We start from the raw sequence: 115,343 nt of genomic DNA, 5'->3' as shown, positions 1-115,343 counted from the left end.
GATTCATATGACACAAGAAATCGAAATAGAATTTAAAAATATGTTAACAAAACAAGAATTTCATCACTTACTAGAACATTTGCCTTTTCCGAAAGACGGTATTAAACAAGTCAATTATTATTTTGAAACAAAGGACTTTTCCTTAAAAGAACATTGGAGTGCATTACGAATACGCGAAAAGGCAAATCATTTTTCTTTAACCTTAAAAGAGCCATTACAAGAAGGTCTTTTAGAAACACATGATAAGATAACAAAGGAAGAAAAGGATGCATGGATTAATGGTAATATTATTCCAAAAACCAATACTACAAAGCGCCTCAACCAGTTAGGGATTAAACCAGAGGAGTTAGTTTTTTATGGAAAATTAACGACCATCCGTCATGAATTCACAGATAACGGCTTTATTTATGTATTAGATCAAAGCATATATAACGGTATTACAGATTATGAAATAGAGATTGAGGCCCCAGATTATGAGTCTGGTGAAAAAGTATTTTTACAAGTATTAAACAAATATCATATTACAAGAAAACAAACAGCAAATAAAATTGAACGTTTTTTTGCTACGAAAAGATAACTGCCAATCTGCAGAACATTTGCCGAACACTTATGACATTGCTACAATATAACTATGTATGCAAACATACATTTTTTATTTGTCTTTTTACCATAAAATAATGGACGAAATAATAAATAAATGAGGGATACTCCATGGCACAAAAAAGTACAGAATATGTTCCGGGCACCATTTATGAGGCGATTGGTGGAGCGGAAACGATTCAAAGGCTTGTAAACTTATTCTATAAACGTGTTGGAAAACATCCGAAACTAACGCCAATTTTCCCAGATGATTTAACAGAAACAGCATTAAAACAGTATTGGTTTCTTACGCAATTCTTTGGAGGTCCGAAACTATTTAATGAAAATAGAGGACATCCAATGATGCGTAGAAGACATCTTCCTTTTGAAATAACCCCATCAAGAAGGGATGCTTGGGTTGGTTGTATGAAAGAAGCACTAGAAGAAACCCAGATTGAAGAACCTTACCGAACAGCCATTTTTGAAAGATTATCTCTAACTGCAAGCCACATGGTGAATACACCTGAATAGAAAGAGAGGAGATTCAATGTGATTTGGAATCATACAGGGTTAGCTAATTCAAATGATACAAACACATCTTCGCCATTTAGATATTTTGACTTTGTTCAAAAGCCTATTGAGATGTACGTGTTTGTCGATCCCTTATGCCCTGAATGTTGGTCATTGGAGCCTTATCTACGGAAACTTTCACTTGAATATGGACGTTTTTTTACTATCCGCCCTATTTTAAGTAATTATTTAAGCCCGGTCGATCGGCATACATTTCATACTCCTCAAAAGTTAAAGAAAATATACGAGAGAACTGCAAAAAGAACTGGAATTAGTTGTCACACAGATACTTGGGATGAATCAAAAATAAAAACACCATGGATTGCATCTCTTGCTATTAAAGCAGCGGAGTTACAAGGAAAGCGATTGGGAAAAATCTTTCTAAGAAAAATACAGGAATCGTTATTTCTAAAAAAAGAAAATATCACAGAGAAATCTGTTTTAATGAATTGTGCAGAAACTGCTGGTCTAGATTTAGAGGAATTTAAAAGCGATTTACATTCTTCACCAGCTAAAAAAGCACTCCAATGTGATATTAAATTAACAACGGAAATGGAAATTGACTACATTCCCTCTATTGTCTTCTTTAATCAAAAAGTAGATGAGCAGGGAATAAAGGTTTCAGGGATTTATCCGTATGATATTTATGTACGAATTTTAACAGAGATTATGAAAACTGCTTTAATCCCTTCTGAAAAGCCACCATTGCAAAACTTTATCGAGTTTTACCGAGTTGTTAGTTCTAAAGAAGTATCGATTGTATATGAATGGACTCTAGATAAAGCAGAACGTGAGCTAAAAAAACTTCAATTAAAACAAATTGTAAAGCGAATCCCAATTAAATATGATTCATTTTGGAAATATCAAGACAAATAAAAAAGGGATATACGGGGCAGCGTATATCTCTTTTTTATTTCTCACGATCTTGTATACTAACACAAGGGGGGTGGGAGAAAGATTCATGATTAAACAAAGGGGTTTTGTTTATGATTCATCTTACAATTATATAATAACAAGGATTTTTTCTTGTTTCAATATGTTTGTGTAACATTTCACAAAATCGTCACTTCTAAATTAAATCCTGTTCACATATGCTGTAATAGTATAGAGATTCATGATGAATGGAGGAAAATTCATGAAAGACTTACTCCCTTTTCTCTTCCTTTTCCTTACAATTGTCGCGTTTTTTTTGAATGTTTTAGGATTAATGAAACTCATCCCTCTTTATTTCACCATTCCCTTGTTATTTGTGTCCATTTACTTCACTCTTTTCTCCTTTGCACATCGTCATGTATATCGTGGAAGAATTCGATAAAAAAGGAGAGGAACAATCTGTTCATCTCCTTTTAAAGTACAACTTATCATCTGACATACACGAAGACTCCAGCGGGAAAAGCAAGGCTAGCGAGACCCCACAGAACAAACGTCAATGGGGTTCGAGAGACCGCCAAAGGACAAGCGAAGTGTATCTCAGATGCAAGGGTCTTAGTATCACCTATAATGAAAATATTTTATTTTAAAATTTCGCATCTAAAATTCTGCAAGTTTTTCTATTTTTAAAAATGAGCTATTATGAAATTGATTCACTTGATTATTTTTTTAATAAATTTTCCATTTCGGTTAATTTATCTTCGAACACCTGTAAGGCATCTAAAATTGGCTGTTTAGATGTCATATCGACACCAGCCTTTTTAAGAACTTCAATTGGATAATCACTGCTACCAGCTTTTAAGAAGTTAAGATAACTTTCTACATCCTGTTTATTTCCTGATAAAACCTTATTTGCTAATGCTGTGGCAGCAGAATACCCTGTTGCATATTGATATACATAGTAATTATAGTAAAAATGAGGTATTCTCGCCCACTCCAAACCAATTTCTTCATCTGAAACAACATCAGGGCCATAATATTTTTTATTTAATTCATAATAAATCTCTGTTAATTTATCAGCGGTAAGGGCTTCCCCTTCTTGCATTCGTCTATGGATATCATGTTCAAATTCAGCAAACATCGTTTGACGGAAAACTGTTCCACGAAAACCTTCCAAGAAATGATTAAGTAAGTATAGCTTTTGTTTTTCATCTTCTAAATGGTTTAACATATAATCACTTAACAATGCCTCATTACACGTGGATGCAACTTCCGCAACGAAAATGGAATAGTTTCCGTAACGATAAGGTTGTGTTTCTCGTGTATAGTAACTATGGACAGAGTGACCTAATTCATGGATCAATGTGTAGAGGTCATTCACTGAATCTTGCCAGTTCAATAAAATATATGGGTTTGTTCCATATGCACCAGAAGAGTATGCACCACTACGTTTCCCAACATTTTCTTCTACGTCAATCCAACGATTTTCAAAACCCTCTTTGATAATATCGACATACTCCTGTCCTAATGGTTGAACAGCTTCTAGGACATATTTTTGAGCCTCTTCATACGTAACTTTCATATCTACATCTGTGACAAGTGGTGTATAGATATCGTACATATGCAATTCATCGAGTCCAAGGACTTCTTTACGCAGTTTTGCATAGCGATGTAATAAGGGAAGTTTTTCATTCACTGCTTCTACTAAGTTATCATAAACTTGTTCTGGAATTTTATTACCGTATAATGCCGCATGTCTTGCAGAATCGTAATTACGGATTTTCGCATTGACATTATCTACTTTTAAATTACCGGTAAGTGTGGATGCAAATGTATTTTTAAAACTTCCGTATGTGTCATACATTGCTTGAAAGGCTTCTTTACGTACCCGGCGATCTTTTGATTCCATGAATGTTATAAAACGTCCGTGGGTTAATTCCACATCTTCCCCTTTTTCATTTTTAATCGTAGGAAACTTTAGGTCTGCATTATTTAACATACCAAATGTTTGGGATGCAGTGGATAATGGATCAGACACTTCTGCAAGAATTTCCTCTTCTCGTTCACTTAGCACATGCTCTTTTTGTCTTAAAATACGCTCAATGGTATGTTCATATAGTTTTAATTCTTCTTTCTCATCCATAAATTCTTTTAACTTCGCTTCATCCATACTTAATAATTCTGGCACAATAAAGCTCATTAAACTGGAAGCAAGCGTTAATACATTATCCGCTTTCGCATTCATCGCCTGGTAGAAAGAATTAGTTGTATCTTGGTCATAACGCATATGTGCATATGTATATAATTTTCCTAATCTTTCTGAGAGTTCGTCTTGTAATTGGAGTACTTTATATACATTCTCAGCTGTTGTAAGCTCACCTTGCATTTCCTTCATCTTCGGTAAATCATTTTGTAATTGTTTTAATTCCTTTTCCCATGCTTCGTCTGTTGCAAAAATGTCTTCTAGACGCCATGTTCTTTCTGCAGGAACTTCACTTCTTTTTTGCAATGTTTTAGTAGTCTCCGCCATTCAAATTCCTCCTTTATTACCTATTTATTAATTTTACTGCATTCAAAAGATTCTTTCAAAATATTACCCTTCGAACTTCGAATATTTTTCACCATTAACAACCACACACTCTTCCCATAGTATGATTTATCTTTCTAGATTTATGCATGTTCTAACATGGAGGTAAGATAATTTAGTAACATGTTATCACCTTTCAGTGCCTCTTCCAGATGAGAATACATATGAACATCTTTTAATTTTCGGTAGTTATTTGGTGATATTTTTTCAAGGATACTGAGCTTCATTAGGATTTGTAAATATTGCTGAACGGGGTGTCTTGGTGAAGCAAGCGAAGGATAGTTTGAAAAATCATGAATATGGTTCTGCAATAAATAAATACATTCCTGCCATGAAAAGGTCTCTCCTTTTGACAAAGGGTGAATACATTGCAAGTATAGGCGGCTTTGCCAATTTTCTAAAGGGGTTTTCATTAAATAAGAAGAATAAACAGGAAGATAGATAATAGAGGGCAAGTATTCAAAATGGGTTTGCTGGTGATATAACCAATGATGCCAATTTAATTCTGTTCCTGATAAGCGGTGTCGGGGGCGCATTCGAAAATATCGTTTTTCTTTTTTCCATAAATAAAGTAATTCTTGTTTGGTAAAATAATTGACCGGGAAAAGATTCGAAAAGACTAGTTTCTTTATAGATACTTTTTTAAACTTTGCCAATGCACGTGTTGAACTTGTCATATGAAAATCTGTAACAATCGTTAGTGAATCTGTATGAGGACAAAAATAATAAAGTGTTGGGGGAAGTGTTTTGTTGAATTGATGAATAAAATGACGTGTAAACGGATCTAGTTGCAGATGATTCTTACCAATTCGCTTCAATAATTTCGCACCAAGGATCCAAATGGGGATGATTCCTAGTTTTTGATATCCTACTTGGCGTTTTATTATTTCTTCTTTTGTAATGCGAGCACATTGATACTCGATGGCTATTTTTCGTCTATTACGTTCGACTAATATATCAGGACGTTGCTGAATGGTGCTTAAATAGGTTTCTAATTGTACAGCTTGATTCTCCCCTCTTAACCATTCATACAGACTTAATTTTCCTTTCATATGGTAGTTACCTTCTCCACCATGATTCGTTGGACATGTTGAGTCAGGAAGATGAGAAAAATGAGGGATATTTTTTAATCCTGCTTTAATCATGACCTGTTCTTTACATGCTGGACAGAAAAAGGAATCTTGGTTTTTCAACTCTTTTATTTCTGCTTTTGAAAGGGAAACAAGACTAATCATCTTTCCTCTTTTATTTTTGGCTTGTAGCATGCAGAAAAATCACCTCCATATATAAAAATTCTATATTAGAAGTCGTTTTTCCTGCAAATTTAAGAAAATAAAAAAAGATGCATCAATGTTGAAGTGCATCTTTTTTTAATATTATACTGAAAAATATGTCCGGACTTGTGAAATTGCATCAGAAAATATCTCTTTTCCATATTCTTCAAGAACATGGATTGTTTTATCAGAATCTACTCCAAATTCTAGCACACGACTGATTAAATCTTCTTTTTTAGCATCATCTACTATATCATCAGCAAATTCTATATACATATAGTAATTGTTTTTATAGGCGTACAATACACTTTCCATTGGTTCTGTTACATCAGCGAAGTAATGACTTAATTGGATAACATCTTCAAAGTCTTTAAAGCTAGCAATCATCCAAAAGTAATCTTCTGAATCTTCATCATTGCCATCTTTTTCTTGCTGAGCATCAGCACTGGTTCCAAACTTTTCTTCTAATAATTTCTCTACATTTTCATGATGGATAGATGTTTCAATTTCTTTTAGGCCATCGATGGAAATTACATTTTCCTTTCCTTGAGGAATCTGGGCTTTCGTAACAATGATTTCCAAGCCTTTCTCTAATGCTTGCACTTGAATCCATAGGGGACCTTCCATAACAAAGTCCTCTTGGTCATTTACCTCTTCCATCATTTGCCAAAAAAGTTGCTCACTTCTTTCTCTGTCATACCATATTTCTTCCCGCTTAAAACCACGATCTTCAATATCTCCATATGTTATATAAAACTTTATTGTATGATCATTAATTCTTTCGATATCCATGTGAATCTCTCCCTTCAATATATATTCCGGGGGGAGCACCTTTTCATAGTGATTTTATGATCAGGTGTTTTTATTTTAAATAATAATTTACCCCATGTGATTATTGCTTCCATACTACCCTTACTTCTATTGTATGAAACAAAAGCAAATTTGAAAATTCAAATGCCTATCTATTCACATTGGATTATTATTTTACCTGATATAGTTCGTTTTGTCATTAAATTAATACTTTTTATTAATTATTTCCTAATAACTAAATATATTATAATAAAAGCGAAGACCCATTTTCATGTGATCTTCGCTTTTGTATTTTATATTTTCTCATTAATTAACCATTCGTTGAGCTTCACGTAATTGAAAAGTACGAACTGTTCTTGGTAGAAAACGACGAATTTCATCCTCATTATATCCAACTTGTAAACGCTTCTCATCTAGGATTATTGGTCTTCTTAATAAGCCAGGATTTTTTTGAATTAAAGTAAATAATTCTTTTAATGGAAGTTGTTCAATATTTACGTCTAATTGCTGAAAAACTTTGGAACGAGTGGAGATGATTTCATCTGTTCCGTCCTCCGTCATTCGTAAAATGCCTTTTATTTCCTCAAGTGTCAATGGTTCTGAAAAAATATTGCGTTCTTTAAATGGAATGTCATGCTCCTCTAGCCAGGACTTTGCTTTCCTGCATGATGTACAGCTTGGTGATGTATAAAGTGTCACCATATGATACGTCACTCCTCATTTTATATCTATATTTACATTTCTGTATGAAAAGACCTATTCTTATTAGATAAGAATTACTTTAAATAACCCTATGTATAAGTATACTATACTTGTCAAGTAAAAGGTAGGGGGATTTAAAAGAATTATTATTTTTTCCAATTTTTTTTGCTTATCTTCACATATTTGTAACATTCCCGAATATATGAAGGATTAAACATGGCATTCATAAAAAATAGAAAATAACATAAATGATCAGTATGGCCGTATGTTGACCATTTATGCACACTACAATTGATCGAATAAATTATTCTCTTTACGATTCTGATGAAACTTAAGAACTTTATCTACTGGTTGATAGGACTTTCCGTAAATTTCTTTATCTTTATACGTATGAATCGCTTCATACATCCTTTTCATTTGTTCAAAAATAACATCCTCGTTTTCATTTTGAGGTGACCAATAGAGAATTTCCATTTGATTTTCTTCATTTGTAGCAAGGGATCGACGATTATATCCAATCGATTTTGCATGTTTAAATTCTTCCTTTTTATAAAAATGTAATCGCTTTTCCGTATCAGAATCATCGTAATCAATTGGCTCTACTTCTAGGATAATCGGTTTGTTCTTTGTCTTTAATTTCTCCATCAATTGATTACCAATGCCTTTACCGCGCGATTTCGGGGAGACCCATATATAATCAATAAATACGAACGTCGGAAATTCTGCATACATAAGCACATGATACTTTCCTTCATCTTTGTGATAAATATCACCTTTTTCGCGTAAGAGCCTCTCCATATGTTCCCTTGATTTCATTTCTTCAATTGGAAAATATTCACTTAATTTTTGATACCAATCCATACATCTACTCCCATATTATTATTTACCGTTGTGGTTGATTTCCCATACATATACATTATTTCCTTATTTATCATCCCTATACGTAAAAAAAGAAATGATCATCTACTCTTTGTTTAACCTTTTTTTGAAAGATTAAACATGTTTCTATATTGTTTTAAGGCTGTATGATTAAGGAGTATAGTTCACCTTTTGTGTGTAACTATTTCCTGCATTCCATAATAAAAATTCTTCGATCCCATTTTCTTTCAATGCTTTAATTTGATCCTCAATTTCTTTTTTTCCATATTGAAAGGTCGGCTCACCACTATATATCCATGGGGCAGAAAAATCTTGAAGCCATGGTCTAGAAACCGGTGGTGCATCTAATTTTCCCAATACCTCGTTCTCCACTTTTGCATATTCATTTACCAATCGATATGGTTCCTTGTCAGGTTTTGGGATACCGAAATTACCATCTCCCCAATGACTCGGATAAATCATCGATGAAATGACATCGACATTTTCAGATATTTTCGAGAAGTTTTGCCCAATTCCTGGAGTTTCTGGTATTGTCGCTGCATAACCGAAAATATCAACAGCGATATCGACATCATAGTATTCTAATTCTTTTCTAGCATATTCGACAAAATCGGTAACTGCTTCCACTCGCCGTTGGATAGAGTCTGTCTTTGAATTCTCGTAATCTCCTAAACCATATTCTAGTTGTTCATCACGTGTTTCAAATCCTTCTGGAAAGCGGACATAATCAAACTGAATTTCCTTAAAACCCATCTCAGCTGCTAATTTTGCTATCTCAATATTATAGTCCCAAACTTCTTTTTGATATGGGCTAACAAAGGCTTCTCCACGCCCATTTACCCACACTTCCCCATTATCAAGAAAAGATAGGTCTGGACGCTCCTTCGCTAAATGCGTATCTTTAAATACTACGACACGTGCAATGGGATAAATTTGCTTTTCCTCCAATGTTTTCATCACTTTTTCTGGATTTTCAATATAATCTGTTCCGATGGATTCATATTTTGATCCTTTTTTAGGAGTAAATGTTAAATTTCCAAAGTCATCTTTTATGTCAATTACCATTGTATTTAATTCTGTCTTATCGACAAAATTCACTAAAGAATCGAAGTGAGCCCCACCAACCGAATTACCAGTCACATAGATTCCCCGCACAGCATCTGGATATTCAAACGTATACCCGGAATGAAATGTATAGCGTTTGAAACGCTGTTTTGTATCTAGTAATTTAATGGTTGTTTCCTTTTCCTTATGGAAACTAACCTCTAACTTATCCTCTGCGCCTATCGTTACTGGCAGCATCAATAGTAATAAAAGCATACATATGTATATAAACACAAGCTTTCGTCCCATTTAGTCAGTCCCCTTTTTCTCATCTATTAACTACCTTTCTATTATAACGAAAGACTAGGTAACTTTAAATAAGCAAAATTACTTATTTCGACAAGGAACAACAACTGGCACTATTTGCCTTTGCTCTAGAAATAGATATATAATCAAATTATAAGAGGTGAAATTCTCCTAAATAGGTTTAGAATTACAAGCCACATTTTACAATCTATTAAATCTCTATTTAGAAATATCGAAAAAAGGATGTGAAACATGTTTTATAAACCACGTACAAAACCAAAAGAATTAATTACTTTAGAATTATTAAACAATCGAATGATTTTTTCTAGAAAAGCTCTGTTATACTATCGAAGTCTAAAAAAAGGCTATGAAGGAGAGGTGTTATTCGATCAGTTAACAGAAAAACTTCAGTGTCCATGCTTTATATTAAATGATTTATTATTAGAAGTGAATCATACAACGTTTCAAATTGATTCCCTAATTATCATTCAAGGACAAATCTACTTTTATGAAGTAAAAAACTATGAGGGTGATTATTACTATGAAACGGATCAACTTTATAAAAAAACAAAGATAGAAATTATGAATCCATTGAACCAACTTAGTAGAAGCGAAACTTTACTACGAAAACTACTCCTCAATCATGGAATAAAACTGCAAATTAACCCCTTTGTTGTATTTATCAATCCAACATTTACTTTATATCAAGCACCGCTTAACAAACCAATCATTTTTCCAACCCAAGTGAATCAATATATGAAAAATCTAAATACCATTCCTTCAAAATTAACAAACAAACATAGAAAACTCGCAGATTTGTTACTTTCCTTACACAAAAACGATCCTCCAATATCTCAAGTACCTTCCTACGAATATAATCAATTACGAAAAGGTATTACCTGTCTAAAATGTGTTTCATTTTCGATGTATGTTGAGAAAAGAAAATGTGTCTGTCGTCATTGTGGATTTCAAGAATCAGTAACGAATGCCGTATTAAGAAATGTTAAGGAATTTAAAGTACTTTTCCCAAATAAAAAGATTACAACAAATCTCATACACGATTGGTGTCAAATCGTGCCTTCAAAAAAAGTAGTAAGGAGAATTTTATCTAATCATTTCCATACTAACTGGAACCATCGATGGACATATTATGAATAATGTATGTCTTGCCAGGTTTAAGGTCCTTCATCCATATCGATGAAGGACTTTTTTAATAGTTAGATTTCTTATGTGGTTCCTCCCCGTATCAATAAACGTCGATTCTAAAAAGATCTATCTTGATTTAAGTTTACATCCGTGTCATCAGTGACCGATGTACTGATTTATGGCTTCTTATAGGCTCTCACACCAGCTATCAGCGACATTTTCCTTCTCCTATTCACCCGCATGCTCCAAGAATTGATTACAAAAGCATTCACAATATTAATTGTGATTTTTCAAAATCATTTTAAATTTACCCTTGACTTTTCATTTGAAGTCCTCTATGATTACTTTCAACAAGTTAATTGTAAAAAGTGATGATGAAGAATAGTAATCTATGGAGCAACTTTAGAGAGCTGGTGGTTGGTGTAAACCAGTGTTGAACGATAGATGAATGGACTTCTGAACTTCCAAACCGAACCATATTTGCAGTAGGCTTTGGCGAATGTCTCTCCGTTATAAGAGATAGATATGAAATAACTTCATTTCATATCGCTAGAGTCAGCTGATTATTAGCTAATAAAGGTGGTACCACGGTCCCTCGTCCTTTTTGGATGGAGGGACTTTTTTATACTCAAGAAAATCGTGAGTCGGCTAGAAATGCAAGTATTCATTTCATCGAATCCATACAAGTAAATATAAAAATCTACGAGTAAGAAGAGTAAGTATTCATGAGTTGTTACAGAGAGCCGGAGATGGTGGGATTCCGGTACAATGATGAATGCTGAATGGCCTTACGAGAGGTTTCCCGAACATAAAGTAGGGAAACACGGAGCTCCGACGTTATACGGATAGGATATTAAAATCATGATTGCTCTCATGATTGCGTATCTGAATGAAGATGAAAGAAGATTATTTTCTTTCAACAGGGGTGGCACCGCGGTCACATTCGTCCTCTATAAACACAAATCCATGTGTTTGTAGAGGATTTTTTTGTTTTATAAATCAAAAATAAAAAGGAGCTACATCAAATGACGATACCGTATAAGCTATTCAAACAAAAAGCTAAGAACCTATCTCCAACGAAAATTTACAGACAATTATCAGGTAAGAAAAAGTTTCTACTAGAAAGTGCTTTTCAACACGAGCAAAAAGGGAAATTTTCCTTTATTGGGGCAAATCCTTATCAGGAAATTATCGGGAAAGAAAACACTACTACCGTATTCCATCATGAAAAGAACAAGAAAGAAAACTTACAACAAAAACCGCTATCATATTTAAAAAAACATTTACCTAAATTGAATTTTGACCTGCCCTTCCCTTTTTACGGTGGAGCAATCGGATATGTTGGCTATAATTTCATTCAGAAATTTACACATATGAATAAAACATTAACAGATGACCAACACATGCCTGACATTCATTTCATGCTTTATAAAGATGTGATTGTTTTCGATCACACAAACAACTTAATTTATCTCATTGTCATGAATCTAGACAATCACCCAGAGACATTATTAAATAAACGCCTTAAAAAACTACAACATGCATTAAAAGAAAACAAAAATACACTCGTACACAAAGTTGAAAAAGTCGATTTTCAACCTGAAGAAACAAAGGAAGCATTTATAGCGAAAATAAAGACGGCAAAAGCTGCTCTACAACAAAAAAATTTAGACCAAGTTGTGCTATCCCAACGACTACAAGCAAAAATGAATGGAGACCCACTTTCATTCTATCAAAACCTTAGAAAAGCAAACGCATCTCCTTACATGTTTTATATCGACTTTGAGGATTACCTTATATTAGGAGCATCACCAGAATGCTTGGTACAAACAAATCAAGACACAGTAATTACCAATCCAATTGCTGGAACAAGACCACGATCGCATAACCACACAAAAGATGATGCATTGGCAAAAGATCTTTTATTAGACAAAAAAGAAATCGATGAGCACCAGATGTTAGTGGAGTTAAGCAAACAAGATTTAAGTCGTGTCTGTGAAGTAGGTAGTATATCCACCCCAACCTACATGACAGTTGAGAAATACCAACATGTGATGCATATCGTTTCAGAAGTTCATGGGAAATTAAAATCAAAATGTACCAGCATCGATGCACTACAAGCATGTTTACCAGCTGGAACTGTCTCCGGTTCACCAAAAGGGAAAGCAATGCAACTCATAAACCAATTAGAAGAAAAAAGGCGTGGTGTCTATGGTGGTGGCATTGGCTATATCAATTTTAATCACAATCTTAACATGGCTCTTGCCATTCGCTCACTCATTATTAAAAATGACACTGCCTATCTCCAAGTTGGTGCCGGAATTGTTCGAGATTCTATACCAGAAAAAGAATATGAGGAAACATTACACAAAGCAAGAAGCTTAATGGAGGTGAGTCATTTCCAGTCTGCACATGAATAACGATTGCTTCAAAAATGGCCTTATTGAATCATCAAATTTTATAAGGGGGAATTTCAAATGAAATATTATCTAGAAAAAATCATGAAGCATCAAGATTTATCATTTGAAGAAATGAAAAAAGCAATTACCCATTGCATTTCAGAACAAGCTTCAGATAGTGAAATTGCAGCACTACTAGCCGGGCTTCGAACAAAAGGAGAAACTGCCGATGAGATTGCAGGAATCGTAGAGATTTTGCGAAATGAATCTTTACAAACAACAAATGAATTTACCAATGTTATGGATAACTGCGGAACAGGTGGCGATGGATCGGGTAGCTTTAACATCAGTACAACAGCAGCTTTTGTGATAGCAGGTGCCGGTGTTACTATCGCAAAACATGGAAATCGTAGTATCTCGAGTAAAACAGGGAGTGCGGATGTATTGGAGCACTTAGGTGTTTCACTAACCTTATCCAAGGAACAAGTAAAGGAAATTTTACAACAAAACAATATCGCCTTTTTATTTGCACCACATGTCCATCCTAAAATGGGGAGATTCTCAAAGGTTAGAAAGGATTTGCAAATACCAACTATATTTAATTTAATTGGGCCTCTCACAAATCCTGTTACATTACAAACACAGTTACTAGGTGTTAATCACCGGGATATTTTAACAATGATGGCAGAAACTTTGAGGAAACTTGGGAGGAAACGAGCACTTGTTATAAATGGTGCTGGTTATATGGATGAAGCATCACTTGCGGGTGAAAATTATATCACTCAAATTGATAAAGGAAAAATTACATCTTTTACATTACATCCATCTGAAGTAGGATTACCTACTCATTCGATTGAAGAAATCCGTGGTGGTGATGCAAGAAGGAATGCAGAAATTTTATGCAATGTTTTAAAAGGAATGCCAGGCCCACATCTAGATACTGTCTTATTAAATGCCGGTTTAGGAATATTCGCTCATGGTACTGCAACAACTATTAATCACGGTATCGCTATGGCAAAAGAAAGTATTTTCTCTGGAAGAGCAATGGAAAAACTACAAAATTTAATCAACTATAGTAACACGATTCAAAATGAGGTGATGTAAATGACTATTTTGGAAAAAATAATCAAACAAAAAGAAAAAGAAGTTGCAGTACTAAAGAAAAGGAATTTTACACACATATATCAACCAAAGAATCCTATTATGTCTATTAAACAAACATTTTCTTCTTCCGAAAGTTTACAAATTATAGCCGAGATTAAGCGGTCGTCTCCATCTAAAGGGGCCATCAACATGCATATCAATCCCGTTGAACAGGCAAAAAAATATGAGGCGTTTGGTGCTAGTGCCATTTCTGTTTTAACAGATCACACCTTTTTCAAAGGCTCTATCGATGATCTCTATGCTGTAAGAAAAGCAGTCAATCTTCCGATATTATGCAAGGATTTTATTATTGATCCCATTCAAATCGACCAGGCAAAAGTAGCTGGTGCGAATATCATCTTGCTCATCGTTGCTGCACTTTCTACAACTCAACTAAAGGAACTTTACCATTATGCAAAAAAGTTGAATTTGGATGTACTTTGTGAGGTGCATAACGGAGAAGAGATGCAAAAAGCGCTCACAATTGGTGCCGAAATTATCGGCATCAACAATCGAAATTTAAAAACTTTCGAGGTTGACTTACGTACTACAGAAAAACTCGCCCCTACAATCAAGGATCCATCTACATTACTTATTAGTGAAAGTGGGGTCAAAACTCGTACAGATGCCCTGCGCTTAAGTAAGGCTGGTGTGAGTGGTTTATTAATTGGAGAAACACTTATGCAAGCATCTAACTTAGAAGAAACTTTCGAGAACTTAAAAGTTTTGAAAGGACAAATTCCCAATGCGCGTTAAAATTTGTGGCATTACAAGTAAAGAAGCAGCAAAAGAAGCTACGGAAGCTGGAGCAGACCTTTTAGGATTTGTTTTTGCCCCTAGTAAACGACAGATAACACCCGAAAAGGCAGCAAGTATAGCTAATACCCTACCCTCTTTCATAAAAACAGTTGGCATTTTTGTTAATGAAACGGTAGAAAACATAAAAAAAATTACAAAACAAGTCAACCTAGATTTTATTCAATTGCATGGGGATGAATCACCAAGTTTTCGAAAACAACTACCCTACCCTGTGATTAAGGCTTTTCCTGCCACAGAAGATAATTTTATAAAGGTAAGGAATTTCCCCTGTGATTTTTATTTGTTAGATAGTCCAAAAGGAAAAAGTCGTGGTGGAAATGGGACCGTATTTGATTGGTGTATTTTAAAAAAATTTAATTTAGACCATAAAAAATTGATTCTTGCTGGTGGACTTTCTCCTAAAAATATACAACAAGCAATTGCCACTGTCCATCCAGCAATTGTCGATGTTTCAAGTGGAGTGGAAACAAACGGGATTAAAGATCCTGTAAAAATGAAGCAATTTATTAAAAATGCAAAAGGAGAGACGGATGAACATGACCACATATACTAAGCCTAACACAGCAGGATATTACGGGAAATTCGGTGGTAAATTTATTCCTGAATTATTAATGCCTGCTTTAATCGAATTAGAAAAAGCATATGACGAGGCAATGAAAGATCCTGGTTTTATCAATGAACTTAATTATTACCTGCATCATTATATCGGACGGAAAACTCCATTATTTCGTGCCAAAAATCTGTCCAAACAACTTGGTGGACCAAATATCTATTTAAAACGTGAAGATTTAAACCATACAGGTGCACATAAAATTAATAACACCATTGGTCAAGCGTTATTAACACGTCGAATGGGGAAACAAAAAGTTGTTGCTGAAACAGGGGCTGGTCAGCACGGTGTGGCAACAGCTACCGTCTGTGCTTTACTAGGATTAGAATGTATTATCTTTATAGGTGAGGAGGACATTCGCCGGCAAAAACTAAATGTCTTTCGAATGGAGTTACTTGGTGCCAAAGTCAAAAGTGTTTCACAAGGAAGTGGCACACTAAAGGATGCTGTAAATGAAGCCTTACGTTATTGGGTCAGCCATGTGGAAGATACTCATTATATTATTGGTTCTGTTGTAGGCCCACATCCCTTTCCAAAAATTGTTCGTGATTTTCAAACAATTATTGGAAAGGAAACGAAAGAACAAATACTAACACAAACAAATCAATTACCAAATGCGATTGTCGCATGTGTTGGTGGGGGTAGTAATGCAATGGGAATGTTTTACCCTTTTCTTAACGATCAACAGGTTAAGCTATATGGTGTCGAAGCCGGTGGTAGTGGCATCCACACGAAGAAACACGCCGCAACCCTAACAGACGGTCGTGTCGGTATTTTACATGGCACAATGACAAATTTATTGCAAGATGAAAACGGCCAAATCCAAGAAGCCTCTTCCATTTCAGCTGGACTTGATTATCCAGGAGTTGGTCCAGAACATAGTTATTTACGAGATATATCACGTGTGTCTTATACATCAATTACAGATAAAGAAGCATTAGATGCTTTTCAATATCTATCGAAAGTAGAAGGAATCATTCCCGCATTAGAAAGTGCTCACGCTGTCGCCTTTGCCATGAAACTTGCTAAGAAAATGGATTCACATTCTTCACTTGTCATCTGTCTTTCAGGACGTGGTGACAAAGATGTCGAACAAGTAAAAACTGCATTGGAGGAAAGAAATCAATGAGTAAACAACAATTAGAGGATGCTTTAAAAAGACAATTATGTGCTAATCGTAAAATATTTGTCCCCTATATCATGGCTGGGGACGGTGGTTTGGAATGTCTGGCTGAGCGAATCCACTTTCTTAAGGAATGTGGGGCAACTGCTATCGAATTGGGTATCCCGTTTTCCGATCCTGTCGCAGACGGCCCTACCATACAAGCAGCAGGAAAACGTGCATTAAATAACGGTACAACATTAAATAAAGTCTTAACAACATTACAAAATATGAAAGAGAGCCGAGCAATCCCAATTATTTTAATGACTTATTTAAACCCAATTTATGCATATGGTATCGACAAGTTTGCGGAAGATTGCAATGATGCTGGTGTAGCAGGTGTCATTATTCCAGATTTGCCATTGGAAGAAGAAAATCTGGTATTGAATCATTTACAGAATTATGGTATCGCCTTTATCCGATTAGCTGCATTAACTAGTTCAAAAAAACGGCTAAAGGAAATTGCTCAGCGAACGGAAGGTTTTCTATACGCCGTTTCTGTTACCGGTACAACTGGTTCAAGATCTACACACCAAAATAATGTAAAAGATTATCTAAATCAATTGAAAAAAATGACGGATGTTCCCGTCCTAGCTGGATTTGGTGTTTCTAATCCACAACAAGCACAAGAATTAGGTAGTGCATGTGATGGTGTCATCGTTGGGAGTAAAATAGTAGATTTATTTCATCAAGGAAAAACTACTGAAATAAAGAGTTTGCTACAAGAAAGTATCAATACTGCTGTATTTTAGGAAATCTCCCATCTTGGTATGGAGGAATTTGGGACGGTGGCATGCTTTTAATTGATAAAACGTGGCCACCGTCCCAATTTCTATCTGAGTAATCTCATCTTCGTACTTTGTAAACCTTATACATTTTTCAACTATTGTTACTGTTTCACGCATTCCCCTCACCATTCGGGCTCTCACAACACCTATAATCGACATTTTCTAACTTTTTTCTTGCATTCCACCAAAAATATTTATATAATGATTTAAAATCAATCATAATAGCTATGAAAAAGATAAGTACAATTACCCGCTGATTTTTAGAGAGCTTGTAGATGGTGAAAAACAAGTATCAAGGTGAATTGGAATTGGGCTTTGGAGCTATATTTTTTTAAAATAAGTGATCTTGTTTTTTGCAAGATAATAAGGGTGGCACCGCGGGGCGTGTGTCATGAAACTACAAAACTTTTCAATTAAAGAAGATAATATAGATTACATTATTTTAGAATTTACAATAAGAAACAGCTGATTATGAGGTTATAAGTACTAAAAACAGCGGGAATTAATTCTTAAATGGTTAGCAACTATCGTTAAAAAATAAAATAACAGCAAAAACAGGATAGTAAAAAGGAGCTTGATTAGACAAGCTCCTTTTCATATGAATTAAATCGCATTCTTATTCACTAAATCCCTCATTAGTACAACAAGAAAAGGAAGTAATAGTTATTTAACTGTAAAGTATAAAGTAACTCTTATTACTTTCCTAAAAGTCATTAAATTACTAATTAAGCCATATCTATGAGTAACCGGTAACTTTTTATTCAAAGATTGGAGGAAAGTCAATGGTATTTAACGATATTCAAAAATTCCATGACAAGAAACAGAGGGAAGAAGTAAAAAAGAAAACTATAATAAGAGATCAAGTTATCGAAAAGTTCTTCTCCATTCATACCCCTAATGACATTAGAAATAAAATCAAGGAAGCAATAAATAAAGAAAGATTACCATCATTTTCATGTGATTATTTATTACGCTCAAGCTTGGAAGAAGGAACTAATCAAAATTATATTGAAGTTAAGAAACAAGATGAAGGAAATTCATACCTTTTAGTTGATCTAGATTTCCACAATATTAAACTTGACGATTACGATTACTTAAGTTTGTCACCAGTTTATAAAAAATTCAAGAAAGAACTAAAATCTGATTTCTACTTTAAAATCAATGGCAGAACAGAAGACGGCAACATTAGAATAGAATTCACTAAAGTAGATAAACCCCTTTTATCTAGATTTTTTAATTGAGACTCTGTTAAAATTAATTTTGAAAATAATAAAGAAACAGAACTTCAAATTTGTGGAAGTTCTGTTTCAGTAATATATTCTTCTTTTACTAAAATCCTGTTAGTTAAAGAACTTAATCCCCTTCCAACAAAACACTAATTCCATTGCCCTTCTTATTCCATTGACTCCATTAGTTACCGAATAGCAATCTGCTCATCTAGTAATGTTAAATTTCCGTCTATGATTTGATATACTTTATCACAATACTTCAATAAGCGTTCATCATGAGTGACCATAATAGCAGCTTTATTTCGAGCTTTCAATCCACTAGCCATCAGTTCAACAATTTCAAAGGCACGTTGTGTATCAAGACTAGCTGTAGGTTCATCAGCAAGAATAATGTTTGGATTATTCATTAATGCACGAGCAATCGCTGTTCGCTGCCGTTCTCCCCCTGAAAGCTGATCAGGATATTTAGTTAATTTATCAGCTAAGTCTACTTCATCTAATAAATCTTTAGCAAAATGTTTATCTTCCTTTGTAATAGAACCCTTCATTTTCTTTACAACTAAGAGCTGGTCGAAAACGGTTAAGTATGGCACAAGATTCGAAGTTTGCAAAACAAAGCCAATCTGGTCGAGTCGTAATTTTGAAAGTTCCCTGGGCTTCAAATCAGATAGATTGGTTCCATTAATAATTACGTTACCTTCAGATGGTTGCAGCAGAGCACCTGCAATGGAAAGAAAGGTACTCTTACCTGAACCCGATGGACCAATGACCGCTGCAAATTCCCCAGGTTTAACCGAAATAGAAACTTGATTTAAGGCAGTAAACTTCCTTTCTCCTTCTTGATAATATTTAGATACATTTTCAAACTGAATTCCTTTCATTACTCAACCCTCCCAATCGCTTGAAGTGGATCTATCTTCGTTATTTTTCGAACCGATAGAAGCGAACTTAATACAGACACAACTAACAATACGATCGCATAGCTAATTACGAGCTTAGGGTCAAGTGCAAAAGGCATCCCCTCTGGAAGAATCATAGCTGTTCCATATGTAAGTAAAATTCCTACTCCAATACTAATAACAGCTAGGAGGAATACTTGGGAAACTACTGCTCGTCCTAGAAATCCATTACCTGCTCCAATCGCTTTCAAAATACCAAATTGATTTGTTTTTTGTAACGTCATAACATAGAAGAAAACGGTAATGACAAATGCAGAAATGGCGAGAAGAAAGCCAAGCATCATCATAATTGTTCCATTTTCAGCAGTATAACCTGGTATTCCATTAATGGCTTCTTGTTTCGTTGCTGTTTCAATTCCTTCCACTGATTGATTGATATCTTCCAGAATAATATCTTCCCCTTGAAGCATAATCGCATTTACCGGGTTAATTACTCCCATATCTGAACCTGGTGCTGCAAAGTGGATTTTACGCCATGCGTCCATTGTCATAAAAATTGCTGGCAAATGGTTAAATGACTCATTTTCAACAAAGCCAACAACTTTAATTATCTCATCTGTACCTTCAATTTCTAGAGTATCACCCAAATCAATGCCTTGATTCTTTAATACATCGTTGACAATGACTTCTTGATCATTTCCTTGTACAAGTTTTTCCCCCTCAATGACTTCAGGCTCTAAAAATGTCCCTGGATTGATACCAAGTAGAGAAACATCAATTTTTTCATCCTCCGACGTCGCATTTTCTCTTAGAACCACTGCCGTTTGAGAACCCATTGGGGCAGCCTCATTCACATGTTCTAGTCTTTTTAGATCTTTGGATAAATCCTCCGATATAACTGACCTTAACATGGAATGCCGGGAGCCTTCCTCAAAGATAACATAATCCGCATCCATATTTTTAAACGTTGCCGCACTAAGTGCAGATAAGCCGTTTCCTAGTCCCGATAATATAAAAACAAGCCAAGATATTAAAACTAGAATCATACCAATCATAATAAATCGTAATTTGGCATGTTTAAATTCTCTTAATGCTAGAAACATAATTTCACCTCTAAGTTGTATTTTAGCACGTAGACTGCTTATTTTAACCTCTTATATGTAACTCTGTTTAAACCAAACGTAAGCCAACAACAATAATAATACCAACACCAAGTATTGTAGAGATTAATAGAAAGTTTGCATACAATTTCATAAGTTCTGCAAGCGCCTTTTCCTTTTTTAGTGGGATACCTTCCAGCTTTCTAGTTAATTTCACACTGTACATGGATACTAAAATAATTGTAAGCAGGATAATCAACGTCCCGCCCTGTTCCATGATCGTTATATAAAGCGGCATTGAACTTCGATTAAATTGTAAAACCATGTAAACACCTGATAATAGAATCAGTGCTAAACTAGGAAGAACACCCACCATCACCCATCTTTGAATTCCCTTCACAACTGGAGCTAAATCCACTAATTTCCTTTCATCTTTTGCTAAACCTTTTAATAGATAGCCAAGTGCAAAAAATGAACCTATCCAGATTGCAACACCAAAAATGTGAAGAATATAGCTTAAAGAATACAATACTTACATCCTTTCCTCTTTGTCTACTGTGCTGCGGTCTATCATAGCAAGCGAATATGAACAATATGTTAACAAGCATCATTTTTTTATGCGGGATACATAGTGGCCTAAAGCTTAGTTTAGCGGGAGGTTAAACGAGAAAGTCGTCCCTTCACCTGGCTTTGTTTGAACTTTTATTTCCGTTTCATGTAGGTCTATAATAGATTTAACAATTGCTAATCCAAGTCCAGCTCCTGATTTATTCGAGCGAGCCTCATCAACCTTAAAGAATCTCCTCCATATTAGATCTAATTGCTTCTCTTCTATACCAATTCCATTATCTTGTATATAGACGTACACATATGGTCTTTCTTCAGTAAGTTTGATGTCAACAACCGACTGTGAACTTGAAAACTGAATGGCATTATGTAGGAGATTCACAATTACCTGTTCTATCCGCTCTTTATCTGCATTAACATAGTAATCTCGATTAGTGTGTAAACGTATTTGCAGTTGTTTTTCCGTACAATGCGGTTCCAACTTATCAATAATTGTATTGATTTGATGCGTTAAGTTATAATTCGTTTTCAATAATTTATGATGACCTTCCTCTAATTGATTCATATCCAATGTATCATTTACAAGTTTAATCATTCGTTCGGTCTCCTCTTTCATGAGACGATAATAATAGTCGTGTCTATTATTGGGTATGGTACCATCCATAAGTGCTATGATAAATCCCTTTATAGATGTCAAAGGTGAGCGTAATTCATGGGACACATTAGAAATATACTGCCTCCGCATTGTTTCTAAATCATTCAGTTCATCTGCCATATGGGTAAAAGATTTCGCCAACTGGCCAATTTCATCATTCGATTGATAACGGACAGAATTTGAAAAATCACCTTTCGCATAGTGTCTTGCAATTTCACTCATTTCTCTTAGTGGAGCAGTTATTCTCTTTGACATAAACCATAAAACAACTCCCGCAAACATGATTGCAATGAAGAATGTAACTAAAATCATCCAAATAACCTGCTGATATTCATGGTTTAATTCATGGAAAATCATAACCATGATCGGCTGCTCTACTTCATCTATACTCGTGGAAAGCATAGTGGCAATCGTATATCGCAGCTCTCCATTTTCAAACCCTCCCTCGGACACTTTATTACCCATCATGACTTCGTTTAAAATGTCATTTTGGATTGGGATATACGTAGAGGCTTGATTTAAGTTCGGTCCAAAGATTTGGTCCCCCCTCTCATCGACAAGATAAATATGATAGCCTGGTTGATAGAGCGAATAACTTAGTATTTCAGCAGTTTCGCTGTGACTCCAATTGAATTCCTTTTGATTAGAAAGCTGTTTTTCGACCTGTACATATTGGTGTTGGTAGATTTCTTCATATTCTTCGTAAAGATTTAAATGAAATAAATAAAAAAAGACAGCGATAAATAATAAAAATGAAAGTACAATAATCAACGAATAGCTGATAAACAATCTTGAAAAAATAGAGTTTTTCTTAAGCATTCGAATTCACCTCAAACCGATACCCGACTCCTCGAATCGTAGCAATAGACCAATCAGCGCAATGTACAGCTAATTTATCTCGGATTCGCTTAATGTGAACATCAACGGTACGAGAATCTCCATTAAACTCATATCCCCATACCCTATCCAATAACTGCTGTCTCGTGAGAACCTGATTCGGATTCATTGCTAAGTAATAAAACAATTCCATTTCTTTTGGTGCCATTAGTACTTCCTCATTATTTATCAGGATACGATATTCCTTCATATGAATTACAATATTACTAAATTGGAGTGTGTCACTATCACTTTCTGATAAGATAGTTCTCCGTAATATGGTTTTCACACGGGCCGTTAATTCGTTTGGATCAAACGGTTTAACAACATAATCATCTGCCCCTATATCCAATCCATTAATAATGTCGTAGGTCTCTCCTTTACCTGTCAGCATGATAATGGGGACCTGTTTATCCTCTAGTCGGATCGTTTTACAAACTTCCCAGCCATTCATTTTAGGTAGCATGATATCGAGAAGGATACAATCAGGCGACTCACTAAAAAAAAGGTCCAGTCCTTCTTCTCCATCAGAAGCAGAAATAGATGAAAATCCAATCTTATCCATATATAACTGAATTAATTCTACAATATTTGAATCGTCTTCTATAATTAAAACTTTAATAGGCCGTTTCATACAATTACTCCTCTCGTTTATTATCTCATAGTAATATGAACAAAAAATTAATAATAAATACGAGGGTCTGATGCCATGTCCAGTCGAGTACTTATTTTAATCTATTATCCATTTTCATTTTCCTTTAAAACAAAACCAAAAAGGAATTTCATCAAACAAATGAGAAATTCCTTTTTTCACTAAGAGTTACGTTACATATTCTTACTTTGCTGAAGAAGTTTTGATTCTCCTGTACGTTCCCATTCTTCTACTGTTTCATATGCTGTTTCGGGAGAATAACCTTTTCCGACGAGAACTCCCATGAGAATAAATTCTTGAAGGATATGTGTAGGATTTATCCCTCTCTTAACGTCCTCTAATCCTTGTCTCACTAAAAAATCTGTGTACTGTACCCATTCATCTGGTGTTCTACCAAAATAAGTTTGATTGGACGAATTGTGATCTTCTTCCGCAGCCATTGCATCTGCTTTCGTTTGTTGAATCGTTCCAAATGGATGTTCTGGAGGTGCATAAATCGTATACAACTTTAACGGTTTATTTCCAGTATTAGTCAAGTTATGCCACGTACCAGCAGGCACCATAATAGCATAATCTTCAGAAACTCTCTTTTCGAAGTTCAAATTATTTTCAGATTCGCCCATTTGAACAAGCCCCTGACCTTCTTCAATACGTAGAAATTGATCCACATTTGGATGGACTTCTAAACCAATGCTCTCCCCAACACCTATACTCATTAATACGACTTGCAAATGGTTTCCAGTCCACATTGCCGTGCGGAAAGTACGGTTCTTTTCCGCGGCATCCTCTATATTGATTACAAATGGCTGTTTCCCTTGATCTTTGAATCCCATATTATCTGCTCTGTCTTCTACTTGCATGGGTTGATACCAATTCTCTATATTTGTTGTTTGTGGGTAACCCCAATATATAGGCTGTTGACGAATATAAGGCATTGGAACATTTACATAGTAATTCGGACCCGTATAAGGTGAAAAATACATTTTACCACTCCTAAATTATTGTCATAAGTATCCTATGCGTAATTCTCACTAAAGGTCCTAGTTACGTTTATATAATCATTAAAAAAGGATGATTTCAGAGAATCACCCTTTTAACCATCTTATTTTATTCAGTTCCTGCTACGAAAAAGAAGAGATGTAATTACTCTTCATATAAATCGATATACAATTCTCCATTTGAGTCAATTTGAGCAAGAAAGACATCTTTGATCTTATTAGCCCCTTGCTTCCGAATCTCACCTAAAAGCCACTCGTTCGTGTATCCTAATATTTCAATATTTTGCTTCATCACTTTACCATCCATAATTAAAATGGTTGGGCTATGTTCTTGTTGAACTTGGATTCCCAACATTTTTGCATTAACTGGCTGTTTATCTGTTTTAAGCATAACACTTAAATTACCATTCGTTTCTAGAATCGCCATTTCAACATCAGAGACTTTAAAGACTCCCTTCTCTCTCAATAAAAGCATTAATTCACTAACATTCAAGAGATTTTTCTTCATACTACCTTCAAGTACTTTCCCTTCTCTAATCAAAATCGTTGCTCTTCCATCTGTCAGTTTTGAAAAGGTATGCGATTTCATCCCTAAATATGCCAATGAGATTGGGAATAATCCCCAAATAAGTAAAGATATTATTCCATTTAGAGCTTTGACATTCTGATCAACTGACATTGTTGCAGCAATAGATCCTATTGTTATCCCTACACAATAATCAAAAAAAGTAAGTTGAGAGATCTGTTTCTTCCCCATTATTCTCGTCATAAGAAATAATACTAAGAAAGCTGCGATTGATCGTAACAGGATTAAAACAAGTTCCGGCATCGACTATTTCCACCTTTTACAATAATATTTATATATATTATTGGACAAAATAAGAATATTAATCCATTCAAAGGAGGAAAACTAGTTGAATAAAACAACTATCTTATTTTGCTTTTGCATCTTACTAATTCTTGTAGGTTGTGAAAACAATGTCGGTGGTCATGCTTTCTTTAACCAAATTAACGAAATTGAGAATTCATTGGAAGATCCAAACTGGGATAAGATAACTCTCCAAGCAGAAGAACTAAAAGAAATGTACAAAAAAGATAAATGGAAATTACAACTACTTGGAGACGAAGAAGAATACGAAACTCTATATGAAAGTATAAACAAGTTAATCATTGCTATAGAGGAAAAAGACCGTACGAATATAAGATTGGAATTAAGTGTTATACACACGCATATTGAAGATATTTATTCTTTATAAAATAAAAGTTTTGCAATCTCTCCTTCTTATTTCCATCTTGCTTGGACAAATATACATCAACTATAAAAGTGAATATTCGATGACCTACTACAGGCAGGCCATCAAAATTCAATTAACCAATAACATTTTTCATAAAAGTCTATAGCTCTTTTTACTAAATGTTAACACATAAACCTTTTATTTTAGGCAGTAGCCAACCTTATTTTTTTCTATTTTGGTAAGTTAACCATGCAGTTTTTAAGGAAGAGTAAGTTCCAACTGCAGCAGCCCCATAAAAATGCCAGCTGCTAGATCCCCTCTATGACTAATAAAAATGGAAATCAAAAATCCAAGGATACTCGCTATCGTAGGAAAAAATTGACGAGGTATTGGTAACAACTTAAAACATTGCGTTAATAACACAATTGCTGGAACGGCTAAAAGACCATCCCAAATATTTGTATGAATCGTTGGAAAATCCAAATCATCACCACCTTCGTACTTAATTTGTTAATTTAAGAATAATTTATACATCATAATAATTGGTCATTATTTTTCATTACACTTGTAAAAAGGTCTGTTTCATTTAAGAAACAGACCTCTATTCAAAATATTACTTAATTGGATTTTTTTTCATTCTTAAATTCCTGCAGAAGTTCCCGTAAAAGTTTAAGTTGATCTTCCTGGTTTTGTTGGGTAATGCACATTTGCTTTTGTAATTCTAGAATTTGCTGCTTCATTTCAGTATCTTGTTTATAGGTTCCATTACTCAAAGGAAGATTCGTTTGATTTGATGACTGAAATATGTCAATCAAATCCATTTCTTGATTCTTTTGCTGTTCTTGCTGCCATTGATTAAGTTGGTCCATTTGTTGTTGAAAGTCTTTCTCCTTTTGTTGTTGATCTTGCTTTTGTTGCTGTAACTGCTGTTGTAATTGGTCTATTTGATTTTGCATTTGTTGTTGTTCTTGCTGTTGTTGTTGATCAGCTTGTTTAGCTTCCATAATAGAAGCAAGTGCACCATAGAGTGCTATCGAATCACCAACTATAGTTGTGAATCCTCCAATTAATCCTAAAAGTTCTCCTCTTGATAAACCTGCAAATTGATTATTTGAAGAACCATATTTAGTGATATCATTTTTATTTGAATTGATTCCTTCAAATCTGTTCACAGCAATCACCTATTTTCAACACACTCTATATATATGTATTACTCTTTAAACAATTTGTTCCAATTAGAAAATATCTACAGGGCTGCAAACAAAGCATGTTTAGTGGATTCTTTCCACAGTGCTTCCTTCGTAATTTGGAATAATCTAGTATATCATTCATATCTTTATTATGGAGGTGAGATTTATTGACTGATAAGCGAAATCAAGGTCAGAACAAGAAGCAAAAGCAGCTTGATGTTTTTAAGGTGAACGATAAAGGTAAGGCGCTTACCACAAACCAGGGGTTAAAAATGTCTGAAGATGAGTTTTCCTTAAAAGCAGGCGAACGTGGTCCTACATTGATGGAGGATTTTCATTTTCGTGAAAAAGTGACCCACTTTGATCACGAACGAATTCCAGAAAGGGTCGTTCATGCACGGGGGTTCGCAGCACATGGAGAGTTTGAATTATATGAAGATATGAGTCAATATACAAGAGCAAAGTTCTTACAAGATACATCGACTAAGACACCAGTTTTTGTGCGTTTCTCTACTGTAAATGGTGCAAGAGGTTCTGCTGATACGGTTCGTGATGCTAGAGGCTTTGCTACCAAGTTTTATACCGAAGAAGGAAATTATGATTTAGTTGCCAATAATATCCCAGTATTTTTCATTCAGGACGGCATAAAATTTCCTGATGTCGTTCATGCATTTAAACCGGAGCCTGACAATGACATACCACAAGCCTCTACTGCACATGACACATTTTGGGATTTTGTAGCAAATAACCAAGAAAGTGCTCATATGATTATGTGGATTATGTCAGACCGGGCCATTCCAAGGAGCTTTCGCATGATGGAAGGGTTTGGTGTACACACTTTTCGCTTGATCAACGAAGAAGGGCAAGCTCATTTTGTTAAATTTCATTGGAAGCCAAAGCTAGGAGTCCATTCGTTGGTTTGGGACGAAGCTCATAAATTAGCAGGTATTGATCCTGATTTTCATCGTAATGATTTATGGAATGCCATTGAGAACGGCCAATATCCTGAATTTGAATTAGGTTTCCAAATCATCAAGGAAGAAGACGAATTTAATATGGAGTTTGATATTTTGGATGCAACAAAGATATGGCCTGAAGAAGTTGTTCCAGTAAAAATCATTGGAAAAATGACATTAAATCGCAATGTCGATAACTTCTTTTCAGAAACGGAACAGGTTGCTTTCCATCCGGGACATGTGGTGCCCGGAATTGATTTTACAAATGATCCACTCCTACAAGGACGCTTGTTTTCCTATATTGATACTCAGCTTATTCGACTAGGTGGTCCTAACTTTCATGAAATTCCAATTAACAGACCCGTTGTACCTTTTCATAATAATCAGCGGGATGGATATCATAGACAAACGATTAATGTTGGAAAAGACAACTATCATCGCAACTCACTTGCAGGAAATACACCTGCACCAGTAAGCCCTGCAGAAGGTGGATATGAGCATTATCAAGAAAAAGTCGAAGGCCGAAAGATTCGAGCTAGAAGTGAAAGTTTTACCGACCATTTCTCACAAGCCACACTTTTTTGGAATAGTATGAGCCCAGCGGAGAAAAAACATATTACCGATGCTTTTAGCTTTGAACTCGGTAAAGTGAAAAGTAAATCTGTGAAACAACAGTCGGTTGATATGTTTGCAAACGTGGACCTAGAACTTGCCAAAACAATTGCAAAGAGAATTGGTGTGAATCCCCCAACATCAGGTGGTTCTAATGTAACTGCCTCTTCTCCAGCCCTAAGTCAACAAAATACAATATTTATACCTGATACAAGGAGAGTTGCAGTAATTCTTACTAAGGGCTTTCATGGCCCGGAAGTAAAGTATGTTTTAGACCAATTGGAAGGTGCCAACCTGTTTATTGATATCATTAGTGAACATCAAGGGAAAGTATCAGGATCAAACGGAATTTCTATAGATGCCAATCAGACATTTCAAACTGCAAAATCCGTCCAGTACGACGCAGTTTATATTGCAAATGCAAGTCAAACAAATAGGGAATTCAATAAAGATGCCGTGTATTTCATCGATGAAGCGTTTAGGCATTATAAACCAATAGGCGCAACTCATGGAGGAATCCCAGCTTTAACCATCAACAAGTTGGATGGAAAACAAGGCGTGATCATAGGGAAAGATAATATGAGAAAATTCTCAGACGAATTTATAAATGCTATTGCCCTCCATCGTTTTTGGGATAGAAAGATTGTTTAACTGATGTTGTGAAACAAGCAAAATCGATACAACACAACCCCTCCTTCAAAAATGGAGTGAGGGGTATTTTAGGAGAAGATATAAACGTTTCAAAAGTGAGTGTTATAATTCAAAAAAACATCATCTATTTTCAATCAGTTAATGATTTCCGAAAATATAAAAAGCCGAACACAATATTCGGCCTTTCACAATTAATATTTCATTATTCAGACATTAATTGATTTCTCAATTGCTCAACTACTTCCTTTGAAGCTGGAGCAGCCGGCTTATAATGTCCCTTTTGAAGAGCATAACTATATAAAGTTCGTTGACGGGACTCATCCTGGTCCCTCATTTGAATCAAAGTCTGCCTTAAATCTGAATTATTCGTTTGAGCGATTATATGTGCATAGCCTGTCAAACTTGCATTTATCCCAGCTAGATAATCATTTACCATTTCTTTATCTTGTAACATTTTTTAACCTCCTAATTTAAATATGACATTAAACCTTGCTGAGCTTGTTTTGCTGCTTGTGCATCTCTTTCAAAAATTACTTTCAACTCAGGGTCAGCACAACTTTGTGCATACGCTTCTAATTTTTTTGCTACATTTCCATGTCCCCCGATTAAACTACGTAGGTGTTCTACCTCTAATTCAGTTAGATTTTGATTCATAACCATCCTCCTTTCGTTATAATAAATTGTCCTATTTAAAAAAATTAATTCAAAGACTTAAGAATAAAAATAGATAAATTTATTTACAAAAACAATGAAAAATAACTTCTTTAATTGCATAAAGAACTAAAAATGAAATCTTCTTGGTATAACTCTTATTCGATTACACAGAGTATAAGACTATTTTCTAAAATAGACGTATTTATTATTTTTTCTTAAATTTTTCCTGTATACATAGTCCGATGAATAGTAATCAAGTACATCCTATAACTGTCCTAACTTACAATTTTAGTCTCCACGGAACTTATAAAATGGATTTTGGGGATATTTTGTATGATAAACTATGGTTATTGAAATCTTATTGGGAGGTGCTTTAAATTTGATATTTGATATGAGTGGTTATGATAGCACTTTAAAATCACTATTAGAGTTTCTAAGCTTAAATGAGGAAGATGTAGAAAATATATTCAATTTTGTTTACCTTGAAAGTACAGATGTAGAAGACTTTCTAGAATCATTTGAAATTAAAGATGAACATTTGTTTGATAAGGATGTAGAACTGGTAAGTCTACACAGCACTACTAGTATAGATAAATGTAAATCTATTAAAGAGCTAGGGATCATTAATTTACAAGAAGCAGTATCAGAAAAAACACCATTAATGAATTTTTTAAGTGCAAAAGAAATCCATATTAATGTTAAGGAAAAATACATTTTGTATAAAGGTAACAAAATTGAAATCTTTGAGAAAACAAATGGTTTCTCATTAACCGATAAAGAAGAGTACAGAAACCGTGTAATACACAAGATTTATGGAGATTTCCACATCAACGGATTTCTATGTCATTCAAATGTAGTTTCATATGGTGGATATACAAGAGATAGACCTGAAATACTTTTTGATTTAGCCCAATTTCTAAGCGATCCTACAATTGAGAGTGATTGGGTTAAAAATAAAGATAAAGAACATTTTATTATTAAATTCAAGCAACCCCTTAACAATTATAAATATTGGACATTTGAGGTTGAATATGAGGATAATTATTACGGAATTACGAAAGATAATCTAGATTATTTACCGAACGAAGTTATTGAAGTAAAAGTAAAAAGGTGGTTGATTCAAAAATCCCTCTATATTTTGAGATACGGAGTATATGAATTATTTTCTTATGTACATCCAAAAGTAAAAATAGAACCAAAAGACATCATAGAAATTATGTCAGAAAAAGAATACATTGATAGATATAAAATAGAAGGTAATTCTTAATACAGTCTGATAAGCTGTCTATATTGTTTAATCTGCGACATCCCTTTTTGAGGAAATGATACATCCAACCATCACAATAATGTCATCAAACGTTTATTATTCTCAAAAAAGCTATGAATATGCCGTTTTCTCTATTTTTGGAGGGTTTTAACCACTTTATAATTAAAAGACGAATTTATTCGGGCTTATGCTAATTTCTTATTTTTTTCACTAGTGTACATGGTAGTAAAACCTATATGTATAACATGAAATAAATTGAAAATAATAAATACGCCCGAAAAAAATGAAAAAAATTAACGATTAATAACTCTTATTAATATTTTTAATCGTTAATTGTCATTAGTAACTGTTGTATTCAATATAAAGATTATAATCATTATTATTGAAGAACAACAGTTTTAATGGTTAACAACCAAAGACAAATGCAGCCAACTTTTTCAAGCTGACTGCACTAGGATTATTTCATAAGATCTATTAATTCTTTTTGTGACAATGATATGTACTCTGCTCCAACAACAGGTAAATTACTAAGAATAAGAACTTTGGCAGGGAATCTATTTACCCTCGCCCTCCCTATTGCCTGCAACAATTGGGTTTCAACTAGATAGAATTGAATTTCCTTCAATAAAATATCATTGCTATATGTTGTAAAATAGAATCTTAAGCCATTTCTTTCAACAGGCCTATACTCCATTCTACTTTCTTCCAGACCCATTCTATAACCTAAAGCAACACTTATTAATAGATATGCAATTGGATTAAGATGCGGTGTTCCAATTACTGTGATATTTTCTCCTTTAAGATTATCAATTCCCTCAGTATTACCAAAATATATTTCTTCATGTTTGCCACCTGTGGAGAAGTCCTTATATGTAATAATTTCACTTTCTGGATTATAACGTTCCATAAGGTTTTCTGCTAGAGATTTTAACTCCTTATGACTTTCTTTGATTGTATATCTGCTAAAACTCTTCGATGTTACTTGTAGAATACTGCCAGCAGGTCTGACCAATCCCAAATCTATAAATGTAACATCCTCTCCAAATACTAGTTTAGATATCTTTTCATTAATAGTTGCGCTTAGAATGATAGTCTTTTTACTTTTAGATAGTTTTTTTCTTTGTATAAAATATATGTAATCTGTATTATGAATTCGCATTTTTAAGAAATAATCGCAATTAAGAAACCCTAATACATTTGAACTTATGGTCCTCTCCTCAACTATTGTTTGTTCTAGATCTTTTACAGATGGTAATAAAAACGACGACCGTTCCTGAACAATATCAAACGGAGCATTCAATATCATGTTTTGAAAAGTAATGATAACATCCTTGTTCACTTCGTTGTCCTGTAACTTCGTGAATGCAAAAACTAAATCGGATACTTTCATTTGAGATATAGGAAAAAGACTTGGTATCGGATCTTCATCGAATATAACGGTTGAATTTGAATCGTCATTAGTGAAGATTGAACGTTGATGCGTTGTTAGTAACAACTCATTTTTTGAAGTCTTTAGTTTATCTAATTCCTCAAGAAATATTGACACATCTTCATTTTCATTGGAAATCTGTCTGAGATACTTATTAACTGTCGTATACGCACCAATATTATATAAATGCTCAATCTTTTCTGAGAATGGCTCTTCAAGTAAAGGTAATTCCGGTACTTTTATGTGCTTTATCTTTTTAGAATTTAAACGCTGTGAAACTTCCTCTTTCAACCTGTGTGTAGGAAAAGCAATACTAAAATGGTTTTCTGCTGCAAAATTGACAATTGCTTCCGTTTTTCCAATTCCAGTAGGGGCTTTTATTACATAGACACCATTCTCAGTACTTTTTAACAAATCCCCCAATACATTTTCTAATTTCCTATATACTTCATCAACATCTTGAAATTGGGGCTCCTCAATAACCTGCACACTACCACGTGGTAACTTCCCTTGCTCAATCATATTTTTGGCATGGATACATTCATCAGCAAAAGGACAGTATGTATTGCACCTTGTTGGAGCATAATTCATTTTCCTAATCTGGTTCATCATTAATGACCATTCTTCTCGCTTTTCAAGATATTCTTTCCTAGAATTAATAATTTCTACTACCTTGGATTTTCCACCTTCCACATTTAACAGATTCGTCATCAAACCAAACATTTCATTATGATATAACCAATAGTCCCCAGAGATTCCTTCCCGATAGAGTTTGCATCTCTTCTGTAAATTTTCAAATGGAAAGTTTCGTACCTGTTTCATCACTTGTTCCTCATAGGTTTTTGATTCAAAGGAAAAAGATTCATTATCCTGATAGAAATCCTTAGAGAAGACTAAGTAATAGTCAAAATGACTATTTTCTCCACGCGTACTATAGTAATTAATAGTGTTGGTGCGGTTTTTAGTCTTAGAGATAAATAGGTTTTCCCATTTACTTGGCAATTCCAGTTCCTCAACTTTCTTATAATGAGGATATCCTTTATGAAAAGCCAGTCCAGAGGCTTTACAGAATCTCTTCATCTCTCTTGTGGAATTGGAACTAGATTTTATCTTACGTACAACCCCATCTAATATATCTGGTATACTCACAACTCCCTTATGTAGAAATTCAATTTTCTTCCCCCCGAATAGTACCCTTGCAGCATCATTAGCATTTTTATCAGAGGTTGGAAATAATGTAGTTAATGCAGTTTGGATTACATTCCGGACCCGAATATCTTGAATTTCCTCATCTAAAACAAATACCATTCTAAACTTGTGGTATTGATCCGTATGACTAAAGGTTGAATAAACGAAGGTAGGTTTAACTCTCCATTTTTCACTAAGTCTAATTGCCTCCTCAATCCGTAGTCCTGAATCAATATCTAATGCGAATATCTGTTGACTTTTCCAATTTTGATTTAATCTTTTTGCTTTAGCAAAGGTAGCAGGTGTAAATGACTTTGCATTTGGTAAAGTTACATTTTCCATTAACTCCTTAATTGTAACGCGAGTAACCTGCCCTGCTATTCTTTCTGATATCCTCACTACTTCATTCTTGCTAGGTTTTTGATTAAAACCTTCTTGATCCAAACAAACGTTAATTCTCTCTTCTAAAAATCCTTTCTTACTAACCATCGTATCCCTCCTCTCAAAAAGGAGGAGCATGGTATTTTTAATAGTAGTATGATAATATTCTATATTTTTTCTTCTAAATCAACTCCTCAATAAATTATTCTCAATGGTTACAGCTATATAATATGTCACTTAAAATTTCCTATCAAATTTTTAGGGTAGGTATTTTATGATATAAGTTTTATTAAATACATTTGATAATTCGATTAAGATGTTTCCCATAAAAAAAGCATCTAAAACACATTTGTAATATGCATTCAGATGCTTTAAAAAACTATTTATAGTTCGATGTATACTTATCTACAAATTGCAGTTCCTTAAAAGAATACCTTTTCAATAATTCATCCACTTTATTAACATCGTTCGAATTTGCAGCTATACCTTGAGCGAAACTTTTCAAATTTGTTTTTATATCTTCAAGATTAGTTTCATTTATAATTTTTATATCTTTATTAGGCGATGCCGCATATTCAAACTTATTAGACCTATGCACCATAATTGGTACATGACTATTCTCCTCATCATATTTTTCATAAAACCAATTTATTGATCCATTTAATTGATTACAGTCACTTTTGCTAATATAATCCGTAACTGCACCATTTTTACACTCAATCACAAAATAGTTTGATTGTCCAATAGACCATAAGTTATCCGGGCCTTTTCTAAACTGTTTTTCGGGTCGTTGCCCTCTAAATCCTAGTACAAATGCCAAATCCATCATTGCTTGTTCAAAAGCGTTTGCAGTTTTGGGTAAGAAAACTAAATTCTCTATTAATTTATTAACAAATAAAATATATTTATTAGGGCCTCTAAACTTCTGATTAATGTAATTTACTAATTCTTGAGCCTGAGAAACATCTGTTGGTATAAGTCTATCATATTGAATCCCTTCAATCGGATGAATAACTTGACTATTATCCTTTACAGCAGACATAAGGGTTTGTTGAGCTTCAATAGGGTCGTAAAAATGAAGGTACTCTGCTAACTTTTGCTTCGTTACTCCTCTCAAAATTTCATTTTCCTCTTCGTTAACTATATTCAATAATAATTTAGTCGATTCTCTATAATTTTTTTTAAGTGCATGGTTGTATGCTTCACGTTCTATTATTACTCTTTCATCAAATTTAACACTTGGATCATACTTAACTTTAACTAATGCACCTCTTGAAGTTTTAATCCAGTTCTTATCTCGATTTAATGAGTAATTAATTACATCTTTAAGTTCTTCAAGTTCTTTACCACGTAGTTGTTTTGATAACTGGGATGAGAGTTCCATTTGCTTTCTAGTTGCAGCAGTAAATTTAGATATTGCACCATTTACATAAAGGTGATTTACTAGCGAGCGTCCCATTAAAAAGACAACACAATAATCATCCTTTGATCGAATTCCCCTACCCATTCCTTGTTCAATTTTTTGTATTTTATTATTTAAGACTAATTCACTTCCCTGTAAGGCAGACTCTTCTATTTTGTCTATCTTTCTTCTAACATCAGGAAGTCCATCTATTACTAACACTGTACAAGCACTTTTAGGAAGATCAATTCCATCATATTTATTTATAACTACAACTAAACCTACATGCTCTTTTTTTAACTTTTCAACACCAGCATGTAAATTTTTAGAGTTTAATATCATATCAGCTACGTCTTCCCAATATTTTGCTCTATAATTAGATGGTACAATTATCACGAGGTTTTGAGTTTGTGAAATTTCTTTGTAAAATGTCTTTAATTGATCATCGGAAATATCAGGATTTAATTCCTGTGGAACAATTATCATTCTTTCACCAATATCATTTGAACTATTAGGTGTTATAGCTTGTGATATTTTGGTGTGATCAATATTAAAATGGGATACTAGAATACTATCATCTGAAATTGTCGCACTCATAAAAATCCTTCTATGAGCATTTTGAAAACTAGGTATGTTATGTATTGGTAAAAACTTAGGTGATATCTCTAAGCCATCACTACCTATTACACAGTAACAATGTTCTATATTATTTTTAATTAATGGCCAGCCAAACATTAATGATTTTAAATTTTCATCAGGACTATCTTTATAACTGTGTAGTATTCTGATAACGTCGCTTTTATTATCAATCCAACTCCAAAATGGTACTATTCTATTTGCGTTAGGGTCTCCTGCTTCTAATTCAATTAATCCTACTTCTGACTGTTGTTTAATACTTTCCCTAAATAAATTAAGTAATTCCGTATACACAACCGTGTCATACGGTATTTTTATAGAGAATTGATTCTCTGCAATATCAAGGCATGCGTGAGCATCGTCAATAATAATGCTTCCAATATTGATTTTTATATTGTCAGTTCCAAAAACTGATTTTCCATTTATTAGCTTAAATATATTTATAATTAGGATTGATTCACCTTTCAAGAAACTAGGATCACCTGTATCTTCCGTGACATCTATACCTAAGCTCATGGCCTCATTAATAACTTGTTTAACCAAATAAGGATCTGGCACAACATAAACTGCAGGGCCTTTATTTTCATTAAGACAACTCTTTAACATCAATAGTCCAACAACGGTCTTACCACTCCCCGTATTCATTTTAATAATAACGTCTTTTTTATCCCGGTAATCTTCAAACCATTTATTCAACACCTCTGTCTGGACATCTCTTAAATATTCTTCATATTTATCATCCTTTTCTGGTAAGACATCAAATAACTCTCTTGGATTAATAACTGTATCAACCGAATTGTTACCATTTAATTTTCCAAAATCAATAATCATAAATAAGCCACTCCACTTCTTATTGTATTACTGTCTATATTAAACTTTTATCTAATATTATAAAAGTATGTTAAGAGTTGTTCGTACAAATTTTGTACCATTAAATTAATCTTAGTATTAAATAATATTTAACAGGAAATCAACCTTCCGTATTGAATCGTGAGAATGATACAATCTTTACTCAAGACAAAAAAGGAGATGTCGTAGAAAAATTGCGTGGAACTATTATTCTACGCAATAATTGGCTTGATTTGGATTAAATTAACGTCTAATTATGACCATTAACTCAAGAGAATTTTGTCGTGGAATTATTCATTATTTAAAAGAGGTGATTTTATGTTAGAGACATATCAAGAGGAAGGTCTTATAGGTAAATCAAAACAGACTATAAAAACCTACATGTTTTGTTTATCAAAATTTGCTGAGTGGCTTGATGGTGCAGGAGCGGATTTAGAAGAGTTTTCCCGAACAGATGTTCAGCAATATATTGACTATCTCGTTAGCCGGGGGTACTCTGCAACAACAATCAATAAATATTGGAGTTCAATAAAACACTACTGTCGCTGGGCAGAAAAAGAGTATGCCATAGAAGATATCTCTGTAATTACACCACCAAATATGCTGAACCAGGCACCTAAAGCACTTTCAAGAAATGATGTTAACAAACTTATAAGAGAAATTGATAGATCAGGTAGTACAAGAAACATGGCAATTACACAAATCTTGGTTAATACAGGTATCAGACTCAATGAACTAGTTAACCTTGATCGCAATGACATTGTAATGAGTGAAAGAAAAGGAACCTTAAAAGTGCGATTCGGAAAAGGAAATAAGGAGAGACAACTCCCATTATCATCAGAAACAAGAAGAGCAATTTCAATGTATTTAGAAACAAGAAATGATTCACATGAGGCATTGTTTCTTTCCAATCGAAATAAAAGAATATCAGAACGGACAGTTCAACATATTTTTGGAAAAAAAGGAATTAATGTCCATTCATTGAGGCATACCTTTATTACCAAACTAGTCCGGAATGGTGAAGATTTTAGTTTAATACAGTCTTTGTCAGGACATGCCAATGCTGATATGGTAATGAGATACTCTAGTCCAAGTGCAGAAGATAAAGCAGAAGCGGTTTCGAGATTGTGGTTGTCCGAATAATCGTTCTCTAACCAAAATCACGATAAGTTCTATAAGTAAAAAACGAAAGGGCTTTCTTAAAAGAAATTACCCTTTCGTTTTTCACCTTAGAGTGTTTTAAATTTTCGTATTTCATCTACAAAGTTCTCCAGCGTCATTATAATCAGGTCAATTCATTCACCGATATTTTAACATATTCAGAAACTAAGAAAAAACAATAAATTAATCATTCTTCTGCCGCTTTTTATAACGAAATCAAATTATCCTTAATTGCTCTTAACTTTTCTAAATTTTTATTTATAGCGTTCTCTAAAAGATAACTTATTGCACTAATAAAGTTATTACATACCACTGCATCAACCATAATAAATTCATCATCAAACATTTGTGCAATACAAGCACCATATTTACCAGACTCGTCAAGTTTTATAATTGCAAATCTAATAACAATACCAGAGAAATCAATATCTTCCTGCCATAAAAATTCATTATTCATATGAAATCCCCCCTTCCATGTATTGAATTAAACATTAAGAGAGGGTTTCCTTTTTATTACCCAAGATTTTTTAAAGTATCTATTACTTTTATTACCAAGTTCTAAAATACAGGATAATGTTGATTCCTACTCACTTATATTTATCAAAAAAAGAGTAAGCAAGGGAGTATCCCTAGCTTACTTGTACAAATTCAAGTGTATTTGTGGCTTTAATTATGTTTTCTATTAATCTTTCATCGAAAACATAGTCTTGTAAGATAACTGCCAAGTACCTTATTGTTTGACCAATACTTGTAAAAACCCTTAAATGAAGTAATTCTTGTCGTACTGCTGAATCATTATCCTTTTCGATCATTACAAAATATAGCGGTACGGATGAACTTTTCCCCATCCATCCATAACCAATTTCTTTAGAAACGACTATGTTGTAATCGTTAAAAAATGAGTAAACCAAATTGTCTTCTTGTAGTACCCGATTCTTGAAATTTTCCAATAAAATCTTCCTTTCTTGAGTAAAATTATATACACTATTAACTTATCTATAACAAGTATCATCCCTTGTTTTTTATCCATTCTTTTGCAAGTATTGTAGAACTACAGAATATAAAACCTAGCAAGCGACTTTTTAAACCTCCCTCTGTCAGCCTTCTAGACTTCTCTCACTAACATTACTACATTATTACTTTCTTTAAAGAAACTCTTCATTTTAAAGCTGAGATTAATTGGTCACATTTTTTCATATTCAATTTTTCTTCAGAATAGACAGTTCCTGCTTCAATTCTTCTGTTCAAATCCACTCCCTCTTTCGTAAGAAGTTTTTCATGATAATATTTCCATGCTGGGGTGGACAACTCTTTAAAACACCCTAAAATTTGGGGGTAAATTGCCTTTTAAATCAAATTTATATAATGGATCGTATGATTATATAGTTGAGCTAAATGATTCCATTACAATCGTTAAAAATTAGTACTCTATAGATTTGATTATATTATTTTTTTGTTTTATAAATAGATTGTAGGGCATTACCATAACAATCATAAAAATCAATCACAATACAAATTATAATCAGCCTACCACATACTTAAAGGAGGTTGATGATTATGACAAATCATGAAGAAAAATTATGCAAGAACAAATGGATGGTGACTTTGAATAGGGTTAAGGAATTAAGGCAACTTCTTACGGAAGTTCAGAACGGGGAAATTCTATTTTGGTTAGATGAAAATTGGATGTACAGAAGTATAGGAAACAGTTTCCCAAATGACTTCATATCTCCACATTTTACCCTTACTAAAGAAAATATTAGAAGGGGTGACAAAAATGTAGAAAACGTTATCTTGAATATTCTCAAATTGCTAGACCTCTATTATTTATACGATGAGTCCCCTTTTAACAGTGGAATCAGTTTCAAAGACTATTTAAGATCTGAAGAAAATAACGACATTTCCACTGTGCTAAATGAAAAAACTCTAGAGAGTTTATCTCACTCATATGATTTTCACATATATAATGACACTCATGAATTCTCTTATTCGTTTAAATGGAGTGATAGCAAAAAAGGAATTTATATCATTTTTAATAATGCCAAATACGGATATACATATTTCTACGATTTGATAATGTTTCTATTAGAAGAGTCTTTGACAATTACAGAATACGATTTTTACACACAGTTTTGTGAGGAAATAAGGAATTTCCAACGATACTATTATAAGACTACTTCGGATACTGATAAAGATATTATCACTTCAGAAACCGAGGTACAATTACTAAATCCAGAAAATAGAAAGAATAGGTTCGACCAGAATACTGATACTTATCAAGTAAATCCTGCTGTCAGAATTGCGGATGTTATTAATTATTTTAATTTAGATATTGAAGTATCTGATAAGAATTTATTGAATATGCATATCGATACCGATTATCTTTATACAGAATTCGCATATTACGATTTTCTTAACAACATAACAGTTCCAGAAGTTGAAGCATTAGTTATTGGAACTATAAAAGGTAACTTTAAAGAACCGTTTATAACTAGAAAATATACTTGTAATTATAATCATAGATTTAATTTTAAAGTTAGCAATGGAAATAAAATGATTGAATGTATAGTAGAGTGGAATTATCAGGAGGAATGCTATAAATATAGAAAGGGAAAAAATGAATTTTTATATTTTGATTCATATACTTCGCTTATATTATACATATTGCTTGATTTCAAAGATCTAAAAAATTTTACTTGGGATAAATTTATAGAAGATTGTGTACAACTGATTAAAACCATAGAAAAGTCTTCAAAAGTAGATATAAATCTAAACTATTTAATCAATAGAATTAAACAACCTAACGTCCTGGACGACTTGCTTTACAGTGACTTACCAATTATTTAATGTCACGTCTTGAATTAAAAATAAAACTGCCTCTATAAACTGAGGGCAGTTTTATTTTTTTGATGGACTGCCTTCATTAAACCATAATCCAATTATTTTATTTATCACTCATTGGGATCATCATTCAATGAATTCTCAACAATTTATGTAATAATTTTTAGATTGTGATATTCTGTCAATAACATAATAATATTTTTGAAAGATTAATAAACGGTTAAGCAAATAATTATGAAGTTAATATTATCTCATCGGGGAGTGATCGATCAAATGTATTTGTCAGAACTTTATATCAAAAACTTTCGTAAATACGGAAATCCTGGACTAAACTTAAAATTTAATCAACACTTAAATGTACTTGTTGGGGAGAATGATTCAGGAAAGAGTACAATTGTTGATGCCATTAAATTTGCCCTTTCTACACATAATAATGACTATGTCAGACTTGATACAGAAGACTTCCATTTGACAAAGGGAGCAAGGGAGGAAGAAAGAGCAACTGAAATTGAGATTATTTGTGTATTCAAAGGTTTTTCAGTTGACGAAGCAAAAAACTTTTTAGAGTGGCTAAAAATTGAAAAAGATGAAGAAACAACAACATACAGTCTAAAAGTTATTTTTTCTGCTAAAAGAAAGAATAAGAAAATATACTACGATGTAACAGCTGGAGGAACTAATACAGGTAAGTATTTAAACGGTGAAGCTAGAAATCTATTAAAAACCACCTATCTCAAACCACTTAGAGATGCAGAAATTGAAATGACATCTAGAAGAAACTCAAGACTTTCGCAGGTACTTATAAATCATTCAGCATTTGAAAATGAAGAAGAACATGAATTGGTGAATGCTATTCAAGATGCTAATGCTAGGATAATGGACTATTTTATTGAGAAAGAAAAGGAAGAGACAGAAGATGAAACTGTTAAAGATGACTTTACTAAAGAAAACACTGGTGCACAAATACTAAAGGATATTAATGAGTATCTCGAAAACTTCTCTAGTAATAGAAATATTTTAAAATCGCGCTTCAATATTTCTGATATTAAGTTAAAAAGCATTTTAGAACGGCTACAGTTAAATCTTGAAGATACAAAACCTGGCTTAGGTTCACACAACATACTATTTATTGCGACAGAATTACTATCTCTTCAACAAAAAGAATATGAAGGACTAAAATTGGCACTCATAGAGGAAATTGAGGCACATTTACATACCCAAGCACAAATGAGGTTAATTGAATTCCTTCAAAAACGCTCAGATGAGAGTGACATACAAATAATACTCACTACGCATAGTACATCATTAGCTTCAAAAATACCATTAGAAACTATGTTTATATGTCAAGATGATAAAGTATTCTCTCTTAATCCCAATCAAACTAGACTTTTGAAAGGAGATTATTTGTTCTTAGAAAGGTTCTTAGATTCTACAAAAGCAGATTTATTTTTTGCACAGGGAGTTATTATGGTTGAAGGTGATGCAGAGAATATATTAATTCCAACAATCGCAAAAATAATAGGGATCCCTTTATCTAAAAATGGTATAACCGTTCTTAACGTTGGAAGTACGGCATTTCTGCGGTATTCACGAATCTTCATTAGAGCTAACCCCGAACATGGAACAATAAACATTCCGGTTTCTTGTGTGACAGATTTGGATGTTAAACCACTCATCGATGAAAAAGATAATTTAATTAGCCCTTCCCCAGGACAAATTGAAGAAAAAAGGAATTTGATAACAACCAGATTAAATTCACAAAATGTAAAAGCATTCATTTCTCCAATATGGACATTAGAACATGACTTTGCAAGGAGTTCTTTTCAAGAGGACTTACTTAAAGCGGTACTATGGGCAAAAAAAATTCAGAACAGCGATACTATAGGGCTTACTGTTAATAAAAAGGAACAAGTTGAAGAAGATATAACTAAATATATCCAAAGCTGCAGAATCAAAAACTATTCAACCGAACGTATTGCATATGAAATTTATGAAAATATCGTAACAAAGAAAAATGATAAAGTTTCTAAAGCAATAATTGCACAGTGTCTTTCCGATATTTTACTGGAGAAATTTAAAGATAACCCCGATTCCATTAAAACACAAATACTCTCTGATCCGATGTTAGAATATATCATTAACGCAATTAAATATGCTGCAGGAATTAGTGAGGTGACTGAATAATGCATAATATAACTGATGAAGATATTAAATGGGCCGAAGAAGTACTTCTTCCGCATGGTTCAAGTTTTGATGAACAAAGAAGACAAGTTATTAAATGTTTAACATCAAAAGATATTTTAGCATGTCCCGGAAGTGGTAAGACAACTACCCTTTTAGCAAAACTATTAATATTAGAAAGAAAATTACCATTAAAAAATAATAAGGGGATTTGTGTTCTCACACATACTAACGTTGCAATTGATGAAATAAAAGATAAAATAGGTAATCTTAATTCCAGGTTATTTAATTACCCAAATAATTTCTCAACTATACAATCTTTTGTAAATAGGTATTTAGCAATCCCTGCTTATCAATACTTTTTTAAAAAAGATATACATATCATTGACAATGAGTATTACAAAAATGAATTTTATAAAGAATTTAATAAAGTTAATAAAAGATACAGAGTTAATATTATTAAGAGAGCTGCGTACTCCCCTGTACATACTCAATTACGCTTGGACTATCATGAAGATAACTTAGTTATAATGTGGGGTAGTACGCCATTAGAGCAGATATATAGAAAGGAAACTGATACATATAAAATTCTATCCTCGCTTAAAAAAAGATTACTTCATGGGGGCATTTTAACATTCCAAGAGGCATTAGCTATAGCACAAGAATATATTAAAACATTTCCTGAGATTAAAAGATTATTCTCTGCTAGATTTAAGTATTTGTTTATCGATGAAATGCAAGACACATCATATGATCAACAATTAATTATTCAGAGTCTGTTTGATACCGACAAGGTTGTTACCCAATACTATGGTGATCGCAATCAAGCAATATATGAGGGTAATAGTTCAAATGAAGCGGAAAACTTTATACAAGAAGAGCACCTCTCATTGGACAATAGTTTAAGATTTTCACAGTCAATCGCAAATTCAATTAAAACCATGTGTGTTAGCCCACAAGATTTAAAAGGCAATGAAACCATTCGTGAATTAAGACCTACTATTATAAAATTCAATAAGGAAAATATTAATGGTGTTCTTCCCATCTTTGGAGAATTAATTGTTAAAAACGAACTAACACAAGAGGGTAATAGAACATTTAAAGCCATAGGCAGAGTTACATTTAACAGTGATAGTGAAAAAATAGTAATTCCTAGTTACTATCCATCGTTCAAAAAAAGAGAAAAGTCTCCTTCTGAGAAAGCAAATACTTTTCACGAATATATAAGTCTTTTAAATGATCTAAACTCTATATCAGCAAACGACTATAGAGAAATACTCATTAAATGCTTTTTAAACTTTTTACGACATCTAAATATAAAAATAGAATCTCGCTACTTTACAGAAAAAAGTCTAATTGATTATCTCGACCGTAACTCACAAGAAGGATTTATTCGTATTGAGAAATTAATAACAGAATGGACATTAAAAATACATTCAGGTATTAACATAGAAACGGACATTAGGGATTTTTTATGTAATGAGTTACTACCACATTTTAATGTGACAGTATCAGAAGAAATGTTTTCTAGTTTTTTCAATACTGATTTTAATGGTTCTAATGCCGAATTAAAAAAGGAAGAAATTTTTCAGAAACAAAGTAATTACCAATATATTTCCGACAATGGAGAAAATGTACTAATTAATATTGATACAATTCATGGTGTCAAAGGTGAAACCCATACGGCTACATTATATTTAGAAACATTTTCTTACGGTTATGAATTTGATGAAAGCAAAATTATTGATTATTTAAAAAGAAATCATAAAAAGCCAAAGAAAATACAAGAGAAAATGTTAAAACTCGCATATGTAGGTATGTCACGTCCATCTCATTTATTGTGTGTTGCAATACGAGAGGAAGCATTAGAAGGTCATGAAGGAGAACTTATTGATTTGGGCTGGGACATAGTAGAATCTCCTAAAATGCAAGAAGACAAAGAACATAAAGCCGTTATATCTCAAACTTGAAGTCACTATTACGTAAGTTGAGAAAAGCATTGGATGATGTATACTAACGGGTTCAGATACGGGGGAGAAAAACAGTAATAAGAGTGTTAAACGCATACTATTTAACAAGCATTTCTCAAGCGAATTCACAGTATAAATAGCAAGCAAAAACGCTCAGACTTTTCGGAGCGTTTTTTTACATAAAATTTATTATCCCTTGTTCAACTAAAGCACCCGTTTATGAAAAATGTAAATAAGTTAAACAGCTTGTTTCACTTAAAGATTTATAGGTGAAGATCCTTTTCTGTACAAGTAATTTCTATCGTATGATTCATTGGATCTAAAACAGGAAAACTCCAATACCCTTTCCATTTTGGCTCAATAAAATATCTTGGTATTTGATTACTTAATATGGAATGGACAATGTCATTAAAATCTTCTCTATCACACTCTAAAGACCAACCTATCCTAGGTTCTGTTCCTCCTTGCCAACCTGGTTGAATGGCAAACTTATTTGATGGTGGATTAAAATCTTCATTGTAATCTATACTTAATTGGTGTTCACCAATCTTAAATGCAATCGAACCTTCATCATCCCATATGAGGTTTAACTGTAGTATATCTGAGTAAAACCACTTCATTTTCTTCAAATCGTTACAAAATAGATACGTAAATCCCCATCGCTTTGCCATATTAAATCTCCTTCTTCAGAAAATTTGCTTCTTCCACTATCCTGCCCGTTAGTTTAAGAACAATATTTCACAATCTTTAAAACTATTTTAACATAAAATTTCCATTTACCTTAAAATAGTTTTTCAGAATATTTTTGAGATAACTATCTCAGATAAATTATATCTTTTAAATCAAAGACATTATCGGTAATCCCCAAGCGTTGTGCAGATGTTTTCACTATTTTCTCTTTCCTCTCCTTAGTTGTATAAAGCGCACAAAAGTTATCAATGCGTTCTAAGGATTGTTAGAGCCATTTGAGCGTACTTTGGATTGAAGTTTGAATAAATATAACTTTTACCATCTTCACGAGCTGTCATTAAAGGTCTTTCTAATATAGATAACTTTCTCCGAATATTTTGAATAAAAGCATTAACTGCATTATCGTTTACGTTAATCATTAAATTAGAATATCGCTCGGTTCTAATGAAGATAAAAGATGAGGTAATATTTTTTCACCTTCCTAACTCCCATTCGTTTTCAAACAGGTCATTTATTATCTTAAGAGCCCTCTCACTACGTCTGATATTTTGATTAATATAATCCTTTAGTAATAGGATTTTATTAACATCCGATTTTCCTAATTTATCTTCTAAGCCATTTAGTATTCTCTCATTAACAAAACTGAAATCACCAAACAAATAATCTGTAATATTTCTATTTAACGATTTCAACTCTTTTATATCAAAACAATCTTGATTGCTCATCGTGACACATGAATGTAAAATTGATATTATCTCTACAAAGGATTCTCTCTTAATACTTATTTCATCATCGCTCAGATCTTCAAATGACCTCCCGGATCTTGATAGAGCAATATAAGTTAAAATTCCAAATAAAATTGTATCAACTTCATCTCCATCAGGAACTTTTATATTCTGTCTATGCTCAAAATGTTCTCTTATTTTTCTTGATGAGAATTGAAGAAACTCTTCTATGAAATCGTAGTCCCAGGTATCCAAAAGAAAATCTGAAGTTCCTATCATGTATTCTATTGAAGTATTAAAAAAACTTGCCAGTTTTACTATATCCTCTAATGTTGGACTTTTTCCATTATTTAAGTAACCTTGAAAAGTCGATTCATTAATATTGGTTCCTCTAATAATAGTACTAGTATCGAAACCATTAATACTTAGCAAATGCTGAAGTTTATCACCTATTGATATTTTGGGCTTCATTTTCATGCTATTTTCCACAATCATTCCCCTTTCATTTGCTCAATGTGATTAAGCAAAAATCTTATAATAATATTAAATATCCTAGTAACAAAGAAACAGGGATACAAAAAACTAGCACTTTACCTTTCAAAGGAATACTATTATTAATTTCACTACCTTTATGATTTTTTCTTGCTAAAATATAGCCCCGAAGAATACAAAACCAAAAATATGCGCCTGATATTAAAAACAACAAAAAATACAAACTTAGAACTACATTATCAGTTAAAACTAAAATGACAGTAAAGAATAATAAGTCTAAAGGAAATTTACCTACAAATATATTTAGAATCATTTTTTTTCGAAAACCCTTATTTAGTTCATCTGCTTTTATAGGATATGTCTTTGCGAGAATAGTATTAAGTATCAATGCACCAAGAAGTAACGTGGAAATAGAAATTATATAGTAATTTGTGATTTGTAATCTATAGTGCCACCAAATTAAAGGCAAACATAAGGTAGTAAAACATAACGAATAGTAATACATAATTGCAACCATAGCAATCTTATGCCAGGCAAATTCAATTATTTTCCCCAACTGTGCTCACCTCTACATTTTTTTATAATTTTAACGTAGATGTTAAAATATTTCCGCTTTTATGGGCACATGAATGAATATGTAAAAAAACTTGTCATTTTGAGAAACTCGAATAGTTACGGAAGCTGAATATATTTGTTGATTAAACAAAACCCTAACTAGGCTATATACCGTTCTTAGTCAAGGGTTATGTCTAGATTCATACCTTAGTAAAGCATGCTATATTTTAACATCCTCTGCATTTTCTTCATTTTTATGAACTCACTCTTTCTAATCAGGATACTGATTTGTTAATTCATTAGGGAGGAGGATAGTAGTATAATTGATTATTGACTATAGTATGTCTATGTTATAATTCTGTATATAAGAGAAAAGGGTAATTCTATAAATGACCTATAATCGTACTTATATTTATACATATGTAAACACCCTTCGGTAGCTATAACTCTTAATACAGAAGGTTTTTTACCTGAATTATTCGGTTTGAAAGGAGGATATCAATTGAAACTAGGGGCTGCTTATATACGAACAAGTGTAGATAAAACAGGAAATAAAATAAGCCCACAACAACAGTATAATGCAATTAAAGAATTTGCTGATAAGAAATCTATTACCCTTATTAATCAAGGTTATTACGATGAAGATGTTTCAAGTGAAAACTTTGAAGATAGACCTGCTTTCCAACAATTATTAAATGATATTGATAAATTCAACATCAAGTATCTAATCTGCTACGATAGTAGCCGCTATACTCGTGTAGTTAAGGATTTTATTAATATGACTACAGATTTGCAGGAAAAAGGAATAAAGATATTCTTTGCAAATAATAGTAAGGAGCTTAACCTCCTTGACTGGAATAGTAATACTATGATGGATTTAATTCAGTCTATTTTTGATCAGAATATGCGCGAAGAAGTCAGAACAAAAGTATCAGCCAATATGAATGAACTTGTTGATATGGGCTGTTATATAGGTGGCCCTATTCCGATTGGACTCTCAGTAGAAGAAGTTGAAATAGACGGTAAGAAGAGAAAAAAATATTGTTTAGGTGATAAAAAAGAAATTGACTTGGTTAGAAACATTTTTAAGTGGTATTTAGAAGAGGATAAGAGCCAAAGTGAAATCGTACGATTAGCGGACAAACAATATGCTGATATCTTAAATGAAAATGATTTAAAAAAGTATCGAAAAAAAGGAACTGAAGACAATTATAACGGTGTATTCTTTAATAGCAAAAAAATCTGGAGAATTCTAAGAAATCCTTCTTATACAGGTTATATGGTTAAGAATAGGAGAAAAAGAATAACAAAGAAGAAAAGAACAGATAACCCTATTGAAGAATGGTATTGGAGTAAAAATTATAGAGAAGGAAAAGAGCCAGACTTCACTCCAATTGTTCCATTTGAAACATGGGAAAAAGTACAACAAAAGCTACAGGATAGAAAGCCCAAACAAAAGCATTATGATCCTCAGAGAGAAAATAGCCCATATTTACTTTCCGGTATGTTGAAGTGCAACGAATGTGGGAGAGCCATGAATGGCACTTATACATTAGGAAAAGTTAAAAAGGATGGCACGCGTTCTAAGTTTTATTACTACAAATGTGATGTAGCTATAAAAAGTAAAGGCCAAAATTGCAGTAATAAGAAAATGGTACGTTGTGAAAAGGTTGATGATTTAATCATTGACATCTTTGGTAATGCAATTATATTACTAAATGTATTAAAGACGTTATACAGTTATCAAAAAGATGCTCTAGAAAATAATACTGCATATCTTGAGAAAATAAACGAATTAGATAATAAAATAAAAAAGACTGAGGAATCCAGAGATGGTATTATTTCTAGTATTGGTCAAGCATCAGACCCAGAGTTTAAAATGGAACTAATAAAACAAGGTGAAGAATTAACAAAACAGATGAGAGAATTAAGAAAAGAGAAAAACTATTTAAACGAGGAACAAGAAGAACAGAGCATGAAAAAGGTTGAGTTACAAGAGGTTGTAAGTTTATTGCTTCAGCCTGAAATCTTTTATAAAAATCAATCAACTAAACAAGTAAGAAATTATTTAAAACATGTGATAGAATCAATTGAGTATAAGCCAAATAAGGAAATTGTAATTAATTTAAAGTTTGCTAAAAAGGCAATGAGTATCACCACCGTACCTACTGAAAAATTTAATAAATTGAAAGATGAACTAAAAACCGAAAGAGGTAGAGTAAGTAAAAAGAAAGTAAAAGAACAAAATCAAATAGTCCTATTCAGTCTCTTATCTGCATTGTGGGATAAAGACCCTAATAAATTAGGGAAAGATGAGGCTAGTATAATAAAGTTTATAATTGAGGCTTTAGAGGAATTTAACAGGACGAATGAGGAATTAGCATACCCAAAGTTTAGTGGTACGGTGGCACACGGGGATTCATTCGTCCCTTAATTTTATGGGATGGGTGATTTTTTTGTATATAAAAATAAATATTCATCCTCCCAAAGTAATTTGGCTCAGACGGAATATCACCACATATAACAACGAGCAAATAAATATTTGGAGGGTTTCATATGAAAACAATTTTTTCAGGAATTCAACCGAGTGGAACATTAACGCTTGGAAATTATCTTGGGGCATTACGACAATTTGAACAATTACAGGATGATCATGAATGCTACTTTTGTATTGTGGATGAGCATGCAATTACGGTTCCACAGGATCGCCTTAAATTACGAAAAAATATTCGCTCATTAGCAGCACTTTATCTGGCGTCTGGAATTGATCCGGAGAAGTCAACATTATTTATTCAATCTGAAGTCCCAGCACATGCTCAGCTAGGTTGGATGATGCAATCCATCAGTTATATGGGTGAGTTAGAAAGAATGACACAATTTAAAGATAAATCAGAAGGTAAATCAGCTGTTTCTGCTGCATTATTTACCTACCCATCCTTGATGGTAGCTGATATTTTACTTTACGGCACAGATATTGTTCCTGTCGGAGATGACCAGAAACAACATTTAGAACTAACCCGTAATCTGGCACAACGCTTTAACAATCGATTTAATGATATTTTCACAATTCCAGAAGTTCATATACCTAAAGTAGGCGCACGCATTATGTCTCTACAAGATCCAACAAAGAAAATGAGTAAATCAGATGAGAATGTAAAAGGTTTTATTTCAATGTTAGATGATCCGAAGAAAATCGAAAAGAAAATAAAAAGTGCTGTTACAGATTCAGAGGGTATTGTGAAATACGATAAGGAAAACAAAGCCGGTGTTTCTAACCTACTAACCATTTATTCGAGCTGTACAGGAGAATCCATAGAATCATTAGAACAAAAATACGCTGGTAAAGGATATGGAGATTTTAAACAAGGTGTCGCAAATGCCGTCATTCAAGTACTTGAACCAATTCAAAAAAGATATTATGAATTAATTAATTCACCTGAACTGGATGAAATATTAGATGAGGGTCAACAGAAAGCATCCTTTACGGCAAATAAAATGCTGAAAAAAGCTAAAAAAGCAATGGGACTTGGCCGTGTAAGAAAATAAACCAAAAAAATCAGTGTCTAGCAAAAGCTATTCACTGATTTTTTGATTCCTTTTGGAAGTGTTACTAACATCTTCTAATTCCCATAACTTCTCTAAAAATGGTTGTCCCTTAATTAACTTTTGACATAAATCTTCATGTGCTATACTCCAACCCTGTTTTACACCATCATATAATTTCTCCCATACTCTATGTTCGTCCATAAAACGAATAGATGGATATAGTTTAGGGTCCCATTCTGTTAGCCAATAACGTAGTTCCTCGATATTATTTGTTGTTCTTAGTTGGTCTAAAGCCATCATAAGTAATTGTTTTAATTGTTTCTCCCGACGAGTAAGCCCAACAACAAGTTGTGGGTGCATAGATAACATATGATATTCTTTTTTGTACTTTTTGGGATCAAATTGAAAGTTTTCCTGTCGTGCATCTTTTATCATATCGTAAACCATCTGTTCTTGTCTTGGGATTAACCGACTTTTTCGAATTGGAATATCATAACCAATAGTATCAAAAGCTATAATTTCGGTGCCATCTGTAATAATACAGGCGTAATCTAACACTTTTCTTTCCATGCCTCGCCTCATATATGCTTGTTGATAAATCACTTCTAGAAATTGCTTCGGTATATCATGCATATCATTTTCAATATAATCATAAAGTGGTTTTGTTATGTAAAGAAGTGGAATTTGGTCCAATAATTCAATTTTATCTTGTCGGCGCCATTCATGGAAAAATGGTACATTATAAGCATTTTCTTCTCCTTCAAACCAATTCACCCAAACATCATGTAAATATAACATTTTTTCAACCCTCACTTTTATAGATGATTCCTTTCCAACGACTTTTTTTATCAACATATTTAACAAAATATGTCTGTCGTTATCATTCATTATGACCAATTTGATGAATATTATTCGATATTTACATCATAGTTTATTGGGAAAACGATGGATGGAAATCATCATAAAAATAAGACCCAAGGGCAAAAAGTAGCACTCCAAACGACCAGTAATATATTGAAAATATTCAAGCCAAGACACTCCAGCAGGTAAAAAATTTAAATAAGCAATGATGGATATTCCTCCGGTGATTGATAAACCAAATCCGATTAGAAATAAAAAAATATACCCCATACATTACTCCTCCATACTTGTCCATTACTCTATTTTATGCACCTCTAGTGAAATCATGAATGATAAGATAGATGTTTCTAGATGGACTAAAGCGAAACTTCAATCGGTTGAGGTCATACAGTCGGTTAACCTGCGAAAAAAAAGATTGGTCGATTTACATTGACCAATCTTTCTTTTTATTGATATTTTTTAAATAGTAATGCGACATTATGTCCACCAAAACCTAGTGAATTACTCATCACTACATTGACATTTTGTTTGCGGGCTTTATTTGGGACATAGTCTAAATCACATTCAGGGTCTGGTGTTTCATAGTGAATGGTTGGTGGTATGATTTGTTCCTCAATCACTTTTACAGATATGACTGACTCCACTCCACCTGCAGCACCAAGTAAATGCCCTGTCATTGATTTTGTTGATGAAATAGCAAGTTTGGATGCATGTTCACCATATACAGATTTAATTGCTTCTGTTTCATACTTATCATTTAAGTCTGTACTTGTTCCATGCGCATTGATATAATCGACATCTTCTGGTTTTAATCCAGAATGTTCAAGCGCTTGTTTCATGGCACGAGCAGCACCTTCCCCATTTTCAGCTGGTGCTGTAATATGATAGGCGTCACCTGTTGAGCCGTAACCGACAATTTCTGCATAGATTGGTGCCTGGCGTTCTAAGGCAGATTCCAATGTTTCTAAAATCAGTATCCCGGCCCCTTCACCCATAACGAAACCATCACGATTTTTATCAAATGGTCGGCTAGCAGTGTTTGGGTCTTCATTAAAGGATAATGCACGCATGGAAGAAAATCCTGCAAAAGCCATATTCGTGATAGGAGATTCTGATCCACCAGTAATCATATAGTCTGCATCCCCACGTTGTACCGCACGAAAAGCATCTCCAATGGAATTTGCACCAGAGGCACACGCGGTGACAGTACAAGAATTAATCCCTTTTGCTCCTAATTGGATGGATACTTGTCCTGCTGCCATATCAGGAATCATCATTGGAACAAAGAATGGACTAACACGACGATATCCTTTTTTCAAGAAGCGTCTAAATTGTTCCTCATATGTTTGCATGCCGCCAATTCCAGAACCAATCCAGACACCAACTCTTTCAGCATTTGATTCATCTATAGTGAGCTTCGCATCTTCTACAGCCATTTTAGACGCTGCTACTGCATATTGGGTAAATAAATCCATTTTACGAGCATCTTTTTTTTCTAGATATTGTAAGATATCAAAGTCTTTTACTTCACCTGCAACCTTTGCAGGAAATTCATTCTTATCTACTTTTGTTACAAAATCAATGCCGGACTTCCCTTTAATTAGGTTTCCCCACATTGTTTGCACATTATTTCCGACAGGGCTGATTGCTCCAATTCCTGTTACAACAACTCGTCTGTTCTTCATTCGTTTTGATCCTCCTCATATATATAAAGGTTTCAAAGTAATTATTTTCCCCAACGTAAGGCAACTGCACCCCATGTCAAACCGCCACCAAAACCGACTAAAACGATAAGATCACCGTCTTTAATTTTACCATTTTGGACACTTTCGGATAGGGCGATTGGTATCGATGCTGAAGAATTATTTCCATATTTTTTTATGGTTTTTGCCATTTTATCTTCTGAAACACCTAAACGTTCCCTTGCCGCATTCATAATCCGCATATTTGCTTGGTGCGGGATCAAATAATCGACATCTTCTTTGGAAAGACCAATTTGATCAATTACATTAATGGATGATTGTGGCATTTGGCGAACAGCAAACTTAAATACTTCTCGACCATTCATGGAAATATGTTGCTCTTTATTCTGATATAAATGTTTTCCACCAGTACCATCTGCTCCTAATTCAAACGAGAGAATTCCTTTTCCCTCTGAAACTTCTCCAAGAACAACGGCACCTGCCCCATCTCCAAATAACACACAAGTACTACGATCTGACCAATCAGTAATTTTAGATAGTTTTTCTACACCGACAACAAGTACGTTTTTGTATGTTTTTGTTTCAATAAACTGTTTCCCAGTAATCATACCATACATAAATCCAGCACAAGCTGCACTTAAATCCATCGCTGCCGCGTTTTTTGCACCTAAATCATCTTGTATCTTACATGCAACAGATGGAAATGGTGTATCTGGTGTAACAGTAGCTACTAAGATTAAGTCAATTTCCTCTGGCTGAACTTTCGCATCTTCCAAAGCAATTTTTGCTGCTTCAAAAGCCATATCAGATGTATCCATACTATCTTCTGCAATTCTTCTTTCTTCAATTCCCGTCCTTGTGCGAATCCACTCATCTGACGTATCAACCATTCGCTCTAATTGTTTATTCGTTATTACTTTATCAGGAGCAAAATGACCAACACCTAATACTCCAACACCCATAACGACATCTCCTTATAAAAACAAAAATTAATATCAAACATTATGACTTGGTACTAATTTTAATCGATATAAACAAATTGTTCAAGATTAAACTATTATTTTTGATATGGCAGAAGACCTGTTGAATAATAATTTTCTAATGTATTATCTATCTTTCTTTGAACATTTAGAGGAACTTCTTCACTGTATGGACCTAATGTAATGATTTTTTTATCATGATTAAAGGAATAGATTTTTCCTTCTAATTTACCTTTGGCCATTTTTTCAGCTGTCATTTTATAAATTGTATCTACATTAAGAATAGTGCTAGATAAAACATAGCTAGAATCAATTTCAGATTGATCCATCATGTATCCAATTGAATAACGGTGATCCTTGCTTGCTTTATGTATAATTGTCTCACTAAAAACATCATTTGCAGGATAAAAAACATCCACATTTTTTGCTTTTAAATTTTCATAGCTTTCGGCAATTAATTCTTCATCTGCAACATCTTGAATAAACTCAATTTGAACCTTACCATTAGGATTTGCCTGTTTTACCCCTTCAAAAAAGCCTTCTATTTCTGTTTGCCATTCATATGCCGCAATAATGGCAACTTCATTTGTTTTGGTCATTTCACCTGCAAGAAGTCCTGCAAAATATCCTATTGGGAATAAATTGATATTCACGCTCGATACATTGTCACTTGTATATCCGCCATTAAAATAAACAAAATGAACATCTGGATAGTGGGATGCAAGATCAACGATATATTTTTCAAAATGACTACTGTGCCCAAAAAGTAAATTAACCCCTTTTTTGGCAAATTGGTCAATCACATCGACTGCTTCCTCTTCTGTTTGTATATTTGTTTCATAAAGAACGTCCACATCTGGATAAGTTTCTTTAATTCGCTCGAGACCTTCATAACCTTTTATTTCCCAAGCAGATGCATTCTTTGGCTTTTCTGTGATCATACCAACTTTATAAAGTTCACCTCGATCAGGATTACTACAGCTAGACAATATGATGATTATCATGAAGATAAATATAGCTTTTTTCAATTTCTGCACCCCTTTTTTTCTGTCAAGCTGTTTATTTTAAGTTTCATAAAAATGTTTATGTCGCTGATAATGTTTTTTTAACAATTCAATGATTTCATCCTTAGACCTATTGTCACGAATATAAATATATTTTTCAAGGTTTTCCTTCTCCATTTTCCCCGTTTTACATGACTTTATGTTTATTATCGGTGATACATTTGTACTTTTTAATAATTGCATGCAAGCATTTATAAAATCACCGATATAAATTGCCTCAGTGAAAAGTTTTGAATGAAAGTGGATTAACTTATTTTGTACAAGAACACCATCCTTTTTTATAGGCATCCATTCACCTACCAATAAAGATACAATAAGTTCTATTTGCTGTACAAGAAAACCTTCTTCATTATATTTTTTAATTTGAATGATTGTTTTTGTATTTGACTCGGGTATTTTTTTGTTTACGGAAATAAAGCAGTCATAATCATTATTCTCTTTTGATTCGGAGAGGGAAAAAGCTGCATTTCTCCCGAAAAAATCAAATAAATATTCCTCTTTTACTCCCCTATTTTTACTTCTTTCACCAACAACTTCATAGCCTTCTTCCAATAATTTATTTACAATATGAAAACCAATCCAATGAAAGCAATTTTCTATAAAGATACGCATGTTAGCCCTCCCTATTTATATTATATTATTTCCTTTCTAACAAATGCTTTCATTTTGTGATTTGTTCTGATAAACTATAAAAGGTATGATTGTTTTTATAAGAACGATAATGAGAAAATCATGAACGAGGTGTTGAAATTGCGCTACATAATGACAGTTATTTGGGCTCTTTTAATTGGTGGAGTCGTTTCTTACGTTTTAACTAGTATGGCGGGTGACCCTTTCAACCTAAATACCTCCTTAATCATTTCTGCAATCATTGCAGTTGTTATTTTTGTATTAGGTGACGGAATTCTAAAAGGGAATAGCCAAGAGTAAAACGCCGTAAAATTTTGCATGAAAAACCCTTGCCTTCTTGAGATTGGATTGGTAGGCAAGGGTTTTCCTTTATGTTTTATTTTTCAGGTTAATACCAAGGCAATAATGAAATGGCTGTTAAAGCTGCTAAGGGCAAAATAAACCTCCTGAATCTTCTTGGGGGATGCCCATAACCATAAAATGGGGAACCATAACCCGGATAACCCCCATATCCGTAACCATATTGACGTAATTCATTTACACTTGCAGGAGTTCTTTCCGGTGTGTTGGCCTGTTCTATTGGCACAGCAAAATAAACATATTCATCGTCCAGTCCTGTAATGATTCCGTCAAAACTATATCCGTCATTCGTCTCTGCCATCACATATGAATGTAAATGGTCTTTACATAGATGATACATTTTATCTTTATTGTCTTTCATATTGATTACCTCCTCACCTTAGACTATTCATTTGCCCATTAGAGAGTGATTGAGAGGTATCATTTTATTTAAACATGTTATTTTTAAGGAGGAGACTCTGGTGAATATTACAACAGATTTACTCACAATCATGAAATACTTATTTTTAGGACTGCTTCAAGGATTTACAGAACCAATTCCAATTTCATCCAGTGGACATTTAATCATTTTCCGTGATTTATTTGGAGTTGTTGTTGAAGGTTTATCGTTTGAAATTTTAGTGAACTTCGGATCACTCATAGCTGTATTAATCATTTATCGAAACGATATTATTCGTTTAATTCAAAATGGGTTACGATATATCACTACTCGAGAAGCAGATGCAAAAGACGACTTCCGCTTTATTATATATCTTGTTATTGCAACAATACCAGCTGGTGTCATTGGTGTCTTATTTGAAGATAAAATCGGGGATATTAGTAAGGCATCGACAGTTGGATTTACCTTAATTATTACGGGGATTGCTTTATGGATCATTCGTAATTTACGTGGTAGAAAAAGTGATGGCGACTTAACATGGAAAGATGCGCTTATCGTTGGACTAGCTCAAGCAGCAGCACTTATCCCTGGAATTAGTCGTTCAGGAGCAACGATTGTAGCTGCAATGCTTCTTGGAATGAAACAGGAAACAGCATTACGTTTCTCTTTCTTATTATATATTCCAGTTAGCCTTGGAGTTACCATTTTAGGTATTCCAGATATAATAGGTGATGCGAACTTTGAATGGGTTCCAAATACCATTGCATTGATTGCTTCGCTTGTCGCAACATTCTTTGCTTTAAAATGGTTTATGAATATAATGGCAAAAGGAAACTTAAAGTACTTTGCTTATTATTGTTTTATTGTTGGAGCCCTAGCCATTTTATTTATGTAATCAATAGATGAAGCCGTGCTGTAATATAGCACGGCCTTTTTTTGTTAGCCTTTAATTCGCTTCGTGAAAGATCTACCGTAATGGTATCTATACAAAAAAGCCAATTAAAAAGAGATTCATTCTAAAAAAGAACGAACCTCTTCAAAAGGAATTATTTTATCAATCTGGAATTCCGAGAGCGATTTTTGCATAACGTGACATTTTATCTTTTCCCCATGGTGGATCCCATACGATATCAACTTGTATTTCCTTAATTTCAGGAAAATCTGCCAATGCACGACGTACGTCTGCCTCAATATGGCCAGCTAATGGACATCCCATGGAAGTTAGTGTCATTGTCACTGTACACAAACCTTCCTCATCCATATCTACATCATATATTAAACCAAGGTTGACAATATCAATACCTAACTCTGGGTCAATAACGTTTTCTAGAGCACCTAAATAGTTTTCTTTTAATGCTTCATCCATGTCTATCCCCCTCTTTTTGTGTATATCATTATTAAAACATATTTTAATGTTTTTTAAAACTATATTGGTCACGAATAGAGATTCATCATGACTGAATTTCATATTTTATGCAAATCCAAGTTTCTACAGATGTTTCTTAAACCACTTTACTACTTCTAAAATAGCGAATCGACTTACTTTATGATCCCGGCCCTTTTCCCTAATAAAATGGATGTCCTTATTCCGATCATATTTTTCTCTTGCTTTTTGGTAAAAAGTAAAAGAGTGGTCAAAAGGAACGACCGGATCTTTATCCCCATGCCAGAATAATAATGGGCGGTTATTTAATGCCTCCATATTTTTCGATAAATCAATGGATTGTAGTTCTTGATATAATTTATCAATTTCCTTTTGAGGTATTTCTGGATTATCTGTTTTTGCATATTGTTCTAACATGAATGTGGCAAATTCTGATGGTTTTGGACTCCCCATTAAAACAGCAGCCACATCAATCCACGGATATTTAACCATAACTGCAGCTGTTGTAATCCCACCCATGCTCGTTCCAGCAACACCAAATTTATCATTTTCAATAAGATTTTCAGCTTGTAAATAAGCCCGGATGGTTTGTAAATCTTCCACATTTTGCATGACGATATCCCAAAATGCTACTTGTCTTTTAAGGGAAGAAATATTCCCCTCTCGTTCCCCATGGTGAATACTGTCTGGAAGGATTACTCGGTAACCTTCCTCTGCTAATAAAAAGGCAATTGGTAAATCATGTTCTTTCGCACTTGTAAAGCCGTGAAAATATGTAATAATTGGTAAAGGTTCCATAGCCTTCTCGTTTTCAACGATTACAAGGCACGGTATGTTGTCTATTTTTATTTTTGAAACACTAATCAACGAAGTATCCTCCTCTTTCAAAATTATTATTGTCCATTTATCATATAGTCTTTTAAGGCATCTGAAAAGAAAAAACCCTTTACTTCTTAGTTAATTATTTATAAACTGGTTAAAATGAGGTGAATAAAATGGAGAGGAAAAGACATTTAATTGCTTTAGATTTAGATGGAACATTATTAACAAACGAGAAGAAAATAAGTTCACATACAAAAAATGTCATACTAAAAGCGAAAGAACAAGGACATGTTGTTGTCATTGCAACAGGTCGTCCACATCGCTCAAGTATCTTGTACTATAGACAGCTTGGTCTTAAAACTCCAATGGTTAATTTTAATGGTGCCCTTATCCACCACCCACAAGATAAAAAGTGGGAAGGTTCACATAACCCACTTGAACAAAAAACAGCTTTGAATATTGTTGATGCTTGTTATGATTTGTCTGTAAATAATTTGATGGCAGAAGTACAAGATAATGTTTTTTTAGATAAATATGACAAATCCTTATTAGATATTTTCCTGCATAGCTCAGAAGAACTACCTTACAAGATCGGAAGTTTACGAAAAGAACTAAAAGAAGATCCAACTTCCCTTCTCATTTACCCACGTGAAGAACATATTGATGAATTAAGAAATCTTCTAGATGACCAACATGCAGAGCTCATCGAACATCGTAAATGGGGAGCACCATGGAATATCATTGAAATTGTTAAAAAGGGAATGAATAAAGCAGTAGGATTACAAAAAATCGCTCAGTATTATAATATACCAAAAGAAAGAATTATTGCATTTGGTGATGAAGATAATGATTTGGAAATGATTGACTATGCTGGTGTTGGTGTTGCTATGGGAAATGGTATTGATGAATTAAAGTCCATTGCAAAACATATCACAGATACAAATGAAGAAGATGGTATTGGCAATTTTATCAAGACTTATCTAAATATTCATTTGCATGAATGAAATAATCTCGATACCGGAAATTACCTTTATAAAAAATAATTCAATATCCATACTAATGGTGAGCGCAAAAAGCGTTCACCTTTTTTCTTAGGGGGTTGACCTGATGAAAAAAAAGTCAAAAGAGCAAGAAACAGAAGAACTTTTCTCTTCCAAACCAGCTAAGAAACAACAGACACCACATTCAGACCAGCATTTTACAGACAAAAAACGGAAACAAAAAGAAGTTGACAACCACACTGTAGGAGGGTTTTAATGGCTAACGATAACTTATTTCAGCAAGCTAAAGATGCTGTTAATAATTTTATGACAAGTAATCCAAATGAACAAGATAAACAAGCAGCTAAAAATGCTATCCAAGCGGCATATACAAACTGTACTCCAGAGGAAAAGCAACATTTACAGCAATTGGAGCAACAATTGGAACAAAACCAACAGTTGAGTTAACGAAGCTCTCTATGGTCGGTCAAGTATTTCTCACTTAGAAATTCCTAAACATCATACCATTCGTGATGGTGATTACGGTACCATTATGTAATGGGAATGGGTTACTTTAAGCGAATGGATGGAAAGGTGCTCTAAAATTGGAGCACCTTTTTTCCTTTTTCTTTCGCCTTTTATGTATTTTTGGTATGATAAGGGTAAGTATATGTAGGAGGGATCGTTATGGGTATTCGTGTGGAAGAAACACCAAATCCAAATGCTATTAAGTTTACAACAGAAAGCCTAATTTTTGAAGGGACTGCAAGTGTTTCGGTAATGCCTGGAGATACGAGTGAACATGAAATTATGAATGATTTAATGAAATTAGATGGTGTAGCAAATGTATTTGGCTACCAAAATTTTATTACCGTAAATAAAGATTTTGATGCAGAATGGGATGAATTAATCGAAAAGGTAAAAGAAATCATCCAAAAACACGGATATTAATTCAATACATAAAGATACCCAAAGGATTATCCTTTGGGATTTTTTAATTCATAAAAAAACTTCCCCTCTCAGTAAGAAGAGAAGTTTATAAATAAGAGAAATCAACTGTAATATAATTGGAACTAATTTTATCTCCATGAATATTTTTTCCGTAAATATTAATAATAACTAACTCCCCATTTTCCTTTACTTCTTTTGGGGTATCATACATGATTTCGAAACTTTCCCATTCTTCATTTGGATTATCTACAGAATAGGCTGTTTCCTCAACAATCTTCTTGCCATCCTGTTCCATTTCATAGTAAAATTCATATTGATTTGTTTTTACCTTGCCCCGAATCACCACTTCTTTTGCTTGAACATCTACATGTATTCCCCTAAACTTTACTTTTGTTTGTTCGTCTGCTTTCTCTTCTTCCGTGGATTCTTGGCGATCGGAGTTTTCATTTTCCTCCCCCGCTTCACAACTAACTAAGAAGAATGCCAACAAAATTATTAATAGAAAAATAAAACGTTGTTTCACACTGATTTTCTCCCCTTTGAACACAGATTTCATATTAATCATCTCGCCTAAATAATCCAAAGATGCCAGCCGTTTCTACAATATTCGTGAATGCCTCTGGATCTGTTTCCTGAATCACTTCCTCTAAATAGTACAATTCATAGCGAGTAATCACTAAATATAACATATTTTTATCTTCATTCGAATAAGCCCCTTTTGCAGGTAATATAGTAATACCGCGGACTAAACGGTGGTGAATTGCCTTTTGTAATTCTTCTGCTTTTTTCGTAATAATCATGGCTGTTACTTTTGTATGGCGTGTATGTATTGTATCAATAACACGAGTGTTTACATAAAGTGAAACTAATGTGTATAGCGCATTTTCAGGTTCGTACAAAATCCCTGCTGTCCCAATAATAATCGCATTTAACGTTAAAAAATAAATCCCAATTGGCCGATCTTTGATTCGCGATAAAATCAAGGCAATAATATCCATACCACCTGTGGAACCACCTATTTTCAATGTTAATCCAACACTCGCACCACCAATTAAACCACCAAATACTGCATTTAAAATAATATCATCAGATAAATGGAGGACTGGAAGTAATTCTAGAAAGAATGATGTAAATGCAACAGAAACTAAACTATAAATAGTAAATGCTTTTCCAATCTTCAACCAGCCTATTATAATTACAGGAATATTAAACAGTAGAAGTAATATTCCAGTTCCAATACCAATATTAAAAAAATCATTAAATATACTCGAAACTAATTGTGCTGCACCTGTAAAACCACTCGCATAAACATTCGCACCAATTAGAAAAAAGTTTAAAGCAATCGCATTTAAAAATGCACCAAAAATGACTATAAGCGTTCTTTTCAATTCTGTTTTTACCATTACATAAAGTCCTCCTTTAAAACAACTATTTCCCTTTTTATTCTATGTTTCCCTTATTTCCAACGAAACATTTTGACTAAGTAGTATACTAGAGATAAACTTATTATAATACATTACATAGAAATGAAGGTGAAAGCATGAATGTTCAGATTCTTGTTGATACTGCTTGTGATTTAACCGAAGAACAGTATAAAACATATGGAATAGAAAGGCTACCATTAACTGTTCATTTAGCTAAAAAAGAATATCGAGATGGGATTGATATTACTCCTAAAAAAATTTATGATGCAATGAGAAGTGGAGAAAGTCCAACTACATCTCAAGTTTCCTTACAGACATTTCAAACTATTTTTACGACATATGCTAAAGAAAAACATGCCTTATTATACTTATCATTTTCATCTGAACTATCCGGCACATATCAAACGGCAAAAATGATGGAGCAACAAGTCTTAGAAGAATATCCAGAAGCGGAACTTCATGTACTTGATACAAAATGTGCCTCCATAGGTTATGGACTTGTCGCAATTCGTGCTGCAAAGCTTGCTAATGAAGGAAAGAGTATGGAAGAAATCATTGAAACCGTACAATATCATACCAAACATATGGAGCACATTTTTACGGTAGATGATTTGAAGTACCTATACCGTGGTGGACGTGTGAGCAAAACAGCTGCATTTGTTGGCTCTTTACTTAAAATTAAACCCGTTCTCCATGTGGATGAAGGTAAATTAATCCCTATTGAAAAAGTCCGTGGTTCCAAACGTGTACTAAAACGAATGTTGGAAATCATGGAAGAACGTGGAACAGATTTCGAAAACCAAATAATTGGTATTAGCCATGGAGATGACATCGAACGAGCGAAACAATTGGCAGAAATGATTAAAGAAAAATTTCCTGTTCAAGATGTGCTCATCGAGATGGTAGGAGCTGTTATTGGTGCACATTCAGGCCCAGGAACGATTGCCCTTTTCTTCCTAAATAATGACTATAAGTAACTTAAATTATTTCAAAATGATAGAAATTATAGTGACATTTGTTCTTAATTCGTCATATACTTGTTATTTTCTTTTGACATTTTTATTACAGCCTTGCATCCTCTTATTTAGTTAAGCATCATAGGTATAGAGGATATTGAATAGGGAGATGACATCATGCCAAAGTACATCACACATTTTACTTTCTTATTTTTTGCTTTTGTTGTTGGAACAGGAATTTGGATGCGAATCTATCCATTTTCCCCTTCTCGTGTGCCATATGATCATCTATTACATGCACACTCCCATGTAGCATTTCTGGGATGGGTATTTTTAGGTTTACTACTCATCTTCCTAAAAATAACATGGACAAACATCAAATCTAAGAAACATGTGCATTTTATGATTATTACCGTGATTATAGTAACCATTCTAATGTTTTTTGCTTATATATATCAAGGATATGATGTATTTTCAATTATCATGGCTACTCTTCATATCTTTGTAGAATATTGGGTTGCTTTGTTTATTTATCTACAAATGAAAAAGTCTAGACTATTTTCTAAAACAGCAAGTCTTTATATAAAAGGGGCACTAATTGCGCTGGTCATTTCTTCGATAGGCCCATTCTTATTAGGATTTATTGCTGCTAAAGGTTTACAGGACTCTTATCTTTTTGAGATGACTATTTATTTCTATTTGCATTTCCAATACAATGGTTGGTTTCTATTATTCTTAATTGGACTATTTATTACTATTATCCAATCTAAAAAAATAAAAGTTAATGAGTTACTTATGAAGCGTGCATTTTGGCTCTATCTCATTTCCTTATTCCCAGGATACCTTCATTCCGTGTTATGGGTTGACTTAGGTACTGCTGCAACGATTGTATCTGCAATAGGTGTAGTCGGTCAATGGATTGCTATTATTTGTATTGTCTATGCTTTAAAAGGAATCAGTCCTGCTATTTCCAAGCATTTCGGGAAATTCATTAAAAATAGTATCCTATTTGTTCTTGCATTGTTAGTCATCAAACATTCACTTGAATTAGGTATGATTATTCCTGGTTTAGCAGGTCTCGTATATGACACAAGATCTGTTGTCATTGGTTATTTACATTTTACTCTGCTTGGATTTGTTAGTATGTTTATTTTAGTGCAGTTAACAATGATTCAAATTCTTAGTCCTAGCCACCTAGCAATCAAAGGGGCTTGGATCTTTTTCCTAGGATTCTTATTAAATGAAGTACTCTTATTTACACAAGGTTTAACAGAATGGTTAGCTTTTTCCTCTGTGCCATTCTACTTAGAAGGATTGCTCTTAGCAGCCATTCTTTTAGGAATTGGGGTCCTCTATTTATGGATTTCATATAAGAATACGAAAATAGTATAAGGGATCCCCTTATACTATTTTGTTTCTTGTTGATTGATTTGCTTTTGCTTTCTACTTAAATATATAACCGCTGCTACGAATAGAACAAATACAACAACCATTGGAAGAATGAATATCCAATTCAATCCTGTTTCATCTTCGACAACATAGACCTCCGATGACTCTCGAGGAATGCCGATTTTATATTCACCATTTTTATTCTCCCGGACGAGATTATCCTCTAATACACCTCTTAATTGAACATTTGAATCAATGTCCGTTAATTCTACAACACGTGATTCCGTATCATTATTTATTGCTACATAAACTGTTTCATCCTTATAGCTTCGTTTAAAAACACTCATTCCTTGATCTGTTGCAACTACTTCAAAATCACCTAAACGTAATGCAGAAAACTGTTCCCTTAATGAAGAAATTCGAGTATAATATTCCTTTAATTCAGGTTCCCCACTATTAAATTGCATAAGAACTTGTGTTTCAGGATATTTTTCCCCGTACATTGGAATTTCTGAACCTTGATAAATGAACGGCACTCCTGGGGTCGTATATATATAAGTTAAAGCGAGTTTCCATGCTGTAACGAGATTTCGACCTTCCTCTGTAAATTGATGTGTAAATCTTTTTTTAAACTTATCATCAATACTTATTAAGCCAGGTTGTTTTCCGGTTTCCTCCCAAGTTGTATAGATATGGGATACAGGTTCATCCTCATTTGCAAACACATGAGCCATTACTTCTTGTAATTTATTATTTTCCACAAAGTCTAGTCCTGCCATTGCTTTCTCGTTCATTTCAACACTTGCTTCAGATAATGTTCCAATTAAAATAAAATCTGGATTTTTTTCTTTCAAATGCCCTGTGAAATTTTCTAAAAAGGAAGGTTCTGCCTTGTCCACTTCATGAATCTTGAAACCATCAATCTCCGTTTCATCTATCCAATAATCTGCAACTTCTTTTAAGTAGTTTTGCACTTCTGGTAGTTCTTGATTCAGTGCAACAGCTTCTTCTAACCATGGAGCTACTTCTTTATCAATCTTTTCTGATTCATCAATCCAGGCTTTATTATCTGTTGTAATTGGATGAGATGCTGCTATATAATTTGGCACAAACTCTAAAATCACTTTCATTTCCCGTTCGTGTGCCTTGTCAATTAACTCTTGTAAATCTTCCATTGTTCCAAATTCGTTCTCGACCTTAAAATGATCCTCAATCCAATAACCATGAAATCCATTATCTGCATTTTCCATAACAGGAGATAAAGAAATCGTTGTAAATCCTAAACTTTTCAATTCATCTAATTTAACCGTAATCCCCTGTAAATCTCCACCATGGTAGGCATAAGGATCATCTACATCGACTTTTTCACTATTTTCCTGATTCATATTGTTGAATCGATCTACAACAATATCATAAATGACCTCATCTTCTAGATGTTCATTTGCTTCAGCAGATATAGCGATTGGGGTGAAAGCAAAAAATAACGCCATCATCATCCCTATTTTTATTATTTTCTTCATATTTTCCTCCATGTCTCTTTGACTTCTCTAACAATAAAATAAGACTATTCCTTCATCTTGGAATAGCCTTATTTTGTTGTATTCTTTTCTATTTAAGCAAGACCAAATGTAAGTCGAGTAAAACCTAAAATCAATGTAATAATAAAGGCGATAACTAGTTGAATCCAAGCGCCTTTCGTTGATTTACCTTTGGCCGTTTTGACAGCAATCATCTCTATTGCAGCGATGACCCATATTCCAGCAATTGTTTTTGCGATTACCTCTCCAAGTAATGATCCACTCATACCCATTTTCGCATAGGCCCCAAATAAATCTCCACCAGAATATAAGATTAGTAAGTAATCCAGGCGCATAATCATATGAGTGATTTTAGCACCCTTTGCTTTTCCTTGTTTATGGAGTACTAAAACAACAATTAATAAAATAAGGGCTAGTACCCATGAAGTAATATGTAAATGTGTATTCATCTATCAAATTCCTCCTTGCTTTTGTTTACATATTTTATTTATTACTAATCATACCATGTTCATGTTATTTAATCACGAAAAAATAATTGAATGATATGTAACATTTCGATATACCTGCTATAATAAATAATGAAAGCGTTTTACTTTTTTAAAGAGAATCGGAGGGATATTTTTGACAATTAATAGTAAAGATATAATTCAGCAAACCGAAACATATGGAGCTAGAAACTATTATCCACTTCCCGTTGTTGTTTCAAAGGCAGAAGGTGTTTGGGTAGAGGATCCTGAAGGTAACCGTTATATGGATATGCTTAGTGCGTATTCTGCGGTAAACCAGGGACATAGGCATCCAAAAGTCATTCAAGCACTGAAAGAACAAGCAGATAAAGTGACGTTAACATCCCGAGCGTTTCATAATGATCAATTAGGTCCATGGTATGAAAAAGTCTGTAAATTAGCAAATAAAGAAATGGCACTACCAATGAATACTGGAGCAGAAGCAGTTGAAACCGCCATTAAAGCTGCCAGAAGATGGGCTTATGATGTAAAAGGCGTACCGGAAAACAAAGCGGAAATTATAGCTTGTGAAGGCAATTTTCATGGCCGAACAATGACAGCTGTCTCCCTATCTTCTGAAGCAGAATATAAACGAGGATTTGGTCCGATGTTACCTGGGATTAAATTAATTCCTTTTGGCGATATTGACGCATTAAAAGCAGCTATCACAGAAAATACGGCAGCTTTTCTTTTTGAACCAATTCAAGGAGAAGCAGGAATCAATGTTCCACCAGAAGGTTTCTTACAAGAAGCTTATGAAATTTGCCAAGAAAACAATGTCCTTTATATGGCGGATGAAATCCAAGCAGGCCTTGGTCGTAGTGGAAAAATGTTTGCTTGTGATTGGGAAGATGTAATACCAGATGTACTTATCTTAGGAAAAGCCCTTGGTGGTGGTGTCATGCCAATTTCTTGCGTGATTGCAAATGAGGATATTCTTGGTGTCTTTAATCCTGGATCACATGGTTCTACATTCGGGGGAAATCCACTAGCATGTGCTGTTTCTATTGCAGCATTAGATGTTCTCGTGGAAGAAAATCTAGTAGAACGTTCTTTAAAACTCGGAAACTATATGATGGATGAGCTAAGGAAAATTAATAATCCGATTATTAAAGAAGTGCGTGGCAAAGGACTGTTTATTGGGGTTGAATTAACCGAATCAGCTCGTCCGTATTGTGAAGCATTGAAAGACAAAGGATTATTATGTAAAGAAACACATGAAAATGTCATCCGCTTTGCCCCACCTCTCATTATCGAGAAAGATGATTTAGATTGGGCATTGGAACAAATTCGTGAAGTAATGAAAAAATAATGGAATGAAAAAAGATACCTTCTACAACCATATAATGTGGAAGGTATCTTTGAATTTATATTTAACTAACGTGCACAGATGATAGCACGATAATACATATCCTAAAGTCGAAATCTAACCAATTTTTAGACCAACCGTTACACCGAAACTTGTTTCCCAAAAGAATAAGCATACCACCACAATAAGAAACCAAGAAATTCTCCAGGCCTTGTTGGAACGTAAAAATTGCATAAAGTTAAAAATACCCAAAATACAATCGAGGAAGCAGTAGCAAACCAAGTCTCGGAACCTACTTCGCCCTAACTCATTCCTGCCCCAAATAAGACGAAGAAATTAAATGATAATAACAAAAGCAAAATAATAATGTTATATATGTGAAACACCTTCTTACTCAATGGTGTCCCTCCATCTTCAACAACTTTACTTTACCCTATTCTTGAACAATGCTTATTTGGCAACTGTTCCCGATTGTATTAGAGGGTAATATCACAATCCTTTCAACGCCCCATTTGATCCAATCCGATTACAATAAAAATCATAATCGCATCAATAAGGGCTAGGATTGCAGAGATTTTCCCAACCACAGCCCCAAACCATACGGTGAATATAGCTGTTAAAAGGGCGATAACACCCAAAACGATAAAAAGAATACCAATACTGTTGCCCAATTTATCGTTATTAACCGGCTCCCACGTTATCCAGAATCCGGCTAGTAAGGAATATATCCCTTTTGTCCGCGCAATATAGCCGATCCAAATAAAAAATACACCGATAATAAGACCGATTCCTGTTTCAATCCCCATTTTTATTCTCGTCTCCTGTTATGCTATTTTCGATTGGAAGTACTATTTTATAAAAACTCTAGAAATAATGATTTAATTAGAACGAATTTCCGACTGCGCAAAAACTGCAGCGTAATTGGTGTTAATCGTGGTTCGTGTACGAATAAAAATAATTACATTCACAGCCGATAAAACTATGAATCCAGCAAGTCCAGTCAATCCGTTAAGTAATTCTGGGTTCCCGCCAGCTACAATCATAATACCGATGGAAGCACTACCATTGATAACGCCATGAAAAAATGCAGCTGGAAAGATGGAACGTGATTTTATTGTAATAAAAGACAAAATCGGGGACATAAGCACACTAAATAGAGTCATCATCAATACGCCGAAGATAGGAGTACTTGGATAGTTATGTCCTGCAAAGATTGTTAGTGGTGCATGCCATAGCCCCCAAATGAGTCCTATGAGAAATGATGCTTTCCAAAAGCCGAGTGCTTGAAACTCCCGAAGAAGAAAACCGCGCCAGCCAATCTCCTCTCCAAAGGCAAAAATAGCGTTGATGGTAATTCCGCCAATAAAACTTTGACCAGCGAGTAACCACAGTGGATGGAAAGGCAGCATCTGGAATAAATTATTCATTGTTGCAGCAGTTGTTGCATCTACGGTACTTAGGTAATTTTCCATCCTTAAATCAAGTGTTACACCTGGGAACAAAATAGCGACCAAGGCAGTTAGTCCAATTAGTAACAACGGAAAGATCATAGCGAAAGGCCACCACCAATTTGGCCGTCTCGTAAGCAATAAGGGTCGAGCGACTGCTTCTTTATAGATTATTTTCTGAACAATCAATACGGCAATTAATGGAATAAACATATACCCTAGCATGAATATATATATTAAAAACGGGTTATTTCCAAGACCACTAAGAAAAAATATAGTAGAAATGCCAAAACTCAATCCGTAAAGCCATAAAATATAAGTCAAAATCTTTCTTTTATCCATTCGAAAACACACATCCATTCTTCATCTTGAACTTTACAAATCATAATTCCTTATTCGATAACCTGACTCAATTGTTACTTCCTTTAAACAACTGACATAAAGGAATGGGCAAACACTAATTTTAGATGCTTCTAAAACGCACCAGAACCACCGCCACCACCACCAACTCCAGAACCAGAACCAACGCCAGCTCCTCCATCACTTGTGATTGTTGCAGCAGAAACTTTCTCCGCGTTAGAAAATGGGTCTGATATGGCACTAGCTAGAAGAATCATCATCCATATATCTGTATTACTGGTATTATATACTTGGACTTCATTTGCAAGTGTCTCTGATTTGTTTCTTATCTTTTTACTATTCATGCCTAATCCATAAATAAATGCGCGCATTTGATCATCATCTAACCATTCTGTCCATTCACTTGGTGTAACTGCTTCATATTTATCTTGAAATTCCTTCCATTGTATGGTTATATGCTCTCCTTTGACTGTCTTCATCTTGTAAAAGATTGAAAATAATAAGCCCATGACAAATAATACTATCCCAAACGTCATCCAGCTAAAAAGTTCGTATACAGCAAATACAATGATAAATGGTAGGAGTAAAAAGATGATTCCGGCAGTAATCCATTTCATTTTCGTTTTATCCTCAAAAAGATGATTGCTTTTCATCTCATCATTCACAGCATCTCGCCATGCATCAAAATCTTCTTGATAAGATTCATGGTTCTCTTCATTTTCTGTATAATCTTCTAGATCGTTTATGGTAAATTTACCTGAATCTCCAATTTCATAAAACAACCAGTCGATTAATTTTTTCTCATGGTCATGTTCTGTCTCTTCTTGTACAACAAAAACGCTTCCTTCCTCCGTCTGTTTCACATATCCCTTACGAACGAGATCTAATAAAGCGGCTGTCAAGGCATCCACAGTTAAATAACCATTACTCATATATCGAATCGTTGCTGGCATACTCATTTCATTTTTCGGCATGAAAGAATCTGATATACACAACCGTTCTGCTTCGTACTTCAGCATTCTTCTTTGTATCCACGCTTTTCCTATTAGGATAAGCAAGTAAATGGCGAAAATCCCGATTACAAATGGAGCAAGCTTGTTTAACATTGTTTGTCTTTTTTCAAATGTCGCAATTTCTTCCTTTTGTGTTTCGATTTCCTTTTGTATTTCATTACGAATGGATTGATTTATGTGGTTTGTTACTGCAGGAAATAGTTGTGTGTCATAAGCAACACGGATATCCCCATTTTCTCCGCTACCTACATATCCTAAATCAAACTGAACGACACCATCTGATTTTACTGTATCACTTTGTAATGCAGCATCATAGCCAATGGATAGCACATCATTGGTTACGTGTGGTGGATGAACATATATTGTCATATTTTCATAATCCGTCTCATTACTTTCATCGAAAAAAGGCCAGTAAAATTGGGCCATATCCTCATATACTTCTACACCATTTTTAATATCATACGTCAATTCTATCGTTAAGGTTTCTCCTTCATCACCTGTACGATGGACTTTATACAAGTTATCATCATTTTCTATTTTTAATTTTTTTCCATTTTCTGTTGCTTGGAAATTTTTAACCTCTGTATTCTTTTTCGGAATTAATGTCCTAGATATTCCATTAAAATCATCTTCAAAATGGTATGTATGACTTTCCTTTACCTTCACATCGCCATTTTCTTTTAAATAGGCATGAATATCTGTTTGATCAATCGAATAATCAAGGGCAAATGCTTGTATTGGGAAAAACAATACCCCTAGTAAAAAAATCAATAAAAACGATGCCAGTATTTTTTTCATGTTGATTCACCTCTCTTTTCATACATACGAGATGAAGAACAAAAAAGATTCAATTTCATAGAAAAACACTTGGACAAATCCCAAGTGTTTTACAATACAGTATCCATTAATAATTTTTCCGAAGTTTATACAAAAAATATAGGTTTATTTCCAAACATACGGTGTTTGTTGATATACATAGTAATTCAACCAATTGGAAAATAGTAAATGTGCATGGGAACGCCATGTATTCAATGGTTTCTTATTTGGATCATCATTCGGAAAATAGTTTTTTGGTACATCAATATCTAATTTTTTCGCTACATCACGATGATATTCATCAGCTAATGTTGTTGCATCATATTCCAAATGTCCTGTAATCATAATATGCTTTTTATCCTTGGACATAATAATAAATGGTGCATCTTCTTCATTTTTGGACAGTAAAAATAGTTCTGGATGATTTATTATTGCCTCTTTAGACACTCCAGTATGACGAGAATGTGGAGCTAGAAATTCCTCGTCAAAACCACGAACAAGATCTTCTTTTGGATCAGCCAGGGTATGCTTAAATATACCGAAACATTTCTTAGAAAGAGCATGTTTATCAATGCCATAGTGGTGATACAATGCTGCTTGTGCTCCCCAACAAATGTGCATGACAGAAGTGACATTATCCTTTGTCCAATCCATTATTTTGCTCAATTCATCCCAATAATTAACCTCTTCAAACTCCAAGAGCTCAATTGGTGCACCAGTAATAATCATGCCATCAAAACGTTGTTCTTTAACCATTTCAAACGTTGTATAAAAATTATCCAAATGATATTTACTCGCATTTTTAGATTGATGTGTTGCCATTCTCAGAAAAGTAATATTTACCTGAATTGGCGTATTCCCTAGTAATCGTAACAACTGCAGCTCTGTCTTCTCTTTTTCAGGCATTAAATTTAGAATTAATATATTCAACGGACGAATATCCTGTGTTCTAGCCCTATCTTCATCCATCACAAATATCTTTTCCCGCTTTAAGATTTCCCCTGCTGGTAATTCTCTTGGTATGTTTATTGGCATGGTAACCTCTCCTTTGATTATTTTAATTGGATTAATGGAATTGATTATTCATTACACTCCAAATAAAAAATCCTCTTTGCTCTGATTGCAAAAAGGAATTTCTCCGTTTTTATCACTCAAAGCAGCCGCTTTGTTGGTTGTAGCACCTTTCTCTTAGTAGGTTGCTGTGACGTCATCGAGCCAAGTCTCTTAGTCACTCTCAATAACTATTCTAATAATTTCCAGTATATATGATATTCGATTAATTGTAAAAGTAGACTAGAAATTCAATGATCTAACACAAGCCCTTTTCCACCTTCACAGTACTATAATAATTATTTTGCTGTTCTATTACGATATATTATCAACGTAATTATATTTAATATAATGGTAACGACAAGAAGAATTGTTGCAATAAACACCACAGTACCCATTGTGTCCAAAAGAGCAGACCAATCCTCTATTTTTACCAGATGATAAATATTAAAAATCTGCAAACATAGTGAAATAGCACAAGCACTGATGCTTAAAATAGAAAGAGCTACCCAATTCCGATTATTAGGTGGCCTTTTATATCGCATAAGATTAACAATAGGTAGCATCCAAGCAATGAGTCCAAATACAAGACTTCCAATGTTAAACAAATCAATCATCCCTTTTCCATTATCGATCTTCTTATTTCTACATTTGTAACCGCTATTCAAGGAATCTATGGATTACCAATAACCGGAAATGCATGAATAATATCTTCTAATTCTTTTATTAAATCATGTAAATATGATTGGTTTGATATAAAGGTGAAGTTAAGTACAGCACCACTTCCTGCTGGATAGCAAGTCTCTCCAGACCAATCTATCTGGCCTAATCGATCTATTTCACATTCAAAGTGTATAAAGCTGTCTAAATTTTTCAGTATAGCTTTACCCGACAAATTTCTATTCATTAACTTCAATTCATTTACAAAATCTCTAATATCATCTGTTCTTAAACTTGCATTAAAGTCAACATAATATCCAGGAATTTCAATTTTAACATTTGAAACAAGCCAGTTTCCATCCCAATAATCAAAACTATTCGGATATTCACGGGATAAAATATCTATTTCTATTTTAGTTTTGTCACCTAACAGATGGAACTTCATTTTATCACTCCATAATCTCTATTCCATTATGTACAAATCCTTTGATCTCTTATTGTTTAAATACACCTATTCGTTTGATATGGGCATTTGAAATCCGCCCCCTTTTTCATTCTTTCATAAAAATACTTTAACTTATCTATGAATACAGATTCATTCATATAACTATCCATTCAATATTAACATAATGTTCCATATATGAAATCAAAAATTTCTGAACTAAAATGACAGAGAAAAAGATCGGATCCATTTCCGACCTTTTTTCTAATGCTAGTATCCTATAGTTGCACATTTTTAGGAGGTTTTTTAGTGTGTTAGCCTTTTGTTTTATACCTGTTTCAAAAAGGAGAATAATTAAATGAAAGCCTAACTGAATCTTCCTGTATCCTTCATCGGTTTTACTCATCATATTCTCCCCTTTTAATATCTTTTATATTTATCCTAACATAACTAGTTTAATTTCGCCCCTATTTCTTGTCCTTTTACTTCAAGCAATAATTCCTTCGAAAAGAAATATAAATAAGTTGTTTTGACAGGTTGTTGCCAAATCGTTTCAATGGCTTTCCGATAGAGATTTAATTGGGTAGTATATCGTTTTTCTAGTTGCTGTTTTACTTCATCTGTTACCTCACCATTGATGGTATCTGTTTTGTAATCTAAGATGATCCATCCATCTTCTTGTGGAATTACACAGTCTAATACCCCTTGAATTAAAATTTGTTCTTCTTCATCACTTTTCCATGTTTGATACACTTCGTTTGCTGGGAGTGTTAAACTAAACGGGATTTCTCGGTAGATTTTTGGTACAGTTTTCATATATTCAGCAATATTTGTATGGAAAAATCGCTCCACGGCATCGATATCTACTACATCGGCCATTTCCCTTCGTAATATCTCTTTGTCTACTAAACTTTCGATGAATTCCTCTATCTCCGCATGATTCATTTCTTTTCTAAATGGAATATGTTGCATTACGGTATGCATGGCTGTTCCTTTCTCTGCTGCCGAAATGGTTTTTTCACGTTGCATGAATGCTGGCCGTTTTGTAATAGGTGCTTGAAAAGGAACAATGATTTGGTCTGCACTAAACGCATCCTTTTCTTCATATAGCCGTTTGATTTCTGTTACTGATTGTTTCGCTCGTGTTGTTATAGCAGCTTGGTGTGGATATTTAAAGGTAAGTCTTTCATCCACAAACTCATCTAATGCTTTATCCTCTGTTTGAACGGTTTGCCACTCATGAAGATGTTCCTTTATCTCTTCATTCCTTTCCAAAACTGCATCCTCTAAATTTTCTAATTCACTTCCATGTAAAATCTGTATCTTCCATTTCGAAGGGTCTTTTTGGATTTCGGATAGAACATGCTCATTTACTTCTTCTGTCCTTAAAATGTCACATGTTGTATGACGCATCAGCGAAATTCCGACCCAATCAAGATATGTTTTAAATTGTTCACGAAAATAAGCAGGAAATACCCAGTCAGAATGATCTAGCATTTGTTCCCATTTATCTTGTTTTTTTTCAAATGAAGGGATATTTCCAACCATGACAAGCTTTTCCCTTGCACGTGTTAATGCAACATAGAGAACACGCATTTCTTCTGCTAATAATTCTCGTAGTTTCTCATTTTTCACAGCTTGGATAAATAATGTTGGATACGTAATACGTTTGATTGGATCAATATAATTACTTGCAAATCCAAGTTCTTTGTGTAGTAAATACCGCTTTTGGGTATCTTTTAAATTAAATTCTTTAGCCATTTCTCCGACAATGACCACTGGAAATTCTAATCCCTTACTTTTATGAATGGTCATAATACGAACAACGTCTTCCTGTTCACTAAGCGCCTTTGCTGCCCCGAGGTCATCCCCTTTTTCTTCCATTCGTTCAATAAATCGTAAAAACCGGAATAAACCACGAAAAGATGTTGTTTCGTACCCTCGAGCACGGTCGTATAATGCACGAAGATTTGCTTGGCGTTGTCTTCCACCAGGCATTCCACCGACAAAATCATAGAATCCTGTTTCCCTGTAAATCTTCCAAATTAATTCAGAGAGCGCGCCTTGTCTAGAAGCAATCCGAAATCGTTTTAATTGTTCTAAAAACAATGCTATTTTTCTTGTCATCTCATCATCATGTTGTTTCGTATATGCTTTAAGGGCATCATAATAGGTTCGTTTGTTGTCTGCTAAACGAATTTTCGCTAATTCTTCTTCATTGAGTTGAACAATTGGCGAACGTAAAACAGAAGCTAGTGGAATATCCTGTCTTGGATTATCAATGGTTTTTAAAAAACTAATCATCACTTTCACTTCGATTGCATCAAAGTATCCAGTGGATAATTCCGCATACACCGGTATTCCTTGTTTTTTTAGTTCATCCACCATTGTTGGTGCACCTGTCATAGAACGTAGTAATATAACAATGTCTCGATATTGAACATCTCGCTGTGCTCCTCTTTCTTTATCGAAAACTTGTAATGGAGTTGTATTCTCTTCTTTACCAATCCATTGTTTGATTTTCTCCGCATAGACACGTGCTTCTAATTGTGCTTTTTCTAAATCTAGATAACTCTCTTCATCAGGAGAAATAGATTGTTCCTCTGGCTTTTCTCGATCAATGATAATCAGTTCTGGTGTTGCTTCCGGAAATGGCAATTCATCATATGTCTTATTTCCATAAATTAATTCTGCATCTTTCGTATAATTCATTTCTCCAAGCTTTTCATCTAAAATTTGCCTGAATATGAAATTAGTTGCGGCTAAAACTTCTTTTCGACTCCGAAAGTTTCTAGCTAAATCAATTCGTTCTCCAGGGTAATCTGCATTAGAAAACTGTTTATATTTTTCAATGAATAAGGTTGGTTCTGCATGACGGAAACGATAAATACTTTGTTTCACATCCCCAACCATGAACATATTCCCTAATTCCTCTGGTTTACGAACAAGGCGTAATATCGTCTCTTGAACGAGGTTTGTATCTTGATATTCATCCACTAACACTTCACTGAATTGATCTTGCAAGCGCTCTGCCACATTGGACGGAATCACTTGAACTGGTGTAGATGCTTCACCGATTAATAATTGTAAGCAATAGTGTTCTAAGTCGGAAAAATCGACTACTCCCTTTTCCTTTTTCAATTTTGTAAATCGTTTTTTAAAGTCCTTTACTAATTCAGTTAGCTGCTCAACTACTGGGAGTAACTCTTGCATGTCTGCTACATGACTTTCTAAGTTACGGACGAAAAATTTCTCGGTTAGCTTTTTCCAACGGTCTTTATATTGATCTCGTAACTTTTTCACTTGTTCTTTTTTATCTTCGTTACATTCCATTTTCTTACTAGACAAGCGTACAAATTTACTTGTTTGCATGAAGGTCTCTAAGTCTGTCCATGATGTTAAAAATTCCTTTGCTTCATGAAGCATTTTTTCATCAGACTCGATTGTTTCCATATATGTGTATGGTCCATCACTTTCCCTTGCAATTTCCATTGCCCGCTTCATTTCTGCTTCCATCGCTATAAATTGGTCATTTACTTCTTCCTTTAAAATTTGTAACCACGGAAGTTCTTCTTCTGTCCAATTTTCTGGCACATGATAAACAATGCCTAATTCATCCAACCATTTTTCTGGCCATGGATTTTGAATCGCGAATTGATATAGTTCTAGAATTAATGTTTCTACATCTATATCATTACGATCATTTGAAAACCGGTCCACCACTGCAAAGAAACGCTCACGAACAGCTTCTTCTTTTCCATACCAATCTTCAAATAAATCCTCCATTACTTCTTGTTGGATTAAATCTGCTTCCATATCATCGGCAATCCGAAACCGTGGATCAATATCCAAAAGATATGCATATTGTTTCACAATATCCAAACAGAAAGAATGAAGCGTGGAAATGGATGCCCGTTGTAATAAAGATAATTGACGTTTTAAATGATTGGATGTTGGGTGATTCGCTAATGCTTTTTCCAATGCTTCTCCTACACGATTACGCATCTCTTGTGCTGCCGCATTGGTAAAGGTAACAACGAGTAAAGAATCAATATCTACTGGATGGTCTTGATTAAGAACTTTTTGAATAATGCGCTCTACTAATACAGCCGTTTTCCCGGAACCTGCTGCTGCAGCCACAAGTACGTCACTACCTGATGTGTAAATTGCCTTTTCTTGTTCTTGTGTCCATTTCACCATTTACTTGTCCCCTTCCTTCCGTAATATTGTTAAAATATCATCATCTTTTATATCTGGTATCTTTTTGAACGTATTTGTTTCAATGATTGGATCAAATTGACAAACAGATTTAAATGGGCAAAATGTACACGCATTTTGCTGTTTATGTTGGAATGGATTTAAATCAATCTCACCTGTTGTAATATCAATTCCAGCCTTTGTCATTAGCTGGTGGATATGATTTTGTAAAACTGAAAATGTTTCATCATCCGCTACTTTAGAGTGGCTGTAAAATCCACCATTCTTTTTTAAACCAGCGGGAATAATCTGGCTTGTCCCTGAGCTTAAAGAAGTATCCATCAATTGAACAATTCCTTCATCACGAACAAGTAATCCTTGCATTTTATATTGTTTAAATATTTCCTTTTCAATGGCTTGTTCATTTAAAGGTATTTTTCCAGAAATCATCGGGTTATGAACATGGAAATACAGAACTCCTGCTGGAGATGCTTTAATACCGAGCCATTGCTCTGAATGCGCTAATACTACATCTAAGTAAGCCAACATTTGTAAACTAAGCCCATAATAGACATCCAATAAACGTAATTGATGGGCACTAGATTTATAATCAATAATTCGCAAATACAGTTGACCATTTTGTGATGCACGGTCTACACGGTCAATCTGCCCTCGTAAAACAAGCTCAAACCCATTCGGTAATTCTAATGTAATCGGTGGAAGGTCTGCATCTTGTTCAAGTCCAAATCCTAGTTCTAAACCAATGGGTGAAAATTCGCTTTTTCGTGCTTGTTCACTTAATACAAAGGTCGCTCTAGCGATTACTTGTTGTAATTTCTGTTGAATGTATTGATAACGATTGGAACTATATAAGATACGATGTTGTAAAACGGGAGCTAATTGATGAACAGCTCGTTTCGCATAGCCATTCGCATTCTCTTTTGTTAATTTTGCATAATCTGTTCCTTCTTCTTGAATCCATTCTGTAATAATTTTTAATGCTTCATGGAAAAGCTGTCCAATATCTGGTGCATCCAATTTAAATGTTTTTCTTTCCTTTAACCCTAGACTGTATTTCGCGAAATGCTGAAATGAACAGCGGTAATATGTTTCTAAACGAGAAACACTCGCTTTAATCTGTTTCGGATATAATTTCGTAACCGTTTCTTTTGTTAATGACACAGGTTTGTTTTCATATCGTAAACTTTGCAAGACATTATAGGATGTACTCTGTTTCGGGTGGTTTGTCATATACCAATTTAAAACATGCCACCACACCGGTTTCATCGGATAACCCCTTACATATCGTGATAACTGAGCAGTTAAAGCTGCCCTTGTTTTTTCTCGTGTAGTAATAAATCGTTCGGCATCAACCAATTCATCGGGGTCTTGTAGGAGTAAATGTTCCTCACAAACCGGAAATAACTGTTCTAACTTCCGAATTAATTGAGATGGCATTTTTGCTTTACCCTCTTCATTACTAATCGGATAGCTCACCCATAAGTATTTTTCGGCTGATGTAAATGCGAGATACATATAAAACCAATCATCTAATAATTGGCGTTTACTTGTATCTGCTAACTTCATCCCATGAATAGCAAGCAATTCACGTTCTTGTTCATTAATCACACTGTCTGCTGGTGGCTTCATTGGCCATAATCCTTCATTTACTCCAAGTAAAAAGGTGCATGCTTTCCCACTGATTCTAGAACGATCTACAGAACCAACAATCACATGATCCATGCTTGGTGGAACATGGGCAAACTTCAACGTTTGAAAACCAGCATCCAACATTTCCTGAAACACAGTAAATGAAAGACTTTCATCTCCAACCATTTCCACCATTTCATCAAATAATTGAATAAGTGCATTCCAAACTTGTTCTTGTTCACGGCCCTTTTCAATTTGTCCAGCATCGTCATACAAGGAGCGAAGTTCTTCTAATTTTTTCGGAACATGGAGTTTCTCGAGTAAGGTATAGATAATTTCACAATATTCACGAACAGTCGTTGCATTTCTAATTGCCTCATCACACGGACGCAAGGCATGTGTTACTTGATTTCGATAGCGATTGATTCGCTCTTGCACACATTGTTCATCATCTGTTTGTGCTTTACGTTGAAACCCACGATAACGCTCATAAGTCCATTCTTCTTCAGAAAACCAACTACTTCGCGAACGAATTCCGTATTCCAAACAATAGTTTTCCAACTCGTCTATCGCATCCCTTGTTAAAGGATATTTTTTATCTTGAATTGGGATAAATCCGGTTTTCAACATACGAAAAACAGCATCATAACGCCAATTCCCATGGATAACTTCTAATAAGGAACGAATAAATTCGACAAGAGAATGGTTTAACATCGATCGTTTTTCATCAATAAATACCGGAATCTCGTAATCTTCGAAAATCGTTGCAATTAAATCATGATAGGTTTCCGACTCTCGCATCAGAATAGAAATCTCACGAAAACGATAGCCATCTTCCCGAACGAGTTGTAATATCTCCTGTGCAACCCCTTCTACTTCAGCACGTGGATGGACTGCTTCTGCGATTTTAATTGGTACTTGTCCATCATATGTTGGAACAGGCGTTTCATGAAAGTGTTTTTCTAAGTGAGCAAAATAAGGATGGTCTTGAAACTTCCCTTCTTCTGCCTGTAAATACACAGGTGATTCAATCGATATACCATCTTCTTGTGCCAATTGCTTTAATTGATGATAGGTTGTTTTTGTTTGGTAAAATAAATCTAGCTCTGGGATCTCCCCTTCATCTATTTCAGGATCGTCTGTTGTTAATACAATGGTTAGTCGTTTACATGTTTGCATTAACGTTTTTACTACATGTAATTCTATTGGCGTAAATCGGTGGAACCCATCTAAATAAATTTCCGCATCTTGTAAAAAGCTTGCTTGAGGTATTTTCTCTGCTAATAATTGAAGCTGATCTTCTCCATCAATATATTGATTTTTCAAATGGAGTTCTAACTTTTCGTAAATATAAGTTAAATCATCCAATTTGTTCATTAAAGCAGTTTCTCCAGCTTCTTTATGGACAAATTGATCAATTACTTCTTTTTGTTGTGAAAGCATGTCAGGGGTAATTTGATAGCGTTTAAATTCGGTAATCATCGTTTCTAATTGTTCAATAAATCCTTGTTTTTCCGTTGCTTTTTGAAAAACAAGCCAATCCCCTTGTTTTTCTTGAATGATTTTTCGAAGCAACATTTGAATACCGATGGAGCTAATAAATTGTCTTGTTCCTCCACCTGTTTCTTGAAGTACTCGCCAAGCTAAGCGAGAAAAACTCGCTACTTGTGTTCGAATACTTCCCGTAAATTTAGGATCACGAAACAATGTATATTCTTGATCAAAGGTCATCTGGTCAGGTACGATATAAAAGATTGGTGGCCCTTGTGGATCATGAATGGATTTTTCTTTTATTTCTTTAAAAATGGCTGCACTTTTATCTGTACCTGATCTCCCCAAGATAAATCGTAGTCCCATTCTTTTTTCTCCTTTATATTCATCATTAAAAAAGCTTCTATCTTATTTATTATTTTATCAAAGATAGAAGCTTTCATATAGTGTTATTCATTTTTCACAGATGTTTCCATACTGTCGTAATTTGTTTTCTTATGTAGGCGTTTTTCAATATATTTACCAATCAGCCAAAACATCCCGATAAAGATGGCAATTAAAATTGTTTTTTGCGGATTTTTCGCAAATTCAATAATACTTGAACCAACATATGCCATCGAGAAAATCATAACTGCTTTTCCTAACAGGATGGCAAGAACGTATTGATAAACACGGATTTTCGATAGTCCTGACACGACATTAATAACAGATGACGGAGAAAAAGGAAAACATAGCAATACGAATAATGGTCCGAACCCATGACGTTCTACCCATTTTGTTACCTTATGTACTTGCTTGTTCTTTCGGAGTTTATTAAAAATACGCTTCTTACCAAGCTTACGAATAATCATAAAAACGGTAATATCCCCAAGAATAGATCCAATCCACGAAAAAATAAACCCTTGTAATAGACCATATGCCGCAGCATTTGCAAAAACAAATACAAATAAAGGTAAGAACGGAAAAAAGGATTCGATAAAAGGTAAAAAGATACCTGGTAAGGGACCTAAACTTTGGTATTGGTCCAGTAACTCAATAATATACTCATCTAAATTACCTTCTTTATAAAACTGTTTCCAGTCGGTTAAAATATTGTAAACATACATCCCTACAAGTCTCCTTAAACACACTGCCTTTTAGAAAATGTCCCCATTAAAAATCATGTCCTTCTTTTATTTTAAAGTAACCCATGTCATATGTATAGTATGAATGTAGAAAATGGCCTCTTTCTATTCATATTTTATGATTTTGTTATTTTTATTGCATAATGTCTCTTTTTTAAGATATAATAGAACAAATGTTCGTTATTGGAGGGCTATCATGATGCGGTACTTAAAAAGAGAGGAATTGCAAATAGCTTCTCGTTTTCTTTTCCTTTCCATGGCAATTATTGTCATTAGAAAAGACATGAAGTCAATCAATCTAGGTGTTAAGATTGAGGAGCCTTATTTGAACTTATTAGAAAAAATGCTTCTGCAAGCATTGAATGAACGAAAAGAATTGCGTAAGGACATGAGAGATAAAAAGATTCAAGTACATTTAGAAAAGAAAGATGGCATGTTTACATCCTATTTGTTCATTTGTCAAGGTCGGGAAGAAATACGAAGTTATTTTCATCCAGCAATTCGTAAAAAGGTAGAGAACATCTTACAGGAATTAATGATTAGGGCTCTGCAACAATTTCCACCATATGCTTCTGCAAATTCTTAATCCGACTATCTAACAAATAACGAAATTGCGCTGTGCGTTGTACTTGGTTGAGTAGTGAACCGACGGATACATCTAAAAGTAGTTTTCTTTCGTTTATGAAAACTATTTCTGAACCTTGATTTGATGCTTTATTCACCAGTTCAATATGGGAGTGAGCAATCCAGGAACATTCGGGGTTTACTGGTGAAAGGGTGGGAAAAAAATACATGCCACTCGATGGATCAATGGAAATGGGAGCTTTGTGGGTGATTCCGCAAATATTGCGAGTCCCTTCTTGTCTGCCTTTTAGGCTCGATCCGAAAAAACGACAAGCATAGTCAATCATCTTGCTTGGTGAGATACCACTCACATAATATTCTTCCTGCTCATCTAAAATCCAAGATCCAGGATTGCCATTTTCATCGTGATCTGCAACAATTGCCAATGTCAAAGGAGTAACTTCATGTGATGAAGTATATAAATTTTTTATCATTTCATTCTTCCTTTCATGAATGAAAAGAAAGAGGCTTTATACTAATTTATCAAAAAACTAGGTAAAAGTATATAGAAAAGTGATAAAAATTTGAATTTTTCTAGTTATTTTTTACTATTTTCCTGATTTGAATTCATTATTTGATTTGTTTCCGTCTCTTCTTCCCCTATAATTGGATAGAGAAATGAAGGCTCAAAATCAGGATTAAGAAATGTCGATGCATTAAATTCGGGTTGTCTCTCTTCTTTTTTCAATGTGAAATCCCTCCTACTTTTAGTTTGAACGATGAAGAATAAAAATATACAAAAAAATCACTTAAAGAAATTTTTCTTTAAGTGATTTTCTTTGCTTAATAAATTAAGTCGATAAATTCTTCTTCTGTAATTTTTCCAAGATAATGTGGAACATCGATATCTGCTAATGCTTCTTTAATTGCTTGTTTTTCATGTCGAACACCATTTAAAGCATCTTCTAATACATTGACTTCCCCTAATCCAAAGAAATCTCCATAGATTTTACAGTTTTCAATGATTCCTTTTTTAACATCTAAGCGAACATCAATAAAGCCAGACGGGAATTTATGTGATTGTTGAATATTAAATGCTGGTGATTTTCCATATGTCCAATCCCAGTTACGGTAACGCTTTTCTGCGATCTCATAAATATTATTCCAATCCTCTTCTGACAGTTCATAACGAGGGACATCTTTTATATCTTCCACATCGAAAATATAACGTAGTAACATGCTTTTGAATTCATCCATTGGAATGGCTTCGTCCATAAATTCAACAATATTTGCAACACGACTACGAATAGACTTGATTCCTTTAGACTCAATTTTCGCTTTGTTTACATTTAAAGCATCTACAACATGATCAATTTCTGAGTTTAACATTAATGTTCCATGGCTAAACATCCGCCCTTTTGTAGAGAACATTGCATTTCCAGATATCTTTCTGCCCCCTGCTACAAGATCATTTCTACCTTTTAATTCAGCTGGCACACCGATATTTTTTAAAGCTTGTACAACTGGTTTCGTAAATTTCTCGAAGTTATGGAAACTATCGCCATCATCTTTTGTAATAAAACTAAAATTAATATTCCCTAGATCATGGTAAACCGCACCACCACCAGATAGACGGCGAACAACTTTAATATTATTCTTCTCTACATAATCGGTATTAATTTCTTCGATTGTATTTTGGTTTCTTCCGACAATGATGGAAGGTTCATTAATATAAAATAAGAGGTAAGTATCCTTTTCTCCAAAATTTTGTAAAATATATTCCTCAAAAGCTAAGTTTACGGTTGGATCTGTAATTCCTTTATTATCAATAAATTTCATAGCTTTACCTCCAAATATATGTATATTTACTCCTCTTTAAGTTTAATGGATATTTTTATACATCGCAACTTATCAGGTTAATCTGTAAGTGTTAGAGTTTAAGTAAAATAAATGTAGGTGGTTGATTATGAAAGTGTGTAAATCACTAAAAATTGGGTAACCAAATAATTAATTTTCCAAACAATTACTTAAATAGTAGACTTTTTCATTAAAATCTTCAAAAAATAAAATTTGTTATAAAACAGTGTTGACATTTTACCTATTGTTGTAATACAATATAAACAACACTTGAAATTGTTATAACACAGTATCAAGTTCTTAAAACTGTTGCATTACAAATTGCACGTGGAGGAGGATATAAATGGTTAACGTATTAGAGTTTTTTAGAAATCTTCCAAAGAAAAAATGCCAAGAATGTGGCAATGCAATGTATGAACAAGCGGATTGTTATGGTAATACTTGTGATGAATGCAATCATCCAGCAAGATAGTCATAACAAATCCAAAAGACCTATTTTACTGTATTTGTAACATGATACTTCCTTTCCTCTTAACAGCTATCTCCCATAGCTGTTCTTTTTTTTGGGGAATTATATGAATTATTGAAATATGCTATTAATTTTTTCTGTTATGTATTATAATTATTTTGAGAATCGAAATAATTTCTATAACAAGAAAGGGGATCATATCAAATGACTACACAAACAACAAACCGCCTGAAGCGTTCGGAGGTACCAGAAGAATTAACCTGGGATTTATCTGCTTTATTTCCTTCTCATGAAGCATGGGAAAAAGAATTATCATTCATTCAAACAGATATTGAAAAAATCACTGCTTTTAAAGGAAAACTCACAAATGCAAAGCAAATCCTACAGTGTTTAACCATATACGAAAATTATCAAGAACGTCTCATTCAAGTTGCTACATATGCAAACCTTCGTTTAAATACAAATGGTAGTGATCCAAAACACCAACAAAATCAAGCAAAGGTAGCAAGTGCTTTTGCAAAAATCGGAGCACAATTAACTTTTATTACATCTGAACTTCTCGAACGGTCTGAAGAAGAAATACAGCAATTTTTAAAAGAAGAACCTAAACTCACTAATTACAAGAAAACATTAGAAGATATATTAGAAAAGAAACCTTATACCTTAGCACCTGATATAGAGGAAACATTAGCTGCATTAGAAGAAGTTCATGCTGCCCCATATATGATTTATGAACGAAGTAAGTCATCAGACATGTCGTTTTCCCCTGTAAAGGATGGAAATGGCAACGAATTACCAATGTCAGCAGCACTTCATGAGGAAAAATATGAACTGTCTGAGGACACTGCACTACGAAGAAATAGCTATCAATCATATACACAAACATTAAATCAATATAAACATACTTTCGCTGCGAACTATGCAACAGAAGTAACTAAACAAGTGACCATGGCACGTTTGCGTGGTTATGATTCTGTCACAAAGATGCTTCTTCAGCCGCAAGAGGTAACAGAAGTAATGTATCATAATCAATTAGATGTGATTCAACAAGAACTCGCACCCCATATGCGACGCTATGCCAAACTGAAAAAGGAAAAACTCGGGCTAGAAGAGATGCGTTATAGTGATTTAAAAGCACCACTTGACCCAGATTACAATCCTACAACAAGTTATGAAGAAGCAAAAACAACTATTCTAAATGCTTTAGAAGTGATGGGACCGGAATACCATGAAATCATGGAAAAAGGATTAACCGAACGTTGGGTAGATCTATCCGATAATATTGGAAAATCCACTGGAGCTTTTTGTTCCAGTCCATATGGTGCACATCCATATATCTTACTTACTTGGGCAGATTCTATGGCTAGTGCATTTACTTTAGCACATGAACTTGGACATGCTGGACATTTCTATCTAGCAAACAAAAACCAATCCTTATTCAATACAAAAGTTTCCACTTATTTTGTTGAAGCTCCTTCCACCATGAATGAATTATTACTTGGAAATTATTTATTAAAACAAGCAAAAGACAAACAAATGAAGCGTTGGGTGATTACGCAATTATTAGATACCTATTACCATAATTTTGTAACACACTTGTTAGAGGGAGAATTTCAACGTCGGGTTTATGCATTAGCTGAGGAAGGCACACCACTTACGGCCGATGTTTTATCTAAACAAAAGTTAGGGGCGCTGGAAAACTTCTGGGGGAATGGAGTCAAATTTGATGATGGTGCAGGGCTTACTTGGATGCGCCAACCACATTATTATATGGGACTTTATCCATATACTTATTCAGCAGGACTCACCGTTTCTACTGCTGTAGCACAAATGATTCAAGAAGAAGGAAAACCTGCTGTTGATCGCTGGTTGGATGTTCTAAAAGCTGGAGGTACAAAGGCCCCACTTGAACTCATTAAACAAGTAGGAATAGATATGACTAAAGCCGAGTCAATCCAAAAAGCTGTTAGCTATGTTGGATCATTGATTGATGAATTAGAAAAAAGTTATGAAGGATAATCGAAATCTTGGGTTTAATGTTCGAGGAAGAATGTGTTTTTCCTGTTAATCGTGACCGGTTTGTGTGATATTGCTATTTTTAGTAACAATTAGCATTTATTCGTGACCATATTTTCTGATTTCTAAGGTTTCAGGCACGATTAGCTGCTATTCGTGACCGGGTTCGCTGTTTTTCCGGATTCCAGGCATGATTAGCCTCTATTCGTGACCAGGTTCGCTGATTTCCTAGATTCCAGGCACGATTAGCTACTATTCGTGACCGGGTTCGCTGATTTCCTAGATTCCAAGCACGATTAGCTACTATTCGTGACCGGGTTCGCTGATTTCCTAGATTCCAGGCACGATTAGCTACTATTCGTGACCGGGTTCGCTGATTTCCTAGATTCCAAGCACGATTAGCTACTATTCGTGACCGGGTTCGCCGATTTCCACATTTCTGGTCACAGGATGTATGTCCGAAGTTGTTTTTAAACTACGGCTGCATAAACTGAAAAGACAAGGAAACAATCCTTGTCTTTTCTTTATTCTTCTTTCAAGTGATCCAACACTTGGCTTACTGCTGTTTTTCCTTGGTCTATACAATCCGGCAAACCAACACCTTCAAACGAGCTACCGGCTAAATAAATCCCTGGTAAATGGGTATTCATTTCTTCTTTTATTATTTGAAGTCTCTCCACATGACCAACAGTATATTGTGGCATAATATTTTTCCAACGAGAGACAACATGGAACAATGGTTTTTTCTTGATTCTCATAATTTTATTCAAATCTTTTAAAACAAGTTTTACCATTTCATCATCTGTTAAATTAACAGCCTCTGGATCATCTGGCCGTCCTACATAACAACGGACGAGTGCTTTTCCTTCTGGAGCAGCATTTGGCCATTTTTTATGTGTCCATGTACAAGCAGTAATCCGGAATTTACTATTTCGTGACACAACAAATCCTGTTCCATCAATATCCTTTTTAATAGCAGATTTGTCAAAGGCAAGTGCTACGTTTGCTACAGAATTCATTGGGACATCCTCAAATGTACGGAAAAAGTCATATTGGCTAAAGATTTTCGGTAATGTGTTATGTGGAGTAGCCATAATGACTGCATCTGCTTTATAGACTGTCCCATCATTCATTAAAGCATGATAGTGATGGGCCTTTTTCTCAATATGATCCACCGCTTTATTCATTTCAATGATTTCTGGTCCTATTTGTTTTCCTAACTGGTCAACAAGTGATTCCAACCCATTTTTTAATGAAAAGAATATGCCCTGTTTTTTTTCTTTTGTCTTTTTCGGTTTTGGCATCGTCTTTTGGAGTCCTTTGATTAAGCTTCCATACTCCTGTTCTAATTGATAGAAGTTCGGGAAAGTAGCCATCAAACTCATTTCATCCATATCTCCAGAATAGATTCCAGAAAGAAGTGGATCAATTAAATTTTCTACTAATTCATCACCAAATCGTTGTCTAAAAAACATACCTAATGATTGATCTTTTTTAGGTTTTCCTTTTGGAATAAATAAGTCCATTCCTGCTCGTAGTTTTCCTTTTGTAGAAAATATATCAGAGAATAAGAATGGCCGAACATGAACAGGGATACCCATAAATGAACCAGGTGGAATCTTATGTAGATTTTTACCTACTAATATATAAGATTGGCCTGTACCATTACGAACGAGTTCATCCGACATTCCTAAATCTTCAACAAGCTCTACAGCTGGTTTTTTCCGTGATAAAAAAGAGTCTGGTCCGCGTTCAATGGTAAATCCATCTTTTTTAACAGTTTGAATTTTCCCACCAAGGCGCATTCCTTTTTCTACTAATTTCACTTTATAGGGTAAGTTTTTTTCTTTGATTTCCCTTTTTAAATAGAAGGCAGCGGTTAAGCCAGTAATTCCACTACCTACTATTAAAATATTTTTTTGACTCATGATAAATCACTTCTCAATTTATTTAAGACGGCATTTGCCATTGATTCAATAAATAATGAATCTGTGTTTGGCATTTCTGGACGATAGTAGCTAGCTCCTACATCATCACAGACCACTTTACATTCATAATCATTATCATATAGAACCTCTAAATGATCCGCAACAAAGCCAACTGGTGCATACACAAACGCACGATACCCTTTATGCTCAAATAAATCGCGAGTTAAATCTTGCACATCTGGCCCAAGCCATGGGTCAGGAGTGTTTCCTTCACTTTGCCAGCCGATTTCATAGTTCGAAATGTCTGCTTTATCAGCAATAAGTGCTGCAGTTTCTTTCAATTCATCTGGATATGGATCATTAAATTGCAAAATCTTTTCTGGTAAACTATGTGCAGATACAATTAAAACAGCATTTTCACGTTCTTTGTCTGTCATTTTAGCATATTCTTTTTTGATTTCTCTTGCCCAATATTGAATAAATTTCTCTTCTTTGTAAAAGCTTTCAACAGAATGAAGGGTAATCCCATATTTCGCTGCTTCTTCCTGGGCACGACCATTATATGCTTTCACACTGAAAGTAGAATAATGTGGCGCAAGTACAATAGATGCTGCTTCTGTTATCCCATCTCCATGCATTTGTTCGACAGCATCTTCAATAAATGGCTCAATATGTTTTAGACCAATGTATACTTCAAATTCATAGTCTTCTTGCATTTTATTTAATTTTTCTTTTAGTGTATGTGCTTGATTTTCGGTGATTTTTGCAAGTGGAGATATACCACCAATTGCTTGATAGCGATCTTTTAAATCTTGTAATGCTTCTTCAGATGGTTTTCTTCCGTGACGAATATGTGTATAATACCGTTCTATATCTTCCTCTTTGTATGGTGTTCCATATGCCATCACTAAAAGTCCTAATTTTTTTCTTTCCATTTCCAACACCTCTATTGATCTGTTGTTTTAGCGTTTTGAATATGTGTGAATTAATTCTGTTAGTTTTTTCAATGTCTCTGGTTTCACATCTGGTGTCACACCGTGGCCCAAATTAAACACATGATGTCCATCTTCTATCGATTGGTCGAGAATTTCTTTTGTTCTTGCTTCAATTGTTTCCCAATCAGCTAAAAGGAAGGCAGGATCTAAGTTTCCTTGTAATACCTTCGTAACTCCTAATTCGCGTGCTTCTTTAATAGATGTTCGCCAATCCAGACCAATAACGTCTACTGGAAGATCATTCCATTCCATCAGTAAGTGACTTGCTCCTACCCCGAAGACAATAAGTGGCACATCATATCTACGAAGTTCAGTAAAAATTTCTGTCATAATTGGTTTAATGTATTTGCGATAGTCTCGTACATTCAATGCTCCAACCCATGAATCAAAAATTTGAATCGCTTTCGCGCCTGCTTCAATCTGTGCTCCTACATATGTAATAATCATATCCCTTAATTTATCCATTAAAGCAAACCACATATCTGGATTACTATACATAAGGGCTTTTGTTTTTCCGTAGTTTTTAGATGGACCACCCTCAATCATATAGCTTGCTAATGTAAATGGTGCTCCACTAAAACCAATTAATGGTACTTGTAATTGTTCCTCTGTTAAAATACGAATCGTTTCTAATACATACGGAATATCTTTTTTTGGATCAAGCTGTTTCAAGTTTTCTACATCTTCTATTGTTTTTATAGGATTGTCAATCACAGGGCCAATACCTGATTTAATTTCTACATCAACGCCCATTGCAGGGAGTGGTGTCATAATATCCTTATATAAAATAGCAGCATCGACATCATAATTTTCTACTGGTAATCGTGTAACATATGCACAGGTTTCTGGTTGATGCGTAATTTCAAATAATGAATATTTCTTCTTTAATTCTCGATATTCTGGTTGGGAACGTCCTGCTTGGCGCATATACCATGCAGGTGTATAATTCACCTGTTCCCCTTTATATGCCCGTATAATCGTATCATTAAACTGTTTTGTCATTATTATTTCACCCTTTTTATTTGCATCAATAATGGTACATGAATCCTTTATTCTGATTATCCATCATTATTAACTATAACGATTTCAGTCATACGTGTATAGTTTTCTGTTCTTTTTGTCATCAATTTGTCATATCACCGTGAAATTTCAACTATTTCGGAGCGTTTTCCTTCCATTTTTGTTAATGGGTCGTATGGTACAATATAGTATTCATGTGTTTGTAGTAACGAAAAATCTCGAATAATAAATTCATTTTTCCCTTTTACTTCACCAACTCGTTCATCAATATCAGGTGTTACACGATAGATTCGATACTCTATTCGTTTATCGTCAGTTCCTTCCCATGATATTCTTCCTTGCAAAAGGGTGATTCCTCCCCACTCAACACTCGCTTTTACGTCTGTTATCGTTGGTAAAATAATTGGTTTAGGAACAGAAGCTACCTCTTCAGGCTTTGTGAATGTTTCAGTGAGTCCCTTTTGTTTATCCAATTTGGTTAAGATTTGTTTTGTCAGTTCAGTTGGATAACTACTCCCACCAGTTAAGTAATGATTTTTATCTGACTGATCATACCCAATCCATGTTGTCAGCGTATATTCTGGTGTAAATCCTGCAAACCAAATATCTTTATTTTTTCCCGATACATGTGGATGTTCTGCTGTTCCCGTTTTACCTGCTAATGCTTTTTGATATGTACCTGCTTTTGCTGTCCCTTGATTTACGGTTTCTGAAAGCATCTCTATCATATTCCAACTAACTTGGGGTGTGAACACTTCTGTTTCTGAAATCTCTTTTTCATAAATTAATTCATTATTTCGATTATAAATCGTTTGGATTGTTTCTGCTGGAGTATAGATACCATAATTCGCAAATGTTGCATAGGCATTTACTAATTGCAATGGATTTATCCCATCATGTAAACCACCAAGTGCAATGGAAAGATTTTTATCATGTGGTAATTCAATCTCCATCTTCTTTAAAAACTGTTTCGCATAATCTACTCCTATTTGATCTAATGTCCAAACGGCAGATGTATTTTTAGATTGCATTAAAGCAGTATATAAAGAAACATAGCCAGCGTATTCTCCATTACTATTTACTGGTGTATTTTTTCCTACTATTCCTTTTTGGTCTGGTAAGATGGTAAAAGGTTGATATTCTTTCATCATTGCTGGACCATATACCGCAATAGGTTTCATAGTTGAACCAGGTTGTCGGTTCACAGTCACACGGTTTAAATGACCAAATTGAAAATTCCGCCCACCAATAGCAGCAACAACCTTCCCTTCCCCATGCTTTGTCATGACAAAGGCGCCTTCTACATCTTTTACATTACCTGGGAAATAATAGTCTTTTTGAAATTGTTCATAGGCAATTTGTTGGGCTTTTTCATCCAAATTAATCACCATTCGATAACCACCACGTTTTAATTCATCCATCGTTAATTGATGGTTTCGAGCTGCTTCTTTCGTTACAAGATCAATATAGGTCGCATTCCATGGTCTTTGGCTATGTTCTTTCACATCAAGTCCTAATGTTTTTCCTTGTTCTTGAACACGTTCCTCTGTCGTGAGAACCCCACTTACATCCATCGTTTTTAACACTGTGTTCCTTCGTTCTTTTGCTTTTTCAGGATGTTTAATAGGCGAATACCCATTTGGTGCTTTAACAAGACCGGCTAAAAGCGCTCCTTCTGTCAATGATAATTCTTCAACTGATTTCGTGAAAAACTTTTGTGAAGCGGCTTCAATTCCATATACACCATGACCAAAATAAACGACATTTAAATACAATTCAAGTATTTTATCTTTAGAGTAATGACGCTCTAGATAAATAGCAACCATCACTTCTTTTGTTTTACGCATCCATGTTTTATCATTAGAGAAAAAGATATTTTTCGCCACTTGCTGTGTAATCGTACTTGCCCCTTCTACTTTGCTTCTTGCAATAATATCTTTTATAATAGCTCGTAATACTGATTTGAAATCAACACCAGCATGTTCATAAAAGCGTCGATCCTCTACAGACACAAATGCTTTTTTTACATGTTCTGGAATTTGATCAATTGTAACTGGAATACGATTTTCTTCATATAATTGATGAATGATTTCTCCATCAGCAGTCTCTAGTGTTGTTGTAGCAGGTAAAATCAACTTTTCTTCATCTACTAATAATTTACCACCATATAAAATAAGCGTGTATCCAGTAATACTAATGAAGAGGATCACACTAATTACTAAAAGAGGCCACCTTAATTTTTTTGGAATAGATTGTACGATTTTGTTTATCCATGTTTTCATATATTCACCTCAAGCATACTCAAAAATGCCTATTACGTTTATTATAAGATACTCTATTTATGAGGAAAAGAATAATTTATTGTTTAAATTTGTTTTGAATTGTTACACATATGAATACAACCTTAAACAAAAAAAGAAAGGAAGATATAGATTGAAAGCATATATGACAAATGGAACATATGATTTTTTGAAAAAATTGGAATCGAAGCATCCACAGATTACTTTTCACTTCATGCGTGATATAAATACATTGGCATATTATGAAGGAACCGGGAAATCTATTTTCACAGCTGGAAGAACATATGATATCCTATTTTCAAAAGGGACATTACAAGAAAAAGGGTTTGTTGTGATGAACCATATTCCCGTAACAGTTGAGGGGCAACCTGTTTTTGAAGATCGTTTCGCTAAAAGACAAGGCAATGTAGAGACAATGCCAGGCTTTCAAGCGTTTCGATTATTAAAGCCTGAAAAGGGACATACGTATATTGTGTTTACGCAATGGGATACAAAAGTGCATTATGAAAACTGGAAAACATCTAAATCCTTTCAAAAAGCACATCAACAAAAAACAGTAAAACAACCAGCATATTTTGCAGACCGTCCTTTTTTACATACGTACCATTTAATTACAGAAGAAGAACAAGATTAAAAAAAGACTTGTTCCGAAAATTCTTATGTTACAGACACTAGTGAAGAAACCCAAAAGCAAAAAAGACTGTCACATATGCTAAACCCCAAAAGGTAGAATTTTTTCGATCTAACTTTCGGAGTACAGCTCAGTGTGGCAGCCTTTTTTGATGTTTATTTTTCCTCTAAAACATATTCATCAAAAAAGCTTTGAAATTCCTCTTCTTCATGATATCCATCTATCCGGCCAGTTTCTTCTCCATCTTTATAATGGATTAATGTTGGTGTGCCATCTAATTTGTACTTGTCCCAAGCTTCTTGGTATTCGAGTACATTTATTTTTTTTACATCGATATCCAGCTTTTCTGCTAATGGTACTAAAATTGGTGTCGTTTCTAAACAATAACTACATTCTGGGCTATAAAAATAGACGGTGACATCTTCTTTTTCATCTAACAGTTTATTTAATTCTTCTGGTTTTATTTGATTATCATATAAAGATTCATCCGTTTGTTTTACGGTCGATTCTTCATTCGATTGTTCCGTCTGTTTACTTCCCGTTGGATTACCCGCATCATCTAATGCTTTCTTATCTTTCAATTGGTTAATAAGAACCAAAGCCAGAAATAAGACAACAATCACACTAACAATTGCCAACATCTTTTTTTTCATATACTATGCACCTCTATTCGAATAAACGATAATAATATGCAAGACAAAAATAAAGATAAACGCCACGCCTGCTAAAAAAGGAATCGTAATAAAGCCTAAGTAATTCACATATTCCGTATGGCATGGAATAATCCCACAGGACCCGCCTGCTTCCCTTAACATCGGTATTTTCTGTGTAAGATAATGATAGACTGAAACAAACATTCCAATTCCACTTAAAATGAGTCCCGGCAGTGCCATTTGTACACTCTTTTTCCATAAAGCCATACCATAAATAATAACTAGTGGATACATGAATATCCGCTGAACCCAGCAAAGTTCACATGGAGTAAATCCCATTATTTCAGAATAGAATAGGCTTCCAAATGTTGCGATTAAAGACACACTCCAAATAAATAATAATGTATTTTCATGTGTTTTCTTTATATTCATAAGGGATAACTCCTTTAACAATCATGCTTTATTGATTATACAAGCATAACACATAAATTTCAAAAAAGAACATCTAATAAATCTGAATTATTTTTTGTCATCCGCTAATAATCCATTAAGATGTGCATAAACTGTAGCTTGTGTGCAATCATTTACTTCAAGCTTCGCTAGGATATTACTGACATATGTTTTAACTGTTTTTAAACCGATATATCCGCTTGAATCCCGATATATCCGCTTGAATCCCGATATATCCGTTCGAATCCCGATATACCCTCCTAAATCCCGATATACTCACCCAGACAAATTTAACAAAATCTGTTTAGCCTGTAATCTAAGTGTATCAAATAATAAATGGAAGAAAACCATCTTCAGATTGCTCGTTTCTCCGACTTAAGTCTGATATTTTTTATGTTGAATGAATTTAAATAGATAAATAAATCCTGTTAAAAGAAGAAACCCTAGGAAATATCCGGTTAAAATATCTGTTAAATAATGAACATTAATAAAAAATCGACTAATCCCAACGAGTAAAATAAGTGAAATCAGACCAATTTGAAGTGATATTTTCTGTTTATGGGTCTTACTTTTTTGCAAAAGAAAATAAAGAAGTAATCCGTAGCAAACAATCGATATCATGGCATGACCAGATGGAAAGCTATATCCAAGTGCATTTGCTTCTTCTACGATACTCGGGCGTTCACGAGCGATAATTGATTTAATCCATTTATTGATCATATGGCTTCCCAAAGTACCTCCAGCAAAAAACACTGCCGGTAGAATACTTCGATAAAGCCACCATAAGAAAAATGCCATGATGATAGTAAATGGTTCGACAAACGGACGTGAACCAAAATTTGTTATGTAATAAAAGAAATCATAGACGATCGTGTCCTCTGTCATTTCCACAATAAAGCGTGTCCATTGATCCACATAAGGAAACATACCACTTTTGATTTCAAACATCCAAATACTAATTAAAAAGATAAAAGTAATAATGATCCCATAGAATAATCGTTTCATCTTATCCTCCGCATATTAATAATAATGATTATCTATTACAATATATCTTCTTTCTTTTCTATACAAGGAGGAAGGGTATTTTAAAGGGGAAGTTAAGTCTTACAGCCAGTTTAACCTAAGATAAAATAACACTTCCCCTATTGTTTGAATAATGTTATAATAGAGGGAATTTATTATATTTTAATATATACAAATTTTAAAGGGGGAAAGGCAGCATGTTTGAGAATATAAAACAAGCGATTGATCGGGCCTATAATGAAATGGTAGAAATTCGCCGGTATTTACATCAACATCCAGAACTTTCCTTTAAGGAAGTAAAAACGGCAGCATATATTGTTGACTTTTATAAAAGATTAAATATTCCCTTCAAAGAAAAAGTGGGTGGAAACGGTATTATTGCAACATTAAAAGGCGGGAACCCAGGTAAAACGATTGCCCTTAGAGCAGATTTTGATGCACTTCCAATTCATGATGAGAAAGATGTTCCATATCGCTCTAAAGTAGATGGAATCATGCATGCATGCGGACATGATGGGCATACCGCAACCCTTCTGATGCTTGCAAAAGTGTTAAATGATTTTCAAAGTGAACTTCCGGGGACTGTTGTATTTTTACATCAACACGCAGAAGAATTCAGCCCAGGTGGAGCCAAGCCAATCATTGAATCAGGAGAGCTGGATCATGTAGATGCTTTTTTTGGAACACATCTATGGTCTGTTACCCCACTTGGTCATATTGAAACATCGAAAAATGTTCTCATGGCTGGTGCAGATCGTTTTCAAATTATATTACAAGGTCAAGGTGGCCATGGTTCTGCACCACATGAAACAAAAGATGCGATTGCTATCGGTGCACAGCTTGTCACACAACTCCAACACATTGTAAGTCGTAAAATTAATCCATTACAAACAGCTGTCATTTCCATCGGTAAATTCCAAGCTGGAAGTGCATTCAATGTGATTGCAGATAAAGCATTATTACAAGGAACCGTCCGCTATCTAGATACCTCTATGCAACATAAAGTTATCGAGGAAATGGAAAGGACAATAAAAGGAGTTTGTTTAGCAAATGATATCACCTATGAATTCGAATACAATAAAGGATATCCGCCATTAATGAACCACGAAAAAGAAGCAGAACTAATTTTAGCTACAAAGGATAGTGTAGAAGACATTACAGAAATGAATGAAATTGAACCGAAAATGGCTAGCGAAGATTTCGCTTATTATCTATTGGAAAAACCAGGTGCATTTTTCTTTACCGGTGCGATGAAAGAAAAGGACATCTACCCACACCACCATCCTAAATTTGACTTTGATGAAAGAGCGATGCCTATTGCAGCAAAGACATTGATAAAAGCGTATTTAAATTACCAAGAACAACATGTATAACGTAAAGCTTCAATCAAACAGCCGGTTAATCTGCGATAAAAAACTCCGCCTCATTTTTTTACGGGCGGAGCTTTTTATTTTATACACTTATTTTTCGACGTACAAAATGATAAACAAATAAATAATGAAATATCATTCCCCCACCTATCATGATTCCAGCTTCTGGGGAGTTATTCATGAAAAGGAAAATAATCGTAAAAATAACGGTTTGAATGATACCCAATCGATTCATCCACCGTAATAAAGCTTGCTTCTTTTCAATCCGTTTGACGGGATATAAATCAAGCCATATATTGACTCGGTGATGGCGATATAATGCCATCATTTGGAAAAGATTCATGTACAAAAATAAAAAGGCAAAAATAAGTTTTAGCCAATTGATTGGGACAAAATAAATAAAAAGACCACCAATAATAATTAATCGAATATACATTCCTAAGAAATCACCGCTACGCAGAAACGTAATCCGATATAAAAAATCATACGTATAGCGTTGTTTAAACGGAATCATTTGGAGACAGATTGATACAAGCCAGTGCCGTTTTTTAATCCGATTTTTTAAATGTGGGACATCAGCAAACATATTCGCAATGCGGTAAAATGATTGCATATGATGTTGATCTTTATCAACTAATAATTGCCAATTTATATTGGAATATTTTCGTGATAAGGATAAGTCATATAAAAATACCCCAATAAATAAGAAAGTAAAAACACTAGCAAGTAGTAATTCTCCATCAATCACAAAATAAAAAGTAACTGCTGTTAATAAAAATCGAGTAATATAGTCAATGATACGAATGGTTTTATCTTGAATGCTTTGGATCCACCAGTTACTAAGTAAATTCCATCCTTTAAAAATGAGTAATACAACTAAGAATAGAAGATATGATTTTCCACTTCTTTCTGGAAAACTCGCAAAATAAAGTGGCCCAAAACCCGCAACAAGAATAAACACTACATATAATTGAACAAGATAGCTATAGATTAATGCCCTTTGAAAATATGCCCCCATTTTATGTTCAGCAACAATTAGAAACACGAGGTCAGGTTCTTTTAATAATGTACGAACTGGACTGTAATTAGCAATTAAGCCAAACACAATAGCCATAATGGTAGCAGTTGGAAAATGTTCTGGTAATTCTAATAACCATTGCTGATAAAAGTAAGCAAATGCCGCAATAAAGAAAAACAAAGCAACCGCAATATGCCCATTAAAAATGTAGCGTAAATAGCGCGACATTTCTTTTATATGTTGTGATAATCTTTCTTTAAAAAAAGACGCTGCATCAAACATTGGAATCTTCCTTTGTTAACTGAACATAAATATCGTCTAATGTTGCATCCAGCATATCAAATTCCATTTGTAACTCTTTTAATGTCCCCTGGGCGCGAATTTTTCCATCATGTAAAATAATAAAACGATCACAATACCGTTCAGCCGTTGCCAATATATGGGTAGACATTAAAATCCCTGCCCCCTGCTCTTTCATATCTGTCATTAACTGCAGATAGGAACGAATACCAAGTGGGTCTAAACCAACAAATGGTTCATCAACAATATATAAAGAAGGTTTTATTAAAAAGGCACACATAATCATCACCTTTTGTCGCATTCCTTTTGAAAAGTGAACTGGAAACCAGTGGAGCCTTTTTTCCATCCGAAATTCCTTTAATAATGGTTCTAATCTTTCTTCAAAGATTTTTTTGGGAATATCATAGGCCATTGCTGTTAGTCGCAAATGTTCATACAATGTTAATTCATCATAAAGAATCGGAACTTCCGGAATGTAAGCCATTTTTGTTCGATAGTTTTCTGGATCGTTCTGTAGTGTCTTTCCTTGGATCGTAATTTCTCCTTGTTTTGCTTGCATCAAGCCAATTATATGTTTAATGGTTGTGCTTTTTCCAGCACCATTTAAGCCAATCAATCCAACAATTTCATTGGGATAAATATCAAATGATAGTCCGTGCAATACATTTTTATGTGTATATCCACCATGCAGATTCTCAATATGCAATAACGAATCCAAAAAAATCCCTCCCGATTATGAATATCTATATCAAATTTTACCATTATCAACATAAAAACACCAAAAGAAGATAAGTTGATGAATTTGAACTGCTCGTTTGTATAAGTATCTGAACATTGGTTCGTTGTTTATTTTACTCTAATATATTCACTTATACATCCCATTCAGTTGTTTATTAGATAACAATAACCTCTTCTTATGAATAAAATCATACCCCTTGGCCAATAATACATAAGGAAGAATGCAGATGAATATTCACCTAATTTAAAAATGAGGTGATTCCCATCGACAAGCTACTAATTTAACCCTTTTTACAGAAATCATCCTGCCGCAAAGGATGCTGTTAGAACGGTTAATTTTAATGTTTGATTTGTAATGAAAGAAGAATCTTTACAAAAAAAACACTCTCTTTGTTGACATCTACATTCTTCACAACTCAGGTATGGCCTCGTGTCATACCTGTTTTATTTTTATCGCAGGTTAACTGACTTTTAAGACCCCACTGATTAAAGTTTCACTTTATTGATTTTGACATGCTTCCCTTACATGATTACAATATATATAATAATCAAAAGGGAGATGAAGTATATGGAACATAAGGATTGTATTTTTTGTAAAATTATCAATGGTGAACTACCATCCGCAAAAGTATTTGAAGATGAACACGTTTACGCATTTCTAGATATTAGTCAAGTAACAAAAGGCCATACATTAGTCATCCCAAAAACACATACGAAAAATATTTATGAAACACCAGAAGATGTCGCCAAAGAGTTATTTGCCAAAGTTCCTCTAATCGCCAATGCTATTAAAAAAACCTATCAACCTCTTGGTATGAATTTAGTAAATAATAATGAACCAATCGCAGATCAAACTGTTTTTCATTTACATCTTCATCTCATACCACGTTATGGGGATGAAGACGGGTTTAAATCAAATTGGACATCCCATAGTGACGAGTATTCAGCTGATAACTTACAAGAAATCGCGAAAGAAATTAAACAGCATATAAGATAATAAGGATTCACATATTTTCTGAAAATATGTACTTTTTATTTTTAGAAAACTTTGCTATACTTAAGGTATGTTTCGCAATTGACGATGAGCGTACAATTGGAAACAAATAAAAAGAGCTAGAAGAGTTGAGGAGAGATGAGTCAAATGAAGATAAAAGATTTGGTTATTTTATCATTATTAGTAGGAATTGGTGCGGTTTTACATGCTGTCATTCCACCTATTTTATTCGGGATGAAGCCAGATATGCTATTATCAATGATGTTTCTAGGGATTATACTGTTTCCTAAGCCGAATTATGTGTTGGTACTGTCGCTTGTTACTGGGGCTGTATCTGCTTTAACAACAGGCATGCCTGGGGGACAAATTGCAAATGTAATTGATAAGCCAGTTACAGCATTTGTATTTTTAGGATTGTTTTTACTTATTAGAAACAGAATAAACATCAATATTAGTGCACCACTATTAACTGGTATTGGAACAATTGTGAGTGGTTCTGTATTTTTAATTGTTGTATTGTTTATTCTGAATGTCATGGAAGGGGCATTTATTCCACTGCTTATTGGAATTGTTCTACCTGCAGCAGTAGTTAATACAATCATTATGGTCATTGTCTACCCTATCGCTAATAGTATTCAAAAGCGCATGAACCCGATGACAGTTCAATAAATACAGGGGGCTATATCCCCAGATAATTGTTCATATCTACAAAGTATAATCTAGTAGGATAGTCAATTGACTTGCTGCCCATCCCCCACTTTAAATTCTTGAAGTGGGGGTTTTACAGCCAGTTAACCTGTGATATATTAATTATAAGAGGTTTGGTAAATTTAAAACCTCTGACTATTTTGTCAGAGGTTTTTCTAGATTTTATTCCCTTTGCACTTTTTGATGAGAAAAAAGTTGAACATGTATACTACAACATGGTATTTTTAAAATAGAGACCATTGGAAGGGGGCATTTTTAATGTCAAGAGGAAAAGCAGTATTATTTGGTTTCTTTGTTGGCGGTGTAGTGAGCGCTAGTGCAACACTACTAAGTACACCAGCATCAGGGAAAAACCTTCGTATGCAAATTCGTAACCAAACAATGGAGTGGAAGGAACTTTTAGAAGGTTTAAAGCGTGATGGTTTACGTATAAAAAATCAATTAGCAAAAACATCAAAAGAAAGTACAGTACTAATTAAAGATTTAACGAAAGATATGAAAAACTCAGTGGTTGCGTGGAAAGAATCAGTCGAACCACATCAGAAAAATATTAAAGACTATCTAGAGCAAATCGAGCTAAGTTTAAAAGAGCTAGAAGATAAAGTCAAAAACAACAACGTTAAAGCATAGTAAAAAATGGCTAATCATTCCATTGATTAGTCATTTTTTATTTCAAATTATTCGAGGATGAATTCAAGGATGAAATAGTATTTTTCCTTAGGTTAGTTTTATTGCTTATTCGAAACCAAAACCATCTGTTCGGCAATTTAAAGAAATCGGGCAAATAGCAGTATCCCGCGTTACTGTTTTTACGATTTTGCACGATTGCGGGCACGCGGGAACATCCAGCGTTACCGTTTTTACGATTTTACCACTATTGCGGGCACGCGGGAACATCCACCGTTACCATTTTTATGATTTTGCCGCCATTGCGGGCACGCGGGAACATCCACCGTTACCATTTTTATGATTTTGCCGCCATTGCGGGCACGCGGGAACATCCACCGTTACCGTTTTTACAATTTTGCCGCCATTGCGGGCACGCGGGAACATCCACCGTTACCGTTTTTACAATTTTGCCGCCATTGCGGGCACGCGGGAGCACAGAATCTCATTCTTCAACATCAAAAAAAATCCGGTAAGCAAGAGATGAACACTCCCGCTTACCGGATTTTTAACTTTCAATTATTCTTTCGGTTCTAAATCTTCAATGGAATCGATATCCATATATTTTGGAACAACTAAGCCAATTTTTGCACCTTCAAGGTTTTCTCCAAGGTCTTCTAAATCGTCTTGATATTGTTCATATAAATCACCATGTGTACCTGGTAGCCAAGCTGCAACCATACCATCTGCTTCGCCGCCTGCAACTGCTTGCCACATAACGGCATTATCGACAGGAGTAAGTGTTACATCGAATCCTAGGTTTTCTAAAACATGTCCTACAACATTTGTAGAAGCAACTTCAGAATCCCACTCCACATAAACAAGTTCGATTTCTTCTCCATCTACTTCTTCTACACCGTCTGTCCACTCTTCTACTTTATCTGCATTGTCCTCAACCCAAGTAGCTGCAGATTCAGCTGGGTCTGCACCTTCTGACACTTCAAGCATAACTTCTTCCATATCTTCCGTAGTCCAGTTGAATTGGTCAAGTAATTTATATGCATTTGGCATATCTTCTTCTAGGCCTTCACGAACCATTGTATTAATTGTTTCTTCATCACCATAAACACCTTTTGGATCTTCTAAATATTTTAAATCATATTTAGCGAATTTCCAGTGTGGTGTCCAACCAGTAACAAAGATTGGTTCTTCTTTATCATAAGCTTCTCCCAATGCAGTTGCCATTGCACCACTAGAAGATGCTTGTACTTCCCAACCTTTTAAGTTCTCATATTCTTCTACAGCTTTTTCTGTAGCTTTAAATACACCAGCACCAGGCTCAATACCTGTTATAGCGTAATCTACTTCTTCACCATAGTTCACGTCACCATTATCAGCATTATCTTTTGTTTTTTCTGTTGCTTCACCATCATCAGATCCACAACCTGCAACAACTAGTGATAAAGATAGTCCTGCTACTATTCCTAAACGTTTCCAGTTAAATTTAACCAAAATGTATACTCTCCTTTTAATCATAATAAATATATAGGAACTTTCCCTTTTTCTTGGAAAAGATACCTTACATGTTTTCCTTTTTAGAACTCGATTGTGTCAAACGATCAATAATAATCGCTAAAATAACAATACCAATACCTGCTACAAATCCTGGTCCAACTTGAGCACGTTGAAGGGCAGATAATACTTCTCTACCTAATCCTGGTGCACCAATCATAGAAGCGGTAACTACCATGGATAGTGCTAACATAACCGTTTGGTTAATCCCCGCACTAATCGTCGCTTTTGCCATTGGAAGTTCTACTTTAAATAATTTCTGTGCTCCTGTGCTTCCAAAGGCATCCGATGCTTCCACCAATTCTTTAGAAACTTGACGAATCCCAAGATTTGTGAATCGTACAGTTGGCGGAGAAGCAAAGATTAAAGAGGCAAACACCCCCGGAACCATCCCGATACCAAAGAATGCAACGGCAGGAATTAAATAAACAAAGGCTGGCATTGTCTGCATAAAGTCAAGAATAGGTGTAATAATTGTCTCAGCTATCTTACTTTTAGCCATTAAAATACCCACCGGAATTCCAATGATAACAGATAATGCACTGGCAATCAAAACAAGCACTAGTGTGTTCATTAAGTGCTCCCATAAACCTTGGTTATAAATTAGCCATAAACCCACAATTGAAAATGCAGCTAAACCAAATTTCTTCCCTGATAAAAAGAAAGCTAAAACTGCTATAATTAATATAAAAATAATTGGCGGTATAACCATCAATTGCGCGGTCAAAAATTCCATCAAAGAACCAAAATTATCTTTGATAAAATCAAATAAGAATGCAAATTTGTCTGTCACCCATTTTGTAAAATCTGTTGTCCAATCTGAAATAGGTATTTCTGGTATAAAATCTAACATCATTCATTCACCCCACTATTTCCGGCTAATGCTGCGATTACAGCACCACGTACAATGATTCCTACTAACCTATCATTTTCTACAACAGCTACCGGGATGGGAGAACCGTTAATAATATCAAATATTTCATTCATTGGTGTATCTTTCATTGCTTTCGGTATATCTGTACGGAGTATTTCTTGTAAATCTTTTATGTCATCTTTTATAGCTTGTGAAGCATCATCAGCTGTTACATAACCTTGTAGAATTCGTTTAGAATCAACTACTAATATACTAGAAATCCCTTCTTTACTCATTCTTTCCAATGCCACTCGTGGACCATGTTTTTCAATATTAATTGTTTCTGGACGTTTCATAATATGCTCTGCAGTTAACACTTTAGAGCGATCCACATCTTCCACGAATTTTTCTACATAATCATTTGCAGGATTGACTAATATTTCTTCTGGTGTTCCAATTTGTACAATGGAACCATCCCGCATTAGGGCAATTCTGTCACCCATCTTTAATGCTTCATTCAAATCATGTGTAATGAAGATAATTGTTTTTTGCATAGTTGATTGAAGATCAATCAATTCATCTTGCATATCTTTACGAATTAAAGGATCTAAAGCTGAAAAGGCTTCATCCATCAATAGCACTTCTGGATCATTTGCTAATGCACGTGCTAGTCCCACACGTTGTTGCATCCCACCAGATAACTGTTCAGGCTTCTGTTCTAAATAACTACCAAGCCCAACTAACTCTAGTGCTTTTGTTGCCTTTTCTTGTCGTTCTTCTTTTGGCACCTTCTGAATTTCTAAACCAAATTCAGCATTTTCCAAAATTGTTCGGTTTGGAAACAAGGCAAATTTTTGGAAAACCATACTCATCTTCTTACGGCGTACTTCACGAAGGGCTTTTTTATCCATTTCTGATAAATTTTCACCGTTAACATAAATATTTCCTTGTGTTGGTTCGATTATTCTGTTTAATAAACGAACAAGGGTTGATTTACCACTTCCGGATAACCCCATGATAACAAAGATTTCTCCCTCTTCAACTGAGAAACTTGCCCGATTTACACCTACCGTCTGTCCTGTCTCTTGTAATATTTCTTCTTTTGACTTCCCTTGATCTAATAGCTCTATTGCTTGTTTGGGATGCCGACCAAATACTTTAGTCAAATTTTCTACTTCAATAATCGGCACGTAATTCACTCCTTTAATAGTCTTTCATGTTTTATCGTGCCATCAAAAATGATAAATCCTAAATAGATTATTCTATATTAATTAAAAGAAATCATTTTTCCACAATAAAAACATTCATTTGTCCGACAAAAATTAGCTACTTTAAAACTATAAAGGTTTTATAGTAATCTATCAAACTGTATATAAAGTAATTAGAGCTTGTTTATTACGTAAAGTTTATTCTGTACAAACTTTATGTACTGTTTTCTTATAAATGCTTTCATTTACTTGCATATGCTTTATTACAATTATATTTCAAAGGGTTTTTATCTATTTTTCATATAATATGTGGAAAAAGGGCATATTTTCTTGAGGGCATCTCATAAATAATGGGTGAAAATGGTTTTTTATCCATTCGTGTAGAAGTAAATCGTTTAAAGCGAGGGCTTGTCCGTTTCCTCGCTATATTATTTCCTTTGAAGAAGTGAGAGGAATTCATTCATAAGATTCGGATAATACCCTTCTTTATGTAGGGCATCAATCATTTGATTGGGATCTAGCTTTTCGTTTAGCATACCAGCAAATTGAATAAGTAAAGAGGAGAAATCTAATAAACCTTCTGCTTTTTGTTTTTCATATTCGTCATTTAATCTATGAACAAATTGCATAAATTCATGATATTCGATTTCCGATAGGTCTTTTTCAATAATAATTTTTGTTAGTGGGTATTTATCCATGTCAATTAATTTGTTTATTAATTGTAAATGAAATGCCGTCCTATCCCTCATCAAATCACCCCACCGTTCATCAGTTATTTCAATTTACAAAAAGTAATGTTACTATATAGTATAACATGTTATACATAGAAAGTGATGACCAAACTCCATGCCGAATATTTCTTCAATTAAATACAGTCTTCTGAAATTTTTTATTGTTTTTCTCTGTTCAGTATGCCAATACTTTGTTACAGTTAAAGAGAGTTCATTTTACGCAAGACGAAGGGGCGTTGGTTTAGGGGGGATAGATTATGAACATTATATTTCCTATTTATGGCTTTATTATATTGTTTATTTTCAATGCTTTAACATATAAATTTTGTACCAAATTAAAGTTAACAAAGTACCGACAGGATAAGATGTTTCGTTTTACGAATATTATTGTTCTAATTCTTTTAGTAACTTCTTATGTAAAGGTACTTAATGCAATGATTTGAATTCATTCATCTATTGCTATGAATGATGTAGCATGTTTCCATATAAAATAATGAGATATACGAACCATCGAAAAGTATGATTTTACGTAAAAATATGTTATATTTAATGGTAGCAATTTGGATAAAGCTATACAGATGATTAGGAGTGTTTAAATGAAGAAAATAGCAATCGCAGCAACAATCAGTGCTGGCTTACTTGTATCTGGATGTAATACAGGTTCAGGTGATGTCGTTATCGAATCAAAAGCTGGAGATATTACAAAGGATGAATTTTATACAGAGATGAAAAACTCCATCGGGGATCAAGTTCTTCAACAAATGATGCTTGAGAAAATTTTGGAAAAAGAATATGACGTGGAAGATAAAGAAGTAGATAAACAAGTAAAAGAAATGAAAGATGAATTGGGCGAACAATTTGAAATGGTTCTGCAGCAACAAGGTATTCAAGATGAAGAACAACTAAAAGAACAACTTCATGTTAGTTTGCTATATGAAGAAGCAATGTTCGGTGATGTAGAAATTCCTGATAAAGAATTAAAAGAACAATATAAACGCATGAAAACAGAAGTAAAAGCAAGTCATATTCTGGTGAGTGATGAAAAAGAAGCAAAAGATATTAAAAATAAATTAGATGATGGTGCTGATTTTGCTAAATTAGCAAAAGAACACTCCTCTGATGGCTCTAGTGAAAATGGTGGAGATCTTGGTTGGTTTTCAACTGGAGAAATGGTCCCACAATTTGAAGATGCCGTATTCAATATGAAAAAAGGCGAAATTAGTGACCCGGTTAAATCTGAATTCGGTTACCATATTATCCTTTTAGAAGACAAGCGTGATAAAGAAGAAGATATTGGTTCATTTGAAGATAATAAAGAAATGATTAAGAACGACTTAAGAAATCAAAAAGTAGACACCGAAGCAAAATTAAAAGAATTACTAGATAATGCTAAAATCGAAGTAAAAGACGAGCAATTCGAAGGACTATTCGATACAGCAGACCCAGAAATGGAAGAAGATGCACAAGGTTAATGCAAAGAAACAGGTATGTAGATGAATCCATCTACATACCTGCTTTTTTATTAAACCTTTAGGAACGTTTCTTTCTTTCTTCTTCCAATCGCTCCATATAAATATTCCCCTCTTCTTCAATGAAATGCTGTTCTAATTTTCTTTCGGCTTGCATTGCCCGAAATGCCATATATCCACTAATAAATATGAAGCAAATGACAATAATAATCCACCAAGGTACACCTAAAACCACAGTAAACACCCCTTGTCCACTCTTTTCTATTAAATATATGTATGAAATAAGAAAAGATGACCATAAAAATGGGAAAATAAAAAGGATGAAAGTGAATTCACCCTTTGTTATTTCTTCATAATCGTATAATTAGGTTCAAATGTCGGTTTATAAAAGGAGCGATTATCCATTGGGAATAGTCGTTCGGTAAACTCACCTGGCTCCACATGTTCTAATGCACGATTTAACATATTCATCTTCGCGTCCATCAAGTCAATCAGATGGAGTATTTCTGCCTCTCGAATTAGTGGTGGTCTTGGGCTGCCCCACTCCGCTTTCCCATGATGACTAAGTACAAGATGTTGTAAAATGATAACCTCTTCTCCTTCTATGTTTAATTCATTGGCAATCTGACCGATTTCCTCTACCATCAGTGGAATATGGCCAATCAATTTCCCTTGCAATGTATACGATGTTGTAACAAGACCAGATAATTCTTTCACCTTGCCTAAATCATGTAAAATAATTCCTGCATATAGTAAATCTTTATTTAGCTCTGGATACAATTTACAAATTTCTCGTGCTAATGCTAGCATGCTCGTAATATGATGTGCTAAACCAGATACATATGCATGGTGATTGGACACGGCTGCAGGGAATGTTAAAAGTTCCTCTTTATATTTTGTTATAAAAGCTCGAGTAATTTCTTGCACATTCAAATTTTGCATTTCAAGAACAGCTGCCTTTAACCTGTCAAACAAAACTTCTTTTTCAACTGGTGCCTTTTCTACAAAATCTGCAATATGTACACCGTCTGTTTCTTCAGAAGGACGAATGGAGTAAATCTTTAACTGTGCTTTGCCGCGAAATTGTGTAATTTCACCAGTCAAATAAATGATAACTTCTGCTTGATATAGTTTCATATCTTCTGGTCTTGCATCCCATAATTTCGCTTCTATTTCCCCTGATGTATCTCGAAGAATTAATGTTAAAAAATCTTTTCCGGTACTTGTTACTCCCTTTGTCATTTCCTTAATTAACATGAATCCAGAGAATTTATCCCCTACTTGATAGTTTTTAATTCCGTTTTGCACATTCTCTTCCTCCCTCGTTTATCCGTATAACACATCACTTGACTTTCGGGATAAAGTCAAAAATCTTTCCTGTTTCAATTACTTCAATAAATTGCATCAACCATTGATAGTATTTTTTTGCATATTGAATTCGTTCAATATCTTTATCTATTTTCTCCTTGAGAGATGCATCTGTTATTTCTTCTTGTAATGCATGCAGTGACTGAATCGTTTCCTTTGCTTCCAGTATATTCATCTCCGTATGTTTGCGCCAGTGAATTCCAAACAAGGAAGTAAATGATTTATACCAATCTTCTTCTGCTTGATACAAGTTTTTACGAATCCCTCTTTTAAATGTTGTCTCCACCATATTTATATCAGATAATGAGCGCACACCAGTAGACATGCTTGTTTTACTCATATCTAAGGCCTGTCCCAATTCATCTAATGTCATCGGCTCATCTGAAAAATATAACACTCCAAATAGTCTACCAACAGATGGAGTTATGTCATAAAGCTTCATATTTTTAGCAATTGCTCGAATAAATTTTTCTGAAATATATTCATATTTCTCCCATTCTTGTTGTTGCAACAAAGAAATCCCATTACAGAATTTTAAGGTTATATCAATCTGTAACAGGTTCCACCTCCTTTCACCTATTACTTTACTCTTCAGTTTATCATGGATTATGGTGTAACGCGAACCACATTTAATAAATCTACCTTATTTTCGGACGCTATATTTTCCAAAATTTCCTGTTTACATGTGAAAAATATAATTTGTTTCTTTTTCGAAATAGACGTTAAAATTGGTAAAATACGGTTTAAACGTGTGGAATCAAAATGAACAAAGGCATCATCAATAATAAATGGGAGTTGATGCTTTTCTCCCATGACTTCACCAATAGCCAGTCGTAGGGAAACATAAAGTTGATCAATTGTACCTTGAGATAATTCATGAACAGAAAATTTTATTCTTTGGCTCGTTTCAACTAAAAATGGCTGTTTATCCGTTGGAGCAATGATTCTTTGATATTTATGATCTGTTATATAAGAAAAATAGTTAGTTGCTTGTTCAAGTACATCTTGTAAATACTTTTCTTTATATAATTGTTTTGTTTCACGTAACATTGCTTGAGCCGTCTTTAAAATTGACCATCGCTTGGAAAGGACAGATAATTGTTCTTTCTCCATCTGCAAGCGGTGGATTAATTTCGAATATGATTCAGATGATTCTATTTTTTCCAGCTGTGCTTGATAGGTTGCAACGGCTTGCCTTTTTTCATTGAGCTTTTGTTCAATTACTAGAATGGTTTCTTTTTGCTCCTGTTGACAAACAAGAAGCCCTTGTTCTGTCTTATTTTCTAAGAGAAATAATTCCCATTCCGTCTTGGAAAAAATAGTTACAAACTGGGTATGAATTTGTTGAATCGTACTTTCAAACTCCTGTTTATTTTCTTTTTCCTTTGCACATTTATAAAACTCGTCCTCATCTTGAACATCGGCAAGATTAAACAATTTCCGTTGTTCTTCTTCATAGTGCAAAATATGTTCCTGAAGATGATGGATTTGTTTTTCCATTTCTTTCATAGTGTGATGATGATTTTCTAAATCTGTTTGATTTTTTTCATATTGTTCCACGATTTTTTCAAAAAAGGTTATAGCGTTGGAAACTGTTTCATTCTCTGCTTGGTTCATTTTAAATCCAAGTTCCCTAACATTCTTTTCAAAGTATTGTTTTTCTTTCTCTTTTTTCTTTCGTTTTTCTTCCGTTTTCTCTATTTCAGAAGCCTCTCCAATGAGACGCTTAATAGAGTGGTATAATGTAGGCCAGTCTTCTACTTTTACTTCCATTAAAAACGGGTATGTTTCTTGTTCTTTTCCAATTTGTTTGTCTAATTGTTGTTCTTTTATTTTCCAGTTCGTATATTGTTCTTGCAGTAATTGGTATTTAATATTTAATGTGTTTAATCTTTCTTGAAGATTTGTTAAACGTAATTGATTCTCATCATCTTGTGTTAAACGATAACCAATTTCTTGACGTTTCTCTTTCGTTAATGGAGGTTCAGATGGATTCTCACTCCATGTAAATATTTCTTCTAAATTGGATACAGAATTTTTACCACTTACCCAAAAGAAGATAGCAATAACAGCTCCTACAATTGCCCCAGTTATAAAAATAAAAGAATGACTAATAAGAGCAATTATTCCACTAATCAATGCGAAACAGAGGCTAAGACTGATGGCAAAACGACTTTTCCTTTTTAGATGTTTTTTCTGATATTGTAACTTTTGTTGCTGTTTACCATATTCTTTTTCCATTTGTTTGAGAAGAGCTGTTTCTTGATCTCTTTGGAGTTTCTGTTCGAGATATACTCTCTCCTCTTTTGTTAAACTTGTTCGTTTTAATTGTTCTTTTTCTTGCTCTAGTTGCTTTATATTTTTCGTGATTGCTTGTTTTTCTAGTAACAATTGATTTCTTTCTGCAGTTATTTTTTCAAAAGTTTCTTTAATGGTTGCCCACGCTTTTTCTGTTTGGAATGGAAATGTTAGTGTGAATAAATCTTCTTTTGATATAGACAAATTCAAATAACTGATTTCCGTTTCTAAACGTACGTGTTGCTCTTGAATGATTTCTTGCAAGTCATTTATTTCTTGTAGCAAATAATCATATTGCGATGTTTTTCCAAGCAGTAATTTCATTTCGTTAATCAATGACATTTTCTTTTGTTCACTTTGTAATTGATCTATCTTTTTCTTTAATTCTTGTTTATTCTTTTTATAAATGGATAATTCACTTTGTAATGGTATGATTTTTTCTTTTAGATTTTGAAAACGATTCAAACCATCTTCTGGAAAAGGAATATGCTGCCTTAAACCTTTAAGCCCTTCTTTTGCTTGTTTATATGGATGAACAAATGGTAATGCTTGCTGTTTTCTTTCTATCAATAATAATTTTTCTTTTTCTTTTTGTAGGGTATGTTGTAAGTCGATGATTTCTTTTTTTGTTTGCTCAAGTGCTTCTTTTTGCTCACGATATTGGTTGATTTCTTTTTCCGCTTCCATCCGTTTTGCAGCCAATTGTTTAAGCAATGTTAATTGTTGATTAATCTTTGGTTTCGTCCCGTATGGTTTAAATAAATCGTTCATTTCCTGTTCCAGTTTTTTATCAACTGTATGTATATGTGTGGAACCTGTTAGGCCAATACTTAATAAAATCTCATTAATATTTTCTTCGTGTATGTTATGTATGGAGAGTAAATCTAAAGCAGAAAAGGAAAAGATGGATTGATACGTTTTGGCAGTCATTCCCTGTAAATACGTATTTAACCATTCTTCATCATGTTCGCCTTCTTTGGTATAGCAAATTGCCTTTCCATTTTGAACATTGTCTAATCTCTCAATGATAATTTCGCCAATTTCTTGGTCGATTATTGTTAGACGTCCCCCCATTTTACTGCTTGTTTTCGGACGATAAAATGCTCGTTCTTTCGGATATAATCCAAAGAGCATAAATAAAATAAACTTCTGTATAGTTGATTTTCCAGATTCATTTCTTCCATGAATACAGACAAAATTGTTATCAGTAAAGTCAAGTGAATAATCAACCCATTTTCCAAATCCATAGATAAAGGCTTGTTTTATTTTCAACGAATTCACCTCAGAACTGTCGATGTTTTAGCTGGAAGTAAAGTAATTCTTCTGCTTCCTTTTTTAGTTCTTGTTGTTGCTCTTTAGATAGTGATGATAAATATTTCCGTGCCTCACGGTGTAGATAAAGAGGTTCAATGTATTCTTCTAAATGAATATTTCTTGTAACATGCTCTAATTGATCTATAAATTGTTCCCCTTCTGTAGACAGACGAATGGCTTGATTCCCCTCTATTTTCCAATTAAAAATATAGCGCCAATCCGTTCTCTCACTATTCTGCTCATTGATTAATTCCATCATTTCAGTTAGCCTGTTATCTGTTTTCCATTCAATGAGTTCTACTTGATTTCCAATCATCGTAAGATCTATGAGATATGGCAAAAATCCAGTAAATTGTTTATCTATTTCAGTCATTATTTTCTCACCAAGCTTATGAATAGTTGACATACCTTCTACTTCAATTTGCATTTTTTCAAATTGGATCGCTTGCAATGGTATAAAAGAAAGTGTTGCTCCATTTTTTGTTAATTGAACATGGTAACATCCCTTTTCACCTGTTTCTTTTCGATTTCTTCCTTGGATATTACCAGGATAAATAATTGGTGGTTCTTTTTTTAATAGCTGTCTTTTATGGATATGTCCTAATGCCCAGTAATCAAAAGGTTTTCTTATAAGATCTTTGATTTGAAATGGTGCATACATATCATGATCTGTATTCGTTAATAAACTTCCATGTAACATAGCGATGTGAAAAGGTGTACTCGTTTCTTCTACCATAAATTCAGTTGCTTTATTATCAACAATCGCCCTGTTTTCATAACTAAAACCATAAATGGTTGCAGCTGGCTTATTATCTTTCTTGTAAATAGCATGACGAACTGTTTCATCTGGAAAAATAACGACATTATCCGGATATGTTATTGGATGAGGATTGCCACGAATAAAATCATGGTTTCCATAGGAGATATATACGGTTATTTCATGTTCTTTTAATTTCGTAAAGGCATTTCTTAGCTGTACTTGTGCTTTTAAGCTTTGTTTTTCATGATCAAATAAATCACCAACAAGAAGAAGAAAATCCACCTCTTTTCGGATGGCTACTTCGACTAGCCTATCCAATGCATGAAATGTACTTTTCTGAATTTGTTCTAAAATATGATCAGGTACATGTGCCAATCCTTGAAAAGGCGTATCTAAATGTAAATCTGCTGCATGAATAAAAGAAATTTTTTCCATATTCGTTCCCCTTTATATTTCATTATATTTAGTTTACCAAAAATTATATACGAATGCACGTTCGTAAGTGTGCGAAAACATTTCAAATTATTACAATTTATACTATAATATTGGTAAGCGATTTCAGGACAGGGGGAAAACATGATGAAAACATATGTATTAACAGTTTACGAAAAAAACGGAGAAAACTTACTAGACGAAACATTCGAAGCAGCAGATGATGAAAAAGCAAAAGAAATTGGAGAAAAAACATTGACGGAAAAGGGATATCAAGATCACACTTACCGTTGTGTCTCACCAGATGCTAAATTACTTTTATTTCATTCGTAGATTTTCTCAAAAAAATAGACCCACATATGAAATTGTGAGTCCAGCAAACCTATATAGAATTACTGACCATTTTCAAAATTATATAATTCTTCCAATGGCTTTGTGACAATGCGATTAATATCATTGATTAACAAAGATAGACGTTGCTCTTTTTCAATGAGGTTCGAAATTAGTTCATTTTGTTGAACTTGCTCTACAACTTTTCGAGCCTCCTCAATTTCTGCTTCATCAATGTCTTCGCCCTTCATTTGCTTTTCTTGTAACCCCATTTGTGTATCACGGAATTCAGTAAATAATTTATTTGTTTCAGGATTTCCTATGACTTTTTCATAACTTTCCTTTAATTCCTTAAACTCCATACTATTGCGAATAGACTTTTCTAATTCATATGCACTATCATACATATTAGGCATGATTAGCCCTCCTTTTTTATCTGTTCACTCATCTTTTTAATTGAATTTCTATCTTGAAATAACTATAACAGACGTTTTACACAATGTATACCCTTAAGGAATAATCTGGATTTTCTAAAATTGCCCATTTCTATTGCTATTTAGCTTAAAAATTTAAAATCCCTTCAGAAAAGATATTTTTCTACATGTA

Annotated in this window: 110 protein-coding genes, 2 pseudogenes, 1 riboswitch and 2 other annotated features; of the genes and pseudogenes, 41 read left to right on the top strand and 71 right to left on the bottom strand. The window is 34.0% G+C overall.

The annotated features are described in order from the left end of the window. Positions 1-7 precede the first annotated feature (7 nt). From FHP05_RS10355 to FHP05_RS15585, 4 genes are all read left to right on the top strand, one after another. On the top strand, positions 8-577 hold the full coding sequence (locus FHP05_RS10355) for a CYTH domain-containing protein (RefSeq protein ID WP_147667973.1): 570 nt from the start codon (positions 8-10) through the stop codon (positions 575-577). Positions 578-711: 134 nt separating this feature from the next. After that, the gene (locus FHP05_RS10350; protein ID WP_147667971.1) at positions 712-1,110 is read left to right on the top strand and encodes a globin domain-containing protein; all 399 of its coding nucleotides are present in this window, start codon (positions 712-714) and stop codon (positions 1,108-1,110) included. Between the two features lie 18 nt (positions 1,111-1,128). After that, entirely contained in the window at positions 1,129-2,025 is an 897-nt protein-coding gene (locus tag FHP05_RS10345) for a ClpXP adapter SpxH family protein (RefSeq protein WP_230973981.1), read from the top strand. Between the two features lie 259 nt (positions 2,026-2,284). Then, on the top strand, positions 2,285-2,464 hold the full coding sequence (locus FHP05_RS15585; RefSeq protein WP_147667969.1) for a hypothetical protein: 180 nt from the start codon (positions 2,285-2,287) through the stop codon (positions 2,462-2,464). A 276-nt stretch (positions 2,465-2,740) separates the two neighbouring features. Here FHP05_RS15585 and pepF (FHP05_RS10335) read toward each other — a convergent pair whose 3' ends face one another. From pepF (FHP05_RS10335) to FHP05_RS10310, 6 genes are all read right to left on the bottom strand, one after another. After that, entirely contained in the window at positions 2,741-4,549 is a 1,809-nt protein-coding gene (gene pepF, locus FHP05_RS10335; protein ID WP_147667967.1) for an oligoendopeptidase F, read from the bottom strand. A gap of 140 nt (positions 4,550-4,689) precedes the next feature. Then, the gene (locus FHP05_RS10330; protein ID WP_147667965.1) at positions 4,690-5,871 is read right to left on the bottom strand and encodes a competence protein CoiA; all 1,182 of its coding nucleotides are present in this window, start codon (positions 5,869-5,871) and stop codon (positions 4,690-4,692) included. 111 nt (positions 5,872-5,982) lie between these two features. Next, positions 5,983-6,672, bottom strand: a complete 690-nt coding sequence (gene mecA, locus FHP05_RS10325) for an adaptor protein MecA (protein WP_147667964.1) — start codon at positions 6,670-6,672, stop codon at positions 5,983-5,985. A gap of 324 nt (positions 6,673-6,996) precedes the next feature. Continuing rightward, the gene (gene spxA / locus FHP05_RS10320) at positions 6,997-7,392 is read right to left on the bottom strand and encodes a transcriptional regulator SpxA (protein ID WP_147667962.1); all 396 of its coding nucleotides are present in this window, start codon (positions 7,390-7,392) and stop codon (positions 6,997-6,999) included. 285 nt (positions 7,393-7,677) lie between these two features. Then, positions 7,678-8,253: a GNAT family N-acetyltransferase gene (locus tag FHP05_RS10315; RefSeq protein WP_147667960.1), complete on the bottom strand. Its 576-nt coding sequence runs from the start codon at positions 8,251-8,253 to the stop codon at positions 7,678-7,680. A gap of 168 nt (positions 8,254-8,421) precedes the next feature. Beyond that, the gene (locus FHP05_RS10310; protein WP_147667958.1) at positions 8,422-9,624 is read right to left on the bottom strand and encodes a putative glycoside hydrolase; all 1,203 of its coding nucleotides are present in this window, start codon (positions 9,622-9,624) and stop codon (positions 8,422-8,424) included. 249 nt (positions 9,625-9,873) lie between these two features. On the opposite strand from FHP05_RS10310, the gene FHP05_RS10305 reads away from it, so the two are divergent. The 8 genes from FHP05_RS10305 to FHP05_RS10270 all read left to right on the top strand — a co-directional run bounded on the left by FHP05_RS10305 (position 9,874) and on the right by FHP05_RS10270 (position 18,929). Then, the gene (locus FHP05_RS10305; RefSeq protein ID WP_147667956.1) at positions 9,874-10,779 is read left to right on the top strand and encodes a nuclease-related domain-containing protein; all 906 of its coding nucleotides are present in this window, start codon (positions 9,874-9,876) and stop codon (positions 10,777-10,779) included. A gap of 350 nt (positions 10,780-11,129) precedes the next feature. Then, positions 11,130-11,373 (top strand) — a binding site (T-box leader). An 87-nt stretch (positions 11,374-11,460) separates the two neighbouring features. Next, positions 11,461-11,721: a binding site (T-box leader), on the top strand. Between the two features lie 71 nt (positions 11,722-11,792). After that, a complete protein-coding gene (trpE, locus tag FHP05_RS10300; protein ID WP_147667954.1) occupies positions 11,793-13,187 on the top strand; it encodes an anthranilate synthase component I in 1,395 nt (464 codons plus the stop codon). Between the two features lie 57 nt (positions 13,188-13,244). Next, the gene (gene trpD, locus FHP05_RS10295) at positions 13,245-14,270 is read left to right on the top strand and encodes an anthranilate phosphoribosyltransferase (protein ID WP_147667952.1); all 1,026 of its coding nucleotides are present in this window, start codon (positions 13,245-13,247) and stop codon (positions 14,268-14,270) included. Beyond that, positions 14,271-15,065, top strand: a complete 795-nt coding sequence (trpC, locus tag FHP05_RS10290) for an indole-3-glycerol phosphate synthase TrpC (RefSeq protein ID WP_147667951.1) — start codon at positions 14,271-14,273, stop codon at positions 15,063-15,065. Next, complete coding sequence (locus FHP05_RS10285; RefSeq protein WP_147667949.1) at positions 15,055-15,681, top strand: phosphoribosylanthranilate isomerase; 627 nt, start codon at positions 15,055-15,057, stop codon at positions 15,679-15,681. Before trpC ends, FHP05_RS10285 begins: the two co-directional genes overlap by 11 nt. Then, positions 15,665-16,867, top strand: coding sequence for a tryptophan synthase subunit beta (gene trpB / locus FHP05_RS10280; protein ID WP_147667947.1), 1,203 nt, complete (start codon positions 15,665-15,667; stop codon positions 16,865-16,867). Before FHP05_RS10285 ends, trpB begins: the two co-directional genes overlap by 17 nt. Continuing rightward, entirely contained in the window at positions 16,864-17,652 is a 789-nt protein-coding gene (gene trpA / locus FHP05_RS10275) for a tryptophan synthase subunit alpha (protein WP_147667945.1), read from the top strand. The genes trpB and trpA overlap by 4 nt, the downstream gene beginning before the upstream one ends. An 818-nt stretch (positions 17,653-18,470) precedes the next feature. After that, entirely contained in the window at positions 18,471-18,929 is a 459-nt protein-coding gene (locus FHP05_RS10270) for a hypothetical protein (protein WP_147667943.1), read from the top strand. Positions 18,930-19,102: 173 nt separating this feature from the next. Here FHP05_RS10270 and FHP05_RS10265 read toward each other — a convergent pair whose 3' ends face one another. The 7 genes from FHP05_RS10265 to FHP05_RS10235 all read right to left on the bottom strand — a co-directional run bounded on the left by FHP05_RS10265 (position 19,103) and on the right by FHP05_RS10235 (position 25,493). Further along, the gene (locus FHP05_RS10265) at positions 19,103-19,798 is read right to left on the bottom strand and encodes an ABC transporter ATP-binding protein (RefSeq protein WP_147667941.1); all 696 of its coding nucleotides are present in this window, start codon (positions 19,796-19,798) and stop codon (positions 19,103-19,105) included. Further along, entirely contained in the window at positions 19,798-20,919 is a 1,122-nt protein-coding gene (locus tag FHP05_RS10260) for an ABC transporter permease (RefSeq protein ID WP_147667939.1), read from the bottom strand. The genes FHP05_RS10265 and FHP05_RS10260 overlap by 1 nt, the downstream gene beginning before the upstream one ends. A gap of 67 nt (positions 20,920-20,986) precedes the next feature. After that, positions 20,987-21,445, bottom strand: coding sequence for a hypothetical protein (locus FHP05_RS10255; protein WP_147667937.1), 459 nt, complete (start codon positions 21,443-21,445; stop codon positions 20,987-20,989). Between the two features lie 114 nt (positions 21,446-21,559). Then, complete coding sequence (locus tag FHP05_RS10250) at positions 21,560-22,957, bottom strand: sensor histidine kinase (protein WP_147667935.1); 1,398 nt, start codon at positions 22,955-22,957, stop codon at positions 21,560-21,562. After that, positions 22,950-23,648 carry a response regulator transcription factor gene (locus FHP05_RS10245; protein ID WP_147667934.1) on the bottom strand — a complete coding sequence of 233 codons (699 nt, stop codon included), beginning with the start codon at positions 23,646-23,648 and terminating at the stop codon, positions 22,950-22,952. Before FHP05_RS10245 ends, FHP05_RS10250 begins: the two co-directional genes overlap by 8 nt. A gap of 191 nt (positions 23,649-23,839) precedes the next feature. Beyond that, positions 23,840-24,649, bottom strand: coding sequence for a cupin domain-containing protein (locus FHP05_RS10240; protein WP_147667932.1), 810 nt, complete (start codon positions 24,647-24,649; stop codon positions 23,840-23,842). A 160-nt stretch (positions 24,650-24,809) separates the two neighbouring features. Then, entirely contained in the window at positions 24,810-25,493 is a 684-nt protein-coding gene (locus tag FHP05_RS10235; protein ID WP_147667930.1) for a DUF421 domain-containing protein, read from the bottom strand. An 85-nt stretch (positions 25,494-25,578) separates the two neighbouring features. On the opposite strand from FHP05_RS10235, the gene FHP05_RS10230 reads away from it, so the two are divergent. Continuing rightward, the gene (locus FHP05_RS10230; protein ID WP_147667928.1) at positions 25,579-25,920 is read left to right on the top strand and encodes a DUF4363 family protein; all 342 of its coding nucleotides are present in this window, start codon (positions 25,579-25,581) and stop codon (positions 25,918-25,920) included. A 237-nt stretch (positions 25,921-26,157) separates the two neighbouring features. Here the strand turns inward: FHP05_RS10230 and FHP05_RS10225 are convergent, their stop codons facing one another. Both FHP05_RS10225 and FHP05_RS10220 read right to left on the bottom strand, forming a co-directional pair. Further along, on the bottom strand, positions 26,158-26,382 hold the full coding sequence (locus FHP05_RS10225) for a hypothetical protein (RefSeq protein WP_407923435.1): 225 nt from the start codon (positions 26,380-26,382) through the stop codon (positions 26,158-26,160). A gap of 134 nt (positions 26,383-26,516) precedes the next feature. Beyond that, entirely contained in the window at positions 26,517-27,071 is a 555-nt protein-coding gene (locus FHP05_RS10220) for a hypothetical protein (RefSeq protein ID WP_147667926.1), read from the bottom strand. Positions 27,072-27,256: 185 nt separating this feature from the next. Between FHP05_RS10220 and FHP05_RS10215 the strand changes: the two genes are divergently transcribed. After that, a complete protein-coding gene (locus FHP05_RS10215; RefSeq protein ID WP_147667923.1) occupies positions 27,257-29,308 on the top strand; it encodes a catalase in 2,052 nt (683 codons plus the stop codon). A 202-nt stretch (positions 29,309-29,510) separates the two neighbouring features. Here the strand turns inward: FHP05_RS10215 and FHP05_RS10210 are convergent, their stop codons facing one another. Both FHP05_RS10210 and FHP05_RS10205 read right to left on the bottom strand, forming a co-directional pair. Continuing rightward, on the bottom strand, positions 29,511-29,762 hold the full coding sequence (locus FHP05_RS10210; RefSeq protein ID WP_147667921.1) for a spore coat protein: 252 nt from the start codon (positions 29,760-29,762) through the stop codon (positions 29,511-29,513). 11 nt (positions 29,763-29,773) lie between these two features. After that, positions 29,774-29,962 carry a hypothetical protein gene (locus tag FHP05_RS10205; RefSeq protein WP_147667919.1) on the bottom strand — a complete coding sequence of 63 codons (189 nt, stop codon included), beginning with the start codon at positions 29,960-29,962 and terminating at the stop codon, positions 29,774-29,776. A gap of 379 nt (positions 29,963-30,341) precedes the next feature. Here FHP05_RS10205 and FHP05_RS10200 point away from each other — a divergent pair, with 379 nt between their 5' ends. Beyond that, positions 30,342-31,229, top strand: a complete 888-nt coding sequence (locus FHP05_RS10200; RefSeq protein ID WP_147667917.1) for a hypothetical protein — start codon at positions 30,342-30,344, stop codon at positions 31,227-31,229. A gap of 457 nt (positions 31,230-31,686) precedes the next feature. Here the strand turns inward: FHP05_RS10200 and FHP05_RS10195 are convergent, their stop codons facing one another. Both FHP05_RS10195 and FHP05_RS10190 read right to left on the bottom strand, forming a co-directional pair. Continuing rightward, entirely contained in the window at positions 31,687-34,335 is a 2,649-nt protein-coding gene (locus tag FHP05_RS10195; RefSeq protein WP_147667915.1) for a hypothetical protein, read from the bottom strand. A gap of 271 nt (positions 34,336-34,606) precedes the next feature. Beyond that, on the bottom strand, positions 34,607-37,096 hold the full coding sequence (locus FHP05_RS10190) for a DEAD/DEAH box helicase family protein (RefSeq protein WP_147667913.1): 2,490 nt from the start codon (positions 37,094-37,096) through the stop codon (positions 34,607-34,609). A gap of 336 nt (positions 37,097-37,432) precedes the next feature. Between FHP05_RS10190 and FHP05_RS10185 the strand changes: the two genes are divergently transcribed. Beyond that, entirely contained in the window at positions 37,433-38,257 is an 825-nt protein-coding gene (locus FHP05_RS10185) for a tyrosine-type recombinase/integrase (protein WP_147667911.1), read from the top strand. Between the two features lie 223 nt (positions 38,258-38,480). Here the strand turns inward: FHP05_RS10185 and FHP05_RS10180 are convergent, their stop codons facing one another. Then, entirely contained in the window at positions 38,481-38,732 is a 252-nt protein-coding gene (locus tag FHP05_RS10180; protein ID WP_147667909.1) for a hypothetical protein, read from the bottom strand. 172 nt (positions 38,733-38,904) lie between these two features. Then, the gene (locus FHP05_RS10175) at positions 38,905-39,225 is read right to left on the bottom strand and encodes a hypothetical protein (RefSeq protein ID WP_147667908.1); all 321 of its coding nucleotides are present in this window, start codon (positions 39,223-39,225) and stop codon (positions 38,905-38,907) included. Between the two features lie 607 nt (positions 39,226-39,832). On the opposite strand from FHP05_RS10175, the gene FHP05_RS10170 reads away from it, so the two are divergent. The 3 genes from FHP05_RS10170 to FHP05_RS10160 all read left to right on the top strand — a co-directional run bounded on the left by FHP05_RS10170 (position 39,833) and on the right by FHP05_RS10160 (position 45,267). Then, positions 39,833-41,122, top strand: coding sequence for a hypothetical protein (locus FHP05_RS10170; RefSeq protein WP_147667906.1), 1,290 nt, complete (start codon positions 39,833-39,835; stop codon positions 41,120-41,122). 267 nt (positions 41,123-41,389) lie between these two features. Further along, on the top strand, positions 41,390-43,300 hold the full coding sequence (locus FHP05_RS10165) for an ATP-dependent nuclease (RefSeq protein ID WP_191126320.1): 1,911 nt from the start codon (positions 41,390-41,392) through the stop codon (positions 43,298-43,300). Next, positions 43,300-45,267: a UvrD-helicase domain-containing protein gene (locus FHP05_RS10160; RefSeq protein WP_147667902.1), complete on the top strand. Its 1,968-nt coding sequence runs from the start codon at positions 43,300-43,302 to the stop codon at positions 45,265-45,267. The genes FHP05_RS10165 and FHP05_RS10160 overlap by 1 nt, the downstream gene beginning before the upstream one ends. Positions 45,268-45,530: 263 nt before the next feature. On the opposite strand, the gene FHP05_RS10155 is transcribed toward FHP05_RS10160, so the two are convergent. The 4 genes and pseudogenes from FHP05_RS10155 to FHP05_RS10140 all read right to left on the bottom strand — a co-directional run bounded on the left by FHP05_RS10155 (position 45,531) and on the right by FHP05_RS10140 (position 47,730). After that, on the bottom strand, positions 45,531-45,938 hold the full coding sequence (locus FHP05_RS10155) for a VOC family protein (RefSeq protein WP_147667900.1): 408 nt from the start codon (positions 45,936-45,938) through the stop codon (positions 45,531-45,533). 143 nt (positions 45,939-46,081) lie between these two features. Then, positions 46,082-46,411, bottom strand: a pseudogene (locus FHP05_RS15705) (insertion element protein); the annotation flags it as partial. A 19-nt stretch (positions 46,412-46,430) separates the two neighbouring features. Then, on the bottom strand, positions 46,431-47,171 hold the full coding sequence (locus FHP05_RS10145) for a helix-turn-helix domain-containing protein (RefSeq protein WP_147667898.1): 741 nt from the start codon (positions 47,169-47,171) through the stop codon (positions 46,431-46,433). Between the two features lie 43 nt (positions 47,172-47,214). Then, a complete protein-coding gene (locus FHP05_RS10140; protein ID WP_147667896.1) occupies positions 47,215-47,730 on the bottom strand; it encodes a hypothetical protein in 516 nt (171 codons plus the stop codon). A gap of 501 nt (positions 47,731-48,231) precedes the next feature. On the opposite strand from FHP05_RS10140, the gene FHP05_RS10135 reads away from it, so the two are divergent. Both FHP05_RS10135 and trpS read left to right on the top strand, forming a co-directional pair. After that, positions 48,232-50,163, top strand: a complete 1,932-nt coding sequence (locus FHP05_RS10135; protein ID WP_147667894.1) for a recombinase family protein — start codon at positions 48,232-48,234, stop codon at positions 50,161-50,163. Between the two features lie 122 nt (positions 50,164-50,285). Next, positions 50,286-51,275 (top strand): tryptophan--tRNA ligase, encoded by a 990-nt coding sequence (trpS, locus tag FHP05_RS10130; RefSeq protein WP_147667892.1) that lies wholly within the window; start codon positions 50,286-50,288, stop codon positions 51,273-51,275. A gap of 27 nt (positions 51,276-51,302) precedes the next feature. Here trpS and FHP05_RS10125 read toward each other — a convergent pair whose 3' ends face one another. The 6 genes from FHP05_RS10125 to FHP05_RS10100 form a co-directional block, all read right to left on the bottom strand. Continuing rightward, a complete protein-coding gene (locus tag FHP05_RS10125; protein ID WP_147667890.1) occupies positions 51,303-52,073 on the bottom strand; it encodes a YjbA family protein in 771 nt (256 codons plus the stop codon). Between the two features lie 126 nt (positions 52,074-52,199). Continuing rightward, entirely contained in the window at positions 52,200-52,406 is a 207-nt protein-coding gene (locus tag FHP05_RS10120) for a hypothetical protein (RefSeq protein ID WP_147667888.1), read from the bottom strand. Positions 52,407-52,582: 176 nt separating this feature from the next. Beyond that, positions 52,583-53,821 carry a beta-ketoacyl-ACP synthase II gene (gene fabF / locus FHP05_RS10115; protein ID WP_147667886.1) on the bottom strand — a complete coding sequence of 413 codons (1,239 nt, stop codon included), beginning with the start codon at positions 53,819-53,821 and terminating at the stop codon, positions 52,583-52,585. A 41-nt stretch (positions 53,822-53,862) separates the two neighbouring features. Next, positions 53,863-54,801 (bottom strand): beta-ketoacyl-ACP synthase III, encoded by a 939-nt coding sequence (locus tag FHP05_RS10110; protein WP_147667884.1) that lies wholly within the window; start codon positions 54,799-54,801, stop codon positions 53,863-53,865. A 95-nt stretch (positions 54,802-54,896) separates the two neighbouring features. Beyond that, the gene (locus FHP05_RS10105; protein WP_147667882.1) at positions 54,897-55,847 is read right to left on the bottom strand and encodes a BMP family ABC transporter substrate-binding protein; all 951 of its coding nucleotides are present in this window, start codon (positions 55,845-55,847) and stop codon (positions 54,897-54,899) included. Positions 55,848-55,883: 36 nt separating this feature from the next. Continuing rightward, complete coding sequence (locus FHP05_RS10100; RefSeq protein WP_147667880.1) at positions 55,884-56,495, bottom strand: Rossmann-fold NAD(P)-binding domain-containing protein; 612 nt, start codon at positions 56,493-56,495, stop codon at positions 55,884-55,886. Between the two features lie 138 nt (positions 56,496-56,633). Here FHP05_RS10100 and FHP05_RS10095 point away from each other — a divergent pair, with 138 nt between their 5' ends. Further along, positions 56,634-56,813: a DUF2929 family protein gene (locus FHP05_RS10095; RefSeq protein ID WP_191126319.1), complete on the top strand. Its 180-nt coding sequence runs from the start codon at positions 56,634-56,636 to the stop codon at positions 56,811-56,813. An 88-nt stretch (positions 56,814-56,901) separates the two neighbouring features. Here the strand turns inward: FHP05_RS10095 and FHP05_RS10090 are convergent, their stop codons facing one another. Continuing rightward, on the bottom strand, positions 56,902-57,234 hold the full coding sequence (locus tag FHP05_RS10090) for a hypothetical protein (protein WP_147667878.1): 333 nt from the start codon (positions 57,232-57,234) through the stop codon (positions 56,902-56,904). 130 nt (positions 57,235-57,364) lie between these two features. Here FHP05_RS10090 and FHP05_RS10085 point away from each other — a divergent pair, with 130 nt between their 5' ends. Further along, positions 57,365-58,147, top strand: a complete 783-nt coding sequence (locus tag FHP05_RS10085; RefSeq protein WP_147668011.1) for an undecaprenyl-diphosphate phosphatase — start codon at positions 57,365-57,367, stop codon at positions 58,145-58,147. 159 nt (positions 58,148-58,306) lie between these two features. Here FHP05_RS10085 and FHP05_RS10080 read toward each other — a convergent pair whose 3' ends face one another. Together FHP05_RS10080 and FHP05_RS10075 are read right to left on the bottom strand one after the other, a co-directional pair. After that, positions 58,307-58,618, bottom strand: a complete 312-nt coding sequence (locus FHP05_RS10080; RefSeq protein ID WP_147667876.1) for a metal-sulfur cluster assembly factor — start codon at positions 58,616-58,618, stop codon at positions 58,307-58,309. Positions 58,619-58,741: 123 nt separating this feature from the next. Continuing rightward, positions 58,742-59,503 carry a prolyl oligopeptidase family serine peptidase gene (locus FHP05_RS10075; RefSeq protein ID WP_147667874.1) on the bottom strand — a complete coding sequence of 254 codons (762 nt, stop codon included), beginning with the start codon at positions 59,501-59,503 and terminating at the stop codon, positions 58,742-58,744. Positions 59,504-59,631: 128 nt separating this feature from the next. Here FHP05_RS10075 and FHP05_RS10070 point away from each other — a divergent pair, with 128 nt between their 5' ends. The 4 genes from FHP05_RS10070 to FHP05_RS10060 all read left to right on the top strand — a co-directional run bounded on the left by FHP05_RS10070 (position 59,632) and on the right by FHP05_RS10060 (position 61,389). Then, entirely contained in the window at positions 59,632-60,462 is an 831-nt protein-coding gene (locus FHP05_RS10070) for a Cof-type HAD-IIB family hydrolase (protein ID WP_147667872.1), read from the top strand. A gap of 103 nt (positions 60,463-60,565) precedes the next feature. Continuing rightward, positions 60,566-60,715 (top strand): hypothetical protein, encoded by a 150-nt coding sequence (locus FHP05_RS15375; protein WP_191126318.1) that lies wholly within the window; start codon positions 60,566-60,568, stop codon positions 60,713-60,715. Further along, on the top strand, positions 60,715-60,906 hold the full coding sequence (locus FHP05_RS10065; RefSeq protein ID WP_147667870.1) for a DUF3813 domain-containing protein: 192 nt from the start codon (positions 60,715-60,717) through the stop codon (positions 60,904-60,906). Before FHP05_RS15375 ends, FHP05_RS10065 begins: the two co-directional genes overlap by 1 nt. A 219-nt stretch (positions 60,907-61,125) precedes the next feature. Next, positions 61,126-61,389, top strand: a complete 264-nt coding sequence (locus tag FHP05_RS10060) for a NifU N-terminal domain-containing protein (RefSeq protein ID WP_147667868.1) — start codon at positions 61,126-61,128, stop codon at positions 61,387-61,389. A gap of 85 nt (positions 61,390-61,474) precedes the next feature. Here the strand turns inward: FHP05_RS10060 and FHP05_RS10055 are convergent, their stop codons facing one another. Together FHP05_RS10055 and FHP05_RS10050 are read right to left on the bottom strand one after the other, a co-directional pair. Then, positions 61,475-61,912, bottom strand: a complete 438-nt coding sequence (locus FHP05_RS10055) for a hypothetical protein (RefSeq protein ID WP_147667866.1) — start codon at positions 61,910-61,912, stop codon at positions 61,475-61,477. Between the two features lie 34 nt (positions 61,913-61,946). Next, on the bottom strand, positions 61,947-62,792 hold the full coding sequence (locus tag FHP05_RS10050; protein ID WP_147667864.1) for a YitT family protein: 846 nt from the start codon (positions 62,790-62,792) through the stop codon (positions 61,947-61,949). A gap of 137 nt (positions 62,793-62,929) precedes the next feature. On the opposite strand from FHP05_RS10050, the gene FHP05_RS10045 reads away from it, so the two are divergent. Together FHP05_RS10045 and FHP05_RS10040 are read left to right on the top strand one after the other, a co-directional pair. After that, positions 62,930-63,790 (top strand): DegV family protein, encoded by an 861-nt coding sequence (locus tag FHP05_RS10045; protein WP_147667862.1) that lies wholly within the window; start codon positions 62,930-62,932, stop codon positions 63,788-63,790. 156 nt (positions 63,791-63,946) lie between these two features. Beyond that, positions 63,947-65,161 (top strand): hypothetical protein, encoded by a 1,215-nt coding sequence (locus tag FHP05_RS10040; RefSeq protein WP_147667860.1) that lies wholly within the window; start codon positions 63,947-63,949, stop codon positions 65,159-65,161. A 14-nt stretch (positions 65,162-65,175) separates the two neighbouring features. Here FHP05_RS10040 and FHP05_RS10035 read toward each other — a convergent pair whose 3' ends face one another. Both FHP05_RS10035 and FHP05_RS10030 read right to left on the bottom strand, forming a co-directional pair. Next, positions 65,176-66,678, bottom strand: coding sequence for an alpha-amylase family glycosyl hydrolase (locus FHP05_RS10035; RefSeq protein WP_147667858.1), 1,503 nt, complete (start codon positions 66,676-66,678; stop codon positions 65,176-65,178). Between the two features lie 92 nt (positions 66,679-66,770). Then, positions 66,771-67,145: a DUF1516 family protein gene (locus tag FHP05_RS10030; protein ID WP_147667856.1), complete on the bottom strand. Its 375-nt coding sequence runs from the start codon at positions 67,143-67,145 to the stop codon at positions 66,771-66,773. A gap of 172 nt (positions 67,146-67,317) precedes the next feature. Here FHP05_RS10030 and FHP05_RS10025 point away from each other — a divergent pair, with 172 nt between their 5' ends. After that, positions 67,318-68,514: an ornithine--oxo-acid transaminase gene (locus FHP05_RS10025; RefSeq protein WP_147667855.1), complete on the top strand. Its 1,197-nt coding sequence runs from the start codon at positions 67,318-67,320 to the stop codon at positions 68,512-68,514. 497 nt (positions 68,515-69,011) lie between these two features. Here the strand turns inward: FHP05_RS10025 and FHP05_RS10020 are convergent, their stop codons facing one another. The 8 genes from FHP05_RS10020 to FHP05_RS09980 form a co-directional block, all read right to left on the bottom strand. Next, the gene (locus FHP05_RS10020; RefSeq protein WP_147667853.1) at positions 69,012-69,317 is read right to left on the bottom strand and encodes a hypothetical protein; all 306 of its coding nucleotides are present in this window, start codon (positions 69,315-69,317) and stop codon (positions 69,012-69,014) included. Positions 69,318-69,389: 72 nt separating this feature from the next. Beyond that, positions 69,390-70,301 carry a CPBP family intramembrane glutamic endopeptidase gene (locus tag FHP05_RS10015; protein WP_191126317.1) on the bottom strand — a complete coding sequence of 304 codons (912 nt, stop codon included), beginning with the start codon at positions 70,299-70,301 and terminating at the stop codon, positions 69,390-69,392. Between the two features lie 131 nt (positions 70,302-70,432). Beyond that, on the bottom strand, positions 70,433-72,130 hold the full coding sequence (locus tag FHP05_RS10010) for a DUF2207 domain-containing protein (protein ID WP_147667849.1): 1,698 nt from the start codon (positions 72,128-72,130) through the stop codon (positions 70,433-70,435). A gap of 144 nt (positions 72,131-72,274) precedes the next feature. After that, entirely contained in the window at positions 72,275-73,183 is a 909-nt protein-coding gene (gene metA / locus FHP05_RS10005) for a homoserine O-acetyltransferase MetA (protein WP_147667847.1), read from the bottom strand. Between the two features lie 106 nt (positions 73,184-73,289). Further along, positions 73,290-73,392, bottom strand: a riboswitch (SAM riboswitch). Positions 73,393-73,871: 479 nt separating this feature from the next. Further along, on the bottom strand, positions 73,872-74,303 hold the full coding sequence (locus tag FHP05_RS09995; RefSeq protein WP_147667843.1) for a WapI family immunity protein: 432 nt from the start codon (positions 74,301-74,303) through the stop codon (positions 73,872-73,874). Positions 74,304-74,750: 447 nt separating this feature from the next. Further along, positions 74,751-78,500, bottom strand: coding sequence for a helicase-exonuclease AddAB subunit AddA (gene addA / locus FHP05_RS09990; protein ID WP_147667841.1), 3,750 nt, complete (start codon positions 78,498-78,500; stop codon positions 74,751-74,753). After that, entirely contained in the window at positions 78,501-82,004 is a 3,504-nt protein-coding gene (gene addB / locus FHP05_RS09985) for a helicase-exonuclease AddAB subunit AddB (RefSeq protein ID WP_147667839.1), read from the bottom strand. A gap of 83 nt (positions 82,005-82,087) precedes the next feature. Continuing rightward, positions 82,088-82,744: a TVP38/TMEM64 family protein gene (locus FHP05_RS09980; protein WP_147667837.1), complete on the bottom strand. Its 657-nt coding sequence runs from the start codon at positions 82,742-82,744 to the stop codon at positions 82,088-82,090. A 214-nt stretch (positions 82,745-82,958) separates the two neighbouring features. On the opposite strand from FHP05_RS09980, the gene FHP05_RS09975 reads away from it, so the two are divergent. After that, complete coding sequence (locus FHP05_RS09975; RefSeq protein ID WP_330998088.1) at positions 82,959-83,348, top strand: hypothetical protein; 390 nt, start codon at positions 82,959-82,961, stop codon at positions 83,346-83,348. Here the strand turns inward: FHP05_RS09975 and FHP05_RS09970 are convergent. The 3 genes from FHP05_RS09970 to FHP05_RS09965 all read right to left on the bottom strand — a co-directional run bounded on the left by FHP05_RS09970 (position 83,302) and on the right by FHP05_RS09965 (position 85,165). After that, positions 83,302-83,820 (bottom strand): competence protein ComK, encoded by a 519-nt coding sequence (locus FHP05_RS09970; RefSeq protein WP_147667833.1) that lies wholly within the window; start codon positions 83,818-83,820, stop codon positions 83,302-83,304. The two genes, FHP05_RS09975 and FHP05_RS09970, sit on opposite strands and share 47 nt — an antisense overlap. Before the next feature lie 104 nt (positions 83,821-83,924). Beyond that, a complete protein-coding gene (locus FHP05_RS15370; RefSeq protein ID WP_191126316.1) occupies positions 83,925-84,074 on the bottom strand; it encodes a hypothetical protein in 150 nt (49 codons plus the stop codon). A 95-nt stretch (positions 84,075-84,169) separates the two neighbouring features. Then, a complete protein-coding gene (locus FHP05_RS09965; protein WP_147667831.1) occupies positions 84,170-85,165 on the bottom strand; it encodes a lipoate--protein ligase in 996 nt (331 codons plus the stop codon). Between the two features lie 361 nt (positions 85,166-85,526). On the opposite strand from FHP05_RS09965, the gene yhfH reads away from it, so the two are divergent. After that, positions 85,527-85,655: a protein YhfH gene (yhfH, locus tag FHP05_RS09960; protein ID WP_147667829.1), complete on the top strand. Its 129-nt coding sequence runs from the start codon at positions 85,527-85,529 to the stop codon at positions 85,653-85,655. A gap of 201 nt (positions 85,656-85,856) precedes the next feature. After that, complete coding sequence (gene pepF, locus FHP05_RS09955; RefSeq protein WP_147667827.1) at positions 85,857-87,671, top strand: oligoendopeptidase F; 1,815 nt, start codon at positions 85,857-85,859, stop codon at positions 87,669-87,671. 521 nt (positions 87,672-88,192) lie between these two features. Here the strand turns inward: pepF (FHP05_RS09955) and hemY are convergent. The 4 genes from hemY to FHP05_RS09935 form a co-directional block, all read right to left on the bottom strand. Continuing rightward, positions 88,193-89,596, bottom strand: a complete 1,404-nt coding sequence (hemY, locus tag FHP05_RS09950; protein WP_147667825.1) for a protoporphyrinogen oxidase — start codon at positions 89,594-89,596, stop codon at positions 88,193-88,195. Then, positions 89,593-90,531, bottom strand: a complete 939-nt coding sequence (gene hemH / locus FHP05_RS09945) for a ferrochelatase (RefSeq protein WP_147667823.1) — start codon at positions 90,529-90,531, stop codon at positions 89,593-89,595. Before hemH ends, hemY begins: the two co-directional genes overlap by 4 nt. 27 nt (positions 90,532-90,558) lie before the next feature. Further along, positions 90,559-91,593, bottom strand: coding sequence for a uroporphyrinogen decarboxylase (gene hemE, locus FHP05_RS09940; protein WP_147667821.1), 1,035 nt, complete (start codon positions 91,591-91,593; stop codon positions 90,559-90,561). A gap of 134 nt (positions 91,594-91,727) precedes the next feature. Then, positions 91,728-93,893 (bottom strand): transglycosylase domain-containing protein, encoded by a 2,166-nt coding sequence (locus FHP05_RS09935; protein WP_147667819.1) that lies wholly within the window; start codon positions 93,891-93,893, stop codon positions 91,728-91,730. A 151-nt stretch (positions 93,894-94,044) separates the two neighbouring features. Here FHP05_RS09935 and FHP05_RS09930 point away from each other — a divergent pair, with 151 nt between their 5' ends. Continuing rightward, a complete protein-coding gene (locus tag FHP05_RS09930; RefSeq protein ID WP_147667818.1) occupies positions 94,045-94,545 on the top strand; it encodes an antibiotic biosynthesis monooxygenase family protein in 501 nt (166 codons plus the stop codon). Positions 94,546-94,697: 152 nt separating this feature from the next. Here FHP05_RS09930 and FHP05_RS09925 read toward each other — a convergent pair whose 3' ends face one another. From FHP05_RS09925 to FHP05_RS09910, 4 genes and pseudogenes are all read right to left on the bottom strand, one after another. Further along, the gene (locus FHP05_RS09925) at positions 94,698-95,195 is read right to left on the bottom strand and encodes a thioredoxin family protein (protein WP_147667816.1); all 498 of its coding nucleotides are present in this window, start codon (positions 95,193-95,195) and stop codon (positions 94,698-94,700) included. A 3-nt stretch (positions 95,196-95,198) separates the two neighbouring features. Further along, positions 95,199-95,627, bottom strand: a complete 429-nt coding sequence (locus FHP05_RS09920; protein ID WP_147667814.1) for a disulfide oxidoreductase — start codon at positions 95,625-95,627, stop codon at positions 95,199-95,201. Between the two features lie 87 nt (positions 95,628-95,714). Further along, positions 95,715-95,840: pseudogene (locus tag FHP05_RS09915) on the bottom strand (LuxR C-terminal-related transcriptional regulator); the annotation flags it as partial. Positions 95,841-96,020: 180 nt separating this feature from the next. Next, positions 96,021-96,650: a phosphatase PAP2 family protein gene (locus FHP05_RS09910; protein ID WP_147667812.1), complete on the bottom strand. Its 630-nt coding sequence runs from the start codon at positions 96,648-96,650 to the stop codon at positions 96,021-96,023. A 215-nt stretch (positions 96,651-96,865) separates the two neighbouring features. Between FHP05_RS09910 and FHP05_RS09905 the strand changes: the two genes are divergently transcribed. Then, positions 96,866-98,041: a M20 metallopeptidase family protein gene (locus tag FHP05_RS09905; protein WP_147667810.1), complete on the top strand. Its 1,176-nt coding sequence runs from the start codon at positions 96,866-96,868 to the stop codon at positions 98,039-98,041. Positions 98,042-98,120: 79 nt separating this feature from the next. Here the strand turns inward: FHP05_RS09905 and FHP05_RS09900 are convergent, their stop codons facing one another. Together FHP05_RS09900 and FHP05_RS09895 are read right to left on the bottom strand one after the other, a co-directional pair. Beyond that, positions 98,121-99,338, bottom strand: coding sequence for an ABC transporter permease (locus tag FHP05_RS09900; RefSeq protein ID WP_147667808.1), 1,218 nt, complete (start codon positions 99,336-99,338; stop codon positions 98,121-98,123). Continuing rightward, positions 99,331-100,074: an ABC transporter ATP-binding protein gene (locus tag FHP05_RS09895; protein ID WP_147667806.1), complete on the bottom strand. Its 744-nt coding sequence runs from the start codon at positions 100,072-100,074 to the stop codon at positions 99,331-99,333. The genes FHP05_RS09900 and FHP05_RS09895 overlap by 8 nt, the downstream gene beginning before the upstream one ends. A gap of 588 nt (positions 100,075-100,662) precedes the next feature. Here FHP05_RS09895 and FHP05_RS09890 point away from each other — a divergent pair. From FHP05_RS09890 to FHP05_RS09880, 3 genes are all read left to right on the top strand, one after another. Beyond that, the gene (locus FHP05_RS09890; RefSeq protein ID WP_147667804.1) at positions 100,663-101,091 is read left to right on the top strand and encodes an HIT family protein; all 429 of its coding nucleotides are present in this window, start codon (positions 100,663-100,665) and stop codon (positions 101,089-101,091) included. A 144-nt stretch (positions 101,092-101,235) separates the two neighbouring features. Beyond that, positions 101,236-101,757, top strand: a complete 522-nt coding sequence (locus tag FHP05_RS09885; protein WP_147667802.1) for a tryptophan transporter — start codon at positions 101,236-101,238, stop codon at positions 101,755-101,757. Positions 101,758-102,054: 297 nt separating this feature from the next. Next, positions 102,055-102,426 (top strand): YtxH domain-containing protein, encoded by a 372-nt coding sequence (locus FHP05_RS09880; protein ID WP_147667615.1) that lies wholly within the window; start codon positions 102,055-102,057, stop codon positions 102,424-102,426. Positions 102,427-102,531: 105 nt separating this feature from the next. Here the strand turns inward: FHP05_RS09880 and FHP05_RS15365 are convergent, their stop codons facing one another. The 6 genes from FHP05_RS15365 to FHP05_RS09860 form a co-directional block, all read right to left on the bottom strand. Continuing rightward, positions 102,532-102,693 (bottom strand): hypothetical protein, encoded by a 162-nt coding sequence (locus FHP05_RS15365; protein WP_191126315.1) that lies wholly within the window; start codon positions 102,691-102,693, stop codon positions 102,532-102,534. Positions 102,694-102,760: 67 nt separating this feature from the next. Continuing rightward, complete coding sequence (locus FHP05_RS15360; protein WP_191126314.1) at positions 102,761-102,901, bottom strand: hypothetical protein; 141 nt, start codon at positions 102,899-102,901, stop codon at positions 102,761-102,763. Between the two features lie 80 nt (positions 102,902-102,981). Beyond that, complete coding sequence (locus FHP05_RS09875; RefSeq protein WP_147667613.1) at positions 102,982-103,914, bottom strand: glycine betaine ABC transporter substrate-binding protein; 933 nt, start codon at positions 103,912-103,914, stop codon at positions 102,982-102,984. 67 nt (positions 103,915-103,981) lie between these two features. Further along, positions 103,982-104,827, bottom strand: a complete 846-nt coding sequence (locus FHP05_RS09870) for an ABC transporter permease (protein ID WP_407923434.1) — start codon at positions 104,825-104,827, stop codon at positions 103,982-103,984. Further along, complete coding sequence (locus tag FHP05_RS09865) at positions 104,827-106,017, bottom strand: quaternary amine ABC transporter ATP-binding protein (protein ID WP_147667608.1); 1,191 nt, start codon at positions 106,015-106,017, stop codon at positions 104,827-104,829. Before FHP05_RS09865 ends, FHP05_RS09870 begins: the two co-directional genes overlap by 1 nt. A 446-nt stretch (positions 106,018-106,463) precedes the next feature. Continuing rightward, on the bottom strand, positions 106,464-106,784 hold the full coding sequence (locus FHP05_RS09860; protein WP_147667605.1) for a DUF1878 family protein: 321 nt from the start codon (positions 106,782-106,784) through the stop codon (positions 106,464-106,466). 239 nt (positions 106,785-107,023) lie between these two features. On the opposite strand from FHP05_RS09860, the gene FHP05_RS09855 reads away from it, so the two are divergent. Together FHP05_RS09855 and FHP05_RS09850 are read left to right on the top strand one after the other, a co-directional pair. Continuing rightward, positions 107,024-107,209 carry a hypothetical protein gene (locus FHP05_RS09855; RefSeq protein WP_147667602.1) on the top strand — a complete coding sequence of 62 codons (186 nt, stop codon included), beginning with the start codon at positions 107,024-107,026 and terminating at the stop codon, positions 107,207-107,209. A 153-nt stretch (positions 107,210-107,362) separates the two neighbouring features. Then, positions 107,363-108,238 carry a peptidylprolyl isomerase gene (locus FHP05_RS09850; protein ID WP_147667598.1) on the top strand — a complete coding sequence of 292 codons (876 nt, stop codon included), beginning with the start codon at positions 107,363-107,365 and terminating at the stop codon, positions 108,236-108,238. Positions 108,239-108,296: 58 nt separating this feature from the next. On the opposite strand, the gene FHP05_RS09845 is transcribed toward FHP05_RS09850, so the two are convergent. The 5 genes from FHP05_RS09845 to FHP05_RS09825 all read right to left on the bottom strand — a co-directional run bounded on the left by FHP05_RS09845 (position 108,297) and on the right by FHP05_RS09825 (position 114,410). Then, a complete protein-coding gene (locus FHP05_RS09845) occupies positions 108,297-108,470 on the bottom strand; it encodes a sporulation YhaL family protein (RefSeq protein ID WP_147667595.1) in 174 nt (57 codons plus the stop codon). A 107-nt stretch (positions 108,471-108,577) separates the two neighbouring features. Then, positions 108,578-109,543, bottom strand: coding sequence for a 3'-5' exoribonuclease YhaM (yhaM, locus tag FHP05_RS09840; protein WP_147667592.1), 966 nt, complete (start codon positions 109,541-109,543; stop codon positions 108,578-108,580). Positions 109,544-109,577: 34 nt separating this feature from the next. Then, a complete protein-coding gene (locus tag FHP05_RS09835) occupies positions 109,578-110,114 on the bottom strand; it encodes a GbsR/MarR family transcriptional regulator (RefSeq protein ID WP_230973980.1) in 537 nt (178 codons plus the stop codon). Between the two features lie 95 nt (positions 110,115-110,209). Further along, entirely contained in the window at positions 110,210-113,173 is a 2,964-nt protein-coding gene (locus tag FHP05_RS09830) for an ATP-binding protein (protein ID WP_147667587.1), read from the bottom strand. Positions 113,174-113,183: 10 nt separating this feature from the next. After that, on the bottom strand, positions 113,184-114,410 hold the full coding sequence (locus FHP05_RS09825) for a metallophosphoesterase family protein (RefSeq protein WP_147667584.1): 1,227 nt from the start codon (positions 114,408-114,410) through the stop codon (positions 113,184-113,186). A gap of 144 nt (positions 114,411-114,554) precedes the next feature. On the opposite strand from FHP05_RS09825, the gene FHP05_RS09820 reads away from it, so the two are divergent. After that, a complete protein-coding gene (locus FHP05_RS09820; RefSeq protein WP_147667581.1) occupies positions 114,555-114,740 on the top strand; it encodes a YhzD family protein in 186 nt (61 codons plus the stop codon). Positions 114,741-114,799: 59 nt separating this feature from the next. Here FHP05_RS09820 and FHP05_RS09815 read toward each other — a convergent pair whose 3' ends face one another. Continuing rightward, the gene (locus FHP05_RS09815) at positions 114,800-115,153 is read right to left on the bottom strand and encodes a YlbF family regulator (protein ID WP_147667579.1); all 354 of its coding nucleotides are present in this window, start codon (positions 115,151-115,153) and stop codon (positions 114,800-114,802) included. Positions 115,154-115,343 lie beyond the last annotated feature (190 nt).

The organism is Cerasibacillus terrae (assembly GCF_008039555.1).
GTDB lineage: Bacteria > Bacillota > Bacilli > Bacillales > Amphibacillaceae > Cerasibacillus > Cerasibacillus terrae.
This window is presented reverse-complemented; position numbering and strand designations above follow the sequence as displayed.

Excerpts from the sequence above, each read along its gene's own strand:
- FHP05_RS10355 (WP_147667973.1), top strand. The coding sequence starts at position 8 with ATGACACAAGAAATCGAAATAGAATTTAAAAATATGTTAACAAAACAA.
- FHP05_RS10350 (WP_147667971.1), top strand. The coding sequence starts at position 712 with ATGGCACAAAAAAGTACAGAATATGTTCCGGGCACCATTTATGAGGCG.
- FHP05_RS15585 (WP_147667969.1), top strand. The coding sequence starts at position 2,285 with ATGAAAGACTTACTCCCTTTTCTCTTCCTTTTCCTTACAATTGTCGCG.
- pepF (WP_147667967.1), bottom strand. The coding sequence starts at position 4,549 with ATGGCGGAGACTACTAAAACATTGCAAAAAAGAAGTGAAGTTCCTGCA.
- FHP05_RS10330 (WP_147667965.1), bottom strand. The coding sequence starts at position 5,871 with ATGCTACAAGCCAAAAATAAAAGAGGAAAGATGATTAGTCTTGTTTCC.
- mecA (WP_147667964.1), bottom strand. The coding sequence starts at position 6,672 with ATGGATATCGAAAGAATTAATGATCATACAATAAAGTTTTATATAACA.
- spxA (WP_147667962.1), bottom strand. The coding sequence starts at position 7,392 with ATGGTGACACTTTATACATCACCAAGCTGTACATCATGCAGGAAAGCA.
- FHP05_RS10315 (WP_147667960.1), bottom strand. The coding sequence starts at position 8,253 with ATGGATTGGTATCAAAAATTAAGTGAATATTTTCCAATTGAAGAAATG.
- FHP05_RS10310 (WP_147667958.1), bottom strand. The coding sequence starts at position 9,624 with ATGGGACGAAAGCTTGTGTTTATATACATATGTATGCTTTTATTACTA.
- FHP05_RS10305 (WP_147667956.1), top strand. The coding sequence starts at position 9,874 with ATGTTTTATAAACCACGTACAAAACCAAAAGAATTAATTACTTTAGAA.
- trpE (WP_147667954.1), top strand. The coding sequence starts at position 11,793 with ATGACGATACCGTATAAGCTATTCAAACAAAAAGCTAAGAACCTATCT.
- trpD (WP_147667952.1), top strand. The coding sequence starts at position 13,245 with ATGAAATATTATCTAGAAAAAATCATGAAGCATCAAGATTTATCATTT.
- trpC (WP_147667951.1), top strand. The coding sequence starts at position 14,271 with ATGACTATTTTGGAAAAAATAATCAAACAAAAAGAAAAAGAAGTTGCA.
- FHP05_RS10285 (WP_147667949.1), top strand. The coding sequence starts at position 15,055 with ATGCGCGTTAAAATTTGTGGCATTACAAGTAAAGAAGCAGCAAAAGAA.
- trpB (WP_147667947.1), top strand. The coding sequence starts at position 15,665 with ATGACCACATATACTAAGCCTAACACAGCAGGATATTACGGGAAATTC.
- trpA (WP_147667945.1), top strand. The coding sequence starts at position 16,864 with ATGAGTAAACAACAATTAGAGGATGCTTTAAAAAGACAATTATGTGCT.
- FHP05_RS10270 (WP_147667943.1), top strand. The coding sequence starts at position 18,471 with ATGGTATTTAACGATATTCAAAAATTCCATGACAAGAAACAGAGGGAA.
- FHP05_RS10265 (WP_147667941.1), bottom strand. The coding sequence starts at position 19,798 with ATGAAAGGAATTCAGTTTGAAAATGTATCTAAATATTATCAAGAAGGA.
- FHP05_RS10260 (WP_147667939.1), bottom strand. The coding sequence starts at position 20,919 with ATGTTTCTAGCATTAAGAGAATTTAAACATGCCAAATTACGATTTATT.
- FHP05_RS10250 (WP_147667935.1), bottom strand. The coding sequence starts at position 22,957 with ATGCTTAAGAAAAACTCTATTTTTTCAAGATTGTTTATCAGCTATTCG.
- FHP05_RS10245 (WP_147667934.1), bottom strand. The coding sequence starts at position 23,648 with ATGAAACGGCCTATTAAAGTTTTAATTATAGAAGACGATTCAAATATT.
- FHP05_RS10240 (WP_147667932.1), bottom strand. The coding sequence starts at position 24,649 with ATGTATTTTTCACCTTATACGGGTCCGAATTACTATGTAAATGTTCCA.
- FHP05_RS10235 (WP_147667930.1), bottom strand. The coding sequence starts at position 25,493 with ATGCCGGAACTTGTTTTAATCCTGTTACGATCAATCGCAGCTTTCTTA.
- FHP05_RS10210 (WP_147667921.1), bottom strand. The coding sequence starts at position 29,762 with ATGTTACAAGATAAAGAAATGGTAAATGATTATCTAGCTGGGATAAAT.
- FHP05_RS10205 (WP_147667919.1), bottom strand. The coding sequence starts at position 29,962 with ATGAATCAAAATCTAACTGAATTAGAGGTAGAACACCTACGTAGTTTA.
- FHP05_RS10195 (WP_147667915.1), bottom strand. The coding sequence starts at position 34,335 with ATGGTTAGTAAGAAAGGATTTTTAGAAGAGAGAATTAACGTTTGTTTG.
- FHP05_RS10190 (WP_147667913.1), bottom strand. The coding sequence starts at position 37,096 with ATGATTATTGATTTTGGAAAATTAAATGGTAACAATTCGGTTGATACA.
- FHP05_RS10185 (WP_147667911.1), top strand. The coding sequence starts at position 37,433 with ATGTTAGAGACATATCAAGAGGAAGGTCTTATAGGTAAATCAAAACAG.
- FHP05_RS10180 (WP_147667909.1), bottom strand. The coding sequence starts at position 38,732 with ATGAATAATGAATTTTTATGGCAGGAAGATATTGATTTCTCTGGTATT.
- FHP05_RS10170 (WP_147667906.1), top strand. The coding sequence starts at position 39,833 with ATGACAAATCATGAAGAAAAATTATGCAAGAACAAATGGATGGTGACT.
- FHP05_RS10165 (WP_191126320.1), top strand. The coding sequence starts at position 41,390 with ATGTATTTGTCAGAACTTTATATCAAAAACTTTCGTAAATACGGAAAT.
- FHP05_RS10160 (WP_147667902.1), top strand. The coding sequence starts at position 43,300 with ATGCATAATATAACTGATGAAGATATTAAATGGGCCGAAGAAGTACTT.
- FHP05_RS10155 (WP_147667900.1), bottom strand. The coding sequence starts at position 45,938 with ATGGCAAAGCGATGGGGATTTACGTATCTATTTTGTAACGATTTGAAG.
- trpS (WP_147667892.1), top strand. The coding sequence starts at position 50,286 with ATGAAAACAATTTTTTCAGGAATTCAACCGAGTGGAACATTAACGCTT.
- FHP05_RS10125 (WP_147667890.1), bottom strand. The coding sequence starts at position 52,073 with ATGTTATATTTACATGATGTTTGGGTGAATTGGTTTGAAGGAGAAGAA.
- FHP05_RS10120 (WP_147667888.1), bottom strand. The coding sequence starts at position 52,406 with ATGGGGTATATTTTTTTATTTCTAATCGGATTTGGTTTATCAATCACC.
- fabF (WP_147667886.1), bottom strand. The coding sequence starts at position 53,821 with ATGAAGAACAGACGAGTTGTTGTAACAGGAATTGGAGCAATCAGCCCT.
- FHP05_RS10110 (WP_147667884.1), bottom strand. The coding sequence starts at position 54,801 with ATGGGTGTTGGAGTATTAGGTGTTGGTCATTTTGCTCCTGATAAAGTA.
- FHP05_RS10100 (WP_147667880.1), bottom strand. The coding sequence starts at position 56,495 with ATGCGTATCTTTATAGAAAATTGCTTTCATTGGATTGGTTTTCATATT.
- FHP05_RS10090 (WP_147667878.1), bottom strand. The coding sequence starts at position 57,234 with ATGAAAGACAATAAAGATAAAATGTATCATCTATGTAAAGACCATTTA.
- FHP05_RS10085 (WP_147668011.1), top strand. The coding sequence starts at position 57,365 with ATGAAATACTTATTTTTAGGACTGCTTCAAGGATTTACAGAACCAATT.
- FHP05_RS10080 (WP_147667876.1), bottom strand. The coding sequence starts at position 58,618 with ATGGATGAAGCATTAAAAGAAAACTATTTAGGTGCTCTAGAAAACGTT.
- FHP05_RS10070 (WP_147667872.1), top strand. The coding sequence starts at position 59,632 with ATGGAGAGGAAAAGACATTTAATTGCTTTAGATTTAGATGGAACATTA.
- FHP05_RS15375 (WP_191126318.1), top strand. The coding sequence starts at position 60,566 with ATGAAAAAAAAGTCAAAAGAGCAAGAAACAGAAGAACTTTTCTCTTCC.
- FHP05_RS10065 (WP_147667870.1), top strand. The coding sequence starts at position 60,715 with ATGGCTAACGATAACTTATTTCAGCAAGCTAAAGATGCTGTTAATAAT.
- FHP05_RS10060 (WP_147667868.1), top strand. The coding sequence starts at position 61,126 with ATGGGTATTCGTGTGGAAGAAACACCAAATCCAAATGCTATTAAGTTT.
- FHP05_RS10050 (WP_147667864.1), bottom strand. The coding sequence starts at position 62,792 with ATGGTAAAAACAGAATTGAAAAGAACGCTTATAGTCATTTTTGGTGCA.
- FHP05_RS10045 (WP_147667862.1), top strand. The coding sequence starts at position 62,930 with ATGAATGTTCAGATTCTTGTTGATACTGCTTGTGATTTAACCGAAGAA.
- FHP05_RS10040 (WP_147667860.1), top strand. The coding sequence starts at position 63,947 with ATGCCAAAGTACATCACACATTTTACTTTCTTATTTTTTGCTTTTGTT.
- FHP05_RS10035 (WP_147667858.1), bottom strand. The coding sequence starts at position 66,678 with ATGAAGAAAATAATAAAAATAGGGATGATGATGGCGTTATTTTTTGCT.
- FHP05_RS10030 (WP_147667856.1), bottom strand. The coding sequence starts at position 67,145 with ATGAATACACATTTACATATTACTTCATGGGTACTAGCCCTTATTTTA.
- FHP05_RS10020 (WP_147667853.1), bottom strand. The coding sequence starts at position 69,317 with ATGGGGATTGAAACAGGAATCGGTCTTATTATCGGTGTATTTTTTATT.
- FHP05_RS10015 (WP_191126317.1), bottom strand. The coding sequence starts at position 70,301 with ATGGATAAAAGAAAGATTTTGACTTATATTTTATGGCTTTACGGATTG.
- FHP05_RS10010 (WP_147667849.1), bottom strand. The coding sequence starts at position 72,130 with ATGAAAAAAATACTGGCATCGTTTTTATTGATTTTTTTACTAGGGGTA.
- metA (WP_147667847.1), bottom strand. The coding sequence starts at position 73,183 with ATGCCAATAAACATACCAAGAGAATTACCAGCAGGGGAAATCTTAAAG.
- FHP05_RS09995 (WP_147667843.1), bottom strand. The coding sequence starts at position 74,303 with ATGAAGTTCCATCTGTTAGGTGACAAAACTAAAATAGAAATAGATATT.
- addA (WP_147667841.1), bottom strand. The coding sequence starts at position 78,500 with ATGGTGAAATGGACACAAGAACAAGAAAAGGCAATTTACACATCAGGT.
- addB (WP_147667839.1), bottom strand. The coding sequence starts at position 82,004 with ATGGGACTACGATTTATCTTGGGGAGATCAGGTACAGATAAAAGTGCA.
- FHP05_RS09980 (WP_147667837.1), bottom strand. The coding sequence starts at position 82,744 with ATGTATGTTTACAATATTTTAACCGACTGGAAACAGTTTTATAAAGAA.
- FHP05_RS09975 (WP_330998088.1), top strand. The coding sequence starts at position 82,959 with ATGATGCGGTACTTAAAAAGAGAGGAATTGCAAATAGCTTCTCGTTTT.
- FHP05_RS09970 (WP_147667833.1), bottom strand. The coding sequence starts at position 83,820 with ATGATAAAAAATTTATATACTTCATCACATGAAGTTACTCCTTTGACA.
- FHP05_RS09965 (WP_147667831.1), bottom strand. The coding sequence starts at position 85,165 with ATGAAATTTATTGATAATAAAGGAATTACAGATCCAACCGTAAACTTA.
- yhfH (WP_147667829.1), top strand. The coding sequence starts at position 85,527 with ATGGTTAACGTATTAGAGTTTTTTAGAAATCTTCCAAAGAAAAAATGC.
- pepF (WP_147667827.1), top strand. The coding sequence starts at position 85,857 with ATGACTACACAAACAACAAACCGCCTGAAGCGTTCGGAGGTACCAGAA.
- hemY (WP_147667825.1), bottom strand. The coding sequence starts at position 89,596 with ATGAGTCAAAAAAATATTTTAATAGTAGGTAGTGGAATTACTGGCTTA.
- hemH (WP_147667823.1), bottom strand. The coding sequence starts at position 90,531 with ATGGAAAGAAAAAAATTAGGACTTTTAGTGATGGCATATGGAACACCA.
- hemE (WP_147667821.1), bottom strand. The coding sequence starts at position 91,593 with ATGACAAAACAGTTTAATGATACGATTATACGGGCATATAAAGGGGAA.
- FHP05_RS09935 (WP_147667819.1), bottom strand. The coding sequence starts at position 93,893 with ATGAAAACATGGATAAACAAAATCGTACAATCTATTCCAAAAAAATTA.
- FHP05_RS09925 (WP_147667816.1), bottom strand. The coding sequence starts at position 95,195 with ATGAAAAAAAAGATGTTGGCAATTGTTAGTGTGATTGTTGTCTTATTT.
- FHP05_RS09920 (WP_147667814.1), bottom strand. The coding sequence starts at position 95,627 with ATGAATATAAAGAAAACACATGAAAATACATTATTATTTATTTGGAGT.
- FHP05_RS09910 (WP_147667812.1), bottom strand. The coding sequence starts at position 96,650 with ATGAAACGATTATTCTATGGGATCATTATTACTTTTATCTTTTTAATT.
- FHP05_RS09905 (WP_147667810.1), top strand. The coding sequence starts at position 96,866 with ATGTTTGAGAATATAAAACAAGCGATTGATCGGGCCTATAATGAAATG.
- FHP05_RS09900 (WP_147667808.1), bottom strand. The coding sequence starts at position 99,338 with ATGTTTGATGCAGCGTCTTTTTTTAAAGAAAGATTATCACAACATATA.
- FHP05_RS09890 (WP_147667804.1), top strand. The coding sequence starts at position 100,663 with ATGGAACATAAGGATTGTATTTTTTGTAAAATTATCAATGGTGAACTA.
- FHP05_RS09885 (WP_147667802.1), top strand. The coding sequence starts at position 101,236 with ATGAAGATAAAAGATTTGGTTATTTTATCATTATTAGTAGGAATTGGT.
- FHP05_RS09880 (WP_147667615.1), top strand. The coding sequence starts at position 102,055 with ATGTCAAGAGGAAAAGCAGTATTATTTGGTTTCTTTGTTGGCGGTGTA.
- FHP05_RS15365 (WP_191126315.1), bottom strand. The coding sequence starts at position 102,693 with ATGTTCCCGCGTGCCCGCAATAGTGGTAAAATCGTAAAAACGGTAACG.
- FHP05_RS09870 (WP_407923434.1), bottom strand. The coding sequence starts at position 104,827 with ATGTTAGATTTTATACCAGAAATACCTATTTCAGATTGGACAACAGAT.
- FHP05_RS09860 (WP_147667605.1), bottom strand. The coding sequence starts at position 106,784 with ATGAGGGATAGGACGGCATTTCATTTACAATTAATAAACAAATTAATT.
- FHP05_RS09855 (WP_147667602.1), top strand. The coding sequence starts at position 107,024 with ATGAACATTATATTTCCTATTTATGGCTTTATTATATTGTTTATTTTC.
- FHP05_RS09850 (WP_147667598.1), top strand. The coding sequence starts at position 107,363 with ATGAAGAAAATAGCAATCGCAGCAACAATCAGTGCTGGCTTACTTGTA.
- FHP05_RS09825 (WP_147667584.1), bottom strand. The coding sequence starts at position 114,410 with ATGGAAAAAATTTCTTTTATTCATGCAGCAGATTTACATTTAGATACG.
- FHP05_RS09820 (WP_147667581.1), top strand. The coding sequence starts at position 114,555 with ATGAAAACATATGTATTAACAGTTTACGAAAAAAACGGAGAAAACTTA.
- FHP05_RS09815 (WP_147667579.1), bottom strand. The coding sequence starts at position 115,153 with ATGCCTAATATGTATGATAGTGCATATGAATTAGAAAAGTCTATTCGC.